The organism is Paraburkholderia sp. PAMB 6770, assembly GCF_057748135.1.
On the sequence record NZ_CM173238.1, the window covers coordinates 3,603,164 to 3,716,231 of the forward strand.

Here is a 113,068-nt window from a genome sequence, read left to right on the forward strand (position 1 = left end):
GCGGGGCGGCTCGCCCGCGCGCCGCGGGTGCGCGCCGGGATAGAGGCGCGTCGATTCTCAAGCGGGGTGAGGTCTGCCGATGCATCGCGAGGTTCTGGCCATTCGTCACGTCCACTTCGAGGATCTGGGCAGTCTCGAACGGGTACTGGGCGAGCGCGGCTGCCCGGTCCGCTACCTGGACGTGGGGCTCGCGCGGATCGAAGCGCCGAATCCGCTTGCACCGTCGCTGATGGTCGTGCTCGGCGGTCCGATCCCGGCCTTCGACGACGCGCGCTACCCGACCTTGGTGCCGCTGCTTGCCATGATCGAAAAGCGCATCGCCGCCGGTCTGCCGACGCTCGGCATTTGCCTCGGCGCGCAACTGATTGCGCGAGCCCTCGGTGCGCGTGTCTATCCGGCCCGGCAGGCGGAACTGGGCTGGACGCCGCTCGCGCTGACGCCGGCGGGCAAAGCCGGCCCGTTGCGCCATCTGGATGGCGCGCATACCTCGATGTTCCACTGGCATGGCGACACATTCGACCTGCCCGCCGGCGCGACGCTGCTCGCGTCGACGCCCGCGTGCGAAAACCAGGCGTTCGCGTGGGGCGACGCAGTGCTGGGGCTGCAGTGTCACCCTGAAATTCGCGCTGCGCGCTTCGAACCCTGGCTGATCGGACATGCGAGCGAACTGGCCGCGCACCGGGCCGACGTAGCGGCGCTGCGCGCCGACACGGCCCGTCTCGGCCCGGCACTCGAACTCGCTGCTGGCCGCACGTTCGGCGCGTGGCTCGACGACGTGGGGCTGCGGGCCTGAGACGCTACGCAGTGCGTAACGCGTATCACGCGTATCACGCGTTACGCGCGTATAACACGTACAGCGCGTATAACACGTACAGCGCGTACCGCCGGTGAGCGGCGCGCGGGCGCCGCGTTCTCCCGCTTCAGATCAGGCAGGATCCGGGGCCGCGCCGCGCCGGCCATGCAGTGAAGAGCCCGCGGTGCTATCCTCGTTCGCTGTTCCGGTATTCATGGGCGAAATTCATGAGCGCGCTATTTTCTCCGCTCACGCTGCGCAGCGTGACGCTTCCGAACCGCATTGTCGTATCGCCGATGTGCCAGTACTCCGCCGAACGCGGCGAGGCGAGCGCCTGGCACATGATCCATCTCGGCAGCATGGCTCTGTCCGGTGCCGGCATGCTGTGCATCGAGGCGACTGCCGTGGAGCCCGACGGCCGCATCACGCCCGGCGATCTCGGCTTGTGGGACGACGTGACGGAAGCCGCGCTCGTGCCGGTGCTGGCCGCGATCCGCAAGCATTCGGCGGTGCCGGTTGCCATGCAGCTTTCGCATGCGGGCCGCAAGGCGTCGAGCCACGTGCCGTGGGAAGGCGGTCAGCTCATCGCGGTGGCGGACGGCGGCTGGTTGCCGCATGCGCCATCCGCGGTGCCGCACAAGGAAGGCGAGGAGTCGCCGCTCGCGCTCGATACGGCCGGCCTGAACCGGATTCGCGAAGCGTTCGCGGCGACGGCGCGCCGGGCCGCCCGGCTCGGCATCGACGCGCTCGAAGTGCATGCCGCGCATGGCTATCTGCTGCACCAGTTCCTGTCGCCGCTCGCAAACCGGCGCACGGACGAGTACGGCGGATCGCTCGAGAACCGCATGCGTTTTCCGCTGGAGATCTTCGACATCGTGCGCGCCGCGTTTCCGGCCGACAAACCGGTCGGCGTGCGCGTGTCGGCAACCGACTGGGTGGAGGGCGGCTGGCAGATCGACGACACGATCGCGTTCGCGAACGCGCTGAAAACGCGCGGCTGCGACTGGATCGACGTGTCGTCCGGCGGCGTGTCGCCGCTGCAGAAGATTCCGCTCGAACCGGGCTACCAGGTGCCGTTCGCGCGCGCGGTCCGTGAGGCCACCGGCATGACGACGATCGCGGTGGGCCTGATCACCGATCCGCTGCACGCGGAGCAACTGATCGAACGCGGCGACGCCGACCTGATTGCGCTCGCACGCGGTCTGCTCTATAACCCGCGCTGGCCGTGGCATGCCGCTGCGCAGCTCGGCGCCACCGTCAGCGCGCCGCCGCAGTACTGGCGCTCGCAGCCGCGCGACCAGAAAGCGCTGTTCGGCGATATCGCGTTCGGCCAGCGCTGAAGACCCGGCGGACGCGGCGAATGCCGCGCAATGGTTGAACGAAGCTACGCCGAACGTGTACGATTCCGGTTGTGACGCATCCGCGTCGCACGTCGACGCGGCGCCTGCAAGGGCGCCGCGTTTGCTATTCGCGGCAGGAAATCGGCCATCGGCGCAACCGCTTGCGGGTGCGATCGCTGCCGCCCCGTTCTTCACAAGGATTCATTCAATGAGTTCACGCAGGATCGTCGTGCGCCGTTCGGGAGTACATGGCAAAGGCGTGTTTGCCCTCGAACCGATTGCGGCCGGCGAGCGGGTGATCGAATACAAGGGCGAGCGGATTTCGTGGAAAGAAGCGCTGCGACGTCATCCGCACGATCCGGACGAGCCGAATCACACGTTCTATTTCGCGCTCGAAGATGGCGACGTGATCGACGGCAAGGTCCACGGCAATAGCGCGCGCTGGATCAACCACTCCTGCGCGCCGAATTGCGAAGCCGAGGAAATCGACGGGCACGTGTACGTGCACGCGTTGCGCGACATCGCGCCGGACGAGGAGCTGTTTTACGATTACGGGCTCGTCATCGACGCGCGTCAGACGAAGAAGCTGCAGAAAGAGTACGAGTGCCGGTGCGGCGCCCGCAAATGCCGCGGCACGATGCTCGCGCCGTCCGGGAAGACCGGCGGGAAATCGAAGCGCAAGCGCGCGTGAGGCACCGATGAAGCGCGCGCTGGCCGCAATGAAGCGGCCGCGCGCAGGTTCACCGCACTACAGATCGATCGGCGCCTGGTGCGCCGGTTTTTTTGCACTTCGCCGGCTGTCATCGTCTTGCGGACCCTGCGGCACGACAAGCGGAATCCGCACGATGAAGCGCGCCCCGCCTTCCGGCGCGTCCTCGTAGTGCACGCTGCCGCGATGCAGCACCATGATGTCGTGCACGATCGCCAGACCCAGCCCGGCGCCGCTGTCGACGCCGCCTTCGCTCTGTTGCCCGTCGCCGCGGAAAAAGCGCTTGAAGAGGTCGGCCTGCTGGTTCGGCGGCACACCTGGACCATTGTCCTCGACGATGATCTCCGCCATCGGCACGGTGCCGATCCGGCATTCCGACACGCTGACCGTGATGCGGCCGCCGTCGAAGCGCGCGGGCGGCACGTACTTCAGCGCATTGTCCAGCAGATTGGCGATCACTTCGTGCAGCAGTACCGGATTGCCGCGCGCCGCAAGCGGCCGGTCGTTGGTCGGATCGTCGAGGCGCTGGAAACCCAGATCCACATGGGCCGTCAGCGCGCGCGGCACCCATTCGGCGCCGGTTTCGAACGCGAGCGCCGCCACGTCGACGTCGACGAAGCGTGCGGCCTGCGCGCCCGGTTCGGCGCGCGCAAGCGACAGGAGCTGGTTCGATAGCCGCACCGCGCGATCGGCGGCGGCGCGCAGTTCGCGCACGGCCGCTAGCGCATGCTGCGGATCGCGGGCGGTGGCGGCCTGTTCCGCGTGCAGCTTGACCGCGGTGAGGGGCGTGCGCAACTGATGCGCCGCGTCGGCGATGAATTTGCGCTGTGCGTCGAGTGCGCTTTTCAGGCGCTCCAGCAGGCCGTTCAGCGCGCTCGTGAGCGGCCGGATCTCGTCGGGGACGAAGGTCTCGTCAACCGGCTCCAGCGACGTGTGGGTCTGCCGGTTCAGCGAGTCCGCGAGATCGGTCAGCGGATTGAGTTGCTGGTTGACGACGCGCCAGACGATCACCCAGCCCGCGAGCAGCAGTAACAGCAGCGGCATCATGATCGCGAGCAGAAACTCCGCGGCGATCTGGAAGCGCCGCTGGATCGGCTGCCCCACTTCGACGACGATCGGATTGCCGATCGGCTGCGGCACCCGGACCTGCGCGACGCGCACGGTCACCCCGCCATACTGCGTTTCGAAAACGAACGCATAGTGCATGCGGCGGACGTTGACGCCTTGCAGCGGGAGCTTCGGGTCGCCGGCGATTTCCGTTTCGCCGTTGCTGATCCGGTAGACGAGATGCTCGACCGGATCGGAGAACATCGCTTGCGCGAGCGGCGGCACGGTGATCGGCGCATCGGCGCCGGCGATCTGGATCTGCTTCGAGACAGCGGTCGCGAGGTCGGCGAGCGAGCGGTCGATCACGTGCTGCGTGTATTGCCACGCGAGCCAGTACGCGACGAGGCCGCTCATCAGCGCGAGCAGGGAAAGGGGAGCGGCGAGGCGGCGCAACAGGGTGCGACGCAGGCTATTCGCGGCCGGATCGGGCATGGTCGAACGCGCGGAAAAAGAGGCAGGACGGTGAGCGGGCAACCGGACGCGGGCATTGCGGGGCGCCGCCACGCGGGCGCGCTCCCGGAGCGCACCCCGCGTACCCCTCACGTACGCCCCGCGCACACCTGATGGCGAGCGCCGCGGCGCCGGCGTTTATCCGGCCGGCGTCGCCCCGGCTGTGACGCGCATCAGGCGGCCTGGCGGATTTCCTGCAACAGATAACCGAAGCCGCGCACCGTGACGATTTCGACGCGGCAGTTTTCGAGCTTCTTGCGCACGCGGTGCACGTAGACTTCGATTGCGGTGTCGCCGAGATCGCCGCCGAAATGCGTCAGATGATCCTGCAGCTGCGCCTTGCTGACGACGCGGCCGTGACGCAGCAGCAGCATTTCGAGCACCGCGAATTCGCGCGGCGACAGTTCGAGCGGCTTGTCGTCGTTGAAGATGCGGCGGTCGACGCCGGACAGGCGCACGCCGCCGAGCGAGACTTCGGGACGCGGCATGTCGCCATGCGGGCCGCTGCGGCGCATCACCGCGCGAATCCGCGCTTCGAGTTCGGCGGGCTCGAACGGCTTCAGCATGTAGTCGTCTGCGCCGGCGTTCAGACCCTGCACGCGGTCGTTCAGCTCGTCGCGCGCGGTGAGCACGATCACCGGCGTATGGCGGTTGCTCTGGCGGAAGCGCGACAGCAGCGTCATGCCGTCGATGCCCGGCAGCCCGAGGTCGAGGATCACGAGCTCGTGACGGTTCTGCGTGAGGGCCTGTTCGGCGAAGATGCCGTCGTGGACCATGTCGACCGTGAAGCCGGCTTGTTCAAGACTGCTCTGGATACCGCGCGCAATCGGGCGGTCGTCTTCGATCAGAAGGAGTCGCATGGGTTTCGCTCAAGTACAATGGGTTAGGCGTTCAGGCACGCGGTTCGCCGCGGCGCCTGCTGCACAGTCTGCCGCGCGGCACGACCGCCTGCGCGGCCGTTGCGATCACGAAAGTCATGTCCGAGATAACGATCCACGAACTGGAAGCCGCGATCAACTTCTGGCGCGCCCGCTCGCCCTCGAGCGGCGACGAACTCGTTCTGTGCAAGGAGGCAAGCGCGCTCTCCAAGCCGTATGCGCTTCTGATTGTACAGCGTCAGAACGCGCTATCGCCGGATGGTTTGGATGCAAATGCACGCGAAGCGTGGGATTCTTACGTCCGTCTTAAGAATGGCCTGTAGAACTGAAGGGTTGCGCGCGCGCTGCCCTGCAAAGCCCTTTCACAGGCGGCGTGCGCGCCGGTTTCCGGCCGCGCGCGCCTAGCCGTGCGCCGACGTTTTGGCCACCTGATCGATAAAGCGCGCAAGCGCGATGTCCCGTTCGGTAAGGCCGTTTGCTTCGTGCGTGGATAACGTCACCTCCACCTTGTTGTAGACGTTGAACCATTCCGGGTGGTGGTTCATCTCTTGGGCCCTGATCGCCACGCGCGTCATGAAGCCGAACGCCTCGTTGAAGTCCGCAAACACGAGGTGGCGCTGGATGGCGTCGCGCCCGGGTACGGCGATCCAGCCGTCGAGCTGGCCGATCTGCGTGGACCGTTCTTCCGAAGTCAGTCTGTGAATCATCCGATGCCTCGCCTGTCTGGAAGGGCGCGCGGGAGCGCCCGGGGATTGCCCGCAGCGGGCGGTCCGGCCGCGCGCGCTGCGCAGCCGGGCCTGCGGGGTTCGCGGAAGCGCGATGCCGGCGCCGCGCGAGCCTGCTGCTATTTTTTCACGGATCCGCGCGGGCCGCAGCCGGTGTCCGGGCGCGGGGACGCTCATTCGGGACGAATCGGCAGGACGCTGGGGCAGCGAGCGCGACGGGACAGATCAATGCAATAATCGTGCATATCAAGGTAATTTGCGCGGAGTATTTGCATGATTGAGCTGGATCACTTCGATCTTGCGCTGCTCGATGTGTTGCAGCGATTCGGACGCGCGACCCATCAGCAGCTCGGCGAGCAGGTGCCGCTGTCGCCGTCGCAGATCGGCCGGCGGCTGCAGCGGCTCGAACAGGTGGGCGTCGTCGAGGGCTATCGGGTCGTGCTGCGGCCCGAAAAGCTGGGCCTCGGCGTGACGGCGTTCACGAGCCTGAAGCTGAAGCATCACGGCGACTCGATCATCGAGCAGTTCCAGCAGCAGATCGACATGCTGCCCGAAGTGCTGGAGTGCCACGCGGTGGTCGGCGATGCGGATTATCTGCTGCGCATCGTCGCGCCCGATCTGAACGCGCTGTCGTCGTTCGTGATGAAGAAGCTGATGCGCGTGCCGGGCGTCGACAGCGTGCGCTCGAACATCGTGCTCACGACGTTCAAGCGCAATGGGCCATTGCCGCTCGCGCACCTGTCGCCGGACGCGGCGCCGGACTGATGCGCGCGAGGGGCGGGCGGGGACTCAGGCGGCGCGCGGTTCCTGATCCGCGTTGAGCAGATCCACGTAGGCGAGCGCGACGAGATCCGTTTCGGGCACGCCCAGTTGCGCGAACATCGCGTGCGCTTCGGCATGGCCGCCTTCCTCGTCGTCGTCGGGCGCGAGCACGACTTCGAGTTCGATGAAATCGCCGAGGCCATCCACCCGGTCGAGGTGAATCCGCGTGCGGCCCGCGAGATACACGTGCCGTTCTTTTGTGACGATGCCGCGCGTGCTGAGCGCGGTGGCGAGCAGTGCATGCATCGCCTCGGGGTTGGTGACGGGGCTGCGCGTGTAGTACGACGCCTTCGGGCCGTCACGGTCGTCGCGCTGGTAGAAGATCAGCTCTGCCGGGGTGCCGTCGTCGAACTGGCGCAGCTTCAGGCGGCCGCGCGGCACGTCGTAGAAGAAGTCCTGCTGGCGAAAAATCAGCGGTGCATCGGGCGACAGCGCGGCGGCGCGTTCGCGCAGCTGATCGAAATGCTGGGCGCGGGCTTTGATTTCGATGTTGCGTGCCATATCAGACTCCTCAGGAAAGGATGGATCGATCGGCGGCCGCACCGGCCTGAAAGGCCGGGCGGCGCCGGAATGACAAACCCGGACCGGCTTCGGATCGCCGCAGAACGTGCACGGCACCCCGGCGCGAGTGCGCCGGGTTCGGCGCGCGCCCCCAGCGTGGGATCGCCGCGCGCAGCAAACCTTCAATCTAGCAAAAAGCGCGTGACGATGGCGTTACGCGTGCGTCCGCGTGCCTCCGCCACCATCATCAGCCGCGCTCATATTGCCCACTGCTGCTCGATCAGCTTCAGCGCCGCGGCAATCGCGGGCTCCTCCTTGCGCGATGCGAGCGTGATGAAGGTGAGCTGGGTCGGCACGGTGACGTCCTCGACGATCGTCAGCGCGTGCGCGTGCGCCTCGGCCAGCGCGATCGCGTCGCGCGCGAGTGTCAGCCCGACCCCGGATTTCACCAGGTCGAGCATCGACGGTTCCTGATCCACTTCGGCAACCTTGACCGGTTTCACCCCCGCGTCCGCAAACCGCCGCGACAGCAGCCGGTTGTGCGCCGAGGCCGGCGGCGTCCAGATCCACGGCAGCGCGGCGAGCGCGCGCCAGTCGCGTGCGCCCTTCACGCGCTCCTTCCAGCCGGCCGGCGCGAGCACGCGGTACTGGAACTGCGTGAGCGTGAGGGTGTGGAAGGCGGCGCCGTCGCGCGCGTCGTCCTCTTCGGGCTGTCCGATGTAATAGCCGACGTCGAGTTCGGTGGCGCGCACCTGATCGCGCACCCAGCCGGACATGCCGTGCTGCAGCGCGGTTTCGATGTGCGGCCACGTCTCGACAAGCTGCCTCAGGAAGCCGCCGAGACGCAGGAACCCCGGGTCGAGGATCGTGCCGATGCGCAACCGGCCGCGCACCTCGTGACGCAGCGCCGCTGCCGCGCGCTGCACGTCGCCGGCCGCGCCGAGTGCGCGTTCCGCGTGCGGCAGCAGCGCCTGGCCGTCGCGCGTCAGCACCAGTCCGTGCGAGGTCCGCGTGAACAGCGCGAGGCCGAGCGTCTCCTGCAGGTTCTTGATCTGCAGGCTGACGGCTGGCTGGGTCAGGTGCAGCTGCACCGCGGCGCGCGTGAGGTTGCCCTCCTTCGCGACTGCGACGAAGGCACGTAACAGCGTGAGGTCCATATTGTGATATTAGCGCGGCTTATGGCGCATTTGAGCATAACTCATTGGATTTCGAATGCGGTTGGCGATTACGCTTCGGACATCGTGCGCCCGCCACGGACGGGCGGCGCGTGCTTTTCACCAGACGAGGACGAGATGAGCGAGACACATCGGAGCGAAACGGGCCTGCGCGCGCTGCCCCACTTCATCAACGGGGAGGCGGTGGGGGGAGGCAGCGGGCGGGAGGCGGAGGTGTTCAATCCTGCGCTGGGCGCGGTGAGCGCGCGGGTGCCGCTGGCGAACGAGGCGGAGGTGGGGGCGGCGGTGGCGGCGGCGCAGGCGGCGTTTCGCGGCTGGAGCGAGACTGCGCCGATCCGTCGCGCGCGGGTGCTGTTCCGCTTCAAGGAACTGCTGGACCGTCACCAGGACGAGCTCGCGGAGCTGATCACGCGCGAGCACGGCAAGGTGTTCTCCGACGCGAAGGGCGAGGTGATGCGCGGCATCGAGGTGGTGGAGTTCGCGTGCGGGATCCCGAACCTGCTGAAGACGGACTTCACGGACCAGATCGGCGGGGGGATCGACAACTGGAACCTGCGCCAGCCGCTGGGGGTGGTGGCGGGGATCACGCCGTTCAACTTTCCGATGATGGTGCCGTGCTGGATGTTTCCGGTCGCGCTGGCGTGCGGCAACACGTTCGTGCTCAAGCCGTCGGAGCGGGACCCGTCGGCGTCGGTGCGGCTCGCGCAGCTGCTGAAGGAGGCGGGGCTGCCCGACGGGGTGTTCAACGTGGTGCACGGCGACAAGGAGGCGGTGGATGCGCTGATCGCGCATCCGGAGGTGGCGGCGCTGTCGTTCGTGGGCTCGACGCCGATCGCGCGCTACATCCATGCGCAGGCGTCGCGGCGGGGCAAGCGGGTGCAGGCGCTGGGCGGGGCGAAGAACCATCTGGTGGTGATGCCGGATGCGGACCTGGAGCAGGCGGTGGACGCGCTGATGGGGGCGGCATACGGCTCGGCGGGCGAGCGCTGCATGGCGATCTCGGTGGCGGTGGCGGTGGGACACGTCGCGGACGAGCTGGTGGCGCGGCTCGCGCCGCGGGTGAAGGCGCTGCGCGTGGGCAACGGGATGGAGGGGGCGTCGGAGATGGGTCCGCTGGTGACGGGGGCGCATCGGGCGAAGGTGGAGGGCTACATCGAGGCGGGGGAGGCCGAAGGGGCGGCGCTGGTGGTGGACGGCCGTGGCCTGCGGGTGGCGGGGCACGAGGAGGGTTTTTTCCTCGGGGGCACGCTGTTCGACCGGGTGAGTGCGCAGATGAAGATCTACCGTGAGGAGATCTTCGGCCCGGTGCTGTGCGTGGTGCGGGTGCCGGATTTCGCGTCGGCGGTGGAGCTGGTGAACGGGCACGAGTTCGGCAACGGGGTGTCGCTGTTCACGTCGGACGGCGGGGTGGCGCGCGCGTTCTCGCGGCAGATCCAGGTGGGGATGGTGGGGATCAACGTGCCGATTCCGGTGCCGATGGCGTGGCACTCGTTCGGGGGCTGGAAGCAGTCGCTGTTCGGGGATCATCACGCGTACGGCGAGGAGGGGGTGCGCTTTTACACGCGCTACAAGAGCATCATGCAGCGCTGGCCGGACAGCATCGCGAAGGGCGCCGAGTTTGCGATGCCGGTTGCGAAGTAGACATCGGGCGCAGCCGGCCGGCAGACCGGCTGCGCGATGCAGGGCGGCAGTGCAGGTTCCGCTTGAGTGTGCGGCGGACCCGTAAACCAGCAGGCGAATGCCATGGACGGTGGCTCGCCGGGGAGACGACAGTGGGCATGAACCAGGCGACGCGGCCGGGGCCTGCGGGCGCGCGCGCGCCGGCGGGCGAATTCGACTACATCGTGATCGGCGCGGGCACGGCGGGCTGCGTGCTCGCCAACCGCCTGAGCGAAGATCCGGAAACATCAGTACTCCTGCTCGAATCGGGCGGCAAGGACGATTATCACTGGATTCACGTGCCCGTCGGCTACCTGTACTGCATCGGCAATCCGCGTACCGACTGGCTCTACAAGACGCGCGCGGAGCCCGGCCTGAACGGCCGCTCGCTGTCGTATCCGCGTGGCCGGGTGCTCGGCGGCAGCTCGTCGATCAACGGGATGATCTACATGCGCGGACAGCGCGAGGATTACGACGCGTGGGCACACACGACGCAGGATCCTTCGTGGTCGTGGGACAGCGTGCTGCCGGTGTTCCGGCGCAGCGAGGATTATTACGGCGGCGCAAGCGAAGCGCATGGCGCCGGCGGGCCGTGGCGCGTCGAGAAGCAGCGGCTGAAGTGGAAAATTCTCGAAACGTTCTCGCAGGCCGCGCAGCAAAGCGGCATTCCCGCCACTGACGATTTCAATCGCGGCGACAACAGCGGGGTCGGCTATTTCGACGTGAACCAGAAGCGCGGGATCCGCTGGAACGCGTCGAAGGCGTTCTTGCGTCCGGCGCTTGGCCGCCGCAACCTGACTGTGATGACCGGTGCGCACACGCAGCGCCTCGTCTTCGACGGACGCCGTTGCGTCGGGGTCGATTATGTGCGCGACGGCACCGCGTTCTTCGCCGGCGCCCGCGACGAAGTCATCCTCAGCGCGGGCGCGGTGAACTCGCCGCAACTGCTCGAACTGTCCGGCGTCGGCGATGCCGCGCGGCTGCGCGAGTTCGGCATCGATGTCGTGCACGCGTTGCGCGGCGTCGGCGAGAACCTTCAGGATCATCTGCAACTGCGCATGGCGTTCAAGGTCGACGGCGTGCGCACGCTGAACACCGCCAGCGCGCACTGGTGGGGCAAGCTGATGATCGGGCTGCAGTACCTGCTGTTCCAGAGCGGGCCGATGTCGATGGCGCCTTCTCAGCTCGGCGCGTTCGCGAAGTCGGACCCGCTGGACCCCGCGCTCGCGCGCCCGGACCTCGAGTACCACGTGCAGCCGCTGTCGCTCGATCGCTTCGGCGAACCGCTGCATCGTTTCAACGCGTTTACCGCGTCCGTGTGTCAGCTGCGTCCCACGTCGCGCGGCAGCGTTCATATCGTGTCGCCCGCGGCCGACGCCGCCCCGCTGATCGCGCCGAACTATCTGTCGACGGAGTACGACCGCCATGTTGCCGCCAATGCCCTGCGGTTGACCCGGCGCATCGCGGCGGCGCCGGCGCTCGCCGCATACCGGCCACAGGAAATTTTGCCCGGTATCGCGTTTCAGACCGAGGAACAGTTGCAGGATGCCGCTGGCCGGGTCGGCACGACGATCTTCCATCCGGTCGGCACATGCCGCATGGGCGTGGCGGACGACCCCGATGCCGTGGTCGATGCGCGATTGCGCGTGCTCGGCGTGGAGGGCTTGCGTGTCGTCGATGCTTCGGTCATGCCGACGATCACATCGGGCAACACGAATTCGCCGACACTGATGATCGCCGAGCGCGCAAGCGACATGATTCGCGAGGATCGACGCGCGCGTCGGGCAGCACGCGCGTCGAGTGCGCTTGCGTCGAGTCCGGTGTCGATTGCATGACAGTCGTGCGGGGTATCGCGTCACGCGCGATACACACCGCCCGCGCAAATTGAATACTAAGTGCAAATCCCAATGAATGCGCTGCATCATTGGCGAGACAATGGCGAGATACGGCGTGGTGGCCAATGGATTACCGTCCGGATTGGTGCACCACGTCAACGAATGGCACGGGGATAGCAGCCATCGTCATTCAGACGCGTAGTCTCATGCGCGAAAAAATCGTAATGTTTCGCCTCACTTCGTATGGAAGGGAACATGATTCTCGGCGACACGATTCTCGAAACGCGCGGGTTGACCAGAGAGTTCAAGGGTTTCGTGGCCGTCAACGGCGTTAACCTGCGCGTGCGTCGCGGTTCGATCCACGCGCTGATCGGACCGAACGGCGCGGGAAAAACCACCTGCTTCAACCTGCTGACCAAATTTCTCGAGCCGACGTCGGGGCAGATCGTCTACAACGGTATCGACATCACGCGCGAGCGGCCCGCGCAGATTGCCCGCCGCGGCATCATCCGCTCGTTCCAGATCTCCGCGGTGTTTCCGCACATGACCGCGTTGCAGAACGTGCGCGTCGGTCTGCAACGTCAGCTTGGCACCGCCTTTCATTTCTGGCGCAGCGAGCGCACGCTGCATCAGCTCGACGATCGCGCAATGGATCTGCTGACCCAGGTGGGCCTCACCGACTTCGCGGACGTGCCGACCGTCGAGCTGTCGTATGGTCGCAAGCGCGCACTCGAAATTGCCACGACGCTCGCCATGGAGCCGGAGCTGATGCTGCTCGACGAGCCGACCCAGGGGATGGGCCACGAGGACGTCGACCGCGTCACCGCGCTGATCAAGAAGGTGTCGAGCGGCCGCACGATCCTGATGGTCGAGCACAACATGAACGTGATCGCGGGCATCTCCGATACGATCACGGTCCTGCAGCGCGGCGAGGTGCTGGCGGAAGGCACGTATGCCGAAGTCTCGAAGAGTCCGCTCGTCATGGAGGCCTACATGGGCAGCGCCGATGCGACGCTGGCCGGAGCGCACGCATGAATACGCTCGCGGCGCAGCAACGCAGGGCGGACGGCGTGACGGAGCAGGGCGAAGCGGCGCTCGAAATCAGCGGTCTGCAGGCATGGTATGGCGAATCGCATATCCTGCATGGCGTCGATCTCACGGTGAAGCGCGGCGAGGTCGTCACGCTGCTCGGCCGCAACGGCTCGGGGCGCACCACGACACTGCGCGCGATCATGGGGCTGACCGGCCGGCGCGTCGGTTCGATCCGCATCGGCGGTCACGAGACGATCGGTTTGCCGACACACCGGATCGCGCACTGCGGCATCGGTTATTGCCCGGAGGAACGGGGCATCTTCTCGAGCCTGTCGTGCGAGGAGAACCTGCTGCTGCCGCCCGCCGTGGGCGACGCGGCGCACATGATGTCGCTCGACGAAATCTACGAGATGTTTCCGAACCTGAAGGAGCGCCGCGCGAGCCAGGGCACGCGGCTCTCGGGCGGCGAGCAGCAGATGCTCGCGGTGGCGCGCATCCTGCGCACCGGCGCGAACCTGCTGCTGCTCGACGAGATCTCCGAAGGACTCGCGCCGGTCATCGTGCAGGCGCTCGCGCGCATGATCACGATGCTGAAGGCGCGCGGCTACACGATCGTCATGGTCGAACAGAACTTTCGCTTTGCCGCGCCGCTCGCGGACCGCTTCTATGTGATGGAGCATGGCGGGATCGTCGAGCATTTCGGCGCGAACGAGCTTGAAAGCAAGATGCCGACATTGCATGACCTGCTCGGCGTATAGACAGTGCAGAGCCTCTGATAACACAAGCATCAAAACCAGGAGACGGACATGAAATTGAAAACGCTTGCACGGTTGACGGCATGCTGTTTCGCGGCAGCCAGCTTCACGCTGACAGCGGGAAGCGCGCAAGCCGACGAAAACGCGGTGAAGATCGGCTTCATCACGGACATGTCGGGCCTGTATGCGGATATCGACGGCCAGGGCGGTCTCGAAGCAATCAAGATGGCGGTGGCCGATTTTGGCGGCAAGGTGAACGGCAAGCCGATCGAAGTGGTCTATGCGGACCACCAGAACAAGGCGGATATCGCGGCCTCGCGTGCGCGCGAATGGTTCGACCGCGACGGCGTCGACCTGCTGATCGGCGGCACGAATTCGGCCACGGGCCTGTCGATGAACCAGGTGGCCGCCGAGAAGCACAAGGTCTACATCAACGTCGGCGCCGGGGCCGACACGCTCACCAACGAGCAATGCACGCCGTACACGGTTCACTACGCGTATGACACGACCGCGCTCGCGCGCGGCACCGGCTCCGCGGTGACGAAGCAGGGCGGCAAGACCTGGTTCTTCCTGACCGCGGACTACGCGTTCGGCAAGACGCTGGAGAAAGCGACGTCGGAAGTCGTGAAGGCGAACGGCGGGCAGGTGCTCGGCGAGGTGCTGCATCCGTTGTCGGCCTCCGACTTCTCGTCGTTCCTGCTGCAGGCGCAGGCGTCGAAAGCGCAGGTGCTCGGTCTCGCGAACGCCGGCGGCGATACGGATAACGCGATCAAGGCGGCGAAGGAATTCGGCATCACGAAGACGATGAAAATCGCCGCGCTGCTGATGTTCATCGACGACATCCACAGCCTGGGTCTCGAGACGACGCAAGGGCTCGAACTGACCGACAGCTGGTACTGGAATCAGAATCCGGCGGCGCGCAAGTGGGCCGAGCGCTATTACGCGAAAATGAAGAAGATGCCTTCGAGCCTGCAGGCCGCCGACTACTCGGCCACGACGACGTACCTGAAGGCGGTGCAGGCAGTCGGCTCGACGGACGCCGACAAGGTGATGGCCGAGCTGAAGAAGATGAAGATCGACGACTTCTATGCGAAGGGCTACATCCGTGCCGACGGCAGCATGATCCACGACATGTACCTGATGCAGGTGAAGACGCCGGCCGAATCGAAGGAGCCCTGGGATTACCTGAAGATCGTCGCGACGATCCCGGGCGACAAGGCCTTCACGACGAAGGCGGAAACGCGCTGCAAGCTGTGGAAGTAAGGGCGTAGCAAGGCGCCGCCGGTCCGCGTGCGCGCGGCCGGCGGCGCGCACGCGGACCTCTCGATCTCACCTTGACGATGGGTGAAGGGTTCAATGGAAATCTTTGGCATTCCGCTACCGGCGATGCTGAGCCAGCTCATGCTCGGACTCGTGAACGGTTCGTTCTACGCGATTCTGAGTCTGGGGCTCGCGATCATCTTTGGCCTGCTCAATGTGATCAATTTCGCGCACGGGGCATTGTTCATGCTCGGCGCGATGTTCGCGTGGATGGGCCTCGCCTATTTCAACCTGCCTTACTGGGTGATGCTGGTGCTGGCGCCGCTGCTGGTCGGCGCGATCGGCATCGTGATCGAGCGCACGATGCTGCGCTGGCTGTATCGTCTCGATCACCTGTACGGCCTGTTGCTGACCTTCGGCCTGACGCTCGTGATCGAAGGCGTGTTCCGCTCGATCTACGGATCGTCGGGGCAGCCGTATGACGCGCCGGACGTGTTGTCGGGCGCGACCAATCTCGGCTTCATGTATCTGCCGAATTATCGGGCGTGGGTCGTCGTGGCCTCGCTCATCGTCTGCTTTGCGACGTGGTTCGTGATCGAGAAGACGCGGCTGGGCGCGTATCTGCGCGCGGGCACCGAAAACCCGAAGCTCGTCGAGGCATTCGGCGTGAACGTGCCGCGCATGATCACGCTGACTTACGGCTTCGGCGTCGCGCTCGCGGCGTTTGCCGGCGTGCTGGCGGCTCCGGTGATCCAGGTGTCGCCGCTGATGGGGCAGCACATGATCATCACCGTGTTCGCGGTGGTCGTGATCGGGGGGATGGGCTCGATCATGGGCTCGATCGTCACCGGGCTGATGCTTGGCGTCATCGAGGGCTTCACGCGCGTGTTCTACCCTGAAGCCTCGGCGACCGTGGTCTTCGTGATCATGGCGCTGGTCCTGCTCGTGCGCCCGACCGGCCTATTCGGCAAGGAAAAATGATGCAAAGGAAAGTGCTTTACGCGCTGCTGCTGATCGGACTGATCGCGGTGCCGTTCATCGGAATCTATCCGCTGTTCGTGATGAAGGTGCTGTGCTTCGCGCTGCTCGCGGCGGCGTTCAATCTGCTGATCGGCTACACGGGGCTGCTGTCGTTCGGTCACGCGATGTTCCTGAGTCTGGCGGGCTATACGACCGGCTATGCGGCGCAGTCGCTCGGCTATTCTCCCGAGCTCGCGGTGCTGGCGGGCACCGCGGCGGCCGCGCTGCTCGGCCTCGTGGTCGGGCTGTTCGCGATTCGCCGGCAGGGCATCTACTTTGCGATGGTGACGCTCGCGCTCGCGCAGATGGTCTACTTCGTGTTCCTGCAGGCGCCGTTCACGCACGGCGAGGATGGCTTGCAGGCCGTGCCGCGCGGCAAGCTGTTCGGTCTGCTCGACCTGTCGTCGGATGTCGCGCTGTACTACGTCGTGCTGGTTGTGATGCTGCTGATGTTCATGCTGATTGTGCGCATCGTGCACTCGCCGTTCGGTCAGGTGCTCGTGGCGATCAAGGAGAATGAGCCGCGCGCGGTGTCGCTCGGCTACGACACCGACCGCTTCAAGCTGCTCGCGTTCGTGCTCTCCGCTGCGCTGGCGGGACTGGCAGGCGCGCTGAAGGTGCTCGTGCTCGGCTTCGAAACGTTGAGCGACGCCTACTGGACGATGTCGGGCCTCGTGATCCTGATGACGCTCGTGGGCGGCATGGGCACCCTGTTCGGCCCCTTGCTCGGCGCGGCGCTGATCGTCTCGCTCGAAGACCGGCTCGGCGATATCGGCTCGATGCTCGCTTCGGTGACCGGCGTGCAGTGGTTCAATTCGCTCGGCGAATCGGCGACGATCGTCACCGGCCTGATCTTTATCGCATGCGTGCTCGCATTCCGGCGCGGCATTGTCGGCGAGATCGTCGCGCGTGTGCGGCCGTTGCGGACCTGACGTTTTGCCGCGACGATCGAAATTGATTCGGCATCCGAACGAACCAGCATGGACGAGAACGAAGCAGGCCGCTGTACGCAGAGGTCGGACGGGGTACGGACCGGGTCGCGTCGCGGGGAACATGCGCCCCAATCCGGTGCTGCGCTGCACCACTAGGGTAAATGCTAGTTGCCCAGGTTGTGGGCGTTGTTTAATCTTCTCGCAGTTCTGATGAGCACCGAATTTGCAGGTGGAGAACGAGGAGACAATGAGGCACTCAGTGCCCAGCCGAAAGCGCTGTTGGATACGGATCCAACAGCGCTTTTAATTTTTGCGCTCGCGCTTCGCGATTTTGCGCGGTTTCCTCGCCGCGCCTTCGCCACACCCGCCCACATTTCCCCTGTCTTTCCCGCTGTTTTCCGCTTCCCGGTGCGGTGTGTCGCGTTGCTGCGAAATGCTTGCCGCATCCCACGTGCGTCCGCTACACTCGCGATTCACCGACCGCTGGGTCGGCCATTGAACCGGATGGTTGATGCGCGAATGAGCCACACCGCGATGGAACACTACGATGACGCCGGCAACGGGAAAGCTCGATGCCGCGGCTGCCATCACGAGACGGGTGGAAGGGCATGGGGTGTCGCCGCGCGGCGCGCAATCGCGGGGTTGGGTGGCGGCCGGTTTGCAGGTATCGTGGTATAGCGGGATCAGACGGAAGGCGCGTGCAGTTGACGCGCCTTTTTTGTTGTTCGCGGCGGAGGGGGCGGGCTGCAGGGAAAACCATGGTTGGCACACCCGGACCCGGCTGCCAGATTCAGACACCCGGCCGGCGCGCCGGATCATACCTACACAAGCTACAAGCGATTGGAGACGCACAATGAAAAAGACATCCCGATGGGTACGCACGGCGCTTGCGCTGACGCTCGTCTGCGGCGCGAGCGCCGCGTTCGCGCAGATCAAGATCGGCGTGACGCTGTCGACGACGGGGCCGGCTGCCTCGCTCGGCATTCCCGAGAAGAACACGATTGCGCTGCTGCCGAAGGAGATCGGCGGCAAGAGCGTCCAGTACATCGTGCTCGACGACGGCTCGGACACGACCAAGGCCGTGCAGAACACGCACAAGCTGATCGACGAGGACCATGTCGATGCAATCATCGGTTCGACGGTGACGCCGAACTCGCTCGCGATGATCGACATCGTGGCGCAGGGCAAGACGCCGATGATCTCGCTCGCCGCGTCGGCGTCGATCGTCGAGCCGATGGACGCCAAGCGCGCGTGGGTGTTCAAGACGCCGCAAAACGACGGCTTGATGGCTGAGGCGATCGCCGGTTACATGGAAAAGCACGGTGTGAAGACGGTGGGTTTCATCGGCTTTTCGGATGCGTATGGCGAGAGCTGGTACAACGTGTTCAAGGCGGCCGCGGCCTCGCATCACCTGAAGCTGGTGGCGAGCGAGCGCTATGAACGGACGGACGCCTCGGTGATCGGCCAGGTGCTGCGGATCATGAGCGCGCATCCGGATGCGGTGCTGATCGCGGCGTCGGGCACGCCGGCTGCGTTGCCGGCACGGACGCTGAAGGATCGCGGCTACAAGGGCGCGGTCTACCAGACGCACGGCGTGGCCAACAACGACTTCCTGCGCGTGTGCGGCAAGGATTGCGACGGCGAGATCCTGCCGGCCGGCCCGATTCTCGTGGCGGACCAGTTGCCCGATTCGAACCCGGTGAAGCAGTCCGCGGAGGCCTACAAGAACGCTTATGAGAAGGTGTATGGCCCCGGCTCGGTCGTGACCTTCGGCGGCCATGCGTGGGATGCGGGCCACATGCTCGAACGCGCGATTCCGGTGGCGTTGCAGAAGGCGCAGCCCGGTACGGTCGCATTCCGCGAGGCGCTGCGTTCGGCGCTCGAAAACATCAAGGACTTGCGGCTGGCGCACGGGGTCATGAACACCACCCCGACGAACCACAACGGCCTCGACGACCGCGCGCGCGTGATGGTCGAGATCGTCGACGGCAAGTGGAAGTTGCTGGGCAACTGACGCCCGGTTGCACGCACGCATCGCGCACGGGCTGTGCGCGGTGACGCCGCCGCGCGGGGAGCGAATCGCAATGGCCCGATGGCCCGCGTCGCGCGAGTGCGCGGCGCGGGCTTTTTCGCACGATGCGGCCGCATGAGCGCGTCGCATCCTCAAGGCGGTTTCGATTTGGACGTTTCAGGACGGGAAGGATGGATCTCTCAATAGCCGCGATCCTCGCGCAGGACGGCATCACGACCGGGGCGATCTATGCGCTGCTCGCGCTCGCACTGGTGCTGGTGTTCTCCGTCACGCGCGTGATCTTCATTCCGCAGGGCGAATTCGTCTCGTATGGCGCGCTGACGCTCGCTGCGCTGGAGTCGCAGAAATTTCCGGCCGCGTGCTGGCTGCTCGTTGCGCTGGGGGCCGGGTGCTTCGTCGCCGATAGCGCCGTGCTGTTGCGCGACCGCCAGCGGCGTCTGAGGGCGGCGCGCGCGCTGGCCGTGCTGGCGGGCAAATATCTGCTGTTTCCGCTGGCCGTCTATGCGGTGACGCGCGGCCTGTACGCGCAAGCGCTGCCGATGCTCGCGCAAATCGCGCTCGCGCTGCTGATCGTCGTGCCGATGGGTCCCTTCATCTATCGGCTCGCGTTCGAGCCGCTCGCGGAGGCGTCGACGCTGCTGCTGCTGATCGTAGCGGTGGCCGTGCACTTTGCGATGGTCGGACTGGGGCTGTTGATGTTCGGTGCCGAGGGTTCGCGGACCAATGCGTTTTCGGACGCGTCGTTCAATGTCGGCAGTCTGTCCGTCACCGGGCAGAGCCTGTGGGTGATCGGCATGGCGGTCGTGCTGATCGTTGCGCTGTACCTGTATTTCGATCGCACGCTGTCGGGCAAGGCGCTGCGGGCCACGTCGATCAACCGGGTCGGCGCGCGGCTCGTGGGAATCGGCACGAGTCAGGCCGGGCGTCTCGCTTTCACGCTCGCCGCGGGGCTGGGCGCGCTATGCGGGATCCTGGTTGCACCGCTGACGACCATCTACTACGACTCCGGCTTTCTGATCGGCCTGAAGGGCTTTGTCGGCGCGATCATCGGCGGACTGGTCAGCTATCCGCTCGCGGCTGCCGGCTCGGCGCTGGTGGGGCTGCTCGAATCGTATTCGTCGTTCTGGGCGAGCGCGTACAAGGAAGTGATCGTGTTCACGCTGATCATCCCGGTGCTGTTGTGGCGCAGTCTGGCCAGCCGGCACGTTGAAGAGGACACGGAGTGACGCGATGAAACGCATGGTGCAAAACCGTTTTTTCTGGCTGTTTCTCGTCGCGATCTTCGCGTTGCCGGTGTTGCCGCCGCCGCTGCGTCTTTCCGAGTACTGGGTGACGCTGCTCAACTACATCGGCCTGTATGCGATCGTCGCGGTCGGGTTGGTGCTGCTGACCGGCATCGGCGGGATGACGAGCTTCGGGCAGGCCGCGTTCGTCGGCATCGGCGCCTATGCGACCGCGGTGCTGAGCACGCAATACGGCGTTTCGCCGTGGTTTGCGCTGATCGTCGGCGTGGTGATCACCGCGCTGGTCGCACTGATTCTGGGCGCGGTGACGATGCGCCTGTCCGGCCACTTCCTGCCGCTCGGCACGATCGCCTGGGGGCTCGCGCTGTACTACCTGTTCGGCAATCTCGACATACTCGGCAAGTACGACGGCATCAACGGCGTGCCGGCGCTTCACGTATTCGGGATCACGCTCGCGACGGGACGGCACATCTATTACCTGATCTGGCTCGTCGTGCTCGGTTCGGTCGTATCGGTCCAGAATCTGCTGAACAGCCGCCCGGGGCGGGCGATTCGCGCGCTGCGCGGCGGCGGCGCGATGGCCGAGGCGATGGGCGTTCACACTGCGTGGATGCGGGTCGTGATCTTCATCTATGCGGCGGTGCTCGCATCGATCTCCGGTTTCCTTTACGCGCATCTGCAGCGCGCGGTGAATCCGACGCCGTTCGGGCTGAATCACGGCATCGAGTTTCTCTTCATGGCGGTGGTCGGCGGCGTATCGCACGTGTGGGGCGCGGTGCTCGGCGCGGCGATCCTGACGATCCTGCAGGATTACCTGCAAACGTGGCTGCCCCGCCTGCTCGGACAGAGCGGCAACTTCGAAGTGATCGTATTCGGGGTGCTGATGGTGCTGCTGCTCCAGCATGCGCGCCAGGGCGTCTGGCCGTTCGTCGCGCGCTTTTTTCCGCGTGGGCCCCAGGCGCATGTGCCGGCTGAGGCGGCCGGTTTGCCGCAGCGCAGCAAGCCCGCGCAGGGCGAAATGCTCCTGACCATCGACAAGGCACGCAAACAGTTTGGCGGGCTCGTGGCGGTGAACGACGTGAGCTTCGACGTGAAGGCGGGCGAAATCGTCGGGCTGATCGGTCCGAACGGCGCGGGCAAGTCGACCACGTTCAATCTCGTGACAGGTGCACTGCGTGCGACCAGGGGCGAAATCCGCTTCCGCGGAGAACGGATCGAGTCACTTTCTTCACGTGAAATCGTCAAGCGCGGAATCGGGCGCACGTTCCAGCACGTGAAGCTGCTGCCGGGCATGACGGTGCTTGAGAATGTCGCGATTGGCGCGCATCTGCGCGGCCGGGCCGGCGTATGGCGGAGCGTGGCGAGGCTCAATGGCGACGAGGAAGGGCGGCTGATGGCCGAGGCCGCTCGCCAGATTCGCCGCGTGGGCCTCGATGCGCATATGTACGACGATGCAGGCAGCCTGGCGCTCGGCCAGCAACGTGTGCTCGAAATCGCACGGGCGCTGTGCTGCGACCCGACGCTGCTGCTGCTGGACGAACCGGCGGCGGGACTGCGCTTTCAGGAGAAGCAGCAACTCGCGGAATTGCTGCGCAAGCTGAAGGAGGAGGGGATGAGCGTGCTGCTGGTCGAGCACGACATGGACTTCGTGATGAACCTGACCGACCGGCTGGTGGTGATGGAGTTTGGGACGCGCATTGCGGCAGGGCTGCCGCATGAAGTGCAGCAGGATCCGGCGGTGCTGGAAGCCTATCTCGGTGGAGTGGAATGATGGCAGCGATCGCGGATTCCATCACACCGATTCTGGCTGTCAGCGGATTGTCGGTCCGCTACGGCAAGGTCGAGGCACTGCACGGCGCGGCGATCGAGGTGAGACCTGGGCAGATCGTCTCGGTGATCGGTCCGAATGGCGCGGGCAAGTCGACGCTGCTGAACGGCATCATGGGGACGCTGCCCGTGAATGGTCACGTGAAGGGCAGCATCCTGTTTCGGGGCGACGAACTCGCCGATGTGCCGGTCGAGCAGCGGGTGGCGCGGGGGATGTGCCTCGTGCCCGAAAAGCGCGAGCTATTCGCGACGATGAGCGTCGAAGATAACCTGCTTCTCGGCGCATACCGGCGCAAGCGGGCTGGCGACCGGCAGTATCTCGATCAGCTTGACCCGGTGTTCACGTTGTTTCCGCGCTTGAAGGAGCGGCGCAAGCAGGCGGCTGGCACCCTGTCGGGCGGCGAGCGTCAGATGCTGGCATTGGGGCGCGCGCTGATGGGCAAGCCGGATTTGCTGATGCTCGATGAGCCGAGCCTCGGGCTCGCGCCGCTGATCGTGAAGGAGATTTTTCATATCATCAGTGCGTTGCGGCGGACGGGGGTGGCGACGCTGCTGATTGAGCAGAATGCCCGGGCGGCGCTCCAGATTTCCGATTACGGCTATGTGCTCGAGACCGGAGAGCGGGTGCTTGAAGGCACAGCGGCCGCGCTCGCGGAGAATCCGCGAGTAATAGAAACGTACCTCGGGCTCGTGAAAAAGATGGCTTGACGTGTGTTCCGAGCGATGACCGGGCGGTTTCTGGCGGCATGTTTCACGTGGAACATGCCGCTTTTTCCTGACCTGGCCAAACGGACGAAATTCGGGCCGAAAGCGAACCCGCTATAATTCGCCCATACTTTTCCTCAGAAGGCTCACGCGGCGTGCACCGGCGTGAGATCGGCCATGCTTTATCCCACAGAATTTGACGTGATCGTCGTCGGCGGCGGCCATGCGGGCACCGAGGCTGCATTGGCCTCGGCGCGCATGGGCAACAAGACGCTGTTGCTGACGCACAATATCGAAACGCTCGGACAGATGAGTTGCAATCCGTCGATTGGCGGAATTGGCAAAGGACATCTGGTCAAGGAGGTCGACGCGCTGGGCGGTGCGATGGCTGCGGCTACCGACGAGGGCGGCATCCAGTTCCGGATTCTGAATTCGTCGAAAGGGCCGGCTGTGCGTGCGACGCGGGCGCAAGCTGACCGGATTCTCTACAAGGCGGCCATTCGCCACCGCTTGGAGAATCAGCCGAATCTGTGGCTGTTTCAACAGGCTGTCGATGACCTGATGGTAGAGGGCGATCGCGTCGTGGGTGCGGTGACGCAGGTCGGTCTCCGGTTCCGTTCGCGAGCCGTGGTGCTGACGGCTGGTACGTTCCTTGATGGAAAGATTCACGTCGGGCTCAACAACTACACCGGTGGTCGCGCGGGTGATCCGGCGGCGGTCTCGCTTTCGGGGCGTCTGAAAGAGTTGAAGCTGCCGCAAGGTCGGCTCAAGACCGGAACACCGCCGCGTATCGATGGGCGGACGATCGATTTTTCGCGGCTGGAAGAGCAGCCGGGCGACCTGGACCCGGTGCCCGTCTTTTCCTTTCTGGGCCGGGTTGAACAGCATCCACGCCAGGTGCCGTGCTGGGTGACGCATACGAATCAACGCACGCACGACATCATCCGCGGCGGTCTGGATCGTTCGCCGATGTACACCGGCGTGATCGAAGGGGTTGGCCCGCGCTATTGCCCGTCGATTGAAGACAAGATCCACCGCTTTGCATCCAAGGAATCGCACCAGATTTTCCTGGAGCCGGAAGGGCTGACGACCAACGAGTTCTATCCGAACGGCATTTCGACCAGCCTGCCTTTCGATGTTCAACTCGAACTGGTGCGCTCGATGGTCGGACTCGAACACGCGCATATCCTGCGTCCCGGCTATGCAATCGAGTACGACTATTTCGATCCGCGTGGATTGAAGGCGTCGCTTGAGACGAAGGCGATCAGTGGTCTGTTCTTCGCGGGGCAGATTAACGGGACGACCGGCTATGAAGAGGCGGCGGCGCAGGGTTTGCTCGCGGGCATCAATGCTGGCCGCTATGCGCAGGAGCGGGATGCATGGTGTCCGCGCCGCGATCAGGCGTATCTCGGCGTACTGGTGGACGACCTCGTTACCCGAGGCGTGTCCGAGCCCTACCGGATGTTTACGAGTCGCGCGGAGTATCGTCTGAGCTTGCGCGAAGACAATGCCGATATGCGTCTGACGGAAATGGGGCGTGAACTGGGCGTCGTGGACGATACACGCTGGGACGCATTCTGTCGTAAGCGTGACGCTGTTTCACGTGAAACAGAGCGGCTTCGAAGCACGTGGGTGAACCCCAAGACGCTGTCCGCCGTGGAGGCCACGGCGTTGCTCGGCAAGCCGATCGAGCACGAATACAGCCTCGCTGAACTGCTGCGCCGTCCCGGTGTTTCATACGACGGCATTTGCGGTTTGCGCGAAGGAACCTGTGCGCCGACCGAGCCGCTGGCGGACGATGCTGTGTTGCTCGCGCAGATCAAGGAGCAGATCGAGATCGGGATCAAGTACCAGGGCTATATCGAGCGCCAGGCGGGTGAGATCGAGCGGAACGAGTCGCATGAGAATACGCGTCTGCCGGAAGGCCTCGACTATGCCGAGGTGCGCGGACTGTCATTCGAAGCGCGTCAGAAGCTCAATCAGTTTCGCCCCGAGACGATCGGCCAGGCGTCCCGGATCTCCGGGATCACGCCGGCAACGATCTCGTTGCTGATGGTTCATCTGAAGCGTGGACTGGGTCGCCGTCACGCGAAAGCCGGTGTCGCCGATGGCAGCGCGGACAACACGCCGGTGGCTCAATGACGGTAGCGCATACGGGTGGGACGGCCGGGCGCGAAGCGCTGGCCGCGCTGCTGGCTGAAGGCGCCGGGCGATTGGGAATTGCGCTGACGCCCGACCAGCATCAGAAACTGCTGGATTACGTCGCGCTGCTGGGTAAATGGAATAGCGTCTACAACCTGACAGCGATCCGCGATCCGCGCCAGATGCTGATCCAGCATGTGCTGGATTCCTTGTCGGTCATCCCGTCGCTCGCCGCGCGCAGTCCTGCATCCGTGCTCGATGTGGGTTCCGGCGGCGGTCTGCCGGGCATCGTTCTCGCGATTGCCCAGCCCGGCTGGCAGATCACGCTCAACGATATCGTGCAGAAAAAGACCGCGTTTCAGGCGCAGGCCAAAGCGGAGCTGGGGCTGGCGAACCTGTCGGTCGTGACCGGTCGCGTTGAAACGCTCAGGGCGGGCATCGAGGTTCCGGCCCGCTTCGACGCGGTGGTGTCGCGGGCGTTCGCAGAAATGGCGGATTTCGTTACACTGGCCCGACACCTGGTCAGCGCCGGCGGCGTGATCTGGGCGATGAAGGGCGTGCGTCCCGACAGCGAGATCGGGCGTCTGCCCGACGACGCCCACGTGAAGCAGGTGATCCGGCTCACGGTGCCGTTCCTCGACGCCGAGCGGCATCTCGTCGAAGTGGGGCTGGATCCCGCTTCGTGAGTTCGAGGCAGTGGGGCGAGCATTCGTCATACATTCAGGCAGCAAAAGGAATACACGAACGATGGCAAAAATCTTCTGCGTGGCGAACCAGAAGGGCGGTGTCGGGAAGACGACGACAACGGTCAACCTCGCCGCGAGTCTCGCATCGCAGGGACAGCGTGTGCTCCTGATCGATCTGGATCCGCAGGGCAATGCCACGATGGGAAGCGGCGTGGACAAAGCCGCGTGCGAGAACACCGTCTACGAGGTGCTGGTGGACGGCATCGCGATCGACGATGCGCGGGTGCGTCCCGAGGCGGTCGCTTATGACGTGCTGCCGGCGAACCGCGAACTGGCGGGCGCCGAAGTCGAACTGGTCAGCGTGGACAATCGTGAGCGCCGGTTGAAGCAGGCCATCGCGCGGGTCGAGCAGAACTACGACTTCGTGTTGATCGATTGCCCGCCCGCCTTGTCGCTCCTGACCCTGAACGGTCTGTGCGCCGCGCACGGCGTCGTGATTCCAATGCAGTGCGAGTACTTCGCGCTCGAAGGCCTGTCGGACCTCGTCAATACGATCAAGCAGGTGCACGCAAACCTGAACCGCGACCTGAAGGTGATCGGTCTGCTGCGCGTGATGTTCGACCCGCGGATTACGCTCCAGCAACAGGTTTCTGACCAGCTGAAAGAGCACTTCGGCGACAAGGTGTTCGATGCCGTGATTCCGCGCAACGTCCGTCTGGCGGAAGCGCCGAGCTACGGGTTGCCGGGCGTGGTGTTCGACAGTGCGTCGCGAGGCGCACAGGCGTATGTGCAGTTCGGCGCGGAAATGATTGAACGGGTGCGCGCGCTCTGACGCGCGCGGCAACGAGGCGGATCGAGGGCGTACGATGAACGCAGTGGCAAGGAAAAAGGGACTGGGGCGAGGGCTCGAAGCATTGCTCGGCAGCAGTGCGGATATCGCCGAGCCGGTGAAGATCGACGGCGCGCCGCACACGTTGCCGCTCGGCAAGCTCCAGGCCGGCAAGTATCAGCCGCGCACACGCATGGATGAAGGCGCGCTGCAGGAGCTTGCCGCCAGCATTCGCGCGCAGGGTCTGATGCAGCCGATCCTCGTGCGCCCCGTCGCGGCAGACCGGTACGAGATCATCGCCGGCGAACGCCGCTTCCGCGCCGCGCGCCTGGCCGGTCTCGACGAAGTGCCGGTGCTGGTGCGAGACGTGCCGGATCAGGCCGCGGCGGCGATGGCGCTGATCGAGAACATCCAGCGCGAAGATCTGAATCCGCTGGAAGAAGCGCAGGGCATCCAGCGGCTACTCGACGAATTCGGCTTCACGCACGAACAGGCTGCGGAGTCGGTCGGACGGTCGCGCAGCGCCGTGTCGAATCTGCTGCGCCTGCTGAACCTGGCCGCACCGGTGCAGACGATGCTGCTCGCCGGCGACCTGGACATGGGACACGCCCGCGCGCTGCTGGCGGTCGACGCCGCGACACAGATCACGCTGGCCAATCAGGTCGTCAACAAGCGGATGTCGGTCCGGGAAACGGAAAAGCTCGTGACGACCACCGCCAAAGCGGCGCCGGCCGTCAAGGCGAAGGTCCACCACGACGGTGGCCGCGATACGCGCCGCCTCGAAGAGGAACTGTCGGACCTGCTGGCGGCGACAGTCCGCATCAAGCTGGGGCGGCGCGGGCGAGGGCAGGTGCTGGTCGATTTCGGCGATCTCGATGCGCTCGAGGGTATCCTCGCGCGTCTACGCGGCAATGCCGCCGCCTGAGCCGGAGCGCGCGTGACGGCCGGTAGCCCGCAGGCCCGTGAAGCCCGGCGCAATCCACTGCGCGCGCTGATCGCATTTGCCGCCCGCGAACCGGTGTTGTCGGTGCTGCTCGTCGCGTTCGGGATGCTGCAGGTGTGGCGCCCGCACGCGTGGTTGTCGCTGCCGGGCCTGATCGACTGGCAAACCGTACTGACATTGACAGGACTCCTGATCTTGACCAAGGCCGTCGAGACGTCGGGGTTCCTGATGTGGCTCGCGCATCGCGTCGTGCATCACATCCGCTCGGAGCGGGCGCTGGCGTTTCTGCTGATCGGGCTCGCCGCTGCATTGTCCACGTTGCTTACCAATGATGTCGCGCTCTTCGTGGTCGTGCCGCTGACGTTGTCGCTGCACCATCTGACACCGTTGCCGCTCAAGCGGCTCGTGATTTTCATCGCGCTCGCGGTCAATGCCGGTTCGATCCTGACGCCGCTCGGCAATCCGCAGAACCTGTTCCTGTGGCAGACGAGCGGGGTGTCGTTTGGCGGTTTCGTCTGGGCGCTCGCGCCGCTGTGCGGCGCGCTGATGGCGCTGCTCTATCTGATGGCGGGTGCATCGTTTCGCGCGCATCCGCTCGACCTGTCGAACGATGCCGATCCGCATCCGGTCGACCGGCGCCTGATTGCGATCGCGTCGCTGCTGTTTGTGGCGTTCGTGCTGCTCGCCGACTCGCATCACGCCGGCGTCGGCCTCGCCGCGATCATGGTGGGCTTCCTGCTGTGGCGCCGCGAGATCGTGCTGAAGATCGACTGGCTGCTGCTGCTCATTTTCGTTTTCATGTTCATCGTGCTCCGCAGTGTCGCCGCGCTGCCCAGCGTGCACGCCGCGGTCTCGCAACTGGGCCTCGCGACACCCCTGCGCGCTTTTGCCGCAGGGGCGATTCTCTCGCAAGCCATCAGTAATGTTCCTGCCGCGATCATGCTGGCGGAGTTCACGCGCGACTGGCGTGCGCTCGCGTTCGGCGTGAGTGTCGGCGGCTTCGGCATTGCGATCGGCTCGCTGGCGAACCTGATCGCGGTGCGCCTCGCGAAGGAACGCGGGATGTGGCTGCCGTTCCATCTCTACTCGGTGCCGTTCTGGCTGCTGGGCGGCGCGGCCGGTGCGTGGCTGATCGCACATCTCTGAAATGGCGTCCGGCGACACTTTCACGGCGCTTTATCGCAGCTCGCCACCCCGATTCATGCTGCATCGTTAATAGCCGGGTTGCAGGCTTACAGTTGTCGGCTATTGCCGGCCGGAAAGCACTTTTTCCGCATCACGGAGGCCCGTTTCACTGCATTTATTGCGCGGCCTAAAGTCTTGAATCACCTGCAACTATCGCTTACAATCGCCCGGATTGTCAGTTTGATACGCCTGAAGGCCTTGTGTAAGGCGTGGGCCGAACCAAGGATCTGCATGATGCGCGAATCGCCTGACCTGTCGCCCCCCGGGGCGCCAGCTCCGCAGGGGGCGCGTCATCGCTCCGACGCTCGGAAACCATATTCACAAGACGACTGGGACATCGAGCAAGAAAACCCCATTACGCCACTTACGCGGGAAGAAGCGAGGAGACTGTTCGGCCCGAAAGTGGATCGTCCGTCGCGCGTCACGCCGCTGCGGGTGGTGGCGGTACAGATCGTGTTGTCGCTGGTGGTCGCGCTGGTTGCCTGGGCGTTTTCCGGCCTGTCGGCGCAAGCCGTGCTGTCGGCCCTGCTGGGCGGTGCGGCATGCTGGGTTCCGGGTGGTCTGTTCGCGCTGTACCTGAAGCAGGCGGGAGGTCGCTCCAGGATGGCGCTGGTCGCGGGCGAAGCGCTCAAGGCCGCGATGACGCTGGCGATCTTCGTGGCGATCGGCGAGACGTATCATGAAGTGCGTTGGCTGCCCATGCTGGCGGCCTATCTGGTGGGGCTCAAAGCGTATTGGGTCGCGCTGGCGTTTTGATCATGTGTTTGTCGAGAGCGGCAACCGCGCGCGCGCGTCCTGTCGGCAAGCGCGTCGCTGGGCCGGTCGGCAGGCTTGACGTATTTTAATATTGCTAGGGTGTCTGAAAAAAATGGCAGCAAGCGAATCGCACCTGCTCGATCCCGCGGAGTACATCGCGCACCACATGACGTTCTTCTCCAGCCGACCGCAGGCGAACGTCGTCGATTTCTCCATCATTAACTATGACACGCTGTTCTGGTCGATTCTGACCGGTCTGCTCACCATTCTGATCCTGTGGGTGGCCGCGCGCCGCGCGACGTCGGGCGTGCCTTCGCGCTATCAGGGCGCGATCGAGATGCTCGTCGAGATGGTCGAGGACCAGGCGAAGACCATGATTCACGGCAGCCGCGCGTTCATCGCGCCGCTCGCACTGACGATCTTCATCTGGGTCGCGCTGATGAACGCGATGGACCTGCTGCCGGTCGACCTCGCCGGGCGCGTGATCGGCTGGCTCGGCCTGAGCGCGGAGATTCCGCATCAGCGCATCGTGCCGACGGCGGATGTCAATGCAACCTTCGGCATGGCGCTCGGCATTTTCATCCTGATGCTCTACTACAGCATCAAGGTGAAGGGTCTCGGCGGCTGGCTGCACGAACTGATCACCGCGCCGTTCGGCGCCCATCCGGTGCTCTGGATTCCGAATCTGGGCCTGAACATCATCGAATACGTCGCAAAGACGGTTTCGCTTGGCATGCGGCTGTTCGGCAACATGTACGCCGGGGAACTGCTGTTCCTGCTGATCGCGCTGCTGGGCGGCATGTGGAATTTCGGTTTCGATTTCGGCGTGCTCGGTTTTGTCGGGCATGTGATCGCCGGTAGCGTCTGGGCGATCTTCCACATCCTGATCGTATTGTTGCAGGCTTTCATCTTCATGATGCTGACCCTCGTCTATCTGGGGCAGGCCCACGACAAGCACTGAACCTCGCGCGCCCGCCGGGTACACCAGGTTTCTGGTTTTGCTTGACCAGTTTTGTTTTATCGGTTTCTGGTTTTTTTAATTCAGGTAATCAAGTCTTTTTCAGAGGAATAATCATGCAAGAACTGCTCGCCAACATCCACGCTCTGACTGCTCTCATTCAGGGGCCGACCGCTATCGGCATCGGCATCATTATCGGTCTGGGTGCTTGTGGTGCATGTATCGGTATCGGCATGATGGGCGGCAAGTACATCGAAGCGTGCGCGCGCCAGCCGGAACTGATGAACCCGCTGCAAACGAAGATGTTCCTGCTGGTTGGCCTGATCGACGCGGCGTTCCTGATCGGCGTGGGTATCGCCATGCTGTTCGCGTTCGCCAATCCGCTGCTGTCGAAGCTCGCGGGCTGAGTTTCCCCTGGATCATCGCGACCGGCCCCGGTCTGATTCTGGCGGCGAATCCCTTACCCGGCTCAGGCCGGGTGTTTGACCACCAGATCCGGCCCGGCGCGATACGGGCGGCGGGATGCCCGGCAAGGTGTGCGGTCCCCGGATCCGCGCACCGCTTGCCGGGCTATAGCAACATTTGGAAGGAAACACCGTGAATCTCAACGCAACCCTGCTTGCGCAGTTGATCGTGTTCCTGATTCTCGCGTGGTTCACGATGAAATTCGTGTGGCCGCCGATGATCAACGCGATCGACGAGCGCGCGAAGAAGATTGCCGACGGCCTGTCGGCAGCCGAGAAGGGGCAGGAGGAACTGGCGGCGGCGCACAAGCGCGTCGAACAGGAACTCGCGCAGGCCCGCACCGACGGCCAGCAACGCATCGCCGAAGCCGAAAAGCGCGCGCAGGTCGTCGCCGAGGAAATCAAGGCGAACGCGCATGCCGAAGCGTCGCGCATCCTCGCGCAGGCGAAGGCGGATGCCGAGCAGCAGATCATGAAAGCGCGCGAAGTGCTGCGCGGCGAAGTGGCCTCGCTGGCAGTGAAAGGCGCCGAGCAGATCCTGAAGCGCGAAGTCGATCAAACGGCCCATGCCGACCTGCTGAATCAACTGAAAGCCGAGCTCTGATCATGGCCGAACTTGCAACCATCGCCCGCCCTTACGCAGAAGCGCTGTTCCGCGTGGCCGTCGGGGGTGACATCGCCGCCTGGTCCACGCTCGCGCAAGAGCTGGCTCAGGTTGCGCAGCTGCCCGAAGTGCTGTCGGTCGCGTCGAATCCGAAAGTGAGCCGCGCGCAGGTGTGCGAACTGCTGCTTGCCGCGGTGAAGTCGCCGCTCGCGTCGAGTGCGGAGGCGAAAAACCTCGTGCAGATGCTGGTCGAAAATCATCGCCTCGTGTTGCTGCCGGAGATTTCGGCGCACTTCGACGAACTGAAGAACGCGCGCGAAGGCGCGGCGGACGCGTACATCGCGAGTGCGTTCCCGTTCGAAGACGGCCAGCTCTCGTCGCTCGTGTCGAGCCTCGAGCGCAAGTTCGGGCGCAAGCTGAAGCCGACGGTCGAGGTCGATTCGTCGCTGATCGGCGGCGTGCGCGTGACGGTCGGAGACGAAGTGCTCGACAACTCGGTCCGCGCGCAGCTCGCCAGCATGCAGACGGCTCTCACCGCGTAAGCGCCCGCAGCCGGCACGCAACAGAATTGACTATCAGGAGCGAATAATGCAACTCAATCCCTCTGAGATCAGCGAGCTGATCAAGAGCCGGATCCAGGGCCTTGAAGCGAGCGCAGACGTTCGCAACCAGGGCACCGTGATCTCCGTGACCGACGGCATCGTGCGCATCCACGGCCTGTCGGACGTGATGCAGGGCGAAATGCTCGAGTTTCCGGGCAACACCTTCGGCCTCGCGCTGAACCTCGAGCGCGACTCGGTCGGCGCGGTGATTCTCGGCGAATACGAGCACATCACCGAAGGCGACATCGTCAAGACGACCGGGCGCATTCTCGAAGTGCCGGTCGGCCCGGAACTCGTCGGCCGCGTCGTCGACGCGCTCGGCAACCCGATCGACGGCAAGGGTCCGATCAACGCAAAGCTGACCGATGCGATCGAGAAGATCGCGCCGGGCGTGATCTGGCGCAAGTCGGTGTCGCAGCCGGTGCAGACGGGCCTCAAGTCGATCGACGCGATGGTGCCGATCGGCCGCGGCCAGCGCGAGCTGATCATCGGCGACCGTCAATGCGGCAAGACCGCGGTGGCGATCGACACGATCATCAACCAGAAGGGCAAGGACCTGATCTGTATCTACGTCGCGATCGGCCAGAAGGCTTCGTCGATCATGAACGTGGTGCGCAAGCTCGAAGAAACGGGCGCGCTCGAATACACGATCGTCGTGTCCGCGTCGGCTTCGGATTCCGCAGCGATGCAGTATCTCGCGCCGTACGCCGGCTGCACGATGGGCGAATACTTCCGCGATCGCGGCCAGGACGCGCTGATCATTTATGACGATCTGACCAAGCAGGCGTGGGCGTATCGCCAGATTTCGCTGCTGCTGCGCCGCCCGCCGGGCCGTGAAGCGTATCCGGGCGACGTGTTCTATCTGCACTCGCGTCTGCTCGAGCGTGCGGCGCGCGTGTCGGAAGAGTACGTCGAGAAATTCACGAACGGCGAAGTCAAGGGCAAGAGCGGCTCGCTGACGGCGCTGCCGGTCATCGAAACGCAAGCCGGCGACGTGACCGCGTTCGTTCCGACGAACGTGATCTCGATTACCGACGGCCAGATCTTCCTCGAAACCGATCTGTTCAACGCAGGCATCCGCCCCGCGATCAACGCCGGCGTGTCGGTGTCGCGGGTGGGCGGTGCGGCGCAAACGAAGGTCGTCAAGAAGCTGTCGGGCGGTATCCGTACCGACCTCGCGCAGTATCGTGAACTGGCCGCGTTCGCGCAGTTCGCATCGGACCTGGACGAAGCGACCCGCAAGCAGCTCGAGCGCGGCCGCCGCGTGACGGAACTGCTGAAGCAGCCGCAGTACCAGCCGCTGCAGGTGTGGGAGCTGGCCGTGTCGCTGTTCGCCGCGAACAACGGCTACCTCGACGACATCGACGTCGGCACGGTGCTGCCGTTCGAGAAGGGCCTGCGCGACTACCTGAAGACCAGCCACGCTGACCTCATCAAGCGCATCGAAGACACGAAGGACTTGTCGAAGGACGACGAGAGCGCGCTGCATGCCGCGATCAAGGACTTCAAGAAGTCGGGCGCCTATTGATCTCGAGGGATACCTTGAGGCGGCGCGGGCGCGGTGACGCGCGCGCGCCGTTTCAACCAGGGAGCAAGCTATGGCTGGAATGAAGGAAATTCGCGGCAAGATCAAGAGCGTGCAGAACACGCGCAAGATCACCAAGGCGATGGAAATGGTCGCCGCGTCGAAGATGCGCCGCGCCCAGGAACGCATGCGCGCGGCGCGTCCGTATGCCGACAAGGTCCGCGCGATCGCCGCGCACATGAGCCGCGCGAACCTCGAATACCGTCACCCGTTCATGGTGACGAACGAGGGCGCCGGCACGGCGGGCATCATCCTCGTCACGACGGACAAGGGCCTGTGCGGCGGCATGAACACGAACGTGCTGCGTGCCGCGGTGCAGAAGTTTCGCGAGCTGGACCAGAAGGGCGTGAAGATCGAGGCCACCGCGATCGGTAGCAAGGGCCTGGGTTTCCTGAATCGCGTCGGCGCGAAGGTGGTGTCGCAGGTCGTGCACCTCGGCGACACGCCGCACCTCGACAAGCTGATCGGCGCCGTAAAGGCGCAGCTCGATCTGTATTCCGAAGGCAGGCTGTCGGCGGTGTACCTCGCCTACACGCGCTTCGTCAATACGATGAAGCAGGAAGCGGTCATCGAACAACTGCTGCCGCTGTCGGCGAAAGACTTCGAAGCGGACCACGAAACGCCGAGCACGTCGTGGGATTACATCTACGAGCCGGACGCGCAAGCGGTCGTCGACGAGTTGCTCGTGCGTTACGTCGAGGCGCTGGTGTATCAGGCGGTCGCGGAAAACATGGCGTCCGAGCAGTCGGCGCGCATGGTCGCGATGAAGGCCGCGTCGGATAACGCGAAGACGGTGATCAGCGAGCTTCAGCTGTCGTACAACAAGAGCCGCCAGGCTGCGATCACGAAGGAACTGTCGGAGATCGTCGGCGGCGCCGCCGCCGTGTAAGCGGGCGGGAACACGGCTCGAGAGTGCGCCTTTGCGCGAGTGAAGAATCAGGTATTGAAAGGAAAAGCGATGAGTACTGCTGCTTTGGTAGAAGGCAAGATCGTACAGTGCATCGGCGCCGTGATCGACGTGGAATTCCCGCGCGAGAGCATGCCGAAGATCTACGACGCGCTCGTTCTGGAAGGCTCGGAACTGACGCTCGAAGTCCAGCAGCAGCTGGGTGACGGCGTGGTCCGGACCATCTGTCTGGGTGCTTCCGACGGCCTGCGCCGCGGCGTCATGGTGAAGAACACCGGTCAGCCGATTTCGGTGCCGGTCGGCAAGCCGACGCTCGGCCGCATCATGGACGTGCTGGGCCGTCCGATCGACGAAGCCGGTCCGATCGAGAGCGAGAACAAGCGCTCGATTCACCAGAAGGCGCCGGCGTTCGACGAACTGTCGCCGTCGACCGAACTGCTCGAAACGGGCATCAAGGTGATCGACCTCATCTGCCCGTTCGCGAAGGGCGGCAAGGTGGGGCTGTTCGGCGGTGCGGGCGTGGGCAAGACCGTCAACATGATGGAGCTCATCAACAACATCGCGAAGGAACACGGCGGCTATTCCGTGTTCGCGGGCGTGGGCGAGCGTACCCGGGAAGGGAACGACTTCTACCACGAAATGAAAGACTCGAACGTGCTCGACAAGGTCGCGCTGGTCTACGGCCAGATGAACGAGCCGCCGGGCAACCGTCTGCGCGTTGCGCTGACCGGCCTCACGATGGCCGAGCACTTCCGCGACGAAGGCCTCGACGTGCTGTTCTTCGTCGACAACATCTACCGTTTCACGCTGGCCGGTACCGAAGTGTCGGCGCTGCTCGGCCGGATGCCGTCGGCGGTGGGCTATCAGCCGACGCTTGCTGAAGAAATGGGCAAGCTGCAGGAGCGCATCACGTCGACCAAGACCGGTTCGATCACGTCGGTGCAGGCCGTGTACGTGCCCGCGGATGACTTGACGGATCCGTCGCCGGCCACGACGTTCGGCCACCTCGACGCGACCGTCGTGCTCTCGCGCGATATCGCTTCGCTCGGTATCTACCCCGCGGTGGATCCGCTCGACTCGACGTCGCGCCAGATCGATCCGAACGTGATCGGCGAGGAACACTACTCGATCACGCGTCGCGTGCAGCAGACGCTGCAGCGTTACAAGGAACTGCGCGACATCATCGCGATTCTGGGCATGGACGAACTGTCCCCGGACGACAAGCTGACGGTCGCGCGCGCGCGGAAGATCCAGCGTTTCCTGTCGCAGCCGTTCCACGTCGCGGAAGTGTTCACGGGTTCGCCGGGCAAGTACGTGCCGCTCAAGGAAACGATCCGTGGCTTCAAGATGATTGTCGAAGGCGAGTGCGATCATCTGCCGGAGCAGGCGTTCTACATGGTCGGCACGATCGACGAAGCCTTCGAAAAGGCCAAGAAGATCCAGTAAAGGTCGGGTGTCACGCGACGGCGCCCGCGCGAATTTCGCGGGCGGGCGCTCACGCAGTACGCTCAACCAGCCTTGCATGGGACGAGAGGCGGCGCGCAAGCGCTGACGCTCGTCGACAGGAGTCGATATGGCAACCATCAAAGTAGACATCGTCAGCGCGGAAGAGCAGATCTTCTCGGGCGAGGCGAAGTTCGTCGCGCTGCCGGGCGAGGCAGGGGAGCTCGGTATCCTGCCGCGCCACACGCCGCTCATCACGCGGATTCGCCCCGGTGCGGTGCGCATCGAAACGGCGAACGGCGATGACGAATTCGTGTTCGTCGCGGGCGGTATCCTCGAAGTGCAACCGGGTCAGGTGACGGTACTGTCCGACACCGCGATCCGCGGCAAGGACCTCGACGAGGCGAAGGCCGACGAGGCGCGCCGGCGCGCGGAGGAATCGCTGCAGGACGCGAAATCGGATCTCGACCTCGCGAAGGCGCAGTCGGAGCTCGCCACCGCGATGGCACAGCTCGAAGCGATCAAGCGGCTCGCCAGAATCCGCAGCCATCACTGAAGATCGTGCATCGTTGAAAAAAAAGCAGCCTTCGGGCTGCTTTTTTTATTTGCGGCGTTTATCCGCGCTACGGCTTGCGGGTAACACTTGATGTCAGCGTCACGTAAGCGGATGGCAAAATAAATGGGCTCGCAGAACGGTGACAACACCACGTGGCGGAGACGGATATATGGCTGCAGATTCACATGCCGGCGCGCTCATCGCGCCGCAGGACGGGCTGTCGTACGTGCGCGGCGCGACGGACGTCCCGCTTTCCGAGGCGACGATCGCCCGGTTTCTCCGCGACACGGTTCAGCGCTTCGCGGACCGGCCGGCTGCCGTGTTTCGCGAGCAGAACGTGCGCTGGAGCTGGCGCGAACTGGCCGACGAAGTCGACACGCTCGCCGCTGCGCTCGGCGAACTCGGCATCGTCAGGGGCGACCGGGTCGGAATCTGGTCGCCGAACCGCGCCGAATGGCTGCTCACGCAGTTCGCGACCGCGCGCATCGGCGCGATCCTCGTCAACATCAATCCGGCGTACCGGATCGCGGAGCTCGAATACGCGCTCAACAAGGTCGAGTGCAAGGCGCTGATCGCGGCCGAGCGTTTCAAGAAGTCGTCCTATACGGACATGTTGTGCGAGATTGCGCCCGAACTCGCGACGCACGCGCCCGGCGCGCTACAGGCGGCGCGCGTGCCGTCGCTGCGCACGGTGGTGTCGATGGCGCAGACGCCGCCGCGAGGCATGCTCGCCTTTGCCGACGTGATGGCGCGCGGACGCGCCGTCTGCGATCCGGCTGCGCTCGACGCGATCGGCGCTACGCTGGCGTCGGGCGATCCGATCAACATCCAGTTCACGAGCGGTACGACGGGCAGCCCGAAGGGGGCAACGCTGACCCATCGCAACGTGGTCAACAACGCGCGCTCGATCGCGAGCGTGATGAAGCTCACCGAGGCGGATTCGCTGTGCATTCCCGTGCCGCTGTATCACTGCTTCGGCATGGTGCTCGCGGTATTGGCCTGTGTGTCGGCCGGCACGGCCATGGTGTTTCCGGGCGAGGCCTTCGACGCGCGTGCGACGCTCGCCGTCGTCGCCGCGGAGCGCTGCACCGCGCTGCATGGCGTGCCGACGATGTTCATCGCCGAACTCGACGACCCGGAGTTCGCCCGCTATGACCTGAGCACGCTGCGCACCGGCATCATGGCCGGTTCGCCGTGTCCGATCGAGACGATGAAGCGCGTGGTGTCGCAGATGCACATGTCGCAGGTGACGATCGCGTACGGGATGACCGAAACGAGCCCCGTGTCGTTCCAGAGCTCGGTCGACGATCCGCTCGAAAAGCGCACGACGACGGTCGGCCGGATCCAGCCGCATCTCGAAGTGAAACTGGTCGACGCGCTGGGCAACATCGTGCCCATTGGCGAAACGGGCGAGCTGTGCACGCGAGGCTATTCGGTGATGCTCGGCTACTGGGGCGACGAAGCGAGGACCCGCGACGTGATCGTCGACGGCTGGATGCATACCGGAGATCTCGCGACGCTCGACGCCGAAGGCTACTGCAACATCGTAGGCCGGCTGAAGGACATGCTGATCCGCGGCGGCGAGAACATCTATCCGCGCGAAATCGAGGAATTCCTGTTTCGGCATCCGAAGATTCAGAGTGCGCAGGTATTCGGCGTGCCGGATCCGAAATATGGCGAGGAAGTGTGCGCCTGGATCGTGCTGCGCGCTGGCGAGCAGGCGAGCGACGAGGAGATCCGCGAATTCTGCCGCGGCCAGATCGCACACTACAAGATTCCGCGCTACATCCGTTTCGTCGACGAGTTGCCGATGACGGTGACCGGCAAGGTGCAGAAGTTCATCATGCGCGAACGCATGATCCGCGAATTGCAGCTCAACGAGGATAAAACGGCGTGACGCGGTGGACCCAAACGCATGCGCACACCGCGCAAACGTTTGGGAGGGCAAAAAAAAAGCGGGCCTGGAGCCCGCTAAAAACCACACGCTACGGGGTTAGCGCGAGGAGACCAATGGAGGAACCGACCGGGGAGCGCACTGAGAATAGGCGCCCTGTGTGTCAGCGACGGCACCAACAAGGATGCCCCTTGAACAGGGCTCCGGCGAAATGCCGACCGGCAAGTGCGTTATGTCCGCTCACACCACACACGCTGCCACATCCGTGTTGAAACCGTTGAAAGGCATTGTGGGTGATTAACCCGGACAACGCGGTAACAAAGTGTTTCAGGTTGTAACGCCCGCCCGGCAAGGGTTTGCGGGATTTTTTTCTGACTTGAAACGTTTAAAACGTAAGTATTGCTGATCCTTTTTCGGTGCCCCGATCCGCGGTCAATCCACGGTCGTTTGCATGCCGAGTGAAACGCTTCCGAGGCGGAATTTTCCGGAGGCCAGGCGCGCCGCACGGTGCATCGCGCAGCCGTTCTCGGCGAGGGACCGAACCACGTCGAGCGGATCGATCTGTCCCCGACGCGCGCCCGCGCCCGTCATCGGATGCCCGCATCGTCGAACGCGCGCCCGCGCCGCAAGCCCGGTTACACAATGACGAGGCAGGACATCGCGCGGCATTGCGGCGGCGCAGCGATGCCGCCGCGCCGCACAGCCGGCTTCTACTTCAGCCACTTGTCCGAGATGGCCTGGAACGCACCCGTTGCGCGCAACTGATGCAGCCACTGGTCGACATACTCCTGGAATACCACGTCGCCGCGCGGCAGCAGCCATGCCTTTTCGCCGTACTGGAACGGTTTGTCGGGGTGAACCGAGCACAGCCCCGGATTGAGCTTTTGCTGCATCAGCGTCTCGGATGCATCGGTGACCATCACGTCCGCCTTGCCGGCCAGAATCTGCTTGAAGATGGTGACGTTGTCCGGATAAACGGTCAGGTTCGCGTGAGGAAGATACTGCTTCGCGAAGCGCTCGTTCGTGCCGCCCGGATTGACGATCACGCGCACGTTCGGCTGGTCGATCTGCGCGACGGTCTGGTACTTGTTCACGTCGTCGCAGCGCACGATCGGCGTCTTGCCGTCGATCATGTACGGCTGCGTGAAGAACGCATGCTTTTGACGCTCGAGCGTGGGCGAGACGCCGCCAATCCCGATGTCGCAGCGCGCGATGAAGTCGTTCAGCAGGTTCGGCCACGTGGTCTTCACGAATTCGAGCTTCACGCCGAGCGATTTCGCCAGCGAGTCCGCCATGTCGATGTCGATGCCTTCGTACTGTCCGTCCGGCTTCAGGAACGAGTAAGGCTTGTAGTCGCCGGTCGTGCAGGCGCGCAGCGTGCCGCGCGCGAGCACTTCGTCGAGCCGCGACGCCGGCGCCGGTGCCGCCGATTGCGCATGCGCGAGGCCGAATGCCGCGCACAGCAGCGCGCCGACCACGATTCTGGTTGCCCTGTACATGATGGTCATACCTCCTCTAACCCTTGTTATCGTCTGGTAAGGCTGCCGATCATAGCGCGAGCGTCGCGCAATGAAAATCCGACAAAAGGCCAGGTAGACACGCGCGCGGCATCCTGCGCGAGGCACGCTTATCCCCGGCATCAAGCGAGGTCGGCGGCGGCGCTGTCCGTTAAAATGCCTCTTTGCCCTTCGTCGCACGCAACGTGGCTCCTACTCTTCTGAACGACACCTTCCTGCGCGCGCTGTTGCGCGAGCCCACCGAATACACGCCGGTCTGGCTGATGCGCCAGGCGGGCCGCTACCTGCCCGAATACAACGCCACGCGCGCGCGGGCCGGCAGCTTCCTCGGCCTCGCCAAAAGCCCCGCGTACGCGACGGAGGTCACGTTGCAGCCGCTCGAACGCTACCCGCTCGATGCCGCCATCCTGTTCTCCGACATCCTGACGGTGCCCGACGCCATGGGCCTCGGGCTGGAATTCGTCGCCGGCGAGGGGCCGAAGTTCGCGCGCCCGGTGCGCACCGAAGCGGATGTCGCGCGGCTCGCGGTGCCGGACATCGGCGCGAGCCTGCGCTACGTGACCGACGCGGTGAGCGAAATCCGCCGCGCGCTGACCGACGCCCAGGGCCGCCAGCGCGTGCCGCTGATCGGCTTCTCCGGCAGCCCGTGGACGCTCGCGTGCTACATGGTCGAGGGCGGCGGCTCGGACGACTTCCGCACCGTGAAGTCGATGCTGTATGCGCGCCCCGATCTGATGCAGCGGATACTCGACGTCAACGCGCAGGCGGTCGCCGCCTATCTGAACGCGCAGATCGACGCGGGCGCACAGGCCGTGATGATTTTCGACACCTGGGGCGGCGCGCTCGCGGACGGCATCTACCAGCGTTTCTCGCTGCACTACATCGCCGAGGTCGTTCGCCAACTCAAGCGCGAGCACGACGGCGCGCGCGTGCCCGTGATCACCTTCACGAAGGGGGGCGGCCTCTGGCTCGACGAGATCGCCGCAACCGGCGTGGACGCGGTCGGACTCGACTGGACGGTGAACCTCGCCGCGGCGCGCGAGCGGGTGGGACACCACGTCGCGCTGCAGGGCAATCTCGATCCGTCGGTGCTGTTCGCGCCGCCCGCATCGATCCGCGTCGAAGCGCGCGCGGTGCTCGACAGCTTCGGCAACCATCCGGGCCACGTCTTCAATCTGGGACACGGCATTTCGCAGTTCACGCCGCCGGAGCACGTGGCCGAACTGGTCGACGAGGTGCACCGGCACAGCCGCGCCATCCGTGCCGGCCGCCCCCGTGTCGATCCGCCGCAGGCATGACACTTTTGTTGCGGTGCGGCGAGCTGGGCTCTCGTCCTAAGGGAAAGCGAGCGTCAAACACGCCGCCGGACGGCGCTTCGATGCTTGTCAAGACTTGACTTATACACATTCCTCACGTTGCGGCGCGGTAGAGGCTTTCGTCCTCGCAATGGGCTTGCGCATTCCCCGTCCGGTGTGTCCTGGCCTTGTGCAGCAAGGCTTTGCGGCGCACGCCGCGCAATGTGCGCTATCCCGCACAAGGCCGTCGCGACGCCGTTTCCGGGCCGCGCGAGGGGACTTCTCAACAAAGTTATCCACAGGGCGGGCGCGCGGAGCGCATTTGTTCAGCGGAATCCAAAACTTAGCGCGTAAAGTGAAGTTTTACTTTAACTTCACCGTTGCCGCCCGACGCTGCCGGGACGTCGCCCTGTACCGGGCCGTCGGCGTCGAACCTCGTCGCCGCCCCGTCACGACTTCAACACTCGCGTGAATCCCGTTTTCGTCCGCGTCGCGCTCGATCATCCGCTGTCGACCCTGTTCGACTATCGCTGCGACGCGCCGGTCCCGCCCGTCCCCGGCACGCTGGTCCGCGTCCCCTTCGGCCGACGCGAGACGGTGGGGATGGTGTGCGAAGTGACCGCTCACAGCGAGGTCGCCGCCGACCGGCTGAAATCGATCGGCCCGACCTGCGAGGCCTGTCCGCCGCTGTCGGCCGAGTGGCTCGCGCTCGCCGCCTTCGCCGCCGATTACTACCAGCGCGGGCTCGGCGAGGTTGCGCTGCCTGCGTTGCCGCAGGGGTTGCGCGATCCCGCGCGCTGGGCACGGCTGCTTGCGCCGCAGGAGCACTATCGGCTGTTGCCGGCCGGCGCGGCGGCGCTGCCGGATGCGTTGCCGGCGCGCGCGAGCGCACTGCGCCGCCTCGCGCAGGCCCTGCGGGAGGCGACCACGCTCCCCGCCGCCGACGCGCGCGCCCTGCATCCGAAGGCCGCCGCGACGCTCGCCGCCTGGCAGCAAGCGGGCTGGGTTGCGCTCGAACGCGGCGAGCCGGCCGCGGCCGCGGTTCGGCGCACGGCGCCGGCGGGCGAGCCGCCGCTGCCCGTGCTACCCGTGCTGCCCGTGCTACCCGTGCTACCCGCACTGCCCGTGCTCACCGGCGAGCAGGCCGCCGCCGTCGAGGCGATCGCCGGTGCGCGCGGCTTTGCGCCGTTCCTGCTCCACGGCGTGACCGGCAGCGGCAAGACCGAGGTCTATCTGCGCGCGCTCGATGCGATCCTCGCGACGCAGCCGGACGCGCAGGCGCTGGTTCTCGTGCCGGAGATCAATCTGACGCCGCAGTTCGAGAGCGCGTTTCGCGCGCGCTTCGCGTCGCTCGACGCCGGCGCGATCGTCACGCTGCACAGCGGCCTCGCCGAAGGCGAGCGCGCGCGCCACTGGCTCGCCGCGCACACGGCGCGCGCGCGGATCGTGCTCGGCACGCGCCTCGCGGTGCTCGCGTCGCTGCCGAAGCTCGCGGTGATCGTCGTCGACGAGGAGCATGATCCGGCCTACAAGCAGCAGGAAGGGCTGCGCTATTCCGCGCGCGATCTGGCCGTCTGGCGCGCCAAGCAGCTCGGCGTGCCGGTCGTGCTCGGCTCGGCGACGCCGTCGCTCGAAAGCTGGTGGCAAGCCGACCAGGGCCGCTACACGCGTCTGTCGCTGACCCGCCGCGCGGTCGCGGACGCGCTGCTGCCCACCGTGCGGATGATCGACGTCGAGGAAGAGCGCCGGCGCGGCCGCGCGTCGATCGAGGGGCTGTCCGGGCCGCTGGTCGCGGCGCTGAAGACGCGTCTCGAACGTGGCGAGCAGAGTCTCGTGTTTCTGAACCGCCGCGGCTACGCGCCGCAGCTTGCGTGCGACGCGTGCGGCTGGGTTGCCGGCTGTCCGCGCTGCAGCGCCTACGTGGTCCTGCACAAGCCGGAGCGGGCGCTGCGCTGCCATCACTGCGGCTGGGAAGCGCGCATTCCGCGCGGCTGCCCTGAATGCGGCAACGTCGATATCGCGCCGCTCGGGCGCGGCACGCAGCGCGTCGAGGAAGCGCTCGCGCGCGTCGTGCCGGGCGCGCGCGTGCTGCGCATCGACGCCGACAGCACGCGCCGCAAGGGCAGCGCGCAGGCGCTGTTCTCGGACGTCCACGCGGGCGACGTGGACATTCTCGTCGGCACGCAGATGATCGCGAAGGGGCACGATTTTCAGCGCGTGTCGCTAGTCGGTGTGCTGAACGCGGACAACGCGCTGTTCTCGCACGACTTTCGCGCGAGCGAGCGGCTTTTCGCGCAGCTGATGCAGGTCAGCGGGCGCGCCGGGCGCGCCGGGTTGCCCGGCGAGGTGCTGGTGCAGACGCGCTATCCGCGTCACGCGCTTTATCACGCGCTGACGCGGCACGACTACATCGGCTTCGCGACCGCGACGCTCGCCGAGCGACGCGACGCCCATCTGCCGCCGTTCGTCTATCAGGCGCTGTTGCGCGCGGAAGCCCGCACGCTCGACGCGGCACTCGCGTTCCTCCAGCAGGCCGCCGCGGCGCTCGGCACGATCGCGCAGGCCGAGCGCGTCAGCATCTACGATGCGGTGCCGCTGACGATCGTCAAGGTCATGCACGTGCACCGCGCACAGTTGCTGCTCGAAAGCGCGTCGCGCGCCGCGCTGCAGGCGACGCTGCGCGCCTGGCAGCCGCATTTGCGCGCGCTGCGCGGGGTGTTGCGCTGGAGTGTCGAGGTCGACCCGCTCGACATCTGAGCGAGGGGCGCGTTTCGCCGGCACCGCGCGTCACGCAGCCGGCGTGCCGGGCGCCGCGCGCACCGGGGCTCGCGGCAGTTCCCGCGGTAGTTCTCCCGTCAGTTCAATAGCGCCAGCGGTCGCGTGCCGCGCGGGCCCGCGCGCGCATCGTCGCCGCGTAGCCAAGGCGGACGGTCGTTTCCACCGGCGCGCGGGCGGCGCGCGCCCCGCGCGCGCTGCGGATGGACTCGCGCGGCTGCGCGGGTTGCCGGTCGCGGGCGCATGAACGGGATTCGCTGGAGCACAGCATGACGAACCTCGCGGGGGTTCCGTTCGGAGGCCGGCGTCGCCGCGGCTTGCCGCGGGCGCGCCGGTGCGGACGCGCGGCGCGCCTAGCGGCGCGCCCGCTCACGCTCGCGCACGCGCGATTCGACTGGCCGCGGCTTGAGCGCGGCGCCCGTGGCGCCACGGATGAACAGCACCGCGCAGGTTGCGCACATTGCCCAGATTCCCATCACTACCAGCCACTTTTCCATGTCGACCGCCTGCCTGAAGCCCGTTTTGTGCGCATTTGCACAGCCGTTCACCTGTATAACGGCGCGCCGGCGAATTCGATAAGGGTCGCGCGAAGAAGAATGCCCTGGGGAAAGTACTGATCCCGCATGCGCTCGTCCGCAGGCCCGGCTAACCGGCCGCAAACCCCGGTCGTACAAGGGTTTGACGATGGTGCAACCGGGTTGGGCCGAAGGTTGCACCTTTTTATTGGGAAGCGTACGATGCGGCCAACTTTTTCAGTCTTTGGCCGATGCGGTCGGGTCGGCATCCAGAAGAAATCATGGCAAGCACCACACTCGGCGTGAAGGTCGACGACCTGTTGCGCACCCGGCTCAAAGATGCCGCCACCCGCCTCGAACGCACGCCGCACTGGCTGATCAAGCAGGCGATCTTCGCTTACCTCGAACGGATCGAGCATGGCCAGTTGCCGCCCGAACTGTCGGGCGTGAGCGGCACGGCCGATCTCGCGGACGGCGCCGCCGTCGAAGCCGAGGAAGACGGCGCGTCGCACCCGTTCCTCGAATTCGCGCAGAGCGTGCAGCCGCAATCGGTGCTGCGCGCGGCGATCACGGCCGCGTATCGCCGTCCCGAGCCGGAATGCGTGCCGTTCCTGATCGGCCAGGCGCGTCTGCCGGCGAACCTCGCGAACGACGTGCAGACGCTCGCGAAAGCGCTCGTCGAAACGCTGCGCGGCAAGAGCAAGGGCGGCGGCGTCGAAGGCCTGATTCACGAATTTTCGCTGTCGAGCCAGGAAGGCGTGGCGCTGATGTGCCTCGCCGAAGCACTGCTTCGGATTCCTGATCGTGCGACGCGCGATGCGCTGATTCGCGACAAGATCAGCAAGGGCGACTGGAAGTCGCACGTCGGCCAGGCGCCGTCGCTGTTCGTCAATGCGGCGACCTGGGGGCTGATGATCACCGGCAAGCTCGTCACGACGAGCAGCGAAGCGGGGCTGTCGTCGGCGCTCACGCGGCTGATCGGGCGCGGCGGCGAGCCGCTCATCCGCAAGGGCGTCGACATGGCGATGCGCCTGATGGGCGAGCAGTTCGTCACGGGCGAGAACATCTCCGAAGCGCTCGCGAACAGCCGCAAGTTCGAGGCGCGCGGGTTCCGCTACTCGTACGACATGCTCGGCGAGGCGGCGACCACCGAAGCCGATGCGCAGCGCTATTACGCGGCCTACGAGCAGGCGATCCACGCGATCGGCAAGGCGGCCGGCGGGCGCGGCATCTACGAGGGCCCGGGCATCTCGATCAAGCTCTCCGCGCTGCACGCGCGCTACTCGCGCGCGCAGCAGGAGCGCACGATGAACGAGTTGCTGCCGCGCGTGCGCGCGCTCGCGATTCTCGCGCGCCGCTACGACATCGGCCTGAACATCGACGCCGAAGAAGCCGACCGCCTCGAAATCTCGCTGGACCTGCTCGAAGCGCTGTGCTTCGATCCGGAACTCGCGGGCTGGAACGGGATCGGCTTCGTGGTGCAGGCGTACCAGAAGCGCTGCCCGTTCGTGATCGACTACATCGTCGATCTCGCGCGGCGCAGCCGCCATCGGATCATGGTGCGGCTCGTGAAGGGCGCGTACTGGGACAGCGAGATCAAGCGCGCGCAGACCGACGGGCTCGAAGGCTATCCGGTCTACACGCGCAAGCTGTACACGGACGTGTCGTACCTCGCCTGTGCGAAGAAACTGCTCGGCGTGCCCGACGCGGTCTATCCGCAGTTCGCCACGCACAATGCGCACACGCTGTCGGCGATCTACCATCTCGCGGGCCAGAACTACTATCCCGGCCAGTACGAGTTCCAGTGTCTGCACGGGATGGGCGAGCCGCTGTACGAAGAGGTGACCGGGCGCGACAAGCTGAACCGGCCGTGCCGCGTGTACGCGCCGGTGGGCACGCACGAGACGCTGCTCGCGTATCTGGTGCGGCGTCTGCTGGAGAACGGCGCGAACACGTCGTTCGTGAACCGCATCGCCGACGAGAGCGTGCCGATCGCCGAACTGGTGGCCGATCCGGTCGAACAGGCGTCGCGCATCACGCCGCTCGGCGCGCCGCATCCGAAGATCCCGCTGCCGCGCAACCTGTACGGAAACGAGCGCATCAACTCGATGGGGCTCGATCTGTCGAACGAGCACCGGCTCGCGTCGCTGTCGTCGGCGCTGCTCGCGAGCGCGCATCATCCGTGGCGCGCCGCGCCGATGCTCGAAGACAACCAGATCGCGGTGGGCGCGTCGCGCGACGTGCGCAATCCGGCGGACCATCGCGACCTGGTCGGCACGGTGGTCGAGGCGACGCCCGAACACGTGAGCGCGGCGCTCACGCACGCGGTGGCCGCTGCGCCGATCTGGCAGGCGACGCCCGTCGAGGCGCGCGCCGATTGTCTCGCGCGCGCTGCCGACCTGCTCGAAGCGCAGATGCACACGCTGATGGGGCTCGTCGTGCGCGAGGCCGGCAAGTCGCTGCCGAACGCCGTGGCCGAGATTCGCGAGGCGATCGATTTCCTGCGCTACTACTCCGCGCAAATCCGCACCGAGTTTTCGAACGATACGCATCGCCCGCTCGGCCCGGTCGTCTGCATCAGCCCGTGGAATTTCCCGCTGGCGATCTTCATGGGCCAGGTGGCGGCCGCGCTCGCCGCCGGCAATACGGTGCTCGCGAAGCCCGCGGAGCAGACGCCGCTGATCGCCGCGCAGGCCGTGCGCATCCTGCGCGAAGCCGGCGTACCGGCCGGCGCGGTGCAACTGCTGCCGGGCGATGGCGAGACGGTCGGCGCGGCGCTCGTTGCGGACGCGCGCACGCGTGCGGTGATGTTCACCGGCTCGACCGAAGTGGCACGCCTCATCAACCGGACGCTGTCGGGCCGGCTCGATCCGGATGGCCGGCCGATTCCGCTGATTGCCGAAACCGGCGGCCAGAACGCGATGATCGTCGATTCGTCGGCGCTCGCCGAACAGGTCGTCGCCGACGTGCTGAACTCCGCATTCGACTCGGCGGGTCAGCGTTGCTCGGCGCTGCGCGTGCTGTGCCTGCAGGAGGACATTGCGGAGCGCACGCTCGACATGCTGACGGGCGCGATGCACGAACTCACGCTGGGCAACCCGGATCGTCTGTCGACGGACGTCGGTCCGGTGATCGACGCGGAGGCGAAGCGCGGCATCGACGCGCATATCGCGGCGATGCGCGACAAGGGCCGGCGCGTCGCGCAGATGCCGATGCCCGAAGGATGCGCACCGGGCACCTTCGTGCCGCCGACGCTGATCGAGATCGACAGCATCGACGAACTGAAGCGCGAAGTGTTCGGGCCGGTGCTGCACGTGGTGCGCTACCGCCGCAGCGCGCTCGACAAGCTGCTCGAACAGATCCGCGCGACCGGCTACGGCCTCACGCTCGGCATTCACACGCGCATCGACGAGACGATCGCGCACGTGATCGGCCGCGCGCACGTGGGCAACATCTACGTGAACCGCAACGTGGTGGGCGCGGTGGTCGGCGTGCAGCCGTTCGGCGGCGAAGGGCTGTCGGGAACCGGGCCGAAGGCGGGGGGCGCGCTGTATCTGCAGCGCCTGCTCGCGAAGCGGCCGGTCGGATTGCCGAAGGGCCTCACCCGTCAACTGGTCGCCGATCTGCCGCAGGAAGCGGAAAACAGCGACAATCCGTCCTCGGCGCTCGCGGCGCTGCGCGACTGGCTGATTGCCGAGCGCGAGCCCGTGCTGGCCGCGCGCTGCGACGGCTATCTGTCGCAGGGGCTGGCGGGCGCCACCGCCGTGCTGCCCGGACCGACGGGCGAGCGCAACACGTACTCGCTCGGCGCGCGCGGCACCGTGCTGTGCGTCGCCACCACCGCGAGCGGCGCGCGTGCGCAGTTCGCCGCGGTGCTCGCGACCGGCAATCGCGCGCTGTTCGACGGCGCAGCCGGCGAAGCGCTGATGGCGGCGCTGCCCGCGGCGCTGCGGCAGCATGCCGCGGTGCGCAAGCAGGCGGAGGTGGTCTTCGACGCGGTGCTGTTCGAAGGCGACAGTGACGAACTGCTCACGCTCGTGAAGGAAGTCGCGAAGCGTCCGGGACCGATCGTGTCGGTGCAGGGCGTCGCCGCGAGCGCGCTCGCCAACGGCGACGAAGACTACGCGCTCGAACGGCTGCTGACCGAGCGCTCGGTCAGCGTGAACACCGCAGCGGCAGGCGGTAACGCAAATTTGATGACGATCGGCTAAGCGAACCTTGACGGTCGATTCAATAAGACGGAAGCGGTACGGCGATCCCGAAGCCGCTCCATCCACACCTGGTACCAAGGAGAAGAAGCTCATGCAACACAAGACGAAAAAGCTGGCAGGCGCGGCACTCGTCGCGACGCTGTCGCTCGCGGGGACCGCTTACGCGCAACAGGTCGAGGACGTGAAGATCGGCTTTGCCGGTCCGATGACCGGCGCACAGGCTCACTACGGCAAGGACTTCGAAAACGGCGTCGTGCTTGCCGTGGAAGAAATGAATGCGACCAAGCCGGTGATCGGCGGCAAGCAGATCCACTTCGTGCTGGACGCGGCCGACGATCAGGCCGACCCGCGCACGGGCACGACGGTCGCGCAGAAGCTGGTCGATGACGGCATCAAGGGCATGCTCGGCCACTTCAACTCGGGCACGACGATCCCGGCATCGCGCATCTATGCGAACGCGGGCATTCCCGAAATCGCGATGGCGACCGCGCCGGAATACACGCAGCAAGGCTTCAAGACGACCTTCCGGATGATGACCTCGGACACCCAGCAAGGCTCGGTGGCCGGCACGTTCGCGGTGAAGAACCTCGGCATGAAGCGCATTGCGATCGTCGACGACCGCACCGCCTACGGCCAGGGTCTTGCCGACCAGTTCGCGAAGGCGGCGAAGGCCGCGGGCGCGACGATCGTCGATCGCGAGTACACGAACGACCAGGCCGTCGACTTCAAGTCGATCCTGACCAAGCTGAAGTCGGTCCACCCGGATCTGATCTACTACGGCGGCGCGGATTCGCAAGGCGCACCGATGGTCAAGCAGATGAAGGAACTGGGCATCAAGGCGCCGCTGATGGGCGGCGAAATGCTGCACACGCCGACCTTCCTGAAGGTGGCGGGTCCGGCTGCGGAAGGCACGGTCGCGTCGCTGGCGGGCCTGCCGCTGAACGAAATGCCGGGCGGCGCCGCGTACGTCGCGAAGTACAAGAAGCGCTTCGGCACGGACGTCGAAACGTATTCGCCGTACGCGTATGACGGTGCGATGGCGATGTTCACCGCGATGAAGAAGGCGAACTCGACCGAGCCGGCGAAGTACCTGCCGTTCCTCGCGAAGACCGACATGCCGGCAGTGACGACGCGACGCCTCGAATACGACGCGCACGGCGATCTGAAGAACGGCGGCATCACGCTGTACAAGGTGGTCGACGGCAAGTGGACGCCGCTGCAAAGCGTGGGCGGCAAGTAAGCACGCCGCCGGTGCCGGCCGCGCGCGGCGGGGCCGGCCCGGCAGCCCGATGGAGCAGACCCGCTTCGGCGGGTTTTTTTACGTCCGCGCCACGCCACGCCACGCCACGCGCAGCGCGAACGTCGAACGCGGCCGCCCGCCGCCCGCCGTCGCGCCACGCCGCCGGAGCCCGCACGGGGACATGCCCGCGCGTGCCGGGGCCCGCGCGATCCTCAGCCTTGCGACGCGCGCAGCTTGCGGCCCTGCTCGCGGATCTGTTCGAGCGTCGCGCCCGGCGTGCTCGCTTCCTGCGGCAGGCGGATCTCGATCACCGAGGGCCTGTGCTGCACGGCGAGCGCGCGTTGCAGCGCCGGCACGAATTCATCGGTATGCAGCACCGTTTCGCCATGCGCGCCGAACGAGCGCGCGAATGCGGCGAAGTCCGGATTCGTCAGGCCGGTGCCGTGCACGCGGTTCGGATAATGCCGCTCCTGGTGCATGCGAATCGTCCCGTAGTGGCCGTTGTTCACGACGATGAACACCACCGCGAGACCGTACTGCATCGCGGTGGCGAGTTCCTGCGCGGCCATCATGAAGCAGCCGTCGCCGGCGAGCGCCACCACGGCGCGCTGCGGATACAGCGATTTCGCGGCGATGGCGGCGGGCACGCCGTAGCCCATCGCGCCGCTCGTCGGGGCAAGCTGCGAGCGGAAATGCCGGTACGAGAAATGCCGATGCAGCCACGTCGCGTAGTTGCCCGCGCCGTTCGCGAGAATCGCGTCGGCCGGTAGATGCGCGCGCAACTGCTGGATCACGTCGCCCATCTGCACGTCGCCCGGCATCGGTCGCGGTGCACGCCATTCGAGGTACGCGCGATGCGCGTGCCCCGCGCTGCCGGCCCACGGCAGCGGGCCGGCGGGCTGCAGCGCCGCGAGCAGCGCGGCGAGCTCGGGCATCCCGGAGACGATCGGCAGATCGGCCGCATACACGCGGCCCAGTTCCTCCGCGCCCTGGTGGACGTGCACGAGGGTCTGCTTCGTCTTCGGAATGTCGAGCAGCGTGTAGCCGCCGGTGGTGGATTCGCCCAGGCGCGGACCCAACACGAGCAGCAGGTCGGCTTCGCGAATGCGCTGCGCGAGCGCCGGATTGATGCCGAGGCCGACGTCGCCCGCGTAATGCGGGTGCTCGTTGTCGAACGTATCCTGGAAGCGGAAGGCGAGGCCGATCGGCAACTGCCAGTTTTCGACGAAGCGCTGCAGATCGGCGCAGGCCTGCGTGGTCCAGCCGCTGCCGCCGGCGATCACGAACGGACGCTGCGCGCCTTCGAGCAGCCGGCGCAGCTCGCCGATCTGCGCGGCCGACGGCGAGGCCGCGACGCGCTGCCATGCAGGCGCGCCCGGCACGACCGGACACAGGTCGCTCAGCACGTCTTCGGGCAGCGCCAGCACGACCGGCCCCGGACGCCCGGCGGTCGCGGTATGGAACGCGTGGCTCAGATATTCGGGCACGCGCCGCGGGTCGTCGATCTGCGCAACCCACTTCGCCATCTGGCCGAACATGCGGCGATAGTCGATTTCCTGGAACGCCTCGCGATCGAGATGCTCGCGCGCGCACTGGCCGATCAGCAGGATCATCGGCGTCGAGTCCTGGAAGGCGGTGTGCACGCCGATCGACGCGTGCGTCGCGCCCGGGCCGCGCGTGACGATCGCGACGCCGGGCCGCCCGGTCAGCTTGCCGACCGCTTCCGCCATGTTCGCGGCGGCCGCTTCGTGGCGGCAGACGACGGTCTGTATGCGTCCGGTTTCGTCGTGCAGCGAATCGAGCACGGCGAGAAAGCTCTCGCCGGGCACGCAGAACACGCGGTCGACGCCGTGCGTGAGCAGCGCGTCGACGAGCAGGCGCGCGCCGGTGGTGGTGGACGAAGCGGCAACGTTCGGCTGCGTCATTGCAGGGAGTCTCCAGTGGATTCGGTCGGCTTGCCGGCCCGGGTCAGGCCGGCGCAGACCCGACAGGTTACGCCGGGTAGGCGGGGTGCGTCACGGCGGCGCGGCGGCGCGCCGCCCGCGCGGTTTCAGCACTCGACGATGTTGACCGCGAGGCCGCCGCGCGAGGTTTCCTTGTACTTGGTCTTCATGTCGGCGCCGGTTTCGCGCATCGTCTTGATCACCGAATCGAGCGACACGTAGTGGCTGCCGTCGCCGCGCAGCGCCATGCGCGCGGCGTTGACGGCCTTCACGGAGGCCATCGCGTTGCGCTCGATGCACGGAATCTGCACCATGCCGCCGACCGGATCGCAGGTGAGGCCGAGGTTGTGCTCCATGCCGATCTCGGCCGCGTTCTCGACCTGCGCGGGCGTGCCGCCCATCACCGCGGCGAGCGCGCCGGCGGCCATCGAGCAGGCCACGCCGACTTCCCCCTGGCAGCCGACCTCGGCGCCGGAGATCGACGCGTTCAGCTTGTACAGGATGCCGATTGCCGCCGCCGTCAGCAGGAAGTCCACCACGCCCTGCTCGTTCGCGCCGGGCATGAAGCGGGCGTAATAGTGCAGCACGGCCGGGATGATGCCGGCGGCGCCGTTGGTCGGTGCGGTCACGACCCGGCCGCCCGCGGCGTTCTCCTCGTTGACGGCGATTGCGTAGAGGTTGATCCAGTCGACCATCGACAGCGGGTCGCGCAACGCGCGCTCCGGATGCTCCGACAGCGCGCGATACAGCTGCGGCGCGCGGCGCTTCACCTGGAACGGGCCGGGCAGCGTGCCGTCCGCATCCGGATTGCCGATCCCGCAGCCGCGCGCGACGCACGACTGCATCACGTCCCAGATTTTCAGCAGGCCTTCGCGCGTCTGCGCGTCGCTGTGCCACACGCGTTCGTTTTCGGCCATTAGCTGCGCGATGCTCTTGCCGGTGTCGCGGCACAGCGCGAGCAGCTCGGCGCCGCTGCGAAACGGATAGGGCAACTGGTCGGCGGCGCTCAGCACCTTCGTGTTCGGGGCGCCGGCGGTCACGACGAAGCCGCCGCCCACCGACAGATACGTGGCTTCGCGCAGCGGCGCGCCGTGCGCGTCGAACGCGCGCAGCGTCAGTCCGTTCGGATGCTCGGACAGCGCCTGGCGATAGAAGCCGATATGCTCCTTCGCGACGAACGGCACCGGGTGCGTGCCGAGCAGCGCGAGCGAGCGCGACGTGCGAACCGCTTCGAGGCGCGCGGCGATGGTGCCGGGATCGACGGTGTCGGGGGCGTCGCCCATCAGGCCGAGCATCACGCCGCGATCGGTGCCGTGACCCTTGCCGGTCGCGCCGAGCGATCCGTACAGATCGACCTTCACGGACGCCGTGGCGGCGAGCAGTCCGTCGCGTTCGAGTCCCTGGGCGAACATCAGTGCCGCGCGCATCGGCCCGACCGTGTGCGAACTGGACGGACCGATGCCGATTTTGAAGAGATCGAACACGCTGACAGCCATTACTGCTCCTGCATAGAGAACGGGAAAATCTTCAACGCGCGGCGAGCGGCAGGCAGACGGCGAGCCATGCGGGCGGGTTGGGGGCGAGGTGCAGCGCGACCGGCGAATAGCGGCCGTCGAGCCGCGCTGCGAGGTAATACAGTTCGGTGGCGTTCTTCGGGTTCCAGTCGCCGGAGAACCCGGGCAGGCCCGCTTCGCGCCGCTTCGCGTCGAACGGCACGCTCGAATGGACGAACTCTTCGTGGGTCTTCGTGCCGAGCGCGTAGGGCGTGAGCCAGTCGAGCGCGGCGGCGAGCGTGGCGCCGTTGGGCGCTTTCAGCGTCAGCCAGTTGCGGTTGTGACGGCGCGCGGCGAGCGCGGCGGTGACGAGCGGCTGCAGATCGTACGTGACGTAATGCAGCGCGTCCCGCTCGCGGAAGTCGAGCGTCGAGCCGTCCGGTGCGACGTTGTCGTTGAGGTGCTCGATGAACAGGCGCTGCGCCGTGTTGATCATCTTGCGGTTGTCGAGCGTGAACGCCGCCATCGCGATCAGCTTGATGCGATGGCTCTGCCAATTGTTGCGGAACGTGCCGGTGAGCGGCCGCGGCTGCGCGTCGATCTGCGCGATGTAGCCGTTTGCGAAGCGCGTGAGGAAGGCCATGGTCGCGTTGCGCGTCTTGACCGGCAGGGCGCTCGCGGTCATGTCGTACGCGAGGATCAGGCCTTCGAAATGCGTCTCGTCGATCGGATTGAAGCTCGGCACATAAGTGGTCGCCCACGCGTACAGCAGGCGATCGACGAGCCGCAGGTCGCGCTCGTCGCCGGTCGCGCGCCACGCGAGCGCCGCGTCGCGCATCAGGTCGAGATCCTTTTCGGCCTGCACGCTCTGGTCGTAGATCCCTTCGTGCGGCAGCGTGCCCTCGGTGTGCAGCGTGGCCACCGCGTGCGCGGGCGCATTCAGGTTGGCTGTCACGTAGCTGACAAGCGCCTTGACACCGGGATCCGCGTGCGTGCGCTCGCTCGTCTGCAGCGCGGGGGCGGCGCAGAAATTCATCGCGGCGCGCGCGTGTCGCGCCGGCAGGACGAACGCGCCGCACGCGAGCAGCGCGGCGAGCGGCAGGCGTCCGTTGCGCGGTGACAGCAGCGGCCGCGGGCGGGTTCGGCTTTGCATCACGTGCACCTTTCGCACCATGCGAAACTCCTTCGTTGGGCTGAGTCGGTGTGAGATGTTAGCTGTTCCCGATGACAAGCGACATCACCGCGGGCATCACCGCGGACGCAACCGCGGACAGACCGGGCGTGCGCGGCCGCGCACCGCGGCGAGGCGGCGCGCGGCGCGACCCGGCGGCGTTACGCGTAATCGGCGATCGGCACGCACGAGCAGAACAGGTTGCGGTCGCCATAGACGTTGTCCGCGCGGCCGACCGGCGGCCAGTATTTGCGCGCGACGAGCGACGGCAGCGGATAGGCCGCCGTTTCGCGCGAGTAGGCGTGCGGCCAGTCGTTCGCGCACACGACGGCGGCCGTGTGCGGTGCGTGGCGCAGCGGGTTGTCCTCGCGGTCGGCGCGGCCTTCCTCGATCGCGCGGATTTCGTCGCGGATCGCGATCATCGCTTCGACGAAGCGGTCGAGCTCGTCCTTCGATTCCGACTCGGTCGGCTCGACCATCAGCGTGCCCGGCACCGGGAAGCTCATCGTCGGCGCGTGGAAGCCGTAGTCGGCGAGGCGCTTCGCGACGTCGTCGACGGTGATGCCGCTGGTTTCCTTCAGCGGCCGCAGGTCGAGGATGCACTCGTGCGCGACGAGTCCGCCCGGGCCCGAGTACAGCACCGGATAGTGCGGCGCAAGCCGGTTCGCGACGTAGTTCGCGTTGAGGATCGCGGCCTCGGTCGCGGCGGTGAGGTGGTGCGCGCCCATCATCGCGATGTACATCCACGAGATCGGCAGGATCGACGCCGAGCCATACGGCGCGGCCGACACCGCGCCGATGCCGTGCGGCGAGCGCTCGTAGCCGGAGGCGCGCTGGTTCGGCAGGAATGGCGCGAGATGCGCGCCGACCGCCACCGGACCGACGCCCGGGCCACCGCCGCCGTGCGGAATACAGAAAGTCTTGTGCAGGTTCAGGTGCGACACGTCGCCGCCGAACTGGCCGGGCGCGGTGAGGCCGACCATCGCGTTCATGTTGGCGCCGTCGACGTACACCTGGCCGCCGTGCGCATGCACGATCTCGCAGATCTCGCGCACGTTCGCCTCGAACACGCCGTGCGTCGACGGATACGTGATCATGATCGCGGCGAGCCTGTCCGCGTGCTGCGCGGCCTTCGCCTTCAGGTCGGCGAGGTCGACGTTGCCCTGCGCGTCGCACGCGACCACCACCACCTGCATGCCCGCCATCTGCGCGGAAGCCGGATTCGTGCCGTGCGCGGATGCCGGAATCAGGCACACGTTGCGATGCCCCTCGCCGCGCGACGCGTGATACGCGTGGATGATCAGCAGGCCCGCGTATTCGCCCTGCGAGCCGGCGTTCGGCTGCAGCGACACGGCCGCGTAGCCGGTCGCGGCGACGAGCATCTGTTCGAGCTGGTCGATCATCTCGCGATAGCCGACCGTCTGCTCGGCCGGCGCGAACGGATGGATCTGGCCGAACTCGGGCCACGTGACCGGCAGCATTTCGGACGTCGCGTTCAGCTTCATCGTGCACGAGCCGAGCGGGATCATCGAGCGGTCGAGCGCGAGATCCTTGTCAGACAGGCTGCGCAGATAGCGCAGCATTTCCGTCTCCGAGTGATGGCCGTTGAACACCGGGTGCGCGAGGTACGCGCTGGTCCGCTCGAGCGCGGCCGGATACGTGCTGCCGGCCGGCAACTGCGCGTCGAGCGCGTCGATCTGCGGCACGTCCTCGACGAACGCCGCCTGCGCGAACGCGGCGAGCAGGTCGGCCAGATCGTCGCGGCGGGTGGTTTCGTCGATCGACACGCCGACGCGCGTGTCGCTCACGCGGCGCAGATTGATGCGCCGCGCGGCGGCCGCGTCGTGCAGCGCCTGGGTGCGCGCGCCGGTGTCGAACGTGAGCGTGTCGAAGAACGTGTCGTTCGCGAGCGTGTAGCCGAGTTGCTGGGCGCCCGCCGCCAGCAGCGCGGCGATCCGGTTCACGCGCTGCGCGATCGTCTTCAGCCCCTGCGGGCCGTGGTAGACCGCGTACATGCTGGCCATGATCGCGAGCAGCGCCTGCGCGGTGCACACGTTCGAGGTCGCCTTCTCGCGGCGGATGTGCTGCTCGCGCGTTTGCAGCGCGAGGCGCAGCGCGGGCTTGCCCTGTGCGTCGACGGTCACGCCCACCAGCCGCCCCGGCATCTGCCGCTTGAATTCGTCGCGCACCGCGAGATACGCCGCGTGCGGACCGCCGAACCCGACCGGCACGCCGAAGCGCTGCGAGTTGCCGACCGCGACGTCCGCGCCCCATTCGCCCGGCGGCGCAAGCATCGTCAGCGCGAGCAGATCGGCCGCGACGACCACGTGGCCGCCGGCCGCGTGGATCGCGTCGGCGAGCGCGCGGTAATCGCGCACGTCGCCTTCGACGCCCGGATACTGCAGCAGCACGCCGAACGCGTTGGCTTCGGCGGCCTGCGCGGCGGGCCCGACCTTCACCTCGATGCCGACGGGCGTCGCGCGCGTTTTCACCACTTCGACAGTCTGCGGCAGCACGTCGTCGGCGACGTAGAACACGTTCGACTTCGGCTTGCCGACGCGCTGCAGCAGCGTCATCGCCTCGGCGGCCGCCGTGGCTTCGTCGAGCAGCGACGCGTTGGCGATCGCGAGACCGGTGAGGTCGGTCACCATCTGCTGGAAGTTCAGCAGCGCTTCCAGGCGGCCTTGCGAAATCTCCGGCTGGTACGGCGTATAGGCGGTGTACCACGCGGGATTTTCGAGCACGTTGCGCAGGATCACCGCGGGCGTGTGCGCGTTGTAATAGCCCTGCCCGATATACGAGCGGAACACCTGGTTCTTGTCCGCGAGCGCGCGCAGCGCGGCGAGCGCCTCGGCCTCGCTTTTCGGCTGCGCGAAGGGCCCGAGCGGCAGCGCCTCGCGACGCCGGATCGTCGACGGGATCACGGCGTCGATCAGCGCCGCGCGCGACGCGAAGCCGAGCGCTTCGAGCATCGCGTGCTGATCGGCCGCGTCCGGGCCGATGTGCCGTGCCGCGAAGGCGTCATGCACTTCGAGCGCGGCGAGCGAGAGAGGAGTGCGGTTCATCAGACGATCCGGGTGTTCGAGCTTCATGAGGTGTTCCTGCGGGTGCGGCCGTGCGCGGGCCGCACCGGACGGTTGAAAATTCAGGCGCCGATTGCGCGGGCGTACGCGTCGGCGTCGATCAGACGCTCGTGCGACGCGCCGGCGGCCGGCTTGATCTTGAACAGCCAGCTGTCGTACGGCGTTGCGTTGACGCTGTCCGGCGCGTCGGCGATGGCCGGATTCGCTTCGACGATTTCGCCCGCGACCGGCGCGTAAATGTCGGAGGCAGCCTTCACCGATTCGATCACCGCGACGGTGTCGCCGGCGCCGACGCTCTTGCCGAGCGCCTGGACTTCGAAGAAGACGATGTCGCCGAGCGCTTCCTGCGCGTGGTCGGTGATGCCGACCGTCAGCGTGCCGTCCGCTTCGGTGCGGACCCATTCGTGCGATTCGGTGTATTTCAGATCGGCCGGGATGCTCATCGGATGCTCCTGTGCGGTGTAATGCGTAAGTAACGTTAAGAGGGCGCGCGCGACGGGCCCGTTCAGACAGCGAGCACTTTGCCGTTGCGCACGAACGGCAGTTTAACCACGCTCGCGGGCAATGCCTTGTCGCGGATCTGCACGTGCACGAGATCGCCCGGCTGCACGGCCTTCGGCACGCGCGCGAAGGCGATCGATTCCTGCATGGTCGGCGAGAAGGTGCCGCTCGTGATTTCGCCCTCGCCGTGCGGCGTGACGACTTTCTGATGCGCGCGCAGCACGCCGGCGGCCTTGCCGTTGTCCTTGTGCAGGACGAGGCCGACGAAGGCCGTCTGCGCGCCGTCGGCGAGCAGCTTCGCCTTGCCGACGAAATCGCGCGCGGCGGCGAGATCGACGGTCCACGCGAGGCCGGCGTCGAGCGGCGAGACGTGCTCGTCCATGTCCTGGCCGTACAGGTTCATGCCGGCTTCGAGGCGCAGCGTGTCGCGCGCGCCGAGGCCCGCCGGGCGCACGCCCGCGTGCTGCAGCGCGTCCCAGAACGCGCACGCGGCGGTGGCCGGCAGCACGATTTCGAAGCCGTCCTCGCCGGTGTAGCCGGTGCGCGCGATCATCAGCTCGCCAAACGGCGTGCCCTCGACGCACGCCGCGTGAAACGGCTTGAGCGTCTCGCTTGCGGCGCGCGCGGACGGCGCGACCTGCCAGACCTTGTCGCGCGCGCGCGGGCCCTGCACGGCGACGATCGCGAGATCGCGGCGCGGCGCGATCGTGAGGCCGTACTGGCCTTGCGCGTTCAGCGCGTTGAACCACGCGATGTCCTTGTCGGCGGTGCCGGCATTCACGACGGTGCGAAAGTGCGTCTCGCCGAAGTAATAGACGATCAGGTCGTCGATCACGCCGCCGTCCGGGTTCAGCATGCACGAATAGAGCGCGCGCCCGGGCGTTTGCAGCTTGCCGACGTTGTTCGCGAGCGCATGCTCGAAGAACGCGCGAACGCGCTCGCCGGTGAAGTCGATCACGCACATGTGCGACACGTCGAACATGCCGGCGTCGGTGCGCACCGCGCGGTGTTCGTCGATCTGCGAGCCGTAGTTGACAGGCATGTCCCAGCCGCCGAAATCGACCATGCGGGCATTCAGCGCGCGATGGGTGGCGTTGAGCGGGGTGTGTTTGAGTTCGGTCATCGGGGCCTCGGGCATACTCGACGGATAGCAAAAAGGCCATGCGGCTCGCCGCCTCGCGGCGCGATGCCTGCGAGCGGACGGATGCATGACCCCTCTGTCCTCGATACCTGAGAGATTGCGCTGCCGCGCGGCCCTGCAGCCGCCGCGGTGAACGCGCGCCCCTTCGGTGGGCAGCCTGCCCGGCGCGACGCCGTGGGCTACTGCCGCTCTCCAGAGTGCGAAAAACCGGGCTGGGCGCACCGGATGACACCGGTGCCCAAACGGGTTTTTCGACGCGGCCGGTCCTTTTGCCTGAGAGTTTGCGGGTGTGCCCCTTCGGCGGCGCGGCTGGCGGAAATGACCGCTTGCCGTGCGCTCTCCCGACGCGTGCGGCGAATGTACGCGAGCCCTGGAGGCTTGTCAAATGACCGCGCGCGCCGCGATCGCGGGCGGGGCATCGGTGCCCGCGCGCGCCAAAAACGGGGGCGCGTCGCGGACGGGGTGCCTCGCGGAGCAGCCCGAAAAAAAAGCGCGGGGACCTCTCCCCGCGCCTTCGGTGCGCGCGCCGCGATCGCGATCCCGGCGGCGCGCTGCGCCTAGCGGTCGATCGCGTGCGCGGCGTTGTCCAGCTCGTCGTTCAGCACGCGCTGTTCCTGCGGCGACAGGCCGCCGCCATGCTGCGCGGCCATGTCGTGCGCCTCGTGGCGGATCACTTCGAGGCGATGATGCAGCGCCATGCCCTGCGGCGGCGGATAGAAGCCCTGGTTCACGCGCGAGTCGATGCGGTGGTTCAGGTTGTTGATGCGGCCGTCCACTTGCCGCAGACGCTCCACCGCCATCTGATGCGCGTCCGGCGGCGGCGGCGCCGCGGGGGCCGGCGGGGGCGTCACCACGCAGGCGGCCAGCGACGAAACCAGCGCCAGGCCGGCCAGCGCACGGATGATTCGTTGCATACCTGTTCTCCTTGTCGTCGTCTTTCGGGATCGATGGTCGGATCGATGCTATCCAGCAACGCCGCAGCGCGCCCATCCGATGACACGATCGCCGCGCGAGATTGTAACGGGCGCGGCTTTCGGCACGGTTCGCGCCGGCTGTCGGCGTGTAAGGTGCGCGTCAGCGCAGGCGGGCGAACGGCAGACGCCGGCCCTCGGCCTCGCTTTGCGCGGCGAGTTCGATGATCGTCATCACGTCGACCGCGTCGTGCGCGCTGACCGGGAACGGCTTGCCGTCGAGGATCGTCGCCGCGAGCGCGCGGTAGAAGCCGACGTAGTCGCCGTCCTGCGTCGGCAGCGCGCGCTCGGTTTCCTGGCCGTTCTCGTCCAGCACGCGCAGCACGCCCGCGGGATTGCCGCCGGCGAAGCCCGCGTCGCCCGGACGCAGGCCGGCCTTCAGCTGATCTTCCTGGGTGTCGAGCCGATGCTTCACGTAACTGCCGCGCGTGCCGTCGAGCGCGAAGCGCGGCGGCGCGAGCGCCGCCAGCGCGCTCGCGTGCAGCACGACTTCATGCTGCGCGTAGCCGAGCTGCAGATGCACGTAGTCCGGTGCGCCGCCGCCGTCGCGGTGCGTCTTGACGGTGGCCGTCACCGTCTGCGGCGGGCCGAACAGCGCGAGCGCCTGGTCGATCAGATGCGGCCCGAGGTCGAACAGCAGGCCGCCGCCGCGCGCGGCTTCCTCGCGCCAGCGGGGCCGCACGTCCGGGCGGAAGCGGTCGAAGTGCGACGCGTAATGCGTGATGCGGCCGAGCAGGCCCTGCTCGACGAGCGCGCGCACCGTCAGGAAATCGCCGTCCCAGCGGCGGTTGTGGAACGGCGCGAAGGTCAGCCCGCGCGCGAGCGCGAGGTTGGCGAGCGTGAGCGCGTCGACGGCGCTCAGCGTGACCGGCTTGTCGACGACGACGTGCTTGCCCGCTTCGAGCGTGCGCCGCGCGAGGTCGAAATGCGTGTCGTTGGGCGTGGCGATCACCACGCAGTCGAGGTCGTCGCGCGCGAGCAGCGCGTCGAGATCCGGCACGATGGCGGCGCGCGGATACGCGGCGCGGGCGGCGTCGCCGCTGCGGGTGGCGATGGCGGCGACGGTGGCGCGGCCGCAATGTTCGATCACGGGCGCGTGAAACGTGGCGCCGGCGAATCCAAAACCCATCAATCCTGTTCTGAGCAGTGCGGACATTGGCGTTCCTGCGAGAGTGGGGCGCCGTGCGGCCTCGGCGGCGACGGCGCGGGATCCGTTATTCTGGCATGCCGCGCGCGCCGGGGGCGGCCCCGCCGCGGCCCGACGTCCGGCGAGTGCCTTCGTGTTAACATCGCTGCGCGCGTGCGCCGCGCATCGAGCGGCGGCTTCGCCGCCCCGACCTCGCGCGGCCATGCCGCCGCCGGCCGTGCGCGCGGCCATGCCACGGGTTTCCGGCGGCGGGCGCACGGCCCGGCGCCGCCTGGGCGGCGCGCGCTGCGCGAGCCCGCGCCCTGAACCGCCTCACCCCACCCACAGACGATGTCCGCTGGCCTGAATTCCGCTCAACACGAAGCGGTGCGCTACCTCGATGGTCCGTGTCTCGTGCTTGCCGGCGCCGGCAGCGGCAAGACGCGCGTGATCACGCAGAAGATCGCGCACCTGATCGAAGCCAAGGGCTTCGAGCCGCGCCATATCGCCGCCGTCACGTTCACGAACAAGGCCGCGGCCGAAATGCGCGAACGCGTCGGCAAGCTGCTCGAAGGCAAGACGCTCACCACGCCCGGCAAGGAGGGGCGCAAGGTGCCCGTCAACCAGTTGACGGTGTGCACGTTTCACTCGCTCGGCGTGCAGATCCTGCGCCAGGAGGCCGAGCACGTCGGCCTGAAGCCGCAGTTCTCGATCATGGACGCCGACGACTGCTTCGGCATGATCCAGGAGCAGGTCGGCTCGACCGACAAGGGCTTCATCCGCCGCATCCAGACGATCGTCTCGCTGTGGAAGAACGGCCTCGTGATGCCGGACGAGGCGATGGCGCAGGCCGCGAACGAGGACGAGCATCAGGCCGCGATCGTTTACCGCAACTACGTGGCGACGCTGCACGCGTACCAGGCGGTGGACTTCGACGATCTGATCCGCCTGCCCGCCGAGCTTTTCCGCCAGAACGAGCCGGTGCGCGAGCGCTGGCAGAACCGGCTGCGCTACCTGCTGATCGACGAGTACCAGGACACCAACGCGTGCCAGTACGAACTGCTGAAGCTGCTGGCCGGTCCGCGCGCCGCATTCACCGCGGTCGGCGACGACGACCAGGCGATCTACGGCTGGCGCGGCGCGACGCTGGAGAATCTCGCCCAGCTCGGCAAGGACTTTCCGAAGCTGCACGTGGTGAAGCTCGAACAGAATTACCGCTCGACCGTGCGCATCCTGAGCGCCGCGAACAACGTGATCGCGAACAATCCGAAGCTGTTCGAGAAGAAGCTGTGGTCCGAACACGGGATGGGCGATGCGATCACCGTCACCGCGTGCAACGACGAGGAGCACGAGGCCGAGTCGGTGGTGTTCCGGCTGTCCGCGCACAAGTTCGAGCGGCGCGCGCAGTTTCGCGACTACGCGATCCTGTACCGCGGCAATTTCCAGGCGCGCATCTTCGAGCAGGTGCTGCGGCGCGAACGGATTCCGTACGTGCTGTCGGGCGGGCAGTCGTTCTTCGACAAGGCCGAGATCAAGGACATCTGCGCGTACCTGCGGCTGATCGCGAACGCGGACGACGACCCCGCGTTCATCCGCGCGATCACGACGCCGCGGCGCGGAATCGGCAACACGACGCTCGAAGCGCTCGGCGCGTTCGCGGGGCAGGCGAAGGTGTCGCTGTTCGAGGCGGTGTACATGGGCGGCATCGACGCGCGGCTGTCGGCGCGGCAGACCGAGCCGCTGCGCACCTTCTGCGATTTCATGCAGCGCCTGACCGCGCGCGCCGACACCGATCCGGCGAGCGAGGTGCTGAACGACCTGATGGACGCCATCCACTACGAGGCGTACCTGTACGACGCGTTCGACGAGCGCCAGGCGCAGGCGAAATGGCAGAACGTGCTGGAGTTTCTGGAGTGGCTCAAGCGCAAGGGCACGAAGCCCGAGCCCGAAGCGGGCGCCGAGGCGACCGGCTACGACACCGCCGACGGCCTCGCGGATACCGGCAAGAACCTGCTCGGCCTGATCCAGACCGTCGCGCTGATGTCGATGCTCGAAGGCCGCGAGGAGGATCCGGACGCGGTGCGCCTGTCGACGGTGCACGCATCGAAGGGGCTCGAATATCCGCACGTGTTTCTGGTCGGCGTCGAGGAGGGCATCATGCCGCACCGCGGCGGCGCCGACGACGAACCGGTCGACGACGCGCGCATCGAGGAAGAACGCCGGCTGATGTACGTGGCGATCACGCGGGCGCAGCGCAGCCTGCATCTGAACTGGTGCAAGAAGCGCAAGCGGGCGCGCGAGACGATTGTCTGCGAAGCGTCGCGCTTCATCCCGGAAATGGGGCTCGACGAAGCGCCGCCGCCGGCGCCGGAAGAGGCGCCGATGACCCCGAAAGACCGCCTCGCGAGCCTGAAGGCGCTGCTGCAGAAGGCCTGATGCCGGCGTAGCGCGCGCGGCGCGGGGGGCGTAAAAAAACCTGCTGCGCGGGCGCGGCGGCAGGAATGACGGAAAACGGCGGGCGGTCGCGCCGCCTACTTCGCGGCGTTCACCATGTAGTCGACGGCGGCCTTCACGTCGGCGTCCGGCGCGTTCGAGCCGCCTTTGGGGGGCATCGCGCCCTTGCCGTGCAACGCATAGTTGTAGATCACGTTCATCGGGTCTTTCAGACGCGGCGCCCATGCGGCCTTGTCGCCGAATTTGGGGGCGTTCAGGACGCCGGTGGCGTGGCAGGCCTGACAGACCTTCTCGTACAGCGCCTTGCCGGCTTGCGCATTGTCCGCGCTTGCGGTGGCGGCGGGCGCGGAGGCCGGGGCACTCGGGAGGGCGGCGAGCGCGGCGGCGGCCTGGGCGGCGGCGGCGTTCGCGCCGACGGCTGCCGGGGCGGCGGGCGTTGCGGCGGCGCTGCCCGAGGCGGCCTGGGCGGCGGACGGCGCTGGGGGTTCGGGGAAGTGGGCGCCGGAATGATCGGCCATGTAGACGACGGCGCGAGCGATTTCGTAGTCGCTGTAGTCGTCCGGGCTGGTGCCGCCGCGCGGCGGCATTGCGCCCTTGCCGGTGAGCGCGGTGTGCCAGAGGGTGTCGAAGCCTTGCGCGATGCGCGGGGCCCAGTCGGCGGTGTTGGTGAATCTGGGTGCGCCTGCGGCGCCGGTGGCGTGACAGGCGAAGCAGACGGCCTTGTAGACTTCCTCGCCGGTTTTGTAGACGCGGGGGGCGTTCGAATCGCGAATCTCGACCTGGGCGACCGGGGCGATGCGGGCGTTGACCTGGGCTTCGGACAGGCTGTCGGTGCCGGCGCCGGTGCGCATGGCGTTGTTGGCGTACACGGCGAGCAGGATGATGATGACGACCGGTACCGCAAATCCGGCGACGACGGCGGCGATGAGCTGTCCGGGGGTCTTGATCGGGGCTTCGTGTTGTGGTGTCTCGCTCATGCTTGTCTCGTCTCCAGTGAATTGTGAGCGGTACAGCGCGACGGCAATAACCTTTTCTTCTCAGCCACGCCCGATTATAGACGCAACGTTTCGGCGACGGCGACCCGCGCCGGTGCGGGTTCAGCGGGCGTTTACCCGTAGCGCGGGACGGGTGGGCGCGGGTGGGGGCGCCGGGTGCGGGAATGGACGGCTGGCCGCCGCGGGAACGGCGCTGGGTGGACGGCCGGCCGGAAACCGGGTATGCTCTCGGTCTCGATTTGGAACGGCTTTCGCCGTGTTTGCGTGGCGTTATGTCCAGATCGTGTCAATGCACGCGCCCGTAGCTCAATGGATAGAGTACTGCCCTCCGAAGGCAGGGGTTGCTGGTTCGATCCCAGCCGGGCGCGCCATCCGCATTTCCGTAGTCATCCCCTGAAATCCTGAAAAGCCATGCTGGATAAGGCGTTGCGGGATTTTCGCGTCTGGGGAAAGCCGGGGAAATCCGTCCAAAGCCGGCGTTTGCATATGCCCGTCGGTGTACCCCAAAATGGGTTTTCCTCGATTTCGATTCTGGGGTACACCATGGGACAGCTCACCGAGTTGCAGATCAAGCATGCGGAGCCTCGCGAGAAGGAATATTTCCTGCCAGATGGCGACGGGCTGTACCTTCGGATTCGACAGACACGTAAGGTCTGGATCTACCGTTATAAGCGCGACGGAAGAGAGATCAAGTTAGGGCTCGGCCGATACCCCATTATTTCGCTTGCGGAGGCTCGTAGAAAGGCCCGTGAGGAAATGAAGCGGCGAGAAGACGGGATCGACCCCCAAAAAGCTCGGCGCGAGAAGCGGGAGCAAGAGAAGGCAGCTCGGCTCAATACGTTTGAATTGGTGGCCCGAGAGTGGCATAAGGCGTCGGAAAAGGACCGCCAGTGGTCTGCCAATTACGCCGAGAAAATTATCCGCTACCTGGAACTGCACGTGTTTCCCTGGGTGGGGCGACTTCCGGTGGAGGAGATCAAGCCGACTGAAGTTGTGCGTTGCCTGCACCGCATCAAAGAGCGCGGCAATCTTGAAACCGCGATGCGGGTGCGCGAGACGATTCAGCACGTGTATCAGTACGCAGTCGACACCGGTGTTCTGGAACCAGCCAAGAATTTTGTGAATGGCCGGACTGGCGGACTCCCCGCAGTACGTAGCCGCCATTACCCGGCGATCACCGATCCGCAGCAGCTTGGACAGCTTCTGCGCGATATTCGCGCCTACAACGGTCATGTGATTACCCGCGCGGCGTTGCAGCTTGCTCCGTTGCTTTTTCAACGGCCCGGTCAGTTACGTTTCGCTCACTGGGAAGATATCGACCTCGACGATGCAGTCTGGATCTGTCCGCCGGAGAAAATGAAGATGCGGGAATGGAAGAAGCGAGATAGCCGCACGCCGGCTCACGTGGTGCCGCTTCCGTTACAGGCCATGGAGATCCTGAGGGATTTGTATCCGCTGACCGGGCCGAAGGGGCCTATTTTTCGCAGCGTTGCCAAGCGCTCGGAGGCGACGCGCTACATGAGCGAGAACACGATCAACAGCGCGCTACGTACGCTGGGTTATGACACGAAAGAGCAAATCACCGGTCACGGTTTCCGTGCGACGGCTCGCACGCTGATTCGGGAATATCTCGGGTGGGACAAGGAGGTGATCGAGCGCCATCTAGCTCACGTGTCGAGCGAGGAATTGGGCGATAGCTACGATCGCACAACATTCCTTGAGCAACGCCGCGAGATGGTTCAGAACTGGGCCGATTTTCTCGATGAACTAGCGACGGGAAATGCACCGAAGCCCGTTCGGACGCTGAAATTGGTGACTAGAGCGGCGTGAGGCCGCGCGAAGTTATTTTTACAGATCCTCATCGACATCGGGACGTATCTCGAGCGAGTATGAATCCCGGATCACCACGGTGCCCGTGCGGCGGTCGATTGGCGGCTTGGCATTTTGGGGGGGCGGTGAGTGGGTTGGCGCGACGACTTGCCAGGTGAAACGAAGCTTTTACGTTGTGCTCGTCACAACCTGAGGAGACTTTGATCCGCTCGGATCTGCGGTCGACACTGGCAACGAGTTCGATTCCGGCACATCGCATATGGGGCAAGTCAGACCAATTCGTTTCAGTCGATTTCGGCCTTCTCCGTATTGCTCGGCTGAGGCCACAAGCCCGACTGAACCTGTCGCGCGAGAACCGGCCACAAGCGGTCGACCGTGTTTTCGGCGCCACCGGCTGGTTCAGGCTTGATCTCGGTCATTCACGGCCAACGTTGCGAGCGGCGGCAGAGATGCTCACCTGTCATTCACGCCCGCTCAGCGATTCCATCAACTCGTTGCATCGACCGGTTAAATCCGCCCTTCGCCAGCCGCTAGGCATTGACAGGGGACAGTGGATCGCCGACCTCTGCACATTCATGGGCCGATTGGGTCACATCAACCCAGCGCGGTCAGTCGACGGAGCCGGAATTGACGCCAATTACGCACCAGCTTCCAGTAGCTCCTTGAGCTTGGCTAGTTCGGCGTCAACAAGCTTGATCTGCGAGTCGAAGAAGTCGTCTGTGAACCCGGGTGGCTGAAAGAAGGTGATCATGAATTCGGCGCCACTGCCATTCGCGACGACTCGCGCCGGTACCGTCCAACTGGCCTGAGGATCGACAAAGTCGTGGTCAAGGATGCCGTGATGTGCGTCGGCACGCATCCTGATTCGGGCCGCTCCGCGCGGGGTGACCATGTCCCACCAGTCGGGATCGTCGGCGCGGCGCGTGGATTTGACGTTGACTATCGCCCAGCGCGGCCAATTGGCGAGATCCGACAGAAATGCAAAAGCGTCCGCAGCGTCGCACGAGATCCGAACGGTCTTGGTGATGGAGCGCACGGTGACGCTGGCTTGATTGGTACTGGGCACGGTCATAGCCCTCTCTGCGTGTAAGTGGAGCGACGATCGCCAGCGTTAAGTGGGGGCATGGCAGACCGCCTCGAGGTTGTTGCCGTCGGGGTCGATCACGAAGGCAGCGTAATAGTTCGCGTGATAGTGCGGTCTCAGGCCCGGCATGCCGTTGTCAGTGGCACCGGCGGCCAGGGCGGCCTTGTGGAAGGCGTCAACAGCGGCGTGATCCGCCGCCGACAGGGCCATATGGATGCCCGTCGGCTTCGTGTCCGATGCGCCGATCCAGAGAGCGGCTGCACCGTTTCTGCCAAAGCCCGCGCCGCCCTCCCAGGCAAACAGCTTGGTGTAACCCAGCGGCGCCAGAGCCGCCTCGTAAAAGCACGCGAGCGCGTCGAACTGTGTGGTCCGAAGTCCAATATGGTCGAGCATGGTGAGCTCCTTTTTGTCGATCAGGAATAGACCAGGCAACTACTAGGAAAGAGAAACCAGTGTGGCGCCGGCGCAGATCAGTGCCGCGCCGCCGCCCACCATCGAAAGATTCAGTGAGCGCCATTCACCAAAAGCCAGGGCGCCGACCGTCACGGCCACCAATGCGTTGGCGTTAGTCAACGGGGCGACCACGGCGACCGGAAGCTTCAGCACGCCGAAGCCGTAGGTGATGCAGGCGATGGCGGCAGACCAGGCCAGTGCCATTGCGATCGCCCAGCCGACCGCACTCGGAATCCACAACCCGCTCGCCTCGCCGGTGAGTGCCAGACTTCCCCAGCCGACCAGCGCGACGGTCGTTCCAATCACCGCGAGATAGGTCGGAATCGAGGCCCCTGCGGCAATGCTTGAACGCATCAGCACGGTGCCCAGGCCGAGCAAAACTGCTGGCGCAATCCCGCCGACCAGGACACCGGTCGCGTTCATGATTGGCCCCCGGGCTTGGTTCCCGGGAAGTATTCGGTGTGAGTCTCGCCGGTACGGCCGTAGTAGAGGACCCGTTTGCCAAGAAGCGAGACCTTGTAGCCGGCACAACCAGCCTGCGCGATCTTGGCGCAGAAGCCCGGATACGTGTAGCCGGGGCGGCGCTCCAAGGCCTCGCGAATCTGCTCGCGCACAATATCCGCCTCAAAGCGTTCGCCGACTGCCGTCGGCGTTGGCTCAGTCGACAGCTCGATCGACTGGCCATCTGGCATGTAGTAGGTGCGGGTGGCCCGGCGGAAGTCGACAGCATAGCCGTCGAAGCCGGCATCCATCAGCATCTTGAGGCTGGCGGGGAAGGTCAGGGTGCCTGATTCCGAGCCTGCGAGGGTGGTTCGCGCGATGTCTTGCCAATGTGCGTTCATGTCGCTCTCCTTGCGTTTACAGATGGTCCTGAGCGTCGCACTCAGGTCGTGGGAACTTCCTTGAGCTGGTGGTGGGCTACCAGGGCCTGCATGGCGCTCTTCAGCGCCCTTTGCTCGGCCGCGCCGAGGTGCCCGAAGAAATGGGCATCGTTCGCGTCAGCCAGTTCGGCAAGCTGTGGCACGAGCGCCTTGCCTGCACGCGTCAGCACCAGAACCTGCTCGCGTGCGCGCCCCTCCGCCAACTGGCGCTGCGCCAGGCCCTTTTCTTCCAGGCGGCTGATCACCTTGGAGGCGGCACCCTTGGTCATTCCCAAGGCTCGGATGAGCTCGGCGTGGCTGGTCTCGTGTTGATCCAGCAGGGTTCGCAATGCGACCCATTCCGTGACGGTGACGTCACGTTCCTCCAGCAACTTCTGAAAGCGCGCGGACACATGGTTGGACACGAAGCGCAGCCAAAAGCCCAGGTGGGCCTCCAGCGGCGCGGCTGACTTTTTGGTGGTGGTCGATGCCATTTGGTTTCCTTGGAAACTTCATGGATATTAGTATCCATGGAAACCAATGTCAAGAACAATGCGTTGGCCCGTCTATCGTCGCCCGCATCCCTGAGAGGTGTCAATTGACGACAATGCGGCCACCCGCGACCGAGCCTCATAGGGGGCGCACGAGGCTGTAGCGGAAGACTGCAGCACCCTTCGAACCGACCATTGACGCGACCGCGGCCCGGTGCATCAATGACTGGTGTGGAGTTGCCAGAGCGCGTCCGGCAGCGGATTTTAACGACGGTAAAGCGCTGCACCACTGCCGTTCAAATCCGCGAACCGATTGACCGTTCAGGGTCGGGTTGCGACCGCCCGACGCGGCGCACACTCAATCTCCCTTCGCTTGAAAGGAGATTGTCATGGAATCCGAGAATGTCGTGGTTGTCCACCGCGTGCCGTGGAACAAGGGCAAGCTCACCGGGCAGAAGCCACCGTTAAAGCTTCGGGAAATCTGGGCGATCCGGACGAGACTTCAGATCGCGTCGAACGTTCGTGAGCTCGCGATGTTCAATCTCGCGATTGATAGCAAGCTGCGGGCGTGCGACCTCACGCGGTTACGGGTCCAGGATGTCCGTCACGGAAGCCAAGTGGCGTCGAGAGCGACAGTCATGCAGCAGAAGACCCAGCGGCCGGTGCAATTTGAGATCACGGAACAGACTCGTGAGAGCCTCGAAGCGTGGATCGAAACCCGGGGACTGAAGGCGGCGGATTTTCTGTTCCCGAGCCGGATTCATACGTCACCGCACCTGTCGACGCGACAATATTCCCGGCTGGTACACCGCTGCGTTGCATCGATTGGTCTCGACGATACCGCATACGGTAGGCGTTGCTCATAACGCAGCTCGATTACTAATAGTGGCGTCAACGTGGTCTACGATACTTACCACAGATATACAGTGGTAAGCGGCCATTTGTCTGCCGGGAGGTCCAATGGCTGAGAAGGGTTGCTTTCTGCTCGGCGCCGTCCGGCCAACATGAATTGCCCACCGGGAGGGGCACCCCGACATTCGACCGGCATTGGTGTAGCCGAAAGCAGGCCTACACGAATTTAGGGGGAAGCGGAATCCATGGGCCGTCACGGCTTGATTGCTGACGTCAGACCGTTTGGCTGTGCCTCGGAAACCGCTTTGAAGCTGAGCATTTCATTCGCGTAGCGAGATCGAATGCCATTGATCAGCATTCTGCCTCCGACCTCTGTTGTGCTGTATTCAGATTGCGGCACACAAATACTGAATCTATCAGATGGATCGTGTTCCTTCGTTAAGATCAACCCGTAGCACTCGTTTTTCCCGTGATTTTCGTACTTTCCCGTTACATCATAAATTTCTGAATAGGCAACGCCTTCACGCCGATTCATCTCAAGTGAAACAGCCGAAATTGACAGGAAAGCAATAACAGTCGCCGCGAACAATCCCAAAAACCAAGAAACTCCCGGCCCAACCTCTGTCATTCCGCCGATACGCATGCGGTACGTACTTCCTACTATCGCTGTCCGAAACCACCAGCCGATCAAAATGACTGGGCCTATCGCGATTCCAATTGCCTGACTTCTATAGTCAGGATTAGTTTGTGTTGCGAGGCCTCCACTTGGAAGGATAGAAATGGCAACAATCACAAAAACAATAAAACCTAAAAGTCGCGGTTCGAACCGACGGTTACCAGATGCAGACATAAGCCACTCGCCAAGAAGTCTCTATTCTTCACCGTGTCAAATGACATCGGCACAGATTTACTTCAATCGTACAGGATTGTCTTCTTCGTAGCGCGCCGTCATCGCAATCGACGCGTGTCCTACTGGAGCCAAACTTCCAACCATCTGTGCTTTCACGGTCGAAGGCCGTTGTCTCTTGCGAGCGGCCGTTGAACACGCGCCGTTACGACCGACAGTTGTGGGTCGAGCCATGCCTTTTGCATAAAACGCGCCACCGAGGCGATCGGCGCGCTCGACCGTGGGGCACAGTGCGGCCACAAACTGTCGGCCGCCATCGCTGTTACCACGTCATTCGAGAGACTGCTATTCCATAAACAACGGCCAGGCGAACGTTGGCTGCTGCTATATTCTTCACGGGGGTACTTGACCTAGCATGGTGCCCGTCGAGATATGTCAACTGACGATCCTTTATGTTACAAATAGCGAACACAAAATGCTGGCTTGGGTGAAAAAACTTAGTAAGCGCGTCCCCAGGAAACAGAGCGCGGTCGGTCAACCTCTCTCACCAAATATTCGCCAAATGAAAGAAATAAAAGCGTTGGTAATAGGTTCGCTTCGTCACGATCATGTGACGTCCGTGTCGTGGGCGAAACTGACATCTGTGAACATTTTAGATTTCGATGTCGTTCTTCTTTTTCTGCCTAGTTTGGATATCGCAACTATTCGTGCTGTCGGAACAGAGGCGCTATTTAAGTTGCAACACACCTTCGCGCAATATTTAGCATCGAACGGTGAACTTATCGTCCTTGGTGCCCCTCCGTTCCATGACGATAGTCACGGTCAATGGCTATGGTGCCCGGTCCCGCTTGTATCGGTAGCTCAAAAGGGCGATACGGTCGAAATTTGCGGTGGGAGATTTACGAATCTTCTAAGTCGGCTTAAATCATGGGACTGCGTGTATCAAGTACACCCGCACAACCCAGCGCAAGTCCTGTCAATGATTCTGTCTCAAGGGATGGCGAATTTAACGTTTGAATACGAGCCGTACGCACGAAATCGGGCAGGCGGGGTACTAGCTGCGAAATACACTTACTTTACGAGCGTGCGAAGAGATGAGCGGCATGACTGGCCAGGCTCGGTTACGGTGCTACCGCATTTCCCTAGTGATGAACCCCACTCAGTGGTCGCAACGACGTTGGTTGACATTCTAGGTAAGCCTCAATCGGAAGGAACCCCCGAGTGGCTGTCCTCGATACCCATGCAGTCAGTAACCCCGATTGATTTGCGGGTAACAGAATTGCGTCAGGAAATAGCCGAGCTAGAAAACCAAGTGGAACAACAGCTTAAGGAAAAAGCGCGATTGGAAAGCTTTAAGTGCTTGTTGTACGTTTCAAGCTTTGAACTTGAAGATTTGGTTGCGGGATGCCTTGGCCTTTTGGGCGCAACCATCAAGCCGGCGCAATATTCACAAGAAGAGTTTGTAATGGAGTGGAAGGGCGCGGTATTTTTGGCGGAATGTAAAGGGGTCTCCAAGAGCATCTCCCTCGCTCATCTTCGGCAGGTTCAAGACTACGTTCTCAAGTACGAGGAAGACGAGGGCACTGCGGGAAAGGGGATTTTATTCGGAAACGCTTGGCGTGACTTGCCTCCCAGCGAGCGAAACACGAACGACAGACCTATATTTCCAAGCAACGTCATAGAGAGAGCACAGCAGTTTGGCGTTGCACTCGTGTCCTCTATCGATCTTTTCTATGTCTTCTCGCGATTCCTTAATAAAGAGGTTTCCTCCGAAGCAATTTTGTCGCGGATAACAAGCGCGAACGGAATAGCTGATTTCAGCAATCTAAATTGCGACTAGAATGGGATCGTGCAGAGAAGATAGATCCTAATGCGGTTGGATGAGCAGGTGTCTGATTGATATCAGGAGCCGACGTTCAGGGCACAATTTCTCCGATGACTGGAATGGGTCGACGCGGGCCGTCCGCCGGACCGGGCATGGTGCGACGGTGTCGTCGGTCGGAGGTCGGCCAGGAGCGGTCAATCAATGGAAAGCTCAACAGCGCCAAGCATTAGCTGGAGCGCTGGCTTAGTCGCGTATCAATATCCATATCGCCGTGGATCGGCCACTACGGCCTTTGCTGTCTGCATGGCTTGTTCTTCTGAGAGTTTCGCCCGTACAAGTACCTGTACCAGTGCGGGAACGTCTCTGGCTCGCGCGGCGTCGCCGAAAAGTTCAAATAGACCGAAATGAAAGAGACGCTCGTTCACAGTCATGCACGCTATAAATTGCTCTTCCATGGTTTCGCTCGAAAAGGCAACATCGATGTTAAGAGCCCGTCACATCCATTGATACGATGCTGCCCGCACGAACTGCACAGGTGCCTCCTCAGGCAGCCATGAAAACCGTTTCTTGAGCTCGCTATTGCAAGCATCGCAGCACTTTGACATATTGGCGTGCCGCCAGTTATCGGAACGACACGCCTCGGCCCAGATCTGCATGAACATGGTTCGGTCTTCAGATTTATCGGATAGTTGATCTAGTACAGTCGAATCGAACGTCCAAGGCTTCTCCCAATTCCGAAACGCAAGCGCAGCCCTAATGAGGTCAGATTTAGCCATGGCGAAAAATTCAGGTTTTATGGAACCGACAATATCACGACGAACGTCTTCTTTCCGGCGGCCTGAAAGACCGCTCAGGGTCGACGCGGGCCGTCCGTCGCACAGGGCACGGTGCGACGGCGTCTTCGGTCGGAGGTCGGCCATTAAGACGCGTTCGCCGCGCGAGTCGACCGAACACCGAAGCGGCATCCCAACCGCGGAAAACGGACATTCTGCTAGCGCTCATGCTTGCATCGGCGCTGCCCGCCGTGCCAAGGAGTTTCCGAGTTGGAGGCGCCACTAACTCGCGCACAGCGGCACGCGTGATGCCGCGTGGTGAAATTCACATTGCCGACGAAAGAGCGAAGACTCGCTTTCACGACGTCCATGTCCACGAGCAGACGCATCGCCCGTCCGTAATACGCGACGCATCAGGTGTGACGGTGATTCTGTGCGTCGTCTGGTTTCGAAGCCTGACGCGCAACTAGGCTTCGCCCATGCGGCGGGGCCAGGCCTTGGAGCAACGATCGCCGCCAGTCTTGGCACCAACCGTCGCTGGCACGCGAACATCACCGACTCGTCGACAGGGACCGTCGTTTCGGCGACGCCGACCTGGACATGGAGGCTTCGAAGTCGCGCGCAAGCATCGCGATGGTGACTTTCGCGAACCTCGCGAGCACGACGTTCTCGGCTTCCCGCAGCGTCTCTGAAAGTTGCGCATTCACCGCCTGTTCGACAAGACATTCCGGGTGATCGTGCGAAACGAGGTCCGAGAAAAGCGGCGGTTCACCGACTGCGCGATAGACGTCCAATAATGTAATGTTCTCAAGCGGTTTGCCCAATACCCATCCGCCGCCGTGCCCCTTTTCTGACGTGACATAACCCACGTCGCGCAGACCGCCGAACAAGCGTCTCACAACGACGGCATTCGTATCCAGCATCTTGCCGAGCACTTCGGAAGTCAACGGACCGTCCGCATACTTCAGGTGAATCAGCGCGTGCAGGACACGTGATATGCGGCTGTCGGTTTTCATCTTGGGGGACTATCTCAAGAAACTTTAAGAGTTGCGTGATAGTGTAGCACGGCGCTATCATGCAACACGACACGTTACTTGATTGGGAGGAAACCTATGTCAGCGCATTACGATGCCATCGTGGTCGGAGGCAGCTTCGCCGGACTTTCCGCCGCAATGCAACTGGCGCGCGCGAGACGGCGTGTACTGGTGCTTGATGACAGACGTCCACGCAATCGCTTCGCACGACACTCGCATGGGTTCCTCGGACAGGATGGCAAGGCGCCAGGCGAGATCATCGGAGAAGCGACAGCCCAACTGGCGGCGTATCCGATGGCGCGGATCGTCGAAGGGGAAGCCAGCACAGCGGAACGCATCGGTGATCGATTCGTCGTCACACAAGGCGATGGGAGCACTTTGAGTTCGGATCGTCTGATCCTCGCCACGGGCGTTCGCGACGAACTACCGTCCGTGCCCGGCCTTGAAGAGCGATGGGGTCTTTCAGTACTGCATTGTCCTTACTGTCACGGCTACGAAGTTGGAGACAAACGGCTCGGCGTTCTGGCGACACACGCGCTTTCGGTCCATCAGGCGATGCTCGTGTCTGATTGGGGACCGACAACATGGTTCACGCAAGGCATCGTCCAACCGACGCCTGAGGAGGCTGCTCTGCTCGACACCCGTCACGTGCTCGTCGAGCGGACCCCCGTTATCGAATTAATCGGAGCTTCCCCCAACATAACCGGCTTGCGTCTTGCCGATGACCGGGTCGTCGCTATCGACGCGCTCTTCGTCGCGCCCCGGACCCGAATGGTGAGCCCACTCGCGACACAGCTCGGATGCGCGTTCGAAGAAGGACCGATGGGCCCGGTTATCCGTGTGGACGAATGGAAGCAGACGAGCGTGCCGGGCGTGTTCGCCGCCGGTGACGCGTCGAGTACCTGGACAAACGCGACGTTCGCATCGGCAGCGGGGGTTGCGGCGGGTGTCGCAGCTCATCGTTCACTCATCTTCGGGTTATAGACGGTGAAGCCAGTTGCTGTCGCTGCACCGCTTCAGGCGAAGCGTACGCCAGGCAGCCTTCCGCTGCTCACCTCCGTCGAACTGAGCGGCTGAGATGGGTCGCTTTATGCATTTTGCATGATAGGCTGCGCCCGCGGCGATCGGCGGGCTCGGTCGTCGGGCGCTAGCCGGCCAACTAGAGACGTTCGACCTCGGACCCAAGATAGCCGACAATTTGGTGTCATTCTCCCAACTGCAGAAAACCCATCAGCTCGCCGACGATCGCTTCGGGAGCGTCTTCCTGCATCAAATGCCCTGAGCCAGGAACCCGCGTGAAGCGTGCTCCGGGAATCAGCGACGATAATTCAAGGCCTCGCTCGACCGGAATCCACTGATCCTCCTCGCCCCACAGGATGGAAACCGGGCAGCGTAGCTCTCCATAACGCGATTGGACGTCATCGGTATAGCGCTGGTTCATCTGGGCGATTTGCCGGTAGAACGCCGCTTGCCCCAGTTCGCCTGTCCATGGCGACGAGTAAATGCGCAATGTGTCTGTCGCGAGCGTTCGGTTCGCTGCGCCCTGCAGATATGCGTTGACCATCGCCCCATGAATGTACGCGGGCACGCCTGCGAACGCAGCCTCATGCGCGCGCACATGACGGACAAACGGTGAACCCCATGGGGCGATCGCCACCGGATCGATCAGCAGCAGAGATCGATACTCGCATTGGTTGAGCAAGGCAGCCCTGAGCGCTGTGGCGCCTCCAAAATCGTGGGCGACCACGTCAGGCTTCTCGAGCCGCCAATGCCTGAGCAAGGCTGCAAGCAGGTGATTCTGAACCCCCAGTGAGACATCCTGATCCGCGCGCTGCTCGGACATTCCGTAACCAAGCAGATCGAAGTAGAAAATTTGTCGAAAGCGAGCGGCGATCGGCGCGATGCGGCGCCAGACCTGCGAAGAAAACGGCGTTCCATGGACCAGCACCAACGGCTTTCCCGCACCGATTACCCCATAGCGTACCGACTGACCATCGAAGTCAAAAGAATGCGCCAAAGGCAACGCCCCAGGAAACGACTGCTTGGACTGCCGCGAAGTATCCGTCATGAACCACCTTGTGCGTTGGACTATGGCGATGAACCAGCATAGACTAACCATCAAAATACAACAAGGAGGTTATATTGGCCAGAGCAAAAGAACCGTGTTTGCAAGCAGATATGAATGTGGGCGGCCACCTCGTCCTTAACTTCGTGAACACCTGCGGCGGCGCCGGTAAGGATCGTGACGTCGAGCGATTGGTCAACTGGCGTGACGTTATCGACTGGGCTACGGCAAACGGTGTCCTCAATGCGGCTGATAGTCGCCTGATCGAGAAGGCGCGGTTGCGCGCGGGGTGCCGTCCATCCGATCTCCTGAAAGATCTGACGGAACTGCGAGAAGCGGTGCATTCGGTGCTCTCTGCGATTGCCGGTAGCGTTCTGCCTGCGCAGACCGCCCGGCTGCGGCTGGAAGGCTATATCGTCGAGGCAATGAGCCATTCGGCGCTGTTCGTTGAAGGACGAGCACCGGCACGCTGGACAGTATGCCCTGAGAAGGCCGGTAGCGCGCTCATCAAGGACCGGCTTGCTATCGCTGCGAGCGAACTGCTTTCGCAACCGATCCTGTCGAATGTCCGGGAGTGCGGCGCATGCTCGTGGTTGTTCCTCGATCTCTCGCGGAGCAGGTCCCGACGATGGTGCTCAATGGCCACTTGTGGAAATCGCGCAAAAGCACAGCGCCACTACCATACGACGAGAACGACATATTGAACGGCGGTCTAAACGTGCGTGAACGGGCGTGCGGACTCATCGCCTCCAGCTTTTCGTGCACGACTAACGGCCGCTTTGGAGAAAGTTGAATGACCGGAGAGGGTCGGGCTGCGACATTCCTCCGGCGCCGAGCCGCGAAACGGCATCGTCGGTCGGAGTGCGGCCAGGATGAGTCACTGGTTCGTACTCTCGCCCGGCGCGCGAACGTCGGCTTCGTCCAAGCAAACGGTCCGTAAAATCGAGAGCATGTGCGACGTGCAGCCGGCGCCGCTGCGCATCGTGTTGGGTTTCCTGGCGTTACGGAGTACGACTGAGACGCTGCGTGCCCGGATCGCAGGCTTCGAGGTGCAGGTTGAACTGGCCGCCTCGACCGATTTCCCTGTCGGAGAATAGGCGTAGATGGATGAGGTGTTCGAATCAAGGCGTAGGACGTTGGCCCATTCGGCATGCTGAAGCGGCGAGAGATCGATCATGCAAGCCAGTCGCCGGCGCAAACCTGTTTGGAATATGGCACGGATTCCGCTCACTTTGAGATCAAAGGCACAACGCTTGAGCGTCTGAGACGCATCGACACCGAGAACCGGTCGGCGGGGTGCTCACTGATCGATACTTCGAAGGCTGCACCCGACAAATCGATATATCTCCGCACAATCCGCAGCGCCGCGCTTCCAGGCGCTACCTTCAATCGCGAAGCCATCTCCGGCGAAACGCTGACCGCCTGGACATCTTGCTGGATCTCCGTCACGCATCGACCGTAGCGGGCTTCGATGAGCGAGCTGATCAGCGTGCCAGGCTCCGCGCGCGCAATCTCCACGATGTCACCGTAGGCCGGGTCGATATAAACATCCGTCCAGCCGACCGGCGGCAACCTGCTGTCGCGGTCTACCCGCAAGCTTGACATCCGCACCCAGCGTTCACCTTCTTCGCAGCGCAAATCCTTGGCCAACTCACCGGTAGCCGAAATTTCTTCAGCGGACTGCACGACTCGCAGATGCTCGGTGCCGAACTGAACCACGTCATCAATCGACGCGAGCGACGACCGAAAGTCGTTTCTCGGCCGGGTTGATTCAACGCGCGTGCCCGCGTTTTTGCGCCGCGACACGAGGCCTAGTTGTTGGAGCTCATTCAGGGCTGCACGAATGGTGTGTCGACTCGTCCTGTACTGATCGCGCAATTCCAGCTCGGTGGGCAAGTACGCGCCCACTGGAAGGCGGCCCGACGCGATCGCTTCGGTCAGGTCGCGGGCAATGTCGGCGAAGTGCGGTTTGTTCATCTGTCATCGATCGGTGCTGAGACGTCAGGGTAAATCATAGCTTGTTTCATATGTCCGGACATATTAGCCTAAATATGTCCGGACATATCGGCATGTTGCGAGTGAATTGTCCCGACTTATTTCCGTTTTCCCCGATTTCCCGAGGTCCTTATGACGAGCTGCACGATTCCCGTATCCAGCACCGTGGTCGATTCCATCCTGTTCCGGGACGCATTCGGCACCGCGAAAATGCGCGCCCTGTTTTCTGATTACGCGCTCGTCCAGCGCTACATCGACGTGGAGGTCGCGCTTGCCAAGGCCGAAGCGCGTGTCGGCGTGATTCCGGTCGAGGCTGCCGCGGTGATTGCGCGCGAAGCCACCATCGAGCGCATCGACTTCGACCATATGCGTGAGGAGACCGATATTGTCGGCTACCCCATTCTGCCGCTCGTGCATCAGCTCGTCGGCATGTGCGGGGACGCGGGGCGTTTCGTGCACTGGGGCGCGACCACGCAGGACATCATGGACACCGCTGTAGCCCTGCAGGTCCGCGACGCGCTCGATGCGCTCGACGCCGATGTCCGCGAACTGCGCGCGATTCTGGCCGGACTGGCTAGTAAGTACCGTGATACGCCCATGGCGGGCCGCACGCACCTGCAACAGGCTCTCCCCATTACCTTTGGCTACAAGGCCGCGATCTGGCTCGCCATGTTCGACCGTCATCAGCAGCGCCTTGCGGCACTGCGCCCGCGGGTGGCGGTGGTCGAATTTGGTGGGGCAGCGGGCACGCTCGCTTCGTTGGGCGACAGGGGGTTGGAGGTGCAGGCCGCGATGGCCGAGGAACTGGGCCTTGGGGTACCGGCCACGACCTGGCACGTGGCGCGTGACGGTTTCGCCGAAGCCGTCAACCTGCTCGCTCTGGTCACGGGGTCGCTTGGCAAGATCGCGACCGACATCATGATCATGGCCTCGACGGAGTTCGCCGAAGTTTACGAACCGTTCGTCAAGGGGCGCGGTGCGAGCAGCACGATGCCGCAAAAGCGCAACCCGATTTCAAGCGAGCTGATGCTGGCGGCCGCCAAGGCCGTGCGCCAGCACGCAGGCCTGATGGTCGACGCGATGATCCAGGACTTCGAGCGTGCAACGGGCCCGTGGCACGCCGAGTGGATCGCGATTCCGGAGAGCTTCATCCTCACTTCGGGGGCAATGCATCAGGCGAAATTCGCCCTGGGCGGCCTGATCGTGGATACCGAACGCATGAAGCACAACCTCGGCATCAGCAGGGGGCTCATCGTCGCAGAGGCCGTGATGATGCAAATGGCCCCGCATATGGGGCGTCAGCAGGCGCACGACATCGTCTACGACGCGTGCCGAACCGTCAACCAGGACGGCGGCACGCTCGCCGAGGCCCTTGCCGCATTGCCGGCGGTCACTCGCCACTTCGATCGTCGCGAGATCGATCACATGACCGATCCAGCCAATTACCTCGGTCTCGCGCCGGCAATGGTTGATCGGGCAATCCGGCTGTCCAGAGAAATCTGAGCTGCGCTCGTCGCTGTTCTGACACCGGTGTTCATCCGGGAAAAGTCACGACATGCGGCACAGAAGATGTGCCGCAAACGAAAACCTGTTTCGCTTTACGGAGGCAATGATGGCCAATCCGACCCATCGACACGCGTCGACAAGATATTTTTTCATACGCTGGACCATGGTCGCACTGCTCTTTTTCGCGGGAGCGATAAGCTACATGGATCGCGTTGCAATCTCCGTGGCAGCGCCGATCATCGCGCGTGAGATGCATCTCGATGCCGCGCATCTGGGACTGGTATTCAGCACGTTCTTCATCGGCTATGCCATCTTCTGCTTTATCGGTGGATGGGGTGCAGATCGCATAGGTCCACGACGCATTCTCCTGGTCGCTGTTCTGGGGTGGTCGGTATTCTGCGGGATGACGGCGCTTGCGGTTGGCTTTGCCAGCCTGCTCGCGATCCGGATCATATTCGGCCTGTTTGAAGGCCCATTCAACTCCACCGCCAACAAGACCATTGGCAACTGGTTCCCGCGTCGCGAACAAGGTACGGCGGTCGGCCTGGCAAACTGTGGCATGCCACTCGGGGCAGCCGCTGCCGGGCCGATAGTCGGGTTCATTGCCGCTGACTACAACTGGCAAGCCGCATTCGTGATCATTGCATTGTTGGGGCTCTGCTGGGTTGCCATTTGGGTGTTCGTCAGCGCCGACGATCCTGGCTGTCATCGCTGGCTCAAAAAGGAAGAGCTCGTCGAGATCTTCGCCGAGCAGAGAAATTCGCATTCATCCAGCGAAATTTCACTGGCGGATTACATGCTGAGGCCATTGACACTGGCCACTGCTTTCGCATTTTTCGGCTACGCCTATCTGCTGTACTTCTTTTTGGCCTGGTTTCCAAGCTATCTCACGATGCAGGAGCATCTGAGCATCAAGCACATGGCGATCGTCGGGATGATTCCGTGGCTGTTCGGTGCATTGGGATTTGGACTGGGAGGAACCGTATCGGACATCATTTTCAAATGGCTGGGGAATGCGCTGTTGGCACGAAAGGTCGTGTTGGTAGGTGGGCTGCTGGTCGCGTCGGTTTGCGTAGGATTAGCTGCGTTTCTGCCGGGCGTGGACGCGGCAGTTGCCCTGATGGCCGTCTCGGTCTTTGCCATGTATCTGACCGGCGCAACGTATTTCGCGATCATCCTGGACAGCGTAGATCGGCGGAAGGTCGGCAGTGTATCAGGGTTTATTCATGCGATCGCAAATACGGCGGGAATCCTCGCGCCGATGATTACCGGCTTTATTGTTCAGCACACCGGACATTTCGAAAGCGCGTTCATGCTTGCCGGCGCAATTGCCTTGCTCGGAGCACTCGGTGTGGCGGCATTTGTTAGAACGAGTAAAGCCGATGCCGGCTATCTCCGCCCATCCCCGGAAAATTGAACGATTGCCGTACGCACCGCAGCTCGGTCGGGTGCGGTCGCTTGAGCCGGTCGCGTCGAACAGAATCCGCCACCAGCTTCGGTCGTTCGTCAACAGTCTTGGATGCGGATAGTACGAAGCAGCCTGTTCAGGCATCGGAGGTTAGCGTGGCACGCGGCTTGACCGTTCTCCGTCGGCCTCGACCGAAATACACATGAGCGGCTTGCCTCGGGCAGGGGAGTAGGGAGGCTCGAGTCTCAGGAGAAAGTCGAAGTGCCGTCCGGAAAGCTTGGCGAGTTGCTCCTGTACCGCACCAAGCCTGATCAGGCACTGTGCGTCCCAGTTCAGACCCACCACGAGTTCGCTCGGCACACCGTTCCACTCGCTCAGCAGAATCGCGCCGGCGCGAGCGTTTTCTTCGGCGAACTGCTCGATGCGTCGTTCGATGTACCGCACATCGTCGCGCATCAATGTGCCCGAGATGCACAGCGAGACGGTGTGTGCCACCTCGTCGTGCCTGAGGTACACCGTGGCGATGCCGCCCAGATGGCGGGACACCCGATCGAGTTGCTCGCTTTCCAGATCGTCCAGGACGGCGAGCGCGCCTGACAGGACATAGGGCGCGGGTTCTTCCATCATCGTCTCCGTTGATTCCGTGACTCCAGGGTTGCCGTTTGCGCCGGGGCATCAGTGTTCTGGTGCGTCAGCCTGCCGACGGCCGGAACCTCTCGAGAATCTTCGCCTGACGTTGCAGGAAGGCTTCCAGTTGCACGTGCTCGTCGGCGAGTTTCTCGAGCAGTTCGACGTGCCGGGCGAGTCCGATCGGAACGAACGACGGCTCCCCGTATCGCACCCGTCTGAAGATGGCGCCAGCCCGCGCCCATTTCTGGGACAATTCCTCCAGTGCGCGCTCGACAGACTCCACTTCTGCGTCGGAGAGCACGCCGCGAATGCAGAGCAGGAAGGAATGGGTGACAGTGTCAGTGGCGAAGTAGACTCCGGCCTCCTCGATACGCTGGGCGAAGTGCTGGGCGTGGATCTGTCTGAAATTGTCGAGGACGGGCAGCGCACCGCTGATCTCATAAGTAAACAGCATGGGCTTACCTCCTGCTTTCGGAACGGCCCTTTCATGGCACGCAAACGAACGAGTCACGCCGTTTGCGGGGTAATTTTGGTGTGCATTTGCGTACATAAACAAACTTAGTACTCAAGATACCGAATGTCAATGACAGATCCTCAATTGAGTAACTTTGGAGTTCGCCTACGGCAGGAGCGTCGACGTTTGCACATGAACCAGACGGATCTCGGTAGCGCTGGCGGCGTTCGGAAGCAGGCACAACTCAACTACGAAAAGGGCTTGAGATATCCGGACGCCAGCTATCTGGCGGGGATCGCGGAAGTCGGTGTTGACGTCCAATACCTGCTGACAGGCCGCCCCGCCGGTCCCGCGACGCTTCGCCTTTCTGGCGATGAGGAGCGACTCCTGGCGGCCTTCCGCGAGTTAAAAGCACGGGAAAAGCGAGGTGTGCTGGCGTTGGTGGGTGCGATTACCGGCATGCCTGCTGATGATCAGGAGGAAGATGCAGAGGACGCGTAGTGTCAAAAAGCCGCAGCATCGCCCGGCATGAGATCGGCTCGGGACGAGACTGAATGCTAAGACCTCGGCGCGCACAAACACGAGGCGCCTCTGGTTATCATTCAGGTGCTTGCCGATGCCGTAGCCTGATTCAAGGGCCGGTCGGCCGTCAACGGATATCGCCGATCGAAGTGGACTTCAAGGACGATCTGAGTGGTGCCAAGTTTTTCGCTGGAGCGCGAAACTTGCCGGCCCCTGCATAGCCCTGCCGTGTTCTTCTAGTCGAGACGAGGAACGAACAGGGCGCTGCGACGCAATGCAGTTTCCTGATGCGGGCACATCGCCGATCGGCTGACGGTCGCTCCAGAACACCATCAGCCCGTACATCAAGACCGCATAGACCACCACGGTCCCTATCGCCATGAGCACCGTGTAACGCACACCCCGCCGCGTCGACGCCGCGGTTTGCCGGGCGGCTTCGCCCACTTTCACGATGGCCGCATCGACGGATGCCACGAACCGCTGCTGGGCCTGCTCCAGCGCCGCAGCGTGCCCGGTCGCACTGCGTATCAGGAGACCCTCCGCCCCGGTCAGGCTCCGCGTCACCTCCCGCACGATGCCGTCTGTACTCTTTTCGACGAGCTTGCCGATCTGCCGGGCCGAGAGTTCGGCCAGCACCTTGCGATACTCGATGGCCGATGCCCGCTCGATGTCGAGGATCGCGTCCCGGAGGTTCGTGACCGCCGCGGACTGCGCCTCGATCATCGTCTGGGCCCGGTCACTGGCCTCCCGCGCACGGCTGCCGATCCTGCGCAGCGCGAGATCGGCCGCTTCCTCAATCGCCTTCGCGGCGTCCTCTACCTGCGCCTTCAGTTCGTCGAGCGTCGCCTGCGTGATCGCGAACGGCACCCACGACGGATCATCGAACGTCAGTCCGTAGGCGATTGCCATGTCGTGGATGCGTTCCCGGTCCCCGTAACCGAGCCGCGAGAGCAGCAGGTCGAACGCCTCGCTGCTCACGGCTTGCGCTCCGCCAGCCCCAGATAATCCGCCGCTTCATCGAACCCCGCATCGACCGCCTGCATCCAGCGGTGCAGGCGCGAGCGCTGCGGTGTGGTGAGCCGGGTATCCTCGCGCGCGTCCGAGAACGTCAGCAGCAATTCGTCGATCGCAACGAGCACGCCGGCCTGGAGCTTCGGGAATGCGATCTCGAGCCCGCCGTATCCGGACAGCATCGTGTACCCGGTGCTCGGCGGACAGTCGCCATGGCCGTACCACAGGAAGAAGTCTTCGCGATCCCCGAACCACTGGTTGATCGCGACCACATAGTCCGCCTGTTTCCCGGCCAGTCCGATCATCTCGCGCACCGTGCGGGTACTGGCGCTGAAGGGCGACAGCACGTTGACGAGCGTTGGCCGGTAACCGGCCCGCGCCAGTTCCGCGAAGAACCCGGTATCGTCGTCGAACTGTTTCAGTTGCGTGAGCGAGGCCGCCGGCATGTCGGCGAGGATCAGCGGCCGGCCGGGATCGACTGCGGCGAGCAGCTGGTCGCGCTCCCGTTCAGGACCCGTGAAGCGGATCGGTACGACCCCCTCTGCGACCTGGCCGGAAACCGGTTCGCCGTGCCCGTCGAGCTTCGCGTAGAACTGGAACAGGTTGCCGATCTCGCCGTCGCCGTCGATCATCAGCGCGTCGCGCTGCTCGCGCCGGATCCGGTCGGCCAGTGCCCTGGCCATCAGGCTCTTGCCCGTTCCGCCCTTGTCGCCACACACCATCACGAACCGTTTCATCGCTGTCCCCGCTTCGTTGCACCCTGGGTCAGCGTGGCACCCAGCGGTGTGATTGACCGCCCGCGTGGTACATCCGCCCTGGCGTGCGTTGCAGCGACCGGCTGGTCGGGCGGTGGCGCGATGCCCGTCTTCGCATCGCCTGCGGCCGATACCGCCCCGGGACTGGACCGGTGACTGTCCGTGCTGCGCTTGCGTGGCCGCTGCGCGCGCGACCGTCTGGCATCCGGCTGGGCATCGACCAGCGCCTGACGCAGCGCCGTCTGGATCGTGCTGGGCGACACGTCGATGCCTGCCGTCTCCCTGAAGAACGCGGCGAGGTCGCGGATGCGCCAGCCCGACTCCAGCGCTGCGCGCAGCGCGGCGGCGCGCCGCGTGATTTCCTGTGACAGCGGTGGTGCGGCGCCGGGCGGTGTGCGTTCGCGCAGGCCTTCCAGCGCTGCGTCGAGCTTCGCCCACTGATCGGACGAGGGTCGTGGACGTTTCGTGGTCATCGTGCGGTTCCATTGAAGTCGCGCCCGTTCGGGCATGACTGAACCGTACACAGGGAACGGCACCGCATCCGTTACAGGCCTGACTGCTTTCCGTTACGGCAGCGCGCGACCTGATGCGCGGTTGTTCGCCGTTGTCCAGACCCGAAATGTCCGCTTACCGGTTTGTTGCTCACGCACGCCGGTTTGCGCGGCACACTGGTCCTGCGTCCGGTCTGCGTTGCCCGGTGCGCTGCCCATGGACACGCGATGTGCGGCCAGTGCGAACAGACTGCGCCGTGATCAACGATGGCCGTGCGGCGTCCGTGCCGCTGTGCTTCGCGTTCGCGAAGGCGGCCATTATCCGCGGGGGCAGGGTGAGGGTTGTGCAACCGCGCGGCATGCGCGCCGTTGCCCACCGCCCGGCAGCCACTCGCTCGCGCTCGTTATGCCTGGCTACCACCCTGCTCAGGGCGCCGCCCCGAGACCCCGCACACCGCGCGCCACGCACGCGCGCTCACTCCGAAGGAGGCGTCGACATGACCCACGGCACCGAGACCCGACAGCGCACGCTCGTCGTCGGCGTGCGCCTGACGAGCGACGAGCACGTCGCCCTCCTGCAGAAAGCAAGCGACTGCGGCCTCACGCTGTCGGCCTACTTCCGCGCGTGCGCGCTCGGCCGCAAGACGAGAAACGTCACGACCAGCCACGTGCTCGAAGCGTTGACGCGGCTGGGCAACGAACAGCGCCGGATCGGCGGGCTGATCAAGCATCTGCGCGGCGAGGAGTCCCTCTCGGCCAGCGAGCGCGCGGCACTGATGGCGCAGATCGACACCGCGCAGCGCGCCGTCATCGACGCGATTCGGCGAGTCGAGCATGCTGGCTAAGATTCCGACCAAGCGCGGCGACGGACGCAGCAGCTTCCGTTCGTTGATCGCGTACGTGACCCGGACCGACGAGGGGCAGGCGACCGATACCGAGACGGCCACGAACTGCCTGTCGCTGGAGACTGCCCACGCGGAGATGCGCGCCGTGGCGGACCGCAGCGCCCGCGTGCGGGATCCGGTGTTCCACTTCGTGATCTCGTGGCGCGACGGCGAGCAGCCGGAACAGGCACAGGTGTTCGAGGCGGGCCGCGCGGCACTCGAGGCACTGGGCATGCTGCCCGACGCACACCAGTACGTAGTCGCGATCCACCGCGATACGGATAACGTGCACCTGCACGTCGTCGTGAACCGCGTGAGTATCGGGACAGGGCGCGCGGTGCATCCGGGGCTGAGTTACCTGAAGCTCGATCGCTGCATGCGCGAACTCGAACTGCGCCAGGGCTGGCAGCACGACCGCGGGCCGCATGCGGTGGTCGAACGCGACGGCCAGCCGGTCATCGAACGTGACCGCACGCATCGGGAAGCACAGCCCGCTCGACCGGCACGGGCGCGCGACATGGAGGCGTTCACCGGCATGGAGAGTCTTGCCACCTACGTGAGCGGGGAGCCGAAGCGCGACGTGCTGGCGGCGCTGGAACGGTCCGGTGCGACGTGGCAGGACATTCATGAGGCGCTGGCCCGACACGGGCTGGAACTGCGCGTGAAGGGGCAGGGGCTGGCGATCTGCGCGAAGGGGCGTGACAACCTGACGCCGGTGAAGGCCAGCAGCGTGCACGAGCAGCTTGGCCGCGGCAAGCTGGAAAAACGCCTCGGCCCATGGGTCGAACCGATGCGCATGATCCGGGTATCGAGTGCCGAGCGCCGCTATGCGGAACGGGACATCGATGAAGCTCGTGCAGCCCGCCGCGAAGCGCGGGCCCACATGCGGGCCGAACTGCGCGCGAGCTATGACCGTGACCACGCCCGACAGCGGCGCGAATTCGACACGGCGTGGCAACAGATGCGGGCCCGACATCGGAACGACTATCGCGCCTTGCTGGAACGACACCAGCACGTGCGCGGACAGATCCGCCGCAGCGGCTTGACATCGGCCGAACGCAAGGCGGCGTATTCGGTATCGGCTTTCGGGCGGGCGCGCGAACTCGAAACCCTGCGCGGGCAGCAATGGGCGGAACGCGAGGCGCTGACGCGGCCCCAGACGTACCGCGAATGGGTCGGGATGAGAGCCAGGGAGGGCGACGAGGCCGCGATCGCCCAGCTCAGGGGATGGGCCTATACGGAGCGGCGCCGGCGGAAGAAGCCAGCGGAACCCGAGCGCCGCAACCGGATCACCGGCCTGTCCGGAGACGACCCCAATCCGCTCCCGCCGAAGCGGGCGCAGGTCCTGGAGAACTGGACCTGGCGCGTCGATACGGCAACCGGCAACGTCGACTATCTGCGCGAAGGCACGCGGCAGTTCGCCGACGAGGGCTGGGGCGTCGTGTTCGATTCCGATGACGCGCAGTGGGACACCATGCTCGCCGGTCTGATGCTTGCGCGTCAGAAGTTCGGGCCGCAGATCGACGTGACCGGCAGCGAGGGCTTTCGGGAGCGCACCGCCGTGCTGGCTGTGACCTATCGGATCGACGTGACGTTTGGTGATGAGGCGTTGGAGGCAAAGCGGCTGCAACTCGTCCAGGCGCAGCAACAACGTGAGCAGGCGCTGGAACCGCAGAGAACGCCTCGGCATCAGAGGGACAATCGAACGCCGGAACCGAAGCCGGAGCCGAGACCGGCGCCATCGCCTGATGGGCCCGAACGGTAGGGAGGCGCAGTCTTGATTTTTCGGAAGACGAAGCATAGGTTTGCCACTATGAACGCGATACCTGACTCTCCCGATCTGCAGATTCATTGCCAAAGCGGCGATGCGGGCGCACTGCCGGCCCATCTTATCCGCATGGGTCGTGAGGGATTGCGTCTGCAGATGGAACGGGTCGCCCGTCAGGACCGGGCGGCGCCTGCCGTGATACTCGGATCGTTTGCGGCGCTCGCGCTGTTCACGCTGCTGTTCAGCCTCGAAGACCGGACGATTCCGATGCTGATCTTCTTCGTCGGCATGATCGTGTGGCTCGCGATCTTCTATGGCCTGTCCGGGCAGATCCAGTGGAAGCGGATCCGGTCCGCGACCCTGTTGCGAGTTGGCCGCATGAATGCGTGGCGTGCGATGCTGGCGCTGTTCGTGCTGTCGGGATGGCGCATGGCCGGGCATCACATCCGCGTGATGCTCGACAGGCTGGCGGTCATCCTGAATCACCTTCGGGCGGGCCTGCGTATCCGGCTCGGCCTGACCGATTTCAACCTCACCGCATTCCGCCTCGTTCCGCCGAAGGCCGCGCACGCCTGAGCGTTGCGCGGATTGTCCCGCCTCTTGCCGCGCTCGCGGCGCTTCCCCTGCTGATCGTAAAGAGGCTGCCTGTTTCGGGAGGCAGTCCGATGGCTCGCAAAACCACTATCGCCTGGCCGGCCGGGCCGCTGGTGCCCGGCTACCTGCTGCGCTTCGCCGATCTTCGCCCTCACGTGCGCCTGTCGCGGCAGACTGTCCTGACGCTCGAACGCGCGGGGCGTTTCCCGCGCGCCGTGCGCTTCGGGCCACGCTGCACGCTCTGGCGCTCGGAAGACGTGATCGGGTGGCTCAACGACCCGGCGCACTACCGGGCGCCATGGCTGGAGGAGAGCGGGCTTGAGTGTTAATCGCTGCGCAAAGACGCAGAGCAACTACGAGCGCGAGTACGCTCGGGGATGACACAAAGAATAGTGTTTGCTAAACCGAATGTGCAACTGTGCCGCGAAGATTGACCGATCTTGCACGCGAATGACTTGGCCCTCGCAAAGCGCGAAATCAGTTTGAAAGGGTATCCATGCCAGTGTCGGCTGTGCGGGCACGTCATCATTTGGGGAGTTGATATAAATGATAATGTCCTTTATCACATATAAACGAGGAGAGACCATGGCTTCCCGACGCCCGGCTGCACCGCCCCCTGTTGCCCCCAAACTCCAACTGGCTCCCGAGGCAATCAAGCGCGGTATCGGCCGTTTGCAGGAACGGATCGATGCATTGCGCGCATTCGATATCCGGACGATTTCTAGCACGAGCAGCCCCGAATTGAATGCGTTGTCGGTTGCGGTTCAAGACACGCTGGTCCGCTGTTTTGGTGAAAACACCTCCGCTTACAAACGGTTCGAAGGGGCGGCTAGTCTAAGCTGGTTTCCGGGCTACATCAGCCTGAATGGGCCGCATCCCGCCCGTGAGTGTCAGCAAGGCGTTGCGAGAAACATCGAGAAGTCAGTGGTGCTGCTGCAGGAAGCACAGCGCGTCCTGAACGAAGATCTGGCTGACGCCGAGCATGAAACCACTTCGGCGCCGGCTGTCAGTGATGTTGGACAGCCCAAGGTCCTTTCCCGGCGCGTGTTTGTCGTTCATGGCCACGACGATGGGGCGCGCGAGACCGTTGCCCGGTATCTGGAAAAGATCGGCTTCGAGCCGATCATCCTGCACGAGAAGGCGAGCCAGAACCGCACGGTTATCGAGAAGATCGAGGCCTATCACGACGTTGGCCTCGCGGTCGTGCTGCTGACGCCCGATGACGAGGGCTGTGTGAAGGGCGGGCAGCCTGAACCGCGTGCGCGGCAGAACGTGCTGCTCGAACTCGGCTATTTCATGGGGCGTCTCGGGCGAGACAAGGTGTGTGCGCTCAAGCGAGGTGCGGTTGAAATCCCCAGCGACTTTGCTGGCGTGGTCTGGGTCAGTATGGAAAGCAATGGCTGGAAACAGGAACTGGGCAAAGAGTTCGAGGCGGCGGGCCACGACATCGACTGGAACAAGGTGATGCGGGCATGAGCTTGCCCGTCTCAGTCAGTGGAATATCCTCGCCGGCGCTCATGACTGCCGCCGGCGAACATGCCGGCATACGCCTTTGTGCGGCAGCGTCAATGGCTGCTGATGCTCGATTTGACTCGCCGAATGCAAGCTCGGTGAGGCAGGATGTTGCCGGAGAGTTGATTATGCGGACGTGTGAGGTTATGCGGGCATACAGGACCGATCCGAGTTAGGCCCGATGTATCGTCCGCCGACGGTGAACGGAGAGAAGAACACGGCGAGGCGATACAATCTCTCGAAAGTGTAAGCCACCATCATCGCCCACAATGTCTAAGTCAGTCGGAGAGACGTGGGTAAGGGGATCATGATGGATTGGTTGGCGCATCGGCCGCTTGCTGGATGAAGACCTCAAGCAAACCGTTCGGCCAGGGGGGAGCTGAAAATCAGAGCCTCGTGCTTTGAATCGTCCCGAAACAGCCTCAAAATCAGGGGACTAACGAAGTGAGTGACCAGTTTTTCAAGCAGCCTATTCTCAATTCCCCTTACGGCTACCCGTCTCTGCACTGGGAACTTGACGACAAGGGACAACCTACGCAGCAAATCGTCGAGTCTCGCCGAGCGTCCAGCTTCATTAGCCCGATCCCGAACCTGTTCGTGATCTTCGGCGAGCCGGATGTGGACGTGCTGAACACACAGGGCCGCAGCATCCGCCGGTACGACGGCACGCGTGACGTCATCGACGTGCCCGCAGACGAGCAACTGGTGGTGCGCATCAACGGTGTGGATGTGTTCCACTCTAGCACCGGTGAAGTGTGTAGTGACGGCGCGGACGGTATAGCCTGCTGGTTCCTAGACACCGACTACAACGAGGAGTCTTTCTTCGTCCGCCACGCCTACTTCCTCGGTGCGAACGACCCGTACAAGGCGCTGAAGACTACCCTCAAGGCCGAAATCGACCCCAAGGTTTGGGCGACACTAAACTCTGACACTTCTCGTCCGTTCCCGAAGCCCAGCACCGGGCGGTTTGCTGTGAAAGTCATCAATCACCTCGGGGATGAGGTGATGAAGGTGTTTAAGGTTTGATGCGGAGAGCAAAGCATGACACAGCCCCCTTTCATTAGCCGTGTCGCCGTTCGCAACTACAAGAGCATCGGCTACTGCGACGTGAGTTTGCGCCCGTTGACCTACCTAGTGGGGCACAACGGCGCAGGCAAGAGCAATTTCATGGATGCACTGCATTTCGTGCGCGACGCGCTTTCCAATTCGCTGGATAGCTCCCTAAACGAGCGCGGTGGCATCAACGAGGTGCGCCGACGTAGTGGCGGTCATCCCACGCATTTCGCACTTCGGATCGAGTTTGTCGTGCAAGGTGGCCAGACTGGGCGCTATGGCTTCGTTATCGGGGCGCTGAAGAATGGCGGCTACGAAGTGCAGCGGGAGGAATGCGTTGTCGCTGGCATCGGCAAGGGCCCGTTTTTCCGCATCGAGAAAGGCAAGCTTCGCGATAGTAGCGAAGCCACTTTCCCCTCGGTCACTGCGGACAGGCTGGCATTGGTGGCAGCGTCGGGCCTGACGGATTTCCGTCCGGTGTTCGATGCGTTGACGGCGATGGGCTTCTATAACCTCAACCCAAAACTGATGCGCGAATTGCAGAAGCCCCAAGATGGCCGACTGCTGCGGCCGGCAGGGGAGAACATCGCTAGCGTGATCGGCCATTTGGAAAAGGTAGCGCCTGCCCAGATGACTCTGATCCAGGAATATTTGCACTCTGTGGCGCCGATGGTGTATGGCGTGGAGCGCAAGCATATTGGACCTATGGAGACGCTGGAGTTTCGCCAGGACATGGCCGGTTCCAAGCATCCTTGGCGTTTCCTTGCTCAGAACATGTCCGATGGCACCTTACGTGCATTGGGTGTTCTGGCCGCTCTATTACAGGGCAATGTGGATTATTCGCCGACGTTGATCGGCATTGAGGAGCCTGAAACCGCTCTGCATCCGGCAGCCAGTGCCGCGTTGCGTGAGGCATTGGTGCGCGCTTCCGAGACCACACAAGTTTTGGTAACCAGTCATAGTCCAGATCTGCTGGACGACCGCAGCATCGACGCGGATGCGGTACTGGCAGTGGTGTCGGAGGCGGGTGAAACCAAGGTTGCGTCGCTAGATGACGGCTCGCGCCGAGTTATGCGGGATCATCTGTTTTCCGCTGGCGAACTGTTGCGCATGAACCAGCTGGAGCCTGATCGCGCCAGCATAGAACAGCAGGACAAGGCAGCCTCTGGCGACCTTTTCGGTGAGACGGATTTCGCATGATTCCTATTGCCAGTATCGTAGAAGGCGATGGCGAGGTGGCCGCGTTGCCGGTGCTATTGCGTCGCCTAAATGAGTGGCGCCCTGGGCAAGACTACGCGCAAGCGCTGCAGCCCATTCGCGTGCGTCGAGATCGCTTCCTCAGACGCGAAGACGAGTTCCGGAAGCAACTGCTTCTCGCGGCCGCCAAGTGTGGCGAGCAGGGATGGATTCTGGTGGTGTTGGACGCCGATGACGACTGTCCGGCCACCTTGGCGGCCGATGTCTATCAGCGCGCGAAGGAGCATGTGCCGCACCGGCGCTTGTCGGTGGTGTTGGCTAAGCGCGAATATGAAGCTTGGTTCATTGCGGCAGCCCGATCACTTGATGGACGCAGGGGATTCCGTTGTCCGGATGAGGCACCAGTCGATGTAGAGACGCCGCGCGACGCGAAAGGTTGGTTGTGCCGGAACATGGAAGGTGGAACCTACAGCGAAGTACTGGATCAACCTGCTTTCACAGCGCACTTCGATCTGCAACAGGCGTTTGATAACAGCCGTTCATTCCGCAAACTGTGCAAGGAATGGCAAGTCAATGTTATCGATGTGAACGGAGATTAAACATGGAATTCCGCAACGAAGGCTAGGGGCTGCTGTTCCGTTGCCCGGTATGCGGTGCGCGCAACTATGTCGAGCGCCTCGAAGCGAACGACGGCACGACCCTCTACGAAAAGATCGAAGGCCGCCCGCAGTAACGCCGGCGCGGCGCCGGACGCGGTGCCGCCAATGAAAGTTTTTCATGCGCCACATGAAAGATCGTCGTTTGCTGCGTTAGCAGCCTGCCTGCAATATCCGCATGTCGGGCAAATTGCCCGCGCATTTCACGGAAAACAGCAGAGCTCGCGATGAATATCTTATCCAGCGGAGACGTCCAGTCGGCATTCGTTACGGTGCGCGACGGTACGCGCATTGCCTACAGCCTCTACGGCGACGCGAGCCGCGAAGCGCGTGTCGTGCTGCTTCATTCGCTGGCAATGGACCGCTATTTCTGGCAACTGGTCGTCGAGCGGCTCGTGCCGCATGCGTCGGTGCTCGCGATCGACTGTCGCGGCCACGGCGCATCCGGCAAGCCCGCCGGTCCCTATACGGTCGAGACCTTTGCCGAAGACGTGCACGACGTGGTTGACGCACTCGCGTTCGATGACGTCGTCATTGCCGGCGCATCGATGGGCGGCTGCGTCGCGCTGCAATTTGCAGCGACCTGGCCTAACGCGACGCGCGCGCTCGGGCTGATCGACACGACCGCGTGGTACGGCGAGACGGCCCCGCAAGACTGGAATACGCGCGCCGGCAAAGCGGAGCGCGACGGGCTCGCCTCTCTCGTCCAGTTTCAGACCACGCGCTGGTTCAGCGACGCGTTTCGCGCGGCCCATCCCGAAGTCGTGCAGCGCTGCGTCGACACGTTCCTGCGCAACGGCGTGGCGCCGTTTGCCGCCACCGGCCGCATGCTCGGCGCGTTCGACGGACGCGCGTTGCTTGCCCGGGTGAACGTGCCGACCTGCGTCGTGGTCGGCGAAGAAGACTATGCGGCGCCGCCCGCAATGGCGCAGGCGCTGCACGACGGCATCGCCGGTTCGACTTACACGCTGGTCGAAGCCGCGCGCCACCTGACTCCGCTCGAAACCCCCGACCTGGTTGCCGGCGAACTGCGCACGCTGATCGACCGGGCAACGCGCGGCTGACGCCGCCGCGCTTTCGACCCCTTCACGCGCTGCTGCCGCGGCAGCGCGCGCATACGCAACAAGGAACGTTTTCGATGGCACCTTTCGAACTCGCCAAGCCCGGTTCGCTGCAGCAGGCGATCGGGCTGCTCGACCCCGAGGACCCGGACATCCGGCCGGTGGGCGGAGGAACCGCCGTGATGCTGATGATGAAGGCCGGCGTGCTGCGTCCGACGCGGCTCGTCAGCCTGCGCGGCATCGAACCCGTGTATTCTCAGCTGAGCGTCTGCCCGAACGGCGAATTGCGGATCGGGGGCCTCACGCGGCTCGCGACGCTCGAACATTCACCGCTCGTGAAGGAAGGCTGGCCGCTCCTCACGCGAACCTTGCGCACGTTGTCGAACGTGCGCGTGCGCAACGTGGCGACGATCGGCGGCAATCTCGGCCACGCGGATCCGCACATGGACCTGCCGCCGGTGCTGACCGCCCTTGGGGCGCGCGTGACGGTGACCGGCCCGCAGGGCGAGCGCACCTTTCCGGTCGAGGAGCTGTGCACCGGTTATTACGAAACGGTGCTCGCGCGCAACGAGCTGATTTCGCGGGTGAACGTGCCGGTGCAGGCGAATCGGCCGGCCTCCTACATGAAAGTGACGACGCGCGCCGCGCACGACTGGCCGGCGCTCGGCGTTGCCGTCGTGCTCGACATGGAGGGTGAACAGATCAGGACGGCCAACGTGATCGTCGGCGCGGCCACCGACAAGCCGACGCGTCTTGCCGCCGCCGAAGCGGTGCTGCGCGGCGCCGTCGCCGACGACACCACGTTGCGCCGCGCGGGCGAGGCCGGTGCGGCGGAGCTCGACATCGTCGGCGATCCGCACGGCTCGGCCAGCTACAAGAAGCATTTGCTCACCGTTTATCTGGGCCGCGCTGTGCGTGCCGCGCTCAGTGTCTCCGCTAGGAAGGATCACGCATGAGCAACACCGAAACCAACCCGCAGGCACAGCGGCAGGTAGGCCGGTCGCTGAACCGACTCGAGGCGCGGGCGAAGGTCACGGGCCGCGCCGAGTACATCCACAATCTGGTCCTGCCGCGCATGTTGCACGGCAAGATCCTTCGCAGCACGGTCGCACACGGCCGCATCGTTTCGATCGATACCAGCGCCGCGCGCGAAATGCCGGGCGTTCATGGCGTCTATACGGCGCAGGACGTCGTCCGCGTGATCCCGGAGCCGTACTTCGGCCCGGCCTTCCACGATCAGCCGATTCTCGCGATCGACAAGGTGCATTACGTCGGCGAGCCGGTTGCCGTGGTGCTGGCGACCGACCCGCACATCGCCGAGGAAGCGACGCATCTGATCGCTGTGGAGTACGAAGAGCTGCCTGCCGTGTTCAACGAAGTCGAGGCGGCGTCTTCGGACGTGCTCGTCCACGACGTGCTGAAGCCAGCCGGTACCTTCCCGGACCTGAAGCATCTGGCTGGCCGCAAGGGCACGAACGTCGCGCTCGACTTCCAGCTGCGTCGCGGCGACGTCGAGGCCGCGTTCGCATCGGCCGCGCACGTGTTCGCGAACACGTTCACCACGCAGCAGGTGATGCACACGCCGCTCGAACCGATGGTGTCGCTCGCCGAGCCGGGCGACGGCGCGATCACGATCCATACCGCGTCGCAAAGCCCATCGTTCGTGCGCATCGAGATCGCGCGCCTGCTCGGCTGGGCCGAGAACCGCGTGCGCGTGAAGACGGCGCTGCTCGGCGGCGGCTTCGGCGCGAAGCTGTACATCAAGCTCGAAGCGCTGGTCGCAGCGCTCGCGCTGCTTGCGTGCCGCCCGGTGAAAGTCGCGCTGACGATGGAAGAGCAGTTCTTCACGATCACCAAGCACGCCACCACGTTCCGGATGAAGACCGCTGTAACAGCCGATGGCGTGATCACCGGTCGCAAATGCGAGGTCTGGTGGAACGGCGGCGCGTATGCGGACATCGGTCCGCGCGTCACGCAGAAATCCGGGTTTACCGCGTCGGGTCCGTACGACATCGAGAATGTATCGATCGACTCGTACCAGGTGTACACGAATCTGCCGCCCGCCGGCGCGTTTCGCGGTTTCGGCATTCCGCAGGTGGTGTGGGGGTACGAAAGCCATGCGGACATGATCGCGCGCGCGCTGAAGATCGATCCGGTCGAGTTCCGCCGCCGCAACCTCTTGCGCGAAGGCCGGCCGCATGCGACCGGCACCGTCATGCATGATGCCGCGCTAGGACTCGTGCTCGATCGCGTGGCCGAGCGGATGAACTGGAACGCGCCGTTCGAGCGCGGCACCGGCATGCTGCGGCGCGGGCGCGGTATCGGCATCGGGTTCAAGGCGCTGGTCGCGCCGACCACGTCGATGGCGATGGTGAGCCTCGCGGCGGACGGCAGCTGTACCGTCTATTCGAGCACCGTCGACATGGGCCAGGCGTCGGATACGGCGATCGCGCTGATCGCTGCCGACGTGCTCGACCTCGACGCGGAAAAGGTCAAGGTGATCCGTCCCGACACCGACGTCACGCCGTACGACATGGCGACGCTCGGCTCGCGCTCGACGTTCCACATGGGCCACGCGGTGCGGCTCGCCGCCGAGGACGCGCGCACGAAGCTGCGCGCGCTCGCCGACGAACTCGGCGTGCCGCCCGACCAGCCGGCACGGGCGGGCGAGCTGTTGAAGCGCAAGTATGGGATGCAGGCCGGCAACATCGTCGGCATCGGCAGCTTCATCCCGCCGTACCAGAAACCAGATCACGAGACGGGCCAGTCGGAAAACATCACGCCGAACTGGATGGTGGGCGGTTGCGGCGTCGAGGTGGAAGTCGATACCGAAACCGGACATTTCAAGCTGGTACGGTTCGAAAACGTTGTCGATTGCGGTACGCCGATCAACCCGAAGGTGGTCGACACGCAGATATCGGGCGCGGCGATCATGCAGCTCGGCATCACGATGTTCGAGTGCATGGAGTTCGACGAAGTGGGCCAGCTGCGCAATGCGTCGTTCGCGGAGTACAAGATTCCCGGCATCCACGACATACCGCACACGATCGGCCGCGAAACCGTCGATTCGTACCAGCACAACGGGCCGTTCGGCGCGAAGGGCGTCGGCGAGAGTTCGACGTTCGGCGTCGCTTCCGCGATCGCGGAAGCCATCGAGGACGCCGTGGGCGTTCGTCTGACGTCGCTGCCGCTCACCCCCGAGAAGGTGTTTCGTGCGCTGTGCGCGGCGAAGCACGAGCCGATGCCGGAGGAGTAAGACATGACTGCCACATCCATTACCATTCGATTCGTCCTCAACGGCGAGCGCGTCAGCGCCGACGTCGAGCCGCATCAGACGATCCTCGAAGTGCTGCGGCAGCAATTCGCGCTGTACGGCGCCCGCGAAAGCTGCGGCCAGGGACTGTGCGGCTGCTGCACGCTGATCGTGAACGGCGAGAGCGTGTCCGGGTGTCTCTTCCTGGCGGCGATGGTCGACGGGGGCGCGGTCGTCACCGTCGAGCATCTCGATGCCGACGGCCAGCTCGATCCGGTTCAGCAGGCGTTCATCGAATGCGGCGCGTTCCAGTGCGGTTTCTGCACGTCCGGTTTCATCCTGATGAGCCGCCAACTGCTGGAGAGGAACCCCGATCCTAGCGAGGCGGAGATTCGCCACTATCTGTCCGGCAATCTTTGCCGTTGCGCAGCGTACCCGGAGATCATCGCGGCGGTGAAACTCGCGGCGCAACGGCGCAAGGCGGTGTCCGCGTAAAGCGGCTCGCTGCGACCTCCGGCGAAAAGCGCGTCATGAAAAAAATGAAGGAGACTATCCGTGCAGCAACCCGTAGAGCGCCCGAGCGGCGCAGTGTCCGAAGCGTCCGAAGCGCGCATGCTGTCCGGCGAAGCGCCGGCCCGCACCGCGCCGGGGGGCGTATGGTATCGCTCGATCAACCGGCAGCAGTGGAGCGCGCTCGCCGCGTCCAATCTCGGCTGGTTCTTTGACGGCTACGAAACCTACGCGCTGATCCTGACGGTGGGCGGCGCGCTCGCCCAACTGCTCGATCCGGCGCTCCATGCGCGGATTCCGTTCTACGCGGGGCTCGTGATCGCGTTGACGCTACTCGGCTGGGGACTCGGCGGACTGATCGGCGGCGTGCTGGCCGACTATATTGGCCGCAAGCGTATGATGATGGCCGCGATTCTCGCGTACTCGCTGACCACCGGATTGAGCGCTTTTGCGTGGAACTGGGAGTCGTTTGCGGCGCTGCGCTTCGTCGTCGGTCTCGCAATGGGTTCCGAATGGGCGACGGGCACGGCGATGACCGCCGAGATCTGGCCCGACCGTCATCGCGGCAAGGGCGCGGGCCTGATGCAATGCGGGCTCGGCACGGGGTTCTTCATCGCGTCACTCGTATGGCTTTTCATGAGCGGCGTGGGTGAACATGCATGGCGCTACATGTACCTAATCGGCGTGCTGCCCGGCCTCGCCACGCTGTGGATGCGCGCCGGTATTCCGGAATCGGAGCAGTGGGAGCGCATTGCCCGCGAGCGTAGCGACGCGCTGGCCCGCAAGCGCGCGGGCGCCACGCTCGACGTGCATCAGCAGGCGCTCACGCGCTTCACGCTCGTCGATCTTTTCGCGGTGCCCGAGTTGCGCCGGCGCACCGTCATCGCCGTGCTGATGTCGCTCAGCACGACGCTCGGCTGGTGGGGCATCTCCACGTGGGTGCCGCCGTACATCGGCTCCGTCGCGATGCATGCGGGGCTGTCCGCGCCGCGCTGGGCCAGTTTCGCGGGGATGGCCTACAACGTCGGCGCGATCGCGGGCTACATCGGTCTCGGCTTTCTCGCGGACACGTACGGCCGCAAGCGCATCACGTTCCTGTTCTTTGCGATGGCCTTCCTGCTGACGCCGATTCTCTTCATCTGGACCCGCGACATCGGGCTGTTGCTCGCGGTGGCCTGCGTGACCGGCTTCTTCAGCCTCGGCCAGTACACGTGGATGCCGACCTGGCTGCCCGAGCTGTATCCGACCCGCGTGCGCGGAACCGCGATCTCATTCTGTTTCAACCTGCCGCGCTTTCTCGCATGGACGGGTCCGCTCATTGCCGGCACGCTGATCTCGCGTTTCGGCGGTTACGGGCACGCGGCGGTAACGGTGGGATTCATCTACCTGATCGGCGTCGTGCTGGCGCCATTCCTGCCGGAAACCTGCGGCCGACCCTTGCCCGAGGACATTTGAGCGATGAACTTCATTTCCACACCCACTGCGCCGGCGCCCGGCGGTCATTACTCGCAGGCCGTGCAGGCCGGCGGTTTCACGTTCGTGTCCGGCATGCTGCCGGGCTCCAGCGTCGCGACGGACGGTGCGGACAACTTCGAGCGCCAGGTGCGCGCGACGCTGCAGCATTGCGAGCACGTGTTGAAGGCCGCCGGCTGCGCGCTGACCGACGTGGTTCAGAGCACGGCGTATATCGTCGGCATCGGCAACTGGCCGGAATTCAACCGGATCTATGCCGAATACTTCGGCGAGCACCGTCCAGCACGGGCCGTCGTGCCGGTTCCAGAGCTGCATCATGGCTTCCTCGTCGAGCTGCAGATGGTTGCCTATCGCGGCACCTGATCGCGGCGCCCGAAGTCGGTAAGGAAAACGAACGATGGAAAGCATCGACGTGACGGTTCTGCAGCATGGCATCGACTGGCTGCGGTGCGGACGGCGGGTCGTGCTCGCCACGGTCACGCGGACATGGGGGTCGAGCCCGCGGCCCATTGGCGCGACGCTTGTGCTGCGCGACGACGGCGTGGTGGTCGGGTCCGTGTCGGGCGGTTGCATCGAAGACGACCTAATCGAACGGGTGCGCCAGCAGCTGATCGACGGCGAGCGGCCCGAGGTCGTCACATACGGTATCGGTGCCGACCAAGCGCACCGCTTCGGGCTGCCGTGCGGCGGCACGATGCAACTCGTACTCGAACCGTTGACCAGCCCTTCGGGGCTGGCGGAACTGGCCGCGCGCGTGGGCGTCGGAGACCTGGTGGCGCGTGAGCTCGATCTGGCGAGCGGCCGGACGCGCCTGCGGCCCGCGGCGGCCGACGAGCAACTACGTTTCGACGGCACGACGCTCGTGACGATCCACGGGCCGCGCTACCGGTTGCTGATCATCGGCGCGGGAGACCTGTCGCGCTTTCTGTCGGTGATCGCACAGGGCCTCGGCTACCAGGTGACCGTGTGCGATCCGCGCGACGAGTATGCGGACGAGTGGCACTTGCCCGGCGTGAACGTCGTGCGCACGATGCCGGACGACACGGTGCAGGACATGCGGCTCGACGCGCACAGCGCGGTGGTGGCACTCACGCACGATCCGAAACTCGACGACCTTGCGCTGATGGACGCGTTGAAGACCGACGCGTTCTACGTGGCGGCGATCGGCTCGCGTGCGAACAGCGACAGGCGCCGCGAGCGCCTCAGGTTGTTCGACGTGAGCGACGTGCAGCTCGCGCGTTTGCGCGGGCCGGCCGGCATTTTCATCGGCAGCCGGACGCCGCCGGAGATTGCGGTATCGATCGCGGCGGAGATGACGGCGGCGCGAAACGGCGTGAAGCTGCCCGAGGTGTTCGGAGTGGGCGAGGCCAAGGACGCGGACGAGTGCGATATCTGTCCCGTGCTGGCTGACGCTACGTAGAAGCAGATGCAGCGGTGGCGGTTGCATCGCGTGCTAATGCATAACATCGGTCATTTGCGGCGCCCATGCGCAGCGGTCCACCACTCGCGGCGCAGCGCGTCGCGCAGGATCTTGCCGCGGCCGCTTCGCGGCAGCGAATCGACCACATAGACCTGCCTCGGCAGTTTCTCGCGCGGCAGATGCAACCGGCAATGCGCGAGCATTTCTGTCGCGTCGGTTTTCTCGCCCGGATGCGGGACGACGAAGCAGACCGGCTCCTGCCCGTAGATCGGTTCCGGCACGCCGATTGCCGCGGCGTCCCGCACCAGCGGGTGCGCGAGCAGCACGTCCTCGATTTCCTGCGGCACGATCTTCACGCCGCCGCGGATGATCAGATCGTCCATGCGGCCCAACACGCGCACGAAGCCATCGTCGTCTTGCGTGGCGACATCGCGCGTGTACAGCTCGGTGCCGCGGATGGCTTCCATCGATCTGCCCGGCCGTAGCACGCCGAGCGCGAGCTTCGGGCCGCTCACGACCACCTGGCCTTCCTGCCCCGGCGCACACGGTTCGCCGTGCATGTCGACGATCCTGAACCCGGCGTGCGTCGGCGGATAGCCGACCGTGCCGAGCTTGCGGCGACGCGCACGGTTGCCGCACATCCAGCCGGCTTCGGACGAGCCATACAGGTTGATCACGTGAATGCCGTATTGCTCCTCGAAGCGCGTCCACTGCAGCGGCGACAGCGGCGCGGTGCTGCACGTCATCACGCGCAGCGATGCGAGGCGCGAGCGGTCGGCGTCGATGGGCGCTTCCAGCAACAGGTTCAATACCGTCGGCACGCCTGCGCAAACCGTTACGCGGTACTTCTGCACCCAGTCGGCGAACCGGCTGCGCGAGAACCGGCGCGCAACGCACAGCGTCGAGCCTTTCTGCAGAAATGGCATCAGGCTGAGAATCTGTGCGGAGTACCAGTCGAACGAGCGATATTCGAGCGCGTTATCGCCGGATGCGAGCTCGAGCAGATCGATGCTGTCGAGGCCGTTGAGCCAGTAACAGGCGTGGTCGTAGACCACCACTTTGGGAGTGCCGGTCGTGCCCGACGTGCAGCACATCGAGGCCATGTCGGTCATCTCGACGGTATCGGCCAGCGTATGTGCTGAATCGGCGGCGTCGGTCGCGAAGCGTATCGCGTCCGTTTCGCCGGACACGTTACCGTCCGGCCACGGTTCGTAGCGCACGAGCTTTGCGCCGGTTTCGGAAAGCGCGCCGGCTTTGGCCTGCGTGGAGAGCAGGATCAGCACAGGGTCGATCAGGTTCAGGAGGTGGTTCGCGGCTGCAGGTCCGACGAACCCGACGTCGAGCGGGCAGACCACTGCGCCGATGCGCCAGACCCCAAGCCAGAGCAGCAGCTTCTCCAACCCTTCGCTGTACGCGAGCACGATGCGCGAACCCTTGCGTGCGCCGTGGTGCTGCAGTTGTGCCGCTATGGAGTCGACGAGCGAGGCCAGCTCGCCGAACCGGATCGTCACGTCGCGGTCGACGTCGATCAGCGCAGGTTTGTCGGGTGCGCGACGGCGATGCCCGTCGAGTAACGCGCCGACGCTCTGGAAAGGAGGAGCCGCTAGGACGTGACGGGTGTCGGGCATGAACCTGTACGCCGGTCGAGGGCGGGGGCGGCGCTCGCCTGCTGCGCGGCAACGGCGTCGTCACGGTGCGCGCCGTCGCCGAGCGTGGCGAGCGCCCACTCGCGGAACAGCTCGACCTTCCTCAATTTCGCCTTGTCGATCGGCGACGCGACGAAATATGCCGAACTCGACGAGACGCGAATGTCGAACGGCTCGACGAGCCGTCCGCTCGCGAGATCGGCGTCAACGAGCGGCGTGCGCCCGATCGCGAGGCCCATGCCGTGCACGGCGGCCGAAAGCGAAGTCAGCTGCAGATGGAATACCGCTTCGCCGGCGAACTCGAACGGTTCTTGAACCGCGGCTTCGAGCCATGCCGGCCAGTCGTCCTGATACATCGAATAGAAGTACGTGCGGATCTGCCGGAAGCGCGACAACCCTTCGGCAACCGAATCGAACTTGCCGACGTCGTGCAGCAATGCCGGCGCGCAGACGGGGAAGAACTCTTCGCCGTGCAGGCGATCGGCCCTGACCGATGCCCAGCGCCCGGAACCATAGCGGATTGCGACGTCGTAGCTGTTGCGATCGAACTCGTCGAATGTGGAACTGGTCGCGAGATGGACGGTGATATCCGGGTGCGTGCGCTGGAAGTCGGGCAGTGCGGGAATCAGGCATTGCACCGCGTAGGTCGGCAGGCAGGTGACCGTCAATACGGTCTTCGACTTTTTCTTGCGCGCCTGGGCCGTTGCAATGGACAGCAGGTTGATCGCCTCGTGTACCGAATGCAGATACTCGCGTGCCGCCGGCGTCAGCGCGAGTACGTTGCGCCGGCGCGTAAACAGCTTGATGCCGAGACGTTCTTCGAGCGTCTTGATCTGGTGACTGATGGCGGTCTGCGTGAGTTCCAGTTCCTGGGCCGCGCGCGTGAAACTGAGGTGCCGCGACGCAGCCTCGAAAGCAAGCAAGCTTTGCAAGGAAGGAATGTACGGTCTCATGCGGCGTCCGGATGAAAGAAAGTCGTTAGCAGATCGATTGTAACCGCGTAGCTGCTTTTCCTGGCGTATGCGAAGGGAAGCAACGGGTACCGTTGTATCTGATCGCGCATAACGACGCAGTCCTGTTCAAAAAGCGGATGATCGGTCGTCTCGCATGCGGGCGGAAATGAAACTTTCTCATGTCCGACATGAGAAATACTGGTTTGCGCTTGCGTAAGCCGCTCGTGCACTCTTCATCCCTGTCGATCTTTCGCCGCGTGCGCGCGTAAGGAAAGTCGCGCGATACCAACATCCGATTCCCCGGAGTGACGCTGCATGGCCAAGGTAAAAGTCCACACACCGCTTGTTGAAATGGAAGGCGACGAGATGGCACGCGTTCTGTGGCAGTGGGTACGCGACCAGTTGATCCTGCCCTTTGTCGACGTGCAGTTGAAGCAATTCGATCTGTCGATCGAGAACCGCGAGCGCACCGACGACCGCATCACGCACGAAGCAGCCGAAGCGGCGAAAACATACGGCGTATCGCTCAAGTGCTCGACGATCACGCCGGACCGTGCGCGTCAGCAGGAGTTCGGGCTGAGCCGGCTTTATCCGTCGCCGAACGGCACCATCCGCAGTGCGCTCGACGGCACGATTTTCCGCGAGCCGGTGGTGTGCCCGAATGTGCCGCGGCTGGTGCCGCATTGGTCGAAGCCGGTCGTCGTCGCGCGTCATGCGTTCGGCGAACAGTATCGTGCGCAGGAAATCGTCGTGCCGGGTCCCGGCACGGTCAGGCTCGTGTACGAGCCGGCGGACGGCAGCGCGCCGGTCGCGCGGACGGTGCACGAATTCGATGGTGCAGGCGTCGCGCTGGCGCTCTTCAACGTCGACGATTCGATCCGCGGCTTTGCGCGCGCGTGCCTGAACTTCGGACTGCAGCGTGGCTACCCAGTCTACTTCTCGCACAAGGGCACGGTGCTCAAGCAGTACGACGGGCGCTTCAAGGAGATTTTCGATGAGGTGTACGCGGAATTCGCCGATGCCTACGCGCAGGCGGGGCTCGTCTACGAACCTCGCCTGATCGACGACATGGTCGCTTTCAGCCTGAAGGCGCCGGGCGGCTACCTGTGGGCGTGCAAAAACTACGATGGCGACGTGCAGTCGGATTATCTCGCGCAAGGATATGGGTCCGCGGGACTGATGACGTCGTTGCTGATGTCGCCCGACGGTCGGTGCGTCGAAACCGAAACGGCGCACGGTACGGCAGTCCGTCATTACCAGCGCTATCTGCGCGGCGAGCCGACACCGACCAATCCGCTTGCGACGATCTTCGCGTGGAGCCGCGCACTGTGGCATCGCGCGCGTCTCGACGACACGCCCGGCGTGATGGACTTCGCGGCAACACTCGAGCGCACCTGCATCGGCCTCATCGAGGCCGGCACGATGACCCGCGATCTGGCGTCGCTGATCGATGCGAACCATCCGTTTGTCGACGCCGAGGAATTTATCCGGGGTGCTGCTGTGGCAATTCGCACGGGGAACGATCTTGGATAGCGACGTGCCTGGCAATCCCTTTCTCGAAGCCCTCGGCGTGACGCGCACTGCGTGGAGCGAAGACTACGCGGAGTTCCAGGTGCGGGTGAAGCCCGCGCTGCTGAACCGGCAGGAGATCCTGCAAGGCGGGGTGATCGCGACGCTGCTCGATGCCGCGTGCGGTTATTCGGGCTTGTACAGCAGCGAGCAGGCGCCGCCCGTTCACGGGCTCACGCTGTCGCTCACGCTCAACTTTCTCGACAAGGGGCTGGGCGACATCGTCATCGCCAAAGGCTATCTGGAGCGCAAGGGCCGATCGATTTTCTTTGCACGCGGCGAAGCATGGGTCGACAACCGGATCCTGATCGCCACGGCCCAAGGCACGTTCCGGTACGCGTGGCCCGCACGCTGAGGCGTGTGCGTGGGTGCCGGGGTTGATACCTGGGTTGGCACATGGGTTAGGCCCAGGTCACGGCAGGTATGAAAGAAACTCATCCCGCGCATGAAAGAGCATCGTTTGCGGGGAGATGGCCGCTGCGTCATTGTTCTGTTTCGATGCACGGTTGTCTGTCTTGTCTGTCGACAAGGGCCGTACGTGAATACCGATAACAGCTGCGCGGATTTTTTTCCCGATCGCAGCAAAGGGAGGAGTACATGGAACTAACGGGCGAACAAATCCTGCCGTTGCCGCGCGAGCGTGTGTGGGCCGCGCTGAACGATCCGGAGATTCTGCGGGCGTCCGTGCCTGGATGCGAGCTGATGTTGCGCGTCGAGGAAAATCACTACAAGGTCGTGATGGCCGCAGCGGTTGGTCCCGTCAAGGCCCGCTTCAACGGCAAGCTGACGTTGTCGGACCTGCGCGCACCGGAGTCGTATTCGCTGACGTTCGAAGGATCGGGCGGCGCGGCCGGCTTCGGCAAAGGCGGTGCACAGGTGAACCTGCAACCCGACGGGAGCGGCACGCGGCTCGTGTACCGGGCGCATGCACAGGTGGGTGGGCGGCTCGCGCAGGTGGGTGCACGTCTGATCGACGGTGTGGCGAAGAAGATGGCGGAAGATTTCTTTCTCCACTTTACCGCGGCCGTTACGGGACCCGAAGTACAGTCGGATGGAGCGGCAGCGGCCGACACGCCCGCCGGTGCCCCGCCGCGCGCAGCGCCGGCACGGGAGGCTGTGGAAAAGCCGGCTGCGGGCAGCAGCCGTGTGTGGCTCTGGGCGGTTGGGTTCGTGGTCGTGATCGCCGCTATCGCGGTTTATCGGATGCACTGATTTGCTGCGCGACCGACTGCTTCGATGCAGTCGGTCGGTATATTCGAGCAGCCTCTCGAATAAAAAATTAAATTAGGTTTACTAAGAATAAAAATATTCCGCCATGTATGGTTTGCATGGTCATTCGACTAGATAAATTCAAATGGGCAGGAGACGAGAACGATGAAAAAGGTGCTACTCGCGGTTCTGCTTGCATCCCTGTTTACCGGGGCGCGAGCGCAAAGCAGTGTCGATCTCTACGGCAGCATCGACGAAGGGGTGACGTACAACACGAACGCGAAGGGCAGCGCAACGGCGACCGCGGGTCCGGCCGCGGTGCCGGATTTCTACGGCCTGCGCGGCAGCGAGGACCTCGGAAATCAGTTCAAGGCCATTTTCGCGTTGCAGGAAGGCTTTGTATCCAGTACCGGCGCGAGCACGATCTCGGGCGAAGCGTTTAGTCATTTCGCGTGGGTCGGGCTTTCCAGCCCCTACGGGTCGGTTACGCTCGGCCGTCAGCTCGATCTGACGACCGAGACGCTGCGTCTGAACTCGAACGGCAGCCTGCAATACACGTTCTACCTGTTTCACCCGGCCAATCTCGACGACATCGGCGTGATGGGCGACTCGATCAACAACTCGGTTAAGTACACGTCGCCGAAGATCGGCGGCTTCACGTTCAGCGGGCTCTACGGGTTCGACGATTCTTCGACCCAGCCCGGACGGGTCGTGAGTGCGGACGTGATCTACACGAGCGGTTCGCTGCGCGCGTCGGCGGTATACAGTAACTGGCACGATCATGCGATCAATCTCGGGTCCGAGCTCGGCTATACGAGCTTTCTCGGCGAGTCGCTTGCCGGCAGTAAATTGTTCACGGCGCAGACCCAGGAGATTGCGGGGCTCTCGGCGTTCTATTCGCTGAACAAACGGCTCGATCTTCACGGCATGCTGACGCAGGTGAACCTTGCCAGCTACGCGGAATCGGCACGCATGCGCACGGCCGAGCTGGGCGCCGACTTCCATACGACGGCGTTCAATACGATCACGGTCGGCGGCTACCTGTCGTGGCTGGCGGATACGCGATACGCGGAACTTGGGGTGGGCGATGTTTATTCGCTCTCGAGCCGGACCGTCGTGTATGCGCAGATCACCTATCAGCATGCGAACGGATTCGGGGACGCGGCCATTCCGTTGCTGACGCCTTCCGGCGGTCCCAGCCAGGCGGCATTCCGGATCGGCGTGCACCACTTCTTCTGATCTGCTGGTCTTCTGATTGCGGAGGCGGCCGCCGCTGCGTTTACCGATCCGGATTCATGGTCGATACCGTGTGGGTCCGCCTGTCGTGGCGGGAATTAGCTACACTTTGCATCTCATTATAATAATTCGTATTTGATATGGAATCGGCAGCGGCGCGCTTTGACGCACGCGATGCCGGCAGGTAGGTCCGGCTTCGGCGTGTGCGAATCGCTCGTCCAGATACCGCCCGCGCCGCTCGTAGCGTGGGTGGGGGATCGATCAGAACCGACACCAACCACGCCTTCAACGACAGATGACCGCCGCTCGCTACCCTTCCCGTTCCCTCCCCCATTTTGACCAGCCGTGCCGCCATCGTCGCCGCGATAGCGGTCGCGTTCGCCTGGAGAATGAAAGGGACTTCCCCGTCCCGAGGCTGCGGCGGAAGCCGCGAGTCGGCATCAGTGTGCCAGGATGAAGTTGCGGACGTTCATCGACACCAGCGAGAGGGGAAGTCCATGCTTATTGTCATTATCGGAATCGATCTTGCCAAGAATGTATTCGCCGTTCATGGTGTGGACGAAACCGGTAAAGCGATGCTCATCAAGCCTCGTGTTCCGCGCGATCAGCTGGCGACGTTGATTGCGCAGTTGCCAGCGTGCCTCATCGGCATGGAGGCCTGCTCCGGCGCGCATCACTGGGCACGCCTGTTCCAGCAGCACGGCCATACGGTCAAGCTCATGGCGCCCAATCTGGTCGCGCCTTATCGCATGTCGGGCAAGCGTGGCAAGAGCGACGCGGCGGATGCTGCTGCGATCTGCGAAGCGGTGGCGTGCCCGAGCATGCATTTCGTGCCGCTGAAGGACGAACACGTTCTGGTCATCCGAGAGCATCGACGGCATGTCACGAACAAAGTAAGCAGCACCAGCGCTGATGGTGAGACCGTATTCCAGAAGAAAAGCTCGGGCCTGATTGATCACCGACGTCTTGTTGGAGACCAGGCGTTGCCGTACACGATGCAGTGCCTGCAGGTCGAGCTGGGCTTCGGTCTTCGGCTGGGCGAAACGCATGGTGGGACGGGAGATCGCCTCGACAATCGCCTCTGCATCGACCAGGTCCGTCTTGTTGGATTTTACGAAAGGCTTGACGAATTGCGCGGGAACTATTCGAACCTGGTGTCCGGCGAGCGCAGCTTTGCGTGCGAGCCAGTTACTGCCCGGACACGCTTCCATCCCCACAACTGTCGGCGATGCGCGGGCAAGAAATTCGATGAGGCGGTCGCGCGTAAATCTAGACGACGCATCCGGACGCCAGCATAGAGAATTCAATCCGCTTTGTGCTCGCGCCGCTTCCTGTGTCGGGGAGTTAGATCGCACTTTCAAAGAACCCACACAAAGCCCTTCCTTGGGGGAATATCTGAAATCACTGGTAAGAGCGATGCCCGTCCCGCGGCCCTCAGCGCGACTATTCGATCCTCCTCCGCTCCTGTAATAATTTGTTGCAAAAAACTGCAGCGATAAGACCGTTACTTCCCAGGTCGTACCCGTAAGACGGTAGGCACCTCTAATGCCTTATCTGGTGCGCCTTTCCCCGCTTTTTTCGATCCCAGCCGGGCGCGCCAAGCTGGATAAGGCTTTCAGCGATTTCCCCTCTTCGTCGGGCTCCGGCATTGCAGCTAGATTGCAGCTAATTTCGGTCCGGACAGCTCCGTCAGCGGCGTTACCCAATGCGCGAGGTGGTCGGCTGACAGATGGGCGTACCGCTGCACCATCTCCAGTGTTTCCCAACCGCCCAGCTCCTTGAGCACCTGTAACGGTGTGCCGCGCTGCACATGCCAGCTTGCCCACGTATGCCGTAGATCGTGCCAGCGGAAGTCGCGGATGCCGGCCCGCTGCGACGCCTTGGTCCACGCGGCCGTGACGGTCTGGTAGACCGGCTTGCCGTGATAGACAAAGACGCTGTCGGCATACTCCGGCAAGCGTTTCTTGCCGATCTGCTTTCGCAGTACCGCGATGGCCGTGTCGGAGAGCGGCACGGTGATCGCCCTGCGCGCCTTCGCCTGGTCGGGGTGAATCCACGCAACCCTCCGCACGATATCCACCTGCGACCACTGCAACCCGGTCACGTTGGATCGGCGCAGCCCGGTCTCAAGACTGAACCTCGCCATGTCCGAAAGATGCTGCGGCAGCTCAGCGAGAAGGCGCTCGGCCTCGGCGTGCGACAGAAACCGGATACGCTTCGCGACGACCTTCGCGCGTTTCGTCACCGGAGCGCGGTCGAGCCATTCCCATTCCACCGCGGCATTGAGTACCGCTTTCAATACACCGATGACGCGGTTCACGGTGCCGGCGCTGACGGTCTTGCCCGTTTCCTTGAGGCCGCGTTTTGTCCGTAAGACGCGACGTTCCCTCCTCTTGATCTGTGCGATCGCGTCGACGCGATTGCGGTCGATATCGGCCAGTGCCACGCCCGTCAGGTGTTGATCCAGCCATCGCAGATGCGTCTTCGACGTTTCCAGGCTTGGGAGTCCTTCGCGATCGTTGACGTACCGGACAACGGCATCGTTCCAGGTGTAGCGCGGCTTCAGGCCCAACCGGGCCTGATTCCAGAGCTCCACTTTCAACCGGTCGTGGAATTCCTGGGCTTGTTCCTTGTTGCTGGTGCCAGTACTTCCCTGTACCGGCGTACCGCCACCAGGGGGGTACAGCTTGTATTGCCAGTTCGGACTGGTCTTCCGTTTGTAGAGCGACATTTTTCAACTTCCTCCTGCTGATCGCCCTGCACAACTCGCGGAATCCATTCTCCTGCGAGGTACCGCTGCAGGGCAGCGGGCCCGCACCTGTGAGCGTCATGTCCTGGTGAATTAAAGCATTCGCGACCAGCTCACGTATCACCGACTGTCAAAGCCGTGCCACGAGGTGTCTCGCCGTCAACTGTAGTTGACGTTATGTAATCTACAGATTACACTTGTCTCATGCTGAACATCCGCACAACCGAAGTATTCGACGCATGGTTCGATGGCCTGCGCGACCGCATCGGCAAGCGCCGCATCCAGGCTTGCATCGATCGGCTCGCAATGGGAAATCCGGGCGATTGGAAGTCGGCCGGCTCGCCGGTCGTCGAGTTACGTATCGACCACGGCCCCGGCTACCGGGTCTACCACGTGCAGAGAGGACCTGTGTTGGTCATTCTGCTGTGCGGGGGCGATAAATCGACGCAGGACGCCGATATCCGCGCAGCTCACAAGATGCTCGCGCACCTTGATACGGAGTAAGTGATCTATGGACAAGATCAAGACCAGGCCGTGGGATTCGGCCGAGCACCTGAAAACGGAAGAGGACATCACTGAATACTTCGAAGCCTGCCTGCTGGAAGGCGGCGACGATCCCGCATTCATCGCGCACGCGCTCGGCGTAATCGCGCGAGCACGCGGCATGTCTCAGGTGGCGCGCGACGCGGGGATCTCGCGCGAAGGGCTGTATAAGGCGTTATCGGCCGAAGGCAATCCGAGCTTCGGCACAATTCTGAAGGTAATTAAAGCGCTCGGCCTGCAATTGCACGGATCGAAAGCGCCGGCATGACGGCCGCCCTGAGCCGCTGAGCGGACATGGTCGCGACCACGTCCTCTTTCACATATCAAACGCAGTACGACAATCTGCATGTCTGCGCATCGTAAGCGGAATCGTCAGGAACCCTTGTCGGCGGGCGGGGCGCCACCAATGCCCTCGTCCATAAGAACCACTCACTCAAGCGAAGCCCCCAGGCGCGGGGGGAACTGCGCGGCGGCGCCGCGCGCAGCCCGCCTAATTGCTCTCTGCCGCCCCACGGACTACAGCATGTGTTTCGCGTATTGCGCCGCGGCTAACGCTCAGACCGCAGTTTATGTCGATGCCAATCCGGGTGGCATGCAATCAGGTCGCGGCCACCTCGGACACCGGGATGAGCTGGATCCCGTCCTTCTTGCCGCCTGACGCGTACATGAACACGTTACGGAAGTTGCCTGGCCCCTTCGCGTTCTTCAGCGCCGCACGCATGTTCGCTTCGTGGCCTATGAAGGTAAGAACCGTGCCGCAACGGTCACGCATCGCTTGGACGGACAAAAGGGTTCCCGCCATCCCGCAGCGGATGATCCGCCACTTGCCGTTCCTAAGTCGTAGTTCGATACCGGTTCGCGCGAATCGGACCGAAATCCAGACTTTTGGCTTGCAAAAAGACAAGGAAATGAACGACAAAGCAATTGGGGCGGCGCTCGTCACGGCGAAGGACGAGTTCTTCAACATCAAGAACGTGACGCGCGACGGCCTGCTCGCGGCGCACCGGGTGCCGCCACAACTGCTCGGGATCGTGCCGGGCAATTCGGGCGGGTTGGTATGAATTCGAATCTGGATCCATCAAGACGAGATGGACTTGAATTGCCGAATCTTTCTCTTCATCAACAAGCCTGAGTGTCGCGGAGCGGCTAAGGCGTTCCCTGAATTCGTAAACGAGTCGAAGCACCCGTAATACCCCCCCAACACACCCCGCCGCGCTAACCTTCCCCCACCCGCCTCACCTGTCCCGGCAGCGCCGACAAACCCAGGTTCTCCAGAAAGCTCGTCCGCAGCGCGTCCGCTGCCGGGCTGAGCGAGCGTCCCGTCAACTCGATGAAGCCCACCGCGCGCTCCACGCGCGGCGCGTCGAGCGCAATGAAGCGCAGCGTGTCGCGGTGCCGCTGCTGCGCGAGATAAGGCAGCACCGTCAACCCCACGCCGCCCTCCACCGCTGACAGCAGCGTGGTCGTATTGGCGATGAAAATGTCCTCCTGTTCGGACATCGCCTGCCGGATCGATTCCGGCAGCGCGCGCATCGTCCCGTTGCCGATCAGCCGGTACCCCGACAGATCCTTCCACTCCACGCGGCGTCGCCTGAAGAGCGCATGGCCGGCATTGACGACGACGCACATCACGTCGGCAAGCAGCGGCGTGAAGTTTAGTTCCGTGTCGTCGGCAGGCGCCCCGGCGATCCCGAAGTCGATCGCGCCCGAACGCACGCGCTCGTGGATGTACGCCGCCGTTCCGTCTTCCACCTGCAAATTGATGCCGGGATAGCGCTGCGCAAAGCGGGTGATCGCGCGCGGCAGCAATTCGTGCGCAATCGACGGCACCGCCGCCACCCGCACCCGTCCACCCCGCACCCGCGCCACGTCGATGGCCGACGCAATCGCGCGCTCATAGTGCTCGACGAGCTTGCGCGCCTCGCCGTAAAACATCATCCCGAACGGCGTGGGCTCCGCGTGGCTGCCCTTCTCGAACAGCGCCGCCCCCAGCACCCCTTCAAGCTCCTTCACCGACAGCGACAACGCCGGCTGGCTGCGAAACACCGCCTTCGCCGCCGCCTTGAAGCCGCCGTGCTCCACCACGGCAACAAAGTGCCGCAGCTGCGCA

At 64.4% G+C, this 113,068-nt stretch carries 101 protein-coding genes, 1 tRNA gene, 6 pseudogenes and 2 riboswitches (1 of these 110 only partly in view); of the genes and pseudogenes, 70 read left to right on the plus strand and 38 right to left on the minus strand.

Features of this window, described 5'->3' with window-relative positions:
- Positions 1–79: 79 nt before the first annotated feature.
- From AC3AP7_RS16315 to AC3AP7_RS16325, 3 genes are all read left to right on the plus strand, one after another.
- Complete coding sequence (locus AC3AP7_RS16315) at positions 80–793, plus strand: glutamine amidotransferase (protein ID WP_475767382.1); 714 nt, start codon at positions 80–82, stop codon at positions 791–793.
- 227 nt (positions 794–1,020) lie between these two features.
- On the plus strand, positions 1,021–2,133 hold the full coding sequence (locus AC3AP7_RS16320) for an NADH:flavin oxidoreductase/NADH oxidase (protein WP_475767380.1): 1,113 nt from the start codon (positions 1,021–1,023) through the stop codon (positions 2,131–2,133).
- Positions 2,134–2,341: 208 nt separating this feature from the next.
- Positions 2,342–2,824 (plus strand): SET domain-containing protein, encoded by a 483-nt coding sequence (locus AC3AP7_RS16325; protein ID WP_475767378.1) that lies wholly within the window; start codon positions 2,342–2,344, stop codon positions 2,822–2,824.
- A gap of 57 nt (positions 2,825–2,881) precedes the next feature.
- Here AC3AP7_RS16325 and AC3AP7_RS16330 read toward each other — a convergent pair whose 3' ends face one another.
- Together AC3AP7_RS16330 and AC3AP7_RS16335 are read right to left on the minus strand one after the other, a co-directional pair.
- Positions 2,882–4,381: a sensor histidine kinase gene (locus tag AC3AP7_RS16330; protein WP_475767376.1), complete on the minus strand. Its 1,500-nt coding sequence runs from the start codon at positions 4,379–4,381 to the stop codon at positions 2,882–2,884.
- 191 nt (positions 4,382–4,572) lie between these two features.
- Entirely contained in the window at positions 4,573–5,259 is a 687-nt protein-coding gene (locus AC3AP7_RS16335) for a response regulator transcription factor (protein WP_475767374.1), read from the minus strand.
- Between the two features lie 116 nt (positions 5,260–5,375).
- Here AC3AP7_RS16335 and AC3AP7_RS16340 point away from each other — a divergent pair, with 116 nt between their 5' ends.
- Entirely contained in the window at positions 5,376–5,600 is a 225-nt protein-coding gene (locus AC3AP7_RS16340; RefSeq protein ID WP_475767372.1) for a DUF3717 domain-containing protein, read from the plus strand.
- Positions 5,601–5,678: 78 nt separating this feature from the next.
- Here the strand turns inward: AC3AP7_RS16340 and AC3AP7_RS16345 are convergent, their stop codons facing one another.
- Complete coding sequence (locus AC3AP7_RS16345; RefSeq protein WP_475767370.1) at positions 5,679–6,179, minus strand: 4a-hydroxytetrahydrobiopterin dehydratase; 501 nt, start codon at positions 6,177–6,179, stop codon at positions 5,679–5,681.
- Between the two features lie 96 nt (positions 6,180–6,275).
- Between AC3AP7_RS16345 and AC3AP7_RS16350 the strand changes: the two genes are divergently transcribed.
- Positions 6,276–6,767: an Lrp/AsnC family transcriptional regulator gene (locus AC3AP7_RS16350; RefSeq protein WP_475767368.1), complete on the plus strand. Its 492-nt coding sequence runs from the start codon at positions 6,276–6,278 to the stop codon at positions 6,765–6,767.
- 24 nt (positions 6,768–6,791) lie between these two features.
- Here AC3AP7_RS16350 and AC3AP7_RS16355 read toward each other — a convergent pair whose 3' ends face one another.
- A complete protein-coding gene (locus AC3AP7_RS16355) occupies positions 6,792–7,325 on the minus strand; it encodes a class IV adenylate cyclase (protein ID WP_475767367.1) in 534 nt (177 codons plus the stop codon).
- A 257-nt stretch (positions 7,326–7,582) separates the two neighbouring features.
- Complete coding sequence (locus tag AC3AP7_RS16360) at positions 7,583–8,482, minus strand: LysR family transcriptional regulator (protein ID WP_475767366.1); 900 nt, start codon at positions 8,480–8,482, stop codon at positions 7,583–7,585.
- A gap of 135 nt (positions 8,483–8,617) precedes the next feature.
- Between AC3AP7_RS16360 and AC3AP7_RS16365 the strand changes: the two genes are divergently transcribed.
- The 27 genes from AC3AP7_RS16365 to AC3AP7_RS16495 all read left to right on the plus strand — a co-directional run bounded on the left by AC3AP7_RS16365 (position 8,618) and on the right by AC3AP7_RS16495 (position 38,358).
- Positions 8,618–10,141, plus strand: a complete 1,524-nt coding sequence (locus AC3AP7_RS16365) for a CoA-acylating methylmalonate-semialdehyde dehydrogenase (RefSeq protein ID WP_475767365.1) — start codon at positions 8,618–8,620, stop codon at positions 10,139–10,141.
- A 137-nt stretch (positions 10,142–10,278) separates the two neighbouring features.
- Positions 10,279–11,994: a GMC family oxidoreductase gene (locus AC3AP7_RS16370; protein WP_475767364.1), complete on the plus strand. Its 1,716-nt coding sequence runs from the start codon at positions 10,279–10,281 to the stop codon at positions 11,992–11,994.
- Positions 11,995–12,249: 255 nt separating this feature from the next.
- A complete protein-coding gene (locus AC3AP7_RS16375) occupies positions 12,250–13,029 on the plus strand; it encodes an ABC transporter ATP-binding protein (protein WP_475767363.1) in 780 nt (259 codons plus the stop codon).
- Positions 13,026–13,784, plus strand: a complete 759-nt coding sequence (locus AC3AP7_RS16380) for an ABC transporter ATP-binding protein (RefSeq protein WP_475767362.1) — start codon at positions 13,026–13,028, stop codon at positions 13,782–13,784. The genes AC3AP7_RS16375 and AC3AP7_RS16380 overlap by 4 nt, the downstream gene beginning before the upstream one ends.
- 48 nt (positions 13,785–13,832) lie before the next feature.
- Positions 13,833–15,044 (plus strand): ABC transporter substrate-binding protein, encoded by a 1,212-nt coding sequence (locus tag AC3AP7_RS16385; protein ID WP_475767361.1) that lies wholly within the window; start codon positions 13,833–13,835, stop codon positions 15,042–15,044.
- A gap of 93 nt (positions 15,045–15,137) precedes the next feature.
- Positions 15,138–16,022 (plus strand): branched-chain amino acid ABC transporter permease, encoded by an 885-nt coding sequence (locus AC3AP7_RS16390; RefSeq protein ID WP_475767360.1) that lies wholly within the window; start codon positions 15,138–15,140, stop codon positions 16,020–16,022.
- Positions 16,022–16,993, plus strand: a complete 972-nt coding sequence (locus AC3AP7_RS16395; protein WP_475767884.1) for a branched-chain amino acid ABC transporter permease — start codon at positions 16,022–16,024, stop codon at positions 16,991–16,993. The genes AC3AP7_RS16390 and AC3AP7_RS16395 overlap by 1 nt, the downstream gene beginning before the upstream one ends.
- A 210-nt stretch (positions 16,994–17,203) precedes the next feature.
- Positions 17,204–17,671 (plus strand): hypothetical protein, encoded by a 468-nt coding sequence (locus AC3AP7_RS16400; RefSeq protein ID WP_488324814.1) that lies wholly within the window; start codon positions 17,204–17,206, stop codon positions 17,669–17,671.
- A 175-nt stretch (positions 17,672–17,846) separates the two neighbouring features.
- The gene (locus AC3AP7_RS16405; protein WP_475767358.1) at positions 17,847–19,007 is read left to right on the plus strand and encodes an ABC transporter substrate-binding protein; all 1,161 of its coding nucleotides are present in this window, start codon (positions 17,847–17,849) and stop codon (positions 19,005–19,007) included.
- Between the two features lie 188 nt (positions 19,008–19,195).
- A complete protein-coding gene (locus AC3AP7_RS16410; RefSeq protein ID WP_475767357.1) occupies positions 19,196–20,251 on the plus strand; it encodes a branched-chain amino acid ABC transporter permease in 1,056 nt (351 codons plus the stop codon).
- 4 nt (positions 20,252–20,255) lie between these two features.
- Positions 20,256–22,040 carry a branched-chain amino acid ABC transporter ATP-binding protein/permease gene (locus AC3AP7_RS16415; protein WP_475767356.1) on the plus strand — a complete coding sequence of 595 codons (1,785 nt, stop codon included), beginning with the start codon at positions 20,256–20,258 and terminating at the stop codon, positions 22,038–22,040.
- The gene (locus tag AC3AP7_RS16420) at positions 22,040–22,804 is read left to right on the plus strand and encodes an ABC transporter ATP-binding protein (RefSeq protein ID WP_475767355.1); all 765 of its coding nucleotides are present in this window, start codon (positions 22,040–22,042) and stop codon (positions 22,802–22,804) included. Before AC3AP7_RS16415 ends, AC3AP7_RS16420 begins: the two co-directional genes overlap by 1 nt.
- A gap of 174 nt (positions 22,805–22,978) precedes the next feature.
- Positions 22,979–24,943, plus strand: a complete 1,965-nt coding sequence (gene mnmG / locus AC3AP7_RS16425) for a tRNA uridine-5-carboxymethylaminomethyl(34) synthesis enzyme MnmG (protein WP_475767353.1) — start codon at positions 22,979–22,981, stop codon at positions 24,941–24,943.
- On the plus strand, positions 24,940–25,629 hold the full coding sequence (gene rsmG / locus AC3AP7_RS16430) for a 16S rRNA (guanine(527)-N(7))-methyltransferase RsmG (RefSeq protein WP_475767351.1): 690 nt from the start codon (positions 24,940–24,942) through the stop codon (positions 25,627–25,629). The genes mnmG and rsmG overlap by 4 nt, the downstream gene beginning before the upstream one ends.
- A 61-nt stretch (positions 25,630–25,690) precedes the next feature.
- The gene (locus tag AC3AP7_RS16435) at positions 25,691–26,461 is read left to right on the plus strand and encodes a ParA family protein (protein ID WP_475767349.1); all 771 of its coding nucleotides are present in this window, start codon (positions 25,691–25,693) and stop codon (positions 26,459–26,461) included.
- A gap of 34 nt (positions 26,462–26,495) precedes the next feature.
- Entirely contained in the window at positions 26,496–27,383 is an 888-nt protein-coding gene (locus AC3AP7_RS16440; protein ID WP_475767347.1) for a ParB/RepB/Spo0J family partition protein, read from the plus strand.
- A 57-nt stretch (positions 27,384–27,440) separates the two neighbouring features.
- Entirely contained in the window at positions 27,441–28,547 is a 1,107-nt protein-coding gene (locus AC3AP7_RS16445) for an SLC13 family permease (protein WP_475767882.1), read from the plus strand.
- Positions 28,548–28,721: 174 nt separating this feature from the next.
- Positions 28,722–29,342, plus strand: a complete 621-nt coding sequence (locus tag AC3AP7_RS16450) for an ATP synthase subunit I (RefSeq protein ID WP_475767345.1) — start codon at positions 28,722–28,724, stop codon at positions 29,340–29,342.
- Between the two features lie 112 nt (positions 29,343–29,454).
- Positions 29,455–30,303 carry a F0F1 ATP synthase subunit A gene (gene atpB / locus AC3AP7_RS16455; protein ID WP_475767343.1) on the plus strand — a complete coding sequence of 283 codons (849 nt, stop codon included), beginning with the start codon at positions 29,455–29,457 and terminating at the stop codon, positions 30,301–30,303.
- 113 nt (positions 30,304–30,416) lie between these two features.
- Positions 30,417–30,707, plus strand: a complete 291-nt coding sequence (gene atpE, locus AC3AP7_RS16460) for a F0F1 ATP synthase subunit C (RefSeq protein ID WP_475767341.1) — start codon at positions 30,417–30,419, stop codon at positions 30,705–30,707.
- A gap of 190 nt (positions 30,708–30,897) precedes the next feature.
- Complete coding sequence (locus AC3AP7_RS16465; RefSeq protein WP_475767339.1) at positions 30,898–31,368, plus strand: F0F1 ATP synthase subunit B; 471 nt, start codon at positions 30,898–30,900, stop codon at positions 31,366–31,368.
- A 2-nt stretch (positions 31,369–31,370) separates the two neighbouring features.
- A complete protein-coding gene (locus AC3AP7_RS16470) occupies positions 31,371–31,910 on the plus strand; it encodes a F0F1 ATP synthase subunit delta (RefSeq protein ID WP_475767336.1) in 540 nt (179 codons plus the stop codon).
- Between the two features lie 46 nt (positions 31,911–31,956).
- A complete protein-coding gene (gene atpA, locus AC3AP7_RS16475) occupies positions 31,957–33,498 on the plus strand; it encodes a F0F1 ATP synthase subunit alpha (protein WP_475767334.1) in 1,542 nt (513 codons plus the stop codon).
- A 70-nt stretch (positions 33,499–33,568) separates the two neighbouring features.
- The gene (atpG, locus tag AC3AP7_RS16480) at positions 33,569–34,444 is read left to right on the plus strand and encodes a F0F1 ATP synthase subunit gamma (RefSeq protein WP_475767332.1); all 876 of its coding nucleotides are present in this window, start codon (positions 33,569–33,571) and stop codon (positions 34,442–34,444) included.
- 69 nt (positions 34,445–34,513) lie between these two features.
- Positions 34,514–35,908, plus strand: a complete 1,395-nt coding sequence (atpD, locus tag AC3AP7_RS16485) for a F0F1 ATP synthase subunit beta (protein WP_475767330.1) — start codon at positions 34,514–34,516, stop codon at positions 35,906–35,908.
- 127 nt (positions 35,909–36,035) lie between these two features.
- Positions 36,036–36,461, plus strand: coding sequence for a F0F1 ATP synthase subunit epsilon (locus AC3AP7_RS16490; RefSeq protein WP_475767328.1), 426 nt, complete (start codon positions 36,036–36,038; stop codon positions 36,459–36,461).
- 169 nt (positions 36,462–36,630) lie between these two features.
- Positions 36,631–38,358, plus strand: a complete 1,728-nt coding sequence (locus AC3AP7_RS16495; RefSeq protein ID WP_475767326.1) for an AMP-binding protein — start codon at positions 36,631–36,633, stop codon at positions 38,356–38,358.
- A 707-nt stretch (positions 38,359–39,065) separates the two neighbouring features.
- On the opposite strand, the gene AC3AP7_RS16500 is transcribed toward AC3AP7_RS16495, so the two are convergent.
- Complete coding sequence (locus AC3AP7_RS16500) at positions 39,066–39,854, minus strand: transporter substrate-binding domain-containing protein (RefSeq protein ID WP_475767325.1); 789 nt, start codon at positions 39,852–39,854, stop codon at positions 39,066–39,068.
- A gap of 203 nt (positions 39,855–40,057) precedes the next feature.
- Between AC3AP7_RS16500 and hemE the strand changes: the two genes are divergently transcribed.
- Complete coding sequence (gene hemE, locus AC3AP7_RS16505; protein ID WP_475767322.1) at positions 40,058–41,170, plus strand: uroporphyrinogen decarboxylase; 1,113 nt, start codon at positions 40,058–40,060, stop codon at positions 41,168–41,170.
- Between the two features lie 465 nt (positions 41,171–41,635).
- On the plus strand, positions 41,636–43,924 hold the full coding sequence (locus tag AC3AP7_RS16510) for a primosomal protein N' (protein ID WP_475767320.1): 2,289 nt from the start codon (positions 41,636–41,638) through the stop codon (positions 43,922–43,924).
- 371 nt (positions 43,925–44,295) lie between these two features.
- Here AC3AP7_RS16510 and AC3AP7_RS16515 read toward each other — a convergent pair whose 3' ends face one another.
- Positions 44,296–44,439, minus strand: a complete 144-nt coding sequence (locus AC3AP7_RS16515) for a hypothetical protein (RefSeq protein ID WP_475767314.1) — start codon at positions 44,437–44,439, stop codon at positions 44,296–44,298.
- Between the two features lie 299 nt (positions 44,440–44,738).
- Here AC3AP7_RS16515 and putA point away from each other — a divergent pair, with 299 nt between their 5' ends.
- Positions 44,739–48,668, plus strand: a complete 3,930-nt coding sequence (gene putA, locus AC3AP7_RS16520) for a trifunctional transcriptional regulator/proline dehydrogenase/L-glutamate gamma-semialdehyde dehydrogenase (RefSeq protein ID WP_475767312.1) — start codon at positions 44,739–44,741, stop codon at positions 48,666–48,668.
- Positions 48,669–48,759: 91 nt separating this feature from the next.
- Positions 48,760–49,908: a branched-chain amino acid ABC transporter substrate-binding protein gene (locus tag AC3AP7_RS16525; RefSeq protein ID WP_475767310.1), complete on the plus strand. Its 1,149-nt coding sequence runs from the start codon at positions 48,760–48,762 to the stop codon at positions 49,906–49,908.
- A gap of 212 nt (positions 49,909–50,120) precedes the next feature.
- On the opposite strand, the gene AC3AP7_RS16530 is transcribed toward AC3AP7_RS16525, so the two are convergent.
- The 8 genes from AC3AP7_RS16530 to AC3AP7_RS16565 form a co-directional block, all read right to left on the minus strand.
- Positions 50,121–51,833: a thiamine pyrophosphate-binding protein gene (locus tag AC3AP7_RS16530; RefSeq protein WP_475767308.1), complete on the minus strand. Its 1,713-nt coding sequence runs from the start codon at positions 51,831–51,833 to the stop codon at positions 50,121–50,123.
- Positions 51,834–51,958: 125 nt separating this feature from the next.
- Positions 51,959–53,347 carry an L-serine ammonia-lyase gene (locus tag AC3AP7_RS16535; RefSeq protein WP_475767306.1) on the minus strand — a complete coding sequence of 463 codons (1,389 nt, stop codon included), beginning with the start codon at positions 53,345–53,347 and terminating at the stop codon, positions 51,959–51,961.
- Between the two features lie 31 nt (positions 53,348–53,378).
- Complete coding sequence (locus AC3AP7_RS16540; RefSeq protein ID WP_475767304.1) at positions 53,379–54,518, minus strand: alginate lyase family protein; 1,140 nt, start codon at positions 54,516–54,518, stop codon at positions 53,379–53,381.
- A 158-nt stretch (positions 54,519–54,676) separates the two neighbouring features.
- Positions 54,677–57,607, minus strand: a complete 2,931-nt coding sequence (gcvP, locus tag AC3AP7_RS16545; RefSeq protein WP_475767302.1) for an aminomethyl-transferring glycine dehydrogenase — start codon at positions 57,605–57,607, stop codon at positions 54,677–54,679.
- Between the two features lie 53 nt (positions 57,608–57,660).
- Positions 57,661–58,041, minus strand: a complete 381-nt coding sequence (gcvH, locus tag AC3AP7_RS16550; RefSeq protein WP_475767300.1) for a glycine cleavage system protein GcvH — start codon at positions 58,039–58,041, stop codon at positions 57,661–57,663.
- A gap of 62 nt (positions 58,042–58,103) precedes the next feature.
- A complete protein-coding gene (gene gcvT / locus AC3AP7_RS16555; RefSeq protein WP_475767298.1) occupies positions 58,104–59,222 on the minus strand; it encodes a glycine cleavage system aminomethyltransferase GcvT in 1,119 nt (372 codons plus the stop codon).
- Positions 59,223–59,306: 84 nt separating this feature from the next.
- A riboswitch (glycine riboswitch) is annotated at positions 59,307–59,446 on the minus strand.
- Between the two features lie 44 nt (positions 59,447–59,490).
- A riboswitch (glycine riboswitch) is annotated at positions 59,491–59,594 on the minus strand.
- A gap of 203 nt (positions 59,595–59,797) precedes the next feature.
- Positions 59,798–60,154 (minus strand): hypothetical protein, encoded by a 357-nt coding sequence (locus AC3AP7_RS16560; RefSeq protein ID WP_475767297.1) that lies wholly within the window; start codon positions 60,152–60,154, stop codon positions 59,798–59,800.
- Positions 60,155–60,314: 160 nt separating this feature from the next.
- The gene (locus AC3AP7_RS16565) at positions 60,315–61,367 is read right to left on the minus strand and encodes an oxidoreductase (protein WP_475767295.1); all 1,053 of its coding nucleotides are present in this window, start codon (positions 61,365–61,367) and stop codon (positions 60,315–60,317) included.
- Positions 61,368–61,688: 321 nt separating this feature from the next.
- Between AC3AP7_RS16565 and AC3AP7_RS16570 the strand changes: the two genes are divergently transcribed.
- Positions 61,689–63,773, plus strand: a complete 2,085-nt coding sequence (locus tag AC3AP7_RS16570) for a UvrD-helicase domain-containing protein (RefSeq protein ID WP_475767293.1) — start codon at positions 61,689–61,691, stop codon at positions 63,771–63,773.
- A 95-nt stretch (positions 63,774–63,868) separates the two neighbouring features.
- On the opposite strand, the gene AC3AP7_RS16575 is transcribed toward AC3AP7_RS16570, so the two are convergent.
- Positions 63,869–64,768, minus strand: a complete 900-nt coding sequence (locus tag AC3AP7_RS16575; RefSeq protein ID WP_475767291.1) for a c-type cytochrome — start codon at positions 64,766–64,768, stop codon at positions 63,869–63,871.
- Between the two features lie 313 nt (positions 64,769–65,081).
- Between AC3AP7_RS16575 and AC3AP7_RS16580 the strand changes: the two genes are divergently transcribed.
- Positions 65,082–65,157, plus strand: a tRNA-Arg gene (locus tag AC3AP7_RS16580).
- A gap of 40 nt (positions 65,158–65,197) precedes the next feature.
- Positions 65,198–66,616 carry a tyrosine-type recombinase/integrase gene (locus tag AC3AP7_RS16585; RefSeq protein ID WP_475767289.1) on the plus strand — a complete coding sequence of 473 codons (1,419 nt, stop codon included), beginning with the start codon at positions 65,198–65,200 and terminating at the stop codon, positions 66,614–66,616.
- Between the two features lie 284 nt (positions 66,617–66,900).
- Here AC3AP7_RS16585 and AC3AP7_RS16590 read toward each other — a convergent pair whose 3' ends face one another.
- The 6 genes from AC3AP7_RS16590 to AC3AP7_RS16615 all read right to left on the minus strand — a co-directional run bounded on the left by AC3AP7_RS16590 (position 66,901) and on the right by AC3AP7_RS16615 (position 69,507).
- Positions 66,901–67,035: a hypothetical protein gene (locus AC3AP7_RS16590; RefSeq protein WP_475767287.1), complete on the minus strand. Its 135-nt coding sequence runs from the start codon at positions 67,033–67,035 to the stop codon at positions 66,901–66,903.
- A gap of 218 nt (positions 67,036–67,253) precedes the next feature.
- Positions 67,254–67,688, minus strand: coding sequence for an SRPBCC family protein (locus tag AC3AP7_RS16595; RefSeq protein ID WP_475767285.1), 435 nt, complete (start codon positions 67,686–67,688; stop codon positions 67,254–67,256).
- A gap of 39 nt (positions 67,689–67,727) precedes the next feature.
- Positions 67,728–68,093: a VOC family protein gene (locus tag AC3AP7_RS16600; RefSeq protein WP_475767283.1), complete on the minus strand. Its 366-nt coding sequence runs from the start codon at positions 68,091–68,093 to the stop codon at positions 67,728–67,730.
- A 42-nt stretch (positions 68,094–68,135) separates the two neighbouring features.
- Complete coding sequence (locus AC3AP7_RS16605) at positions 68,136–68,576, minus strand: hypothetical protein (RefSeq protein WP_475767282.1); 441 nt, start codon at positions 68,574–68,576, stop codon at positions 68,136–68,138.
- Positions 68,573–68,995, minus strand: coding sequence for a DUF1398 domain-containing protein (locus AC3AP7_RS16610; RefSeq protein ID WP_475767280.1), 423 nt, complete (start codon positions 68,993–68,995; stop codon positions 68,573–68,575). The genes AC3AP7_RS16605 and AC3AP7_RS16610 overlap by 4 nt, the downstream gene beginning before the upstream one ends.
- A gap of 41 nt (positions 68,996–69,036) precedes the next feature.
- Complete coding sequence (locus AC3AP7_RS16615; RefSeq protein ID WP_475767278.1) at positions 69,037–69,507, minus strand: MarR family winged helix-turn-helix transcriptional regulator; 471 nt, start codon at positions 69,505–69,507, stop codon at positions 69,037–69,039.
- A 386-nt stretch (positions 69,508–69,893) separates the two neighbouring features.
- On the opposite strand from AC3AP7_RS16615, the pseudogene AC3AP7_RS16620 reads away from it, so the two are divergent.
- A pseudogene (locus AC3AP7_RS16620) lies at positions 69,894–70,355 on the plus strand (tyrosine-type recombinase/integrase); the annotation flags it as partial.
- 254 nt (positions 70,356–70,609) lie between these two features.
- Here the strand turns inward: AC3AP7_RS16620 and AC3AP7_RS16625 are convergent.
- Positions 70,610–71,206 carry a hypothetical protein gene (locus tag AC3AP7_RS16625; protein ID WP_475767276.1) on the minus strand — a complete coding sequence of 199 codons (597 nt, stop codon included), beginning with the start codon at positions 71,204–71,206 and terminating at the stop codon, positions 70,610–70,612.
- Between the two features lie 412 nt (positions 71,207–71,618).
- Here AC3AP7_RS16625 and AC3AP7_RS16630 point away from each other — a divergent pair, with 412 nt between their 5' ends.
- Complete coding sequence (locus AC3AP7_RS16630) at positions 71,619–73,043, plus strand: hypothetical protein (protein WP_475767274.1); 1,425 nt, start codon at positions 71,619–71,621, stop codon at positions 73,041–73,043.
- 239 nt (positions 73,044–73,282) lie between these two features.
- On the opposite strand, the gene AC3AP7_RS16635 is transcribed toward AC3AP7_RS16630, so the two are convergent.
- Both AC3AP7_RS16635 and AC3AP7_RS16640 read right to left on the minus strand, forming a co-directional pair.
- Complete coding sequence (locus tag AC3AP7_RS16635; protein ID WP_475767272.1) at positions 73,283–73,483, minus strand: hypothetical protein; 201 nt, start codon at positions 73,481–73,483, stop codon at positions 73,283–73,285.
- Positions 73,484–74,352: 869 nt separating this feature from the next.
- Positions 74,353–74,817: an Rrf2 family transcriptional regulator gene (locus AC3AP7_RS16640; protein WP_475767269.1), complete on the minus strand. Its 465-nt coding sequence runs from the start codon at positions 74,815–74,817 to the stop codon at positions 74,353–74,355.
- A 96-nt stretch (positions 74,818–74,913) separates the two neighbouring features.
- Here AC3AP7_RS16640 and AC3AP7_RS16645 point away from each other — a divergent pair, with 96 nt between their 5' ends.
- The gene (locus AC3AP7_RS16645; RefSeq protein ID WP_475767266.1) at positions 74,914–75,819 is read left to right on the plus strand and encodes an NAD(P)/FAD-dependent oxidoreductase; all 906 of its coding nucleotides are present in this window, start codon (positions 74,914–74,916) and stop codon (positions 75,817–75,819) included.
- Positions 75,820–76,039: 220 nt separating this feature from the next.
- Here the strand turns inward: AC3AP7_RS16645 and AC3AP7_RS16650 are convergent, their stop codons facing one another.
- Positions 76,040–76,903 carry an alpha/beta fold hydrolase gene (locus AC3AP7_RS16650; protein ID WP_475767263.1) on the minus strand — a complete coding sequence of 288 codons (864 nt, stop codon included), beginning with the start codon at positions 76,901–76,903 and terminating at the stop codon, positions 76,040–76,042.
- 74 nt (positions 76,904–76,977) lie between these two features.
- Between AC3AP7_RS16650 and AC3AP7_RS16655 the strand changes: the two genes are divergently transcribed.
- Both AC3AP7_RS16655 and AC3AP7_RS16660 read left to right on the plus strand, forming a co-directional pair.
- On the plus strand, positions 76,978–77,604 hold the full coding sequence (locus AC3AP7_RS16655) for a CGNR zinc finger domain-containing protein (protein ID WP_475767261.1): 627 nt from the start codon (positions 76,978–76,980) through the stop codon (positions 77,602–77,604).
- Between the two features lie 168 nt (positions 77,605–77,772).
- Positions 77,773–77,997: a hypothetical protein gene (locus AC3AP7_RS16660; protein ID WP_475767259.1), complete on the plus strand. Its 225-nt coding sequence runs from the start codon at positions 77,773–77,775 to the stop codon at positions 77,995–77,997.
- Positions 77,998–78,127: 130 nt separating this feature from the next.
- Here the strand turns inward: AC3AP7_RS16660 and AC3AP7_RS16665 are convergent, their stop codons facing one another.
- Positions 78,128–78,877, minus strand: coding sequence for a GntR family transcriptional regulator (locus AC3AP7_RS16665; RefSeq protein ID WP_475767257.1), 750 nt, complete (start codon positions 78,875–78,877; stop codon positions 78,128–78,130).
- 150 nt (positions 78,878–79,027) lie between these two features.
- On the opposite strand from AC3AP7_RS16665, the gene AC3AP7_RS16670 reads away from it, so the two are divergent.
- The gene (locus AC3AP7_RS16670; protein ID WP_475767255.1) at positions 79,028–80,398 is read left to right on the plus strand and encodes a class-II fumarase/aspartase family protein; all 1,371 of its coding nucleotides are present in this window, start codon (positions 79,028–79,030) and stop codon (positions 80,396–80,398) included.
- Positions 80,399–80,564: 166 nt separating this feature from the next.
- The gene (locus AC3AP7_RS16675) at positions 80,565–81,818 is read left to right on the plus strand and encodes an MFS transporter (protein WP_475767253.1); all 1,254 of its coding nucleotides are present in this window, start codon (positions 80,565–80,567) and stop codon (positions 81,816–81,818) included.
- 141 nt (positions 81,819–81,959) lie between these two features.
- Here AC3AP7_RS16675 and AC3AP7_RS16680 read toward each other — a convergent pair whose 3' ends face one another.
- The gene (locus tag AC3AP7_RS16680; protein ID WP_475767880.1) at positions 81,960–82,433 is read right to left on the minus strand and encodes a hypothetical protein; all 474 of its coding nucleotides are present in this window, start codon (positions 82,431–82,433) and stop codon (positions 81,960–81,962) included.
- A 67-nt stretch (positions 82,434–82,500) separates the two neighbouring features.
- Positions 82,501–82,893 carry a hypothetical protein gene (locus tag AC3AP7_RS16685; protein WP_475767251.1) on the minus strand — a complete coding sequence of 131 codons (393 nt, stop codon included), beginning with the start codon at positions 82,891–82,893 and terminating at the stop codon, positions 82,501–82,503.
- A gap of 192 nt (positions 82,894–83,085) precedes the next feature.
- Between AC3AP7_RS16685 and AC3AP7_RS16690 the strand changes: the two genes are divergently transcribed.
- The gene (locus tag AC3AP7_RS16690; RefSeq protein WP_475767250.1) at positions 83,086–83,394 is read left to right on the plus strand and encodes a helix-turn-helix domain-containing protein; all 309 of its coding nucleotides are present in this window, start codon (positions 83,086–83,088) and stop codon (positions 83,392–83,394) included.
- 177 nt (positions 83,395–83,571) lie between these two features.
- On the opposite strand, the gene AC3AP7_RS16695 is transcribed toward AC3AP7_RS16690, so the two are convergent.
- From AC3AP7_RS16695 to AC3AP7_RS16705, 3 genes are read right to left on the minus strand one after another with little or no spacing between them, the layout of a single operon-like run.
- Positions 83,572–84,393 carry a hypothetical protein gene (locus AC3AP7_RS16695; protein WP_475767248.1) on the minus strand — a complete coding sequence of 274 codons (822 nt, stop codon included), beginning with the start codon at positions 84,391–84,393 and terminating at the stop codon, positions 83,572–83,574.
- The gene (locus AC3AP7_RS16700; protein WP_475767246.1) at positions 84,390–85,163 is read right to left on the minus strand and encodes a P-loop NTPase family protein; all 774 of its coding nucleotides are present in this window, start codon (positions 85,161–85,163) and stop codon (positions 84,390–84,392) included. Before AC3AP7_RS16700 ends, AC3AP7_RS16695 begins: the two co-directional genes overlap by 4 nt.
- Complete coding sequence (locus tag AC3AP7_RS16705) at positions 85,160–85,654, minus strand: hypothetical protein (protein WP_475767244.1); 495 nt, start codon at positions 85,652–85,654, stop codon at positions 85,160–85,162. Before AC3AP7_RS16705 ends, AC3AP7_RS16700 begins: the two co-directional genes overlap by 4 nt.
- Positions 85,655–86,169: 515 nt before the next feature.
- Between AC3AP7_RS16705 and mobA the strand changes: the two genes are divergently transcribed.
- The 15 genes and pseudogenes from mobA (at position 86,170) to AC3AP7_RS16780 (ending at position 101,053) form a co-directional block, all read left to right on the plus strand.
- The gene (mobA, locus tag AC3AP7_RS16710; protein ID WP_475767242.1) at positions 86,170–86,517 is read left to right on the plus strand and encodes a plasmid mobilization protein MobA; all 348 of its coding nucleotides are present in this window, start codon (positions 86,170–86,172) and stop codon (positions 86,515–86,517) included.
- Positions 86,507–88,321, plus strand: coding sequence for a TraI/MobA(P) family conjugative relaxase (gene traI, locus AC3AP7_RS16715; RefSeq protein WP_475767240.1), 1,815 nt, complete (start codon positions 86,507–86,509; stop codon positions 88,319–88,321). The genes mobA and traI overlap by 11 nt, the downstream gene beginning before the upstream one ends.
- A gap of 12 nt (positions 88,322–88,333) precedes the next feature.
- Complete coding sequence (locus AC3AP7_RS16720) at positions 88,334–88,900, plus strand: hypothetical protein (protein WP_475767237.1); 567 nt, start codon at positions 88,334–88,336, stop codon at positions 88,898–88,900.
- A gap of 89 nt (positions 88,901–88,989) precedes the next feature.
- Positions 88,990–89,247 (plus strand): helix-turn-helix transcriptional regulator, encoded by a 258-nt coding sequence (locus tag AC3AP7_RS16725; RefSeq protein WP_475767234.1) that lies wholly within the window; start codon positions 88,990–88,992, stop codon positions 89,245–89,247.
- 256 nt (positions 89,248–89,503) lie between these two features.
- A complete protein-coding gene (locus AC3AP7_RS16730; RefSeq protein ID WP_475767232.1) occupies positions 89,504–90,394 on the plus strand; it encodes a TIR domain-containing protein in 891 nt (296 codons plus the stop codon).
- Positions 90,395–91,018: 624 nt separating this feature from the next.
- Positions 91,019–91,456: pseudogene (locus AC3AP7_RS16735) on the plus strand (site-specific DNA-methyltransferase); the annotation flags it as partial.
- Positions 91,457–91,471: 15 nt separating this feature from the next.
- Positions 91,472–92,683 (plus strand): AAA family ATPase, encoded by a 1,212-nt coding sequence (locus tag AC3AP7_RS16740; RefSeq protein ID WP_475767230.1) that lies wholly within the window; start codon positions 91,472–91,474, stop codon positions 92,681–92,683.
- The gene (locus AC3AP7_RS16745; protein ID WP_475767228.1) at positions 92,680–93,279 is read left to right on the plus strand and encodes a DUF4276 family protein; all 600 of its coding nucleotides are present in this window, start codon (positions 92,680–92,682) and stop codon (positions 93,277–93,279) included. The genes AC3AP7_RS16740 and AC3AP7_RS16745 overlap by 4 nt, the downstream gene beginning before the upstream one ends.
- A gap of 284 nt (positions 93,280–93,563) precedes the next feature.
- On the plus strand, positions 93,564–94,400 hold the full coding sequence (locus AC3AP7_RS16750; protein ID WP_475767226.1) for an alpha/beta fold hydrolase: 837 nt from the start codon (positions 93,564–93,566) through the stop codon (positions 94,398–94,400).
- A gap of 74 nt (positions 94,401–94,474) precedes the next feature.
- On the plus strand, positions 94,475–95,353 hold the full coding sequence (locus tag AC3AP7_RS16755) for an FAD binding domain-containing protein (RefSeq protein ID WP_475767224.1): 879 nt from the start codon (positions 94,475–94,477) through the stop codon (positions 95,351–95,353).
- A complete protein-coding gene (locus AC3AP7_RS16760) occupies positions 95,350–97,653 on the plus strand; it encodes a xanthine dehydrogenase family protein molybdopterin-binding subunit (RefSeq protein ID WP_475767222.1) in 2,304 nt (767 codons plus the stop codon). The genes AC3AP7_RS16755 and AC3AP7_RS16760 overlap by 4 nt, the downstream gene beginning before the upstream one ends.
- A gap of 3 nt (positions 97,654–97,656) precedes the next feature.
- Positions 97,657–98,145, plus strand: a complete 489-nt coding sequence (locus tag AC3AP7_RS16765; RefSeq protein WP_475767220.1) for a (2Fe-2S)-binding protein — start codon at positions 97,657–97,659, stop codon at positions 98,143–98,145.
- A gap of 60 nt (positions 98,146–98,205) precedes the next feature.
- Positions 98,206–99,615 (plus strand): MFS transporter, encoded by a 1,410-nt coding sequence (locus tag AC3AP7_RS16770; protein WP_475767218.1) that lies wholly within the window; start codon positions 98,206–98,208, stop codon positions 99,613–99,615.
- A 3-nt stretch (positions 99,616–99,618) separates the two neighbouring features.
- The gene (locus AC3AP7_RS16775; protein ID WP_475767215.1) at positions 99,619–99,996 is read left to right on the plus strand and encodes a RidA family protein; all 378 of its coding nucleotides are present in this window, start codon (positions 99,619–99,621) and stop codon (positions 99,994–99,996) included.
- 34 nt (positions 99,997–100,030) lie between these two features.
- The gene (locus AC3AP7_RS16780) at positions 100,031–101,053 is read left to right on the plus strand and encodes an XdhC family protein (protein ID WP_475767213.1); all 1,023 of its coding nucleotides are present in this window, start codon (positions 100,031–100,033) and stop codon (positions 101,051–101,053) included.
- Between the two features lie 50 nt (positions 101,054–101,103).
- Here AC3AP7_RS16780 and AC3AP7_RS16785 read toward each other — a convergent pair whose 3' ends face one another.
- Together AC3AP7_RS16785 and gcvA are read right to left on the minus strand one after the other, a co-directional pair.
- Positions 101,104–102,681 (minus strand): class I adenylate-forming enzyme family protein, encoded by a 1,578-nt coding sequence (locus AC3AP7_RS16785; protein ID WP_475767210.1) that lies wholly within the window; start codon positions 102,679–102,681, stop codon positions 101,104–101,106.
- A complete protein-coding gene (gene gcvA / locus AC3AP7_RS16790) occupies positions 102,657–103,652 on the minus strand; it encodes a transcriptional regulator GcvA (protein WP_475767207.1) in 996 nt (331 codons plus the stop codon). The genes AC3AP7_RS16785 and gcvA overlap by 25 nt, the downstream gene beginning before the upstream one ends.
- 315 nt (positions 103,653–103,967) lie before the next feature.
- Here gcvA and AC3AP7_RS16795 point away from each other — a divergent pair, with 315 nt between their 5' ends.
- The 5 genes and pseudogenes from AC3AP7_RS16795 to AC3AP7_RS16815 all read left to right on the plus strand — a co-directional run.
- Entirely contained in the window at positions 103,968–105,185 is a 1,218-nt protein-coding gene (locus AC3AP7_RS16795) for an NADP-dependent isocitrate dehydrogenase (protein WP_475767204.1), read from the plus strand.
- Entirely contained in the window at positions 105,178–105,576 is a 399-nt protein-coding gene (locus tag AC3AP7_RS16800) for a PaaI family thioesterase (protein WP_475767202.1), read from the plus strand. Before AC3AP7_RS16795 ends, AC3AP7_RS16800 begins: the two co-directional genes overlap by 8 nt.
- Positions 105,577–105,818: 242 nt before the next feature.
- Positions 105,819–106,433, plus strand: a complete 615-nt coding sequence (locus AC3AP7_RS16805) for an SRPBCC family protein (RefSeq protein WP_475767198.1) — start codon at positions 105,819–105,821, stop codon at positions 106,431–106,433.
- A gap of 162 nt (positions 106,434–106,595) precedes the next feature.
- Positions 106,596–107,669, plus strand: coding sequence for a porin (locus AC3AP7_RS16810; RefSeq protein ID WP_475767196.1), 1,074 nt, complete (start codon positions 106,596–106,598; stop codon positions 107,667–107,669).
- A gap of 494 nt (positions 107,670–108,163) precedes the next feature.
- Positions 108,164–108,517: pseudogene (locus tag AC3AP7_RS16815) on the plus strand (IS110 family transposase); the annotation flags it as partial.
- Between the two features lie 132 nt (positions 108,518–108,649).
- On the opposite strand, the pseudogene AC3AP7_RS16820 reads toward AC3AP7_RS16815, so the two are convergent.
- A pseudogene (locus AC3AP7_RS16820) lies at positions 108,650–108,877 on the minus strand (IS110 family transposase); the annotation flags it as partial.
- A 443-nt stretch (positions 108,878–109,320) separates the two neighbouring features.
- Positions 109,321–110,397, minus strand: a complete 1,077-nt coding sequence (locus AC3AP7_RS16825; protein WP_475767194.1) for a tyrosine-type recombinase/integrase — start codon at positions 110,395–110,397, stop codon at positions 109,321–109,323.
- A gap of 222 nt (positions 110,398–110,619) precedes the next feature.
- On the opposite strand from AC3AP7_RS16825, the gene AC3AP7_RS16830 reads away from it, so the two are divergent.
- The gene (locus tag AC3AP7_RS16830; protein WP_475767192.1) at positions 110,620–110,919 is read left to right on the plus strand and encodes a type II toxin-antitoxin system RelE/ParE family toxin; all 300 of its coding nucleotides are present in this window, start codon (positions 110,620–110,622) and stop codon (positions 110,917–110,919) included.
- A 7-nt stretch (positions 110,920–110,926) separates the two neighbouring features.
- The gene (locus AC3AP7_RS16835) at positions 110,927–111,226 is read left to right on the plus strand and encodes an addiction module antidote protein (RefSeq protein ID WP_475767190.1); all 300 of its coding nucleotides are present in this window, start codon (positions 110,927–110,929) and stop codon (positions 111,224–111,226) included.
- Positions 111,227–111,562: 336 nt separating this feature from the next.
- Here AC3AP7_RS16835 and AC3AP7_RS16840 read toward each other — a convergent pair.
- Positions 111,563–111,682 (minus strand): annotated as a pseudogene (locus AC3AP7_RS16840) (phage portal protein); the annotation flags it as partial.
- 214 nt (positions 111,683–111,896) lie between these two features.
- Between AC3AP7_RS16840 and AC3AP7_RS16845 the strand changes: the two are divergent.
- Positions 111,897–112,010, plus strand: a pseudogene (locus tag AC3AP7_RS16845) (phage portal protein); the annotation flags it as partial.
- 163 nt (positions 112,011–112,173) lie between these two features.
- Here AC3AP7_RS16845 and AC3AP7_RS16850 read toward each other — a convergent pair.
- On the minus strand, positions 112,174–113,068 hold the 3' portion of the coding sequence (locus AC3AP7_RS16850; protein WP_475767187.1) for a LysR family transcriptional regulator. The gene runs 59 nt beyond the window's last position; only the last 895 of its 954 coding nucleotides appear in the window; its start codon lies beyond the right edge, outside the window — the gene reads right to left on this strand; it ends in the stop codon at positions 112,174–112,176.

What these genes read in the sequence shown, in the direction of transcription:
- AC3AP7_RS16315 (WP_475767382.1), top strand. Translation starts at nt 80, where the DNA reads ATGCATCGCGAGGTTCTGGCCATTCGTCACGTCCACTTCGAGGATCTG.
- AC3AP7_RS16320 (WP_475767380.1), top strand. Translation starts at nt 1,021, where the DNA reads ATGAGCGCGCTATTTTCTCCGCTCACGCTGCGCAGCGTGACGCTTCCG.
- AC3AP7_RS16325 (WP_475767378.1), top strand. Translation starts at nt 2,342, where the DNA reads ATGAGTTCACGCAGGATCGTCGTGCGCCGTTCGGGAGTACATGGCAAA.
- AC3AP7_RS16330 (WP_475767376.1), bottom strand. Translation starts at nt 4,381, where the DNA reads ATGCCCGATCCGGCCGCGAATAGCCTGCGTCGCACCCTGTTGCGCCGC.
- AC3AP7_RS16335 (WP_475767374.1), bottom strand. Translation starts at nt 5,259, where the DNA reads ATGCGACTCCTTCTGATCGAAGACGACCGCCCGATTGCGCGCGGTATC.
- AC3AP7_RS16340 (WP_475767372.1), top strand. Translation starts at nt 5,376, where the DNA reads ATGTCCGAGATAACGATCCACGAACTGGAAGCCGCGATCAACTTCTGG.
- AC3AP7_RS16345 (WP_475767370.1), bottom strand. Translation starts at nt 6,179, where the DNA reads ATGAGCGTCCCCGCGCCCGGACACCGGCTGCGGCCCGCGCGGATCCGT.
- AC3AP7_RS16350 (WP_475767368.1), top strand. Translation starts at nt 6,276, where the DNA reads ATGATTGAGCTGGATCACTTCGATCTTGCGCTGCTCGATGTGTTGCAG.
- AC3AP7_RS16355 (WP_475767367.1), bottom strand. Translation starts at nt 7,325, where the DNA reads ATGGCACGCAACATCGAAATCAAAGCCCGCGCCCAGCATTTCGATCAG.
- AC3AP7_RS16360 (WP_475767366.1), bottom strand. Translation starts at nt 8,482, where the DNA reads ATGGACCTCACGCTGTTACGTGCCTTCGTCGCAGTCGCGAAGGAGGGC.
- AC3AP7_RS16365 (WP_475767365.1), top strand. Translation starts at nt 8,618, where the DNA reads ATGAGCGAGACACATCGGAGCGAAACGGGCCTGCGCGCGCTGCCCCAC.
- AC3AP7_RS16370 (WP_475767364.1), top strand. Translation starts at nt 10,279, where the DNA reads ATGAACCAGGCGACGCGGCCGGGGCCTGCGGGCGCGCGCGCGCCGGCG.
- AC3AP7_RS16375 (WP_475767363.1), top strand. Translation starts at nt 12,250, where the DNA reads ATGATTCTCGGCGACACGATTCTCGAAACGCGCGGGTTGACCAGAGAG.
- AC3AP7_RS16380 (WP_475767362.1), top strand. Translation starts at nt 13,026, where the DNA reads ATGAATACGCTCGCGGCGCAGCAACGCAGGGCGGACGGCGTGACGGAG.
- AC3AP7_RS16385 (WP_475767361.1), top strand. Translation starts at nt 13,833, where the DNA reads ATGAAATTGAAAACGCTTGCACGGTTGACGGCATGCTGTTTCGCGGCA.
- AC3AP7_RS16390 (WP_475767360.1), top strand. Translation starts at nt 15,138, where the DNA reads ATGGAAATCTTTGGCATTCCGCTACCGGCGATGCTGAGCCAGCTCATG.
- AC3AP7_RS16395 (WP_475767884.1), top strand. Translation starts at nt 16,022, where the DNA reads ATGCAAAGGAAAGTGCTTTACGCGCTGCTGCTGATCGGACTGATCGCG.
- AC3AP7_RS16400 (WP_488324814.1), top strand. Translation starts at nt 17,204, where the DNA reads ATGAGCACCGAATTTGCAGGTGGAGAACGAGGAGACAATGAGGCACTC.
- AC3AP7_RS16405 (WP_475767358.1), top strand. Translation starts at nt 17,847, where the DNA reads ATGAAAAAGACATCCCGATGGGTACGCACGGCGCTTGCGCTGACGCTC.
- AC3AP7_RS16410 (WP_475767357.1), top strand. Translation starts at nt 19,196, where the DNA reads ATGGATCTCTCAATAGCCGCGATCCTCGCGCAGGACGGCATCACGACC.
- AC3AP7_RS16415 (WP_475767356.1), top strand. Translation starts at nt 20,256, where the DNA reads ATGAAACGCATGGTGCAAAACCGTTTTTTCTGGCTGTTTCTCGTCGCG.
- AC3AP7_RS16420 (WP_475767355.1), top strand. Translation starts at nt 22,040, where the DNA reads ATGGCAGCGATCGCGGATTCCATCACACCGATTCTGGCTGTCAGCGGA.
- mnmG (WP_475767353.1), top strand. Translation starts at nt 22,979, where the DNA reads ATGCTTTATCCCACAGAATTTGACGTGATCGTCGTCGGCGGCGGCCAT.
- rsmG (WP_475767351.1), top strand. Translation starts at nt 24,940, where the DNA reads ATGACGGTAGCGCATACGGGTGGGACGGCCGGGCGCGAAGCGCTGGCC.
- AC3AP7_RS16435 (WP_475767349.1), top strand. Translation starts at nt 25,691, where the DNA reads ATGGCAAAAATCTTCTGCGTGGCGAACCAGAAGGGCGGTGTCGGGAAG.
- AC3AP7_RS16440 (WP_475767347.1), top strand. Translation starts at nt 26,496, where the DNA reads ATGAACGCAGTGGCAAGGAAAAAGGGACTGGGGCGAGGGCTCGAAGCA.
- atpB (WP_475767343.1), top strand. Translation starts at nt 29,455, where the DNA reads ATGGCAGCAAGCGAATCGCACCTGCTCGATCCCGCGGAGTACATCGCG.
- atpE (WP_475767341.1), top strand. Translation starts at nt 30,417, where the DNA reads ATGCAAGAACTGCTCGCCAACATCCACGCTCTGACTGCTCTCATTCAG.
- AC3AP7_RS16470 (WP_475767336.1), top strand. Translation starts at nt 31,371, where the DNA reads ATGGCCGAACTTGCAACCATCGCCCGCCCTTACGCAGAAGCGCTGTTC.
- atpA (WP_475767334.1), top strand. Translation starts at nt 31,957, where the DNA reads ATGCAACTCAATCCCTCTGAGATCAGCGAGCTGATCAAGAGCCGGATC.
- atpG (WP_475767332.1), top strand. Translation starts at nt 33,569, where the DNA reads ATGGCTGGAATGAAGGAAATTCGCGGCAAGATCAAGAGCGTGCAGAAC.
- atpD (WP_475767330.1), top strand. Translation starts at nt 34,514, where the DNA reads ATGAGTACTGCTGCTTTGGTAGAAGGCAAGATCGTACAGTGCATCGGC.
- AC3AP7_RS16490 (WP_475767328.1), top strand. Translation starts at nt 36,036, where the DNA reads ATGGCAACCATCAAAGTAGACATCGTCAGCGCGGAAGAGCAGATCTTC.
- AC3AP7_RS16495 (WP_475767326.1), top strand. Translation starts at nt 36,631, where the DNA reads ATGGCTGCAGATTCACATGCCGGCGCGCTCATCGCGCCGCAGGACGGG.
- AC3AP7_RS16500 (WP_475767325.1), bottom strand. Translation starts at nt 39,854, where the DNA reads ATGTACAGGGCAACCAGAATCGTGGTCGGCGCGCTGCTGTGCGCGGCA.
- AC3AP7_RS16515 (WP_475767314.1), bottom strand. Translation starts at nt 44,439, where the DNA reads ATGGAAAAGTGGCTGGTAGTGATGGGAATCTGGGCAATGTGCGCAACC.
- putA (WP_475767312.1), top strand. Translation starts at nt 44,739, where the DNA reads ATGGCAAGCACCACACTCGGCGTGAAGGTCGACGACCTGTTGCGCACC.
- AC3AP7_RS16525 (WP_475767310.1), top strand. Translation starts at nt 48,760, where the DNA reads ATGCAACACAAGACGAAAAAGCTGGCAGGCGCGGCACTCGTCGCGACG.
- AC3AP7_RS16530 (WP_475767308.1), bottom strand. Translation starts at nt 51,833, where the DNA reads ATGACGCAGCCGAACGTTGCCGCTTCGTCCACCACCACCGGCGCGCGC.
- AC3AP7_RS16535 (WP_475767306.1), bottom strand. Translation starts at nt 53,347, where the DNA reads ATGGCTGTCAGCGTGTTCGATCTCTTCAAAATCGGCATCGGTCCGTCC.
- AC3AP7_RS16540 (WP_475767304.1), bottom strand. Translation starts at nt 54,518, where the DNA reads ATGGTGCGAAAGGTGCACGTGATGCAAAGCCGAACCCGCCCGCGGCCG.
- gcvP (WP_475767302.1), bottom strand. Translation starts at nt 57,607, where the DNA reads ATGAAGCTCGAACACCCGGATCGTCTGATGAACCGCACTCCTCTCTCG.
- gcvH (WP_475767300.1), bottom strand. Translation starts at nt 58,041, where the DNA reads ATGAGCATCCCGGCCGATCTGAAATACACCGAATCGCACGAATGGGTC.
- gcvT (WP_475767298.1), bottom strand. Translation starts at nt 59,222, where the DNA reads ATGACCGAACTCAAACACACCCCGCTCAACGCCACCCATCGCGCGCTG.
- AC3AP7_RS16560 (WP_475767297.1), bottom strand. Translation starts at nt 60,154, where the DNA reads ATGCAACGAATCATCCGTGCGCTGGCCGGCCTGGCGCTGGTTTCGTCG.
- AC3AP7_RS16565 (WP_475767295.1), bottom strand. Translation starts at nt 61,367, where the DNA reads ATGTCCGCACTGCTCAGAACAGGATTGATGGGTTTTGGATTCGCCGGC.
- AC3AP7_RS16570 (WP_475767293.1), top strand. Translation starts at nt 61,689, where the DNA reads ATGTCCGCTGGCCTGAATTCCGCTCAACACGAAGCGGTGCGCTACCTC.
- AC3AP7_RS16575 (WP_475767291.1), bottom strand. Translation starts at nt 64,768, where the DNA reads ATGAGCGAGACACCACAACACGAAGCCCCGATCAAGACCCCCGGACAG.
- AC3AP7_RS16585 (WP_475767289.1), top strand. Translation starts at nt 65,198, where the DNA reads ATGCTGGATAAGGCGTTGCGGGATTTTCGCGTCTGGGGAAAGCCGGGG.
- AC3AP7_RS16590 (WP_475767287.1), bottom strand. Translation starts at nt 67,035, where the DNA reads ATGACCGAGATCAAGCCTGAACCAGCCGGTGGCGCCGAAAACACGGTC.
- AC3AP7_RS16595 (WP_475767285.1), bottom strand. Translation starts at nt 67,688, where the DNA reads ATGACCGTGCCCAGTACCAATCAAGCCAGCGTCACCGTGCGCTCCATC.
- AC3AP7_RS16600 (WP_475767283.1), bottom strand. Translation starts at nt 68,093, where the DNA reads ATGCTCGACCATATTGGACTTCGGACCACACAGTTCGACGCGCTCGCG.
- AC3AP7_RS16605 (WP_475767282.1), bottom strand. Translation starts at nt 68,576, where the DNA reads ATGAACGCGACCGGTGTCCTGGTCGGCGGGATTGCGCCAGCAGTTTTG.
- AC3AP7_RS16610 (WP_475767280.1), bottom strand. Translation starts at nt 68,995, where the DNA reads ATGAACGCACATTGGCAAGACATCGCGCGAACCACCCTCGCAGGCTCG.
- AC3AP7_RS16615 (WP_475767278.1), bottom strand. Translation starts at nt 69,507, where the DNA reads ATGGCATCGACCACCACCAAAAAGTCAGCCGCGCCGCTGGAGGCCCAC.
- AC3AP7_RS16625 (WP_475767276.1), bottom strand. Translation starts at nt 71,206, where the DNA reads ATGTCTGCATCTGGTAACCGTCGGTTCGAACCGCGACTTTTAGGTTTT.
- AC3AP7_RS16630 (WP_475767274.1), top strand. Translation starts at nt 71,619, where the DNA reads ATGGTGCCCGTCGAGATATGTCAACTGACGATCCTTTATGTTACAAAT.
- AC3AP7_RS16635 (WP_475767272.1), bottom strand. Translation starts at nt 73,483, where the DNA reads ATGGAAGAGCAATTTATAGCGTGCATGACTGTGAACGAGCGTCTCTTT.
- AC3AP7_RS16640 (WP_475767269.1), bottom strand. Translation starts at nt 74,817, where the DNA reads ATGAAAACCGACAGCCGCATATCACGTGTCCTGCACGCGCTGATTCAC.
- AC3AP7_RS16645 (WP_475767266.1), top strand. Translation starts at nt 74,914, where the DNA reads ATGTCAGCGCATTACGATGCCATCGTGGTCGGAGGCAGCTTCGCCGGA.
- AC3AP7_RS16650 (WP_475767263.1), bottom strand. Translation starts at nt 76,903, where the DNA reads ATGACGGATACTTCGCGGCAGTCCAAGCAGTCGTTTCCTGGGGCGTTG.
- AC3AP7_RS16660 (WP_475767259.1), top strand. Translation starts at nt 77,773, where the DNA reads ATGAGTCACTGGTTCGTACTCTCGCCCGGCGCGCGAACGTCGGCTTCG.
- AC3AP7_RS16665 (WP_475767257.1), bottom strand. Translation starts at nt 78,877, where the DNA reads ATGAACAAACCGCACTTCGCCGACATTGCCCGCGACCTGACCGAAGCG.
- AC3AP7_RS16670 (WP_475767255.1), top strand. Translation starts at nt 79,028, where the DNA reads ATGACGAGCTGCACGATTCCCGTATCCAGCACCGTGGTCGATTCCATC.
- AC3AP7_RS16675 (WP_475767253.1), top strand. Translation starts at nt 80,565, where the DNA reads ATGGTCGCACTGCTCTTTTTCGCGGGAGCGATAAGCTACATGGATCGC.
- AC3AP7_RS16680 (WP_475767880.1), bottom strand. Translation starts at nt 82,433, where the DNA reads ATGGAAGAACCCGCGCCCTATGTCCTGTCAGGCGCGCTCGCCGTCCTG.
- AC3AP7_RS16685 (WP_475767251.1), bottom strand. Translation starts at nt 82,893, where the DNA reads ATGCTGTTTACTTATGAGATCAGCGGTGCGCTGCCCGTCCTCGACAAT.
- AC3AP7_RS16690 (WP_475767250.1), top strand. Translation starts at nt 83,086, where the DNA reads ATGAACCAGACGGATCTCGGTAGCGCTGGCGGCGTTCGGAAGCAGGCA.
- AC3AP7_RS16700 (WP_475767246.1), bottom strand. Translation starts at nt 85,163, where the DNA reads ATGAAACGGTTCGTGATGGTGTGTGGCGACAAGGGCGGAACGGGCAAG.
- AC3AP7_RS16705 (WP_475767244.1), bottom strand. Translation starts at nt 85,654, where the DNA reads ATGACCACGAAACGTCCACGACCCTCGTCCGATCAGTGGGCGAAGCTC.
- mobA (WP_475767242.1), top strand. Translation starts at nt 86,170, where the DNA reads ATGACCCACGGCACCGAGACCCGACAGCGCACGCTCGTCGTCGGCGTG.
- traI (WP_475767240.1), top strand. Translation starts at nt 86,507, where the DNA reads ATGCTGGCTAAGATTCCGACCAAGCGCGGCGACGGACGCAGCAGCTTC.
- AC3AP7_RS16725 (WP_475767234.1), top strand. Translation starts at nt 88,990, where the DNA reads ATGGCTCGCAAAACCACTATCGCCTGGCCGGCCGGGCCGCTGGTGCCC.
- AC3AP7_RS16730 (WP_475767232.1), top strand. Translation starts at nt 89,504, where the DNA reads ATGGCTTCCCGACGCCCGGCTGCACCGCCCCCTGTTGCCCCCAAACTC.
- AC3AP7_RS16740 (WP_475767230.1), top strand. Translation starts at nt 91,472, where the DNA reads ATGACACAGCCCCCTTTCATTAGCCGTGTCGCCGTTCGCAACTACAAG.
- AC3AP7_RS16745 (WP_475767228.1), top strand. Translation starts at nt 92,680, where the DNA reads ATGATTCCTATTGCCAGTATCGTAGAAGGCGATGGCGAGGTGGCCGCG.
- AC3AP7_RS16750 (WP_475767226.1), top strand. Translation starts at nt 93,564, where the DNA reads ATGAATATCTTATCCAGCGGAGACGTCCAGTCGGCATTCGTTACGGTG.
- AC3AP7_RS16755 (WP_475767224.1), top strand. Translation starts at nt 94,475, where the DNA reads ATGGCACCTTTCGAACTCGCCAAGCCCGGTTCGCTGCAGCAGGCGATC.
- AC3AP7_RS16760 (WP_475767222.1), top strand. Translation starts at nt 95,350, where the DNA reads ATGAGCAACACCGAAACCAACCCGCAGGCACAGCGGCAGGTAGGCCGG.
- AC3AP7_RS16765 (WP_475767220.1), top strand. Translation starts at nt 97,657, where the DNA reads ATGACTGCCACATCCATTACCATTCGATTCGTCCTCAACGGCGAGCGC.
- AC3AP7_RS16775 (WP_475767215.1), top strand. Translation starts at nt 99,619, where the DNA reads ATGAACTTCATTTCCACACCCACTGCGCCGGCGCCCGGCGGTCATTAC.
- AC3AP7_RS16780 (WP_475767213.1), top strand. Translation starts at nt 100,031, where the DNA reads ATGGAAAGCATCGACGTGACGGTTCTGCAGCATGGCATCGACTGGCTG.
- AC3AP7_RS16785 (WP_475767210.1), bottom strand. Translation starts at nt 102,681, where the DNA reads ATGCCCGACACCCGTCACGTCCTAGCGGCTCCTCCTTTCCAGAGCGTC.
- gcvA (WP_475767207.1), bottom strand. Translation starts at nt 103,652, where the DNA reads ATGAGACCGTACATTCCTTCCTTGCAAAGCTTGCTTGCTTTCGAGGCT.
- AC3AP7_RS16795 (WP_475767204.1), top strand. Translation starts at nt 103,968, where the DNA reads ATGGCCAAGGTAAAAGTCCACACACCGCTTGTTGAAATGGAAGGCGAC.
- AC3AP7_RS16805 (WP_475767198.1), top strand. Translation starts at nt 105,819, where the DNA reads ATGGAACTAACGGGCGAACAAATCCTGCCGTTGCCGCGCGAGCGTGTG.
- AC3AP7_RS16810 (WP_475767196.1), top strand. Translation starts at nt 106,596, where the DNA reads ATGAAAAAGGTGCTACTCGCGGTTCTGCTTGCATCCCTGTTTACCGGG.
- AC3AP7_RS16825 (WP_475767194.1), bottom strand. Translation starts at nt 110,397, where the DNA reads ATGTCGCTCTACAAACGGAAGACCAGTCCGAACTGGCAATACAAGCTG.
- AC3AP7_RS16830 (WP_475767192.1), top strand. Translation starts at nt 110,620, where the DNA reads ATGCTGAACATCCGCACAACCGAAGTATTCGACGCATGGTTCGATGGC.
- AC3AP7_RS16835 (WP_475767190.1), top strand. Translation starts at nt 110,927, where the DNA reads ATGGACAAGATCAAGACCAGGCCGTGGGATTCGGCCGAGCACCTGAAA.